This window comes from Roseateles oligotrophus, from assembly GCF_025717515.1.
GTDB classification, from domain to species: domain Bacteria; phylum Pseudomonadota; class Gammaproteobacteria; order Burkholderiales; family Burkholderiaceae_C; genus Paucibacter_A; species Paucibacter_A oligotrophus.
The window spans coordinates 1-90,692 of the sequence record NZ_JAJIRN010000014.1; the positions used below are offsets into that span (position 1 = coordinate 1).

General features: G+C 62.0%; 62 protein-coding genes and 1 pseudogene. 23 read left to right on the forward strand and 40 right to left on the reverse strand.

The window, feature by feature from the left end:
• Window positions 1–1,116: pseudogene (locus LNV07_RS24695) on the forward strand (hypothetical protein); the annotation flags it as partial.
• A gap of 510 nt (window positions 1,117–1,626) precedes the next feature.
• Here LNV07_RS24695 and LNV07_RS24700 read toward each other — a convergent pair.
• Window positions 1,627–1,866: a hypothetical protein gene (locus LNV07_RS24700; protein WP_263573871.1), complete on the reverse strand. Its 240-nt coding sequence runs from the start codon at window positions 1,864–1,866 to the stop codon at window positions 1,627–1,629.
• Window positions 1,867–1,876: 10 nt separating this feature from the next.
• Entirely contained in the window at window positions 1,877–2,527 is a 651-nt protein-coding gene (locus LNV07_RS24705; RefSeq protein ID WP_318013806.1) for a LysE family translocator, read from the reverse strand.
• A 70-nt stretch (window positions 2,528–2,597) separates the two neighbouring features.
• Between LNV07_RS24705 and LNV07_RS24710 the strand changes: the two genes are divergently transcribed.
• On the forward strand, window positions 2,598–3,527 hold the full coding sequence (locus tag LNV07_RS24710; RefSeq protein WP_263573873.1) for a LysR family transcriptional regulator: 930 nt from the start codon (window positions 2,598–2,600) through the stop codon (window positions 3,525–3,527).
• 37 nt (window positions 3,528–3,564) lie between these two features.
• Here LNV07_RS24710 and LNV07_RS24715 read toward each other — a convergent pair whose 3' ends face one another.
• The 3 genes from LNV07_RS24715 to LNV07_RS24725 all read right to left on the reverse strand — a co-directional run bounded on the left by LNV07_RS24715 (window position 3,565) and on the right by LNV07_RS24725 (window position 13,903).
• The gene (locus LNV07_RS24715) at window positions 3,565–4,164 is read right to left on the reverse strand and encodes an OmpA family protein (protein ID WP_263573874.1); all 600 of its coding nucleotides are present in this window, start codon (window positions 4,162–4,164) and stop codon (window positions 3,565–3,567) included.
• A 53-nt stretch (window positions 4,165–4,217) separates the two neighbouring features.
• On the reverse strand, window positions 4,218–12,257 hold the full coding sequence (locus LNV07_RS24720; RefSeq protein ID WP_318013807.1) for an MBG domain-containing protein: 8,040 nt from the start codon (window positions 12,255–12,257) through the stop codon (window positions 4,218–4,220).
• 95 nt (window positions 12,258–12,352) lie between these two features.
• Window positions 12,353–13,903 carry a ShlB/FhaC/HecB family hemolysin secretion/activation protein gene (locus tag LNV07_RS24725; protein WP_263573876.1) on the reverse strand — a complete coding sequence of 517 codons (1,551 nt, stop codon included), beginning with the start codon at window positions 13,901–13,903 and terminating at the stop codon, window positions 12,353–12,355.
• Between the two features lie 531 nt (window positions 13,904–14,434).
• On the opposite strand from LNV07_RS24725, the gene LNV07_RS24730 reads away from it, so the two are divergent.
• Complete coding sequence (locus tag LNV07_RS24730) at window positions 14,435–14,959, forward strand: GYD domain-containing protein (protein ID WP_263573877.1); 525 nt, start codon at window positions 14,435–14,437, stop codon at window positions 14,957–14,959.
• A 7-nt stretch (window positions 14,960–14,966) separates the two neighbouring features.
• On the opposite strand, the gene LNV07_RS24735 is transcribed toward LNV07_RS24730, so the two are convergent.
• The 5 genes from LNV07_RS24735 to LNV07_RS24755 all read right to left on the reverse strand — a co-directional run bounded on the left by LNV07_RS24735 (window position 14,967) and on the right by LNV07_RS24755 (window position 17,277).
• The gene (locus LNV07_RS24735) at window positions 14,967–15,158 is read right to left on the reverse strand and encodes a hypothetical protein (RefSeq protein ID WP_263573878.1); all 192 of its coding nucleotides are present in this window, start codon (window positions 15,156–15,158) and stop codon (window positions 14,967–14,969) included.
• Window positions 15,159–15,349: 191 nt separating this feature from the next.
• Window positions 15,350–15,700 (reverse strand): hypothetical protein, encoded by a 351-nt coding sequence (locus LNV07_RS24740; RefSeq protein ID WP_263573879.1) that lies wholly within the window; start codon window positions 15,698–15,700, stop codon window positions 15,350–15,352.
• 66 nt (window positions 15,701–15,766) lie between these two features.
• The gene (locus LNV07_RS24745) at window positions 15,767–16,291 is read right to left on the reverse strand and encodes a flavodoxin family protein (protein WP_263573880.1); all 525 of its coding nucleotides are present in this window, start codon (window positions 16,289–16,291) and stop codon (window positions 15,767–15,769) included.
• A gap of 179 nt (window positions 16,292–16,470) precedes the next feature.
• A complete protein-coding gene (locus tag LNV07_RS24750) occupies window positions 16,471–16,890 on the reverse strand; it encodes an Hsp20/alpha crystallin family protein (protein ID WP_263573881.1) in 420 nt (139 codons plus the stop codon).
• 87 nt (window positions 16,891–16,977) lie between these two features.
• On the reverse strand, window positions 16,978–17,277 hold the full coding sequence (locus LNV07_RS24755; protein WP_263573882.1) for a hypothetical protein: 300 nt from the start codon (window positions 17,275–17,277) through the stop codon (window positions 16,978–16,980).
• 37 nt (window positions 17,278–17,314) lie between these two features.
• Here LNV07_RS24755 and LNV07_RS24760 point away from each other — a divergent pair, with 37 nt between their 5' ends.
• A complete protein-coding gene (locus LNV07_RS24760; protein WP_263573883.1) occupies window positions 17,315–18,082 on the forward strand; it encodes a hypothetical protein in 768 nt (255 codons plus the stop codon).
• Window positions 18,083–18,180: 98 nt separating this feature from the next.
• Window positions 18,181–19,101: a hypothetical protein gene (locus LNV07_RS24765; RefSeq protein WP_263573884.1), complete on the forward strand. Its 921-nt coding sequence runs from the start codon at window positions 18,181–18,183 to the stop codon at window positions 19,099–19,101.
• Between the two features lie 15 nt (window positions 19,102–19,116).
• Here the strand turns inward: LNV07_RS24765 and LNV07_RS24770 are convergent, their stop codons facing one another.
• From LNV07_RS24770 to LNV07_RS24790, 5 genes are all read right to left on the reverse strand, one after another.
• A complete protein-coding gene (locus LNV07_RS24770) occupies window positions 19,117–19,551 on the reverse strand; it encodes a phosphatase PAP2 family protein (protein WP_263573885.1) in 435 nt (144 codons plus the stop codon).
• Between the two features lie 161 nt (window positions 19,552–19,712).
• The gene (locus tag LNV07_RS24775; RefSeq protein WP_263573886.1) at window positions 19,713–20,783 is read right to left on the reverse strand and encodes an SUMF1/EgtB/PvdO family nonheme iron enzyme; all 1,071 of its coding nucleotides are present in this window, start codon (window positions 20,781–20,783) and stop codon (window positions 19,713–19,715) included.
• Window positions 20,780–22,567, reverse strand: a complete 1,788-nt coding sequence (locus LNV07_RS24780) for a hypothetical protein (RefSeq protein ID WP_263573887.1) — start codon at window positions 22,565–22,567, stop codon at window positions 20,780–20,782. Before LNV07_RS24780 ends, LNV07_RS24775 begins: the two co-directional genes overlap by 4 nt.
• Window positions 22,564–24,039, reverse strand: coding sequence for a UbiA family prenyltransferase (locus LNV07_RS24785; protein WP_263573888.1), 1,476 nt, complete (start codon window positions 24,037–24,039; stop codon window positions 22,564–22,566). The genes LNV07_RS24780 and LNV07_RS24785 overlap by 4 nt, the downstream gene beginning before the upstream one ends.
• Before the next feature lie 15 nt (window positions 24,040–24,054).
• Window positions 24,055–25,113, reverse strand: coding sequence for an NAD-dependent epimerase/dehydratase family protein (locus LNV07_RS24790; RefSeq protein ID WP_263573889.1), 1,059 nt, complete (start codon window positions 25,111–25,113; stop codon window positions 24,055–24,057).
• A gap of 179 nt (window positions 25,114–25,292) precedes the next feature.
• Between LNV07_RS24790 and LNV07_RS24795 the strand changes: the two genes are divergently transcribed.
• Both LNV07_RS24795 and LNV07_RS24800 read left to right on the forward strand, forming a co-directional pair.
• A complete protein-coding gene (locus tag LNV07_RS24795) occupies window positions 25,293–26,276 on the forward strand; it encodes a ribose-phosphate diphosphokinase (RefSeq protein WP_263573890.1) in 984 nt (327 codons plus the stop codon).
• A 130-nt stretch (window positions 26,277–26,406) separates the two neighbouring features.
• Complete coding sequence (locus LNV07_RS24800) at window positions 26,407–26,652, forward strand: hypothetical protein (RefSeq protein WP_263573891.1); 246 nt, start codon at window positions 26,407–26,409, stop codon at window positions 26,650–26,652.
• Window positions 26,653–26,673: 21 nt separating this feature from the next.
• On the opposite strand, the gene LNV07_RS24805 is transcribed toward LNV07_RS24800, so the two are convergent.
• The 3 genes from LNV07_RS24805 to LNV07_RS24815 all read right to left on the reverse strand — a co-directional run bounded on the left by LNV07_RS24805 (window position 26,674) and on the right by LNV07_RS24815 (window position 30,101).
• Entirely contained in the window at window positions 26,674–27,765 is a 1,092-nt protein-coding gene (locus LNV07_RS24805) for a hypothetical protein (RefSeq protein WP_263573892.1), read from the reverse strand.
• Window positions 27,766–27,860: 95 nt separating this feature from the next.
• Window positions 27,861–29,378, reverse strand: a complete 1,518-nt coding sequence (locus LNV07_RS24810; RefSeq protein WP_263573893.1) for a Do family serine endopeptidase — start codon at window positions 29,376–29,378, stop codon at window positions 27,861–27,863.
• Between the two features lie 69 nt (window positions 29,379–29,447).
• A complete protein-coding gene (locus tag LNV07_RS24815; RefSeq protein WP_263573894.1) occupies window positions 29,448–30,101 on the reverse strand; it encodes a BON domain-containing protein in 654 nt (217 codons plus the stop codon).
• A gap of 244 nt (window positions 30,102–30,345) precedes the next feature.
• Between LNV07_RS24815 and LNV07_RS24820 the strand changes: the two genes are divergently transcribed.
• Entirely contained in the window at window positions 30,346–30,867 is a 522-nt protein-coding gene (locus LNV07_RS24820) for a CBS domain-containing protein (protein WP_263573895.1), read from the forward strand.
• Between the two features lie 53 nt (window positions 30,868–30,920).
• Here the strand turns inward: LNV07_RS24820 and LNV07_RS24825 are convergent, their stop codons facing one another.
• From LNV07_RS24825 to LNV07_RS24835, 3 genes are read right to left on the reverse strand one after another with little or no spacing between them, the layout of a single operon-like run.
• Window positions 30,921–31,976 (reverse strand): hypothetical protein, encoded by a 1,056-nt coding sequence (locus LNV07_RS24825; protein WP_263573896.1) that lies wholly within the window; start codon window positions 31,974–31,976, stop codon window positions 30,921–30,923.
• Window positions 31,973–32,635 (reverse strand): phosphoribosyltransferase, encoded by a 663-nt coding sequence (locus LNV07_RS24830; protein WP_263573897.1) that lies wholly within the window; start codon window positions 32,633–32,635, stop codon window positions 31,973–31,975. Before LNV07_RS24830 ends, LNV07_RS24825 begins: the two co-directional genes overlap by 4 nt.
• A gap of 8 nt (window positions 32,636–32,643) precedes the next feature.
• The gene (locus tag LNV07_RS24835) at window positions 32,644–33,276 is read right to left on the reverse strand and encodes a dienelactone hydrolase family protein (protein WP_263573898.1); all 633 of its coding nucleotides are present in this window, start codon (window positions 33,274–33,276) and stop codon (window positions 32,644–32,646) included.
• Window positions 33,277–33,622: 346 nt separating this feature from the next.
• On the opposite strand from LNV07_RS24835, the gene LNV07_RS24840 reads away from it, so the two are divergent.
• Window positions 33,623–34,486, forward strand: a complete 864-nt coding sequence (locus LNV07_RS24840; protein WP_263573899.1) for a caspase family protein — start codon at window positions 33,623–33,625, stop codon at window positions 34,484–34,486.
• Window positions 34,487–34,578: 92 nt separating this feature from the next.
• The gene (locus tag LNV07_RS24845) at window positions 34,579–35,586 is read left to right on the forward strand and encodes an alpha/beta hydrolase (RefSeq protein ID WP_318013809.1); all 1,008 of its coding nucleotides are present in this window, start codon (window positions 34,579–34,581) and stop codon (window positions 35,584–35,586) included.
• A gap of 78 nt (window positions 35,587–35,664) precedes the next feature.
• Here the strand turns inward: LNV07_RS24845 and LNV07_RS24850 are convergent, their stop codons facing one another.
• The 4 genes from LNV07_RS24850 to LNV07_RS24865 form a co-directional block, all read right to left on the reverse strand.
• A complete protein-coding gene (locus LNV07_RS24850; protein ID WP_263573900.1) occupies window positions 35,665–38,235 on the reverse strand; it encodes a PKD domain-containing protein in 2,571 nt (856 codons plus the stop codon).
• Between the two features lie 130 nt (window positions 38,236–38,365).
• On the reverse strand, window positions 38,366–39,055 hold the full coding sequence (locus tag LNV07_RS24855) for a hypothetical protein (RefSeq protein ID WP_263573901.1): 690 nt from the start codon (window positions 39,053–39,055) through the stop codon (window positions 38,366–38,368).
• Window positions 39,056–39,275: 220 nt separating this feature from the next.
• The gene (gene lon, locus LNV07_RS24860) at window positions 39,276–41,606 is read right to left on the reverse strand and encodes an endopeptidase La (protein ID WP_263573902.1); all 2,331 of its coding nucleotides are present in this window, start codon (window positions 41,604–41,606) and stop codon (window positions 39,276–39,278) included.
• 20 nt (window positions 41,607–41,626) lie between these two features.
• Entirely contained in the window at window positions 41,627–42,598 is a 972-nt protein-coding gene (locus tag LNV07_RS24865; RefSeq protein ID WP_263573903.1) for a Crp/Fnr family transcriptional regulator, read from the reverse strand.
• A gap of 238 nt (window positions 42,599–42,836) precedes the next feature.
• Between LNV07_RS24865 and LNV07_RS24870 the strand changes: the two genes are divergently transcribed.
• Both LNV07_RS24870 and LNV07_RS24875 read left to right on the forward strand, forming a co-directional pair.
• The gene (locus LNV07_RS24870) at window positions 42,837–44,480 is read left to right on the forward strand and encodes a PAS domain-containing sensor histidine kinase (protein ID WP_263573904.1); all 1,644 of its coding nucleotides are present in this window, start codon (window positions 42,837–42,839) and stop codon (window positions 44,478–44,480) included.
• On the forward strand, window positions 44,477–45,166 hold the full coding sequence (locus tag LNV07_RS24875) for a response regulator (RefSeq protein ID WP_263573905.1): 690 nt from the start codon (window positions 44,477–44,479) through the stop codon (window positions 45,164–45,166). Before LNV07_RS24870 ends, LNV07_RS24875 begins: the two co-directional genes overlap by 4 nt.
• A 42-nt stretch (window positions 45,167–45,208) precedes the next feature.
• On the opposite strand, the gene LNV07_RS24880 is transcribed toward LNV07_RS24875, so the two are convergent.
• Window positions 45,209–45,751, reverse strand: a complete 543-nt coding sequence (locus LNV07_RS24880) for a hypothetical protein (RefSeq protein WP_263573906.1) — start codon at window positions 45,749–45,751, stop codon at window positions 45,209–45,211.
• 229 nt (window positions 45,752–45,980) lie between these two features.
• Between LNV07_RS24880 and LNV07_RS24885 the strand changes: the two genes are divergently transcribed.
• Together LNV07_RS24885 and LNV07_RS24890 are read left to right on the forward strand one after the other, a co-directional pair.
• Window positions 45,981–46,211 (forward strand): hypothetical protein, encoded by a 231-nt coding sequence (locus LNV07_RS24885; protein WP_263573907.1) that lies wholly within the window; start codon window positions 45,981–45,983, stop codon window positions 46,209–46,211.
• Between the two features lie 6 nt (window positions 46,212–46,217).
• Window positions 46,218–54,455 carry a GH36-type glycosyl hydrolase domain-containing protein gene (locus tag LNV07_RS24890; protein WP_263573908.1) on the forward strand — a complete coding sequence of 2,746 codons (8,238 nt, stop codon included), beginning with the start codon at window positions 46,218–46,220 and terminating at the stop codon, window positions 54,453–54,455.
• On the opposite strand, the gene LNV07_RS24895 is transcribed toward LNV07_RS24890, so the two are convergent.
• The 4 genes from LNV07_RS24895 to LNV07_RS24910 form a co-directional block, all read right to left on the reverse strand.
• Window positions 54,436–56,751, reverse strand: a complete 2,316-nt coding sequence (locus LNV07_RS24895; protein WP_263573909.1) for a putative bifunctional diguanylate cyclase/phosphodiesterase — start codon at window positions 56,749–56,751, stop codon at window positions 54,436–54,438. The two genes, LNV07_RS24890 and LNV07_RS24895, sit on opposite strands and share 20 nt — an antisense overlap.
• Window positions 56,752–56,856: 105 nt before the next feature.
• Complete coding sequence (locus LNV07_RS24900; RefSeq protein ID WP_263573910.1) at window positions 56,857–59,556, reverse strand: chemotaxis protein CheB; 2,700 nt, start codon at window positions 59,554–59,556, stop codon at window positions 56,857–56,859.
• Window positions 59,557–59,632: 76 nt separating this feature from the next.
• The gene (locus LNV07_RS24905; protein ID WP_263573931.1) at window positions 59,633–60,637 is read right to left on the reverse strand and encodes a zinc-dependent alcohol dehydrogenase family protein; all 1,005 of its coding nucleotides are present in this window, start codon (window positions 60,635–60,637) and stop codon (window positions 59,633–59,635) included.
• Between the two features lie 55 nt (window positions 60,638–60,692).
• Window positions 60,693–61,004, reverse strand: a complete 312-nt coding sequence (locus tag LNV07_RS24910) for a DUF883 family protein (RefSeq protein WP_263573911.1) — start codon at window positions 61,002–61,004, stop codon at window positions 60,693–60,695.
• 167 nt (window positions 61,005–61,171) lie between these two features.
• Between LNV07_RS24910 and LNV07_RS24915 the strand changes: the two genes are divergently transcribed.
• Window positions 61,172–62,209, forward strand: coding sequence for a CBASS cGAMP-activated phospholipase (locus LNV07_RS24915; protein WP_263573912.1), 1,038 nt, complete (start codon window positions 61,172–61,174; stop codon window positions 62,207–62,209).
• Here LNV07_RS24915 and LNV07_RS24920 read toward each other — a convergent pair.
• Window positions 62,154–63,443, reverse strand: coding sequence for an SAM-dependent methyltransferase (locus tag LNV07_RS24920; RefSeq protein ID WP_263573932.1), 1,290 nt, complete (start codon window positions 63,441–63,443; stop codon window positions 62,154–62,156). The two genes, LNV07_RS24915 and LNV07_RS24920, sit on opposite strands and share 56 nt — an antisense overlap.
• A gap of 65 nt (window positions 63,444–63,508) precedes the next feature.
• Window positions 63,509–64,165, reverse strand: coding sequence for a BON domain-containing protein (locus LNV07_RS24925; protein WP_263573913.1), 657 nt, complete (start codon window positions 64,163–64,165; stop codon window positions 63,509–63,511).
• A gap of 307 nt (window positions 64,166–64,472) precedes the next feature.
• Here LNV07_RS24925 and LNV07_RS24930 point away from each other — a divergent pair, with 307 nt between their 5' ends.
• The 3 genes from LNV07_RS24930 to LNV07_RS24940 all read left to right on the forward strand — a co-directional run bounded on the left by LNV07_RS24930 (window position 64,473) and on the right by LNV07_RS24940 (window position 67,040).
• On the forward strand, window positions 64,473–65,150 hold the full coding sequence (locus LNV07_RS24930) for a PEP-CTERM sorting domain-containing protein (RefSeq protein ID WP_263573914.1): 678 nt from the start codon (window positions 64,473–64,475) through the stop codon (window positions 65,148–65,150).
• 86 nt (window positions 65,151–65,236) lie between these two features.
• The gene (locus LNV07_RS24935; RefSeq protein ID WP_263573915.1) at window positions 65,237–66,064 is read left to right on the forward strand and encodes a hypothetical protein; all 828 of its coding nucleotides are present in this window, start codon (window positions 65,237–65,239) and stop codon (window positions 66,062–66,064) included.
• 58 nt (window positions 66,065–66,122) lie between these two features.
• Window positions 66,123–67,040 carry a right-handed parallel beta-helix repeat-containing protein gene (locus tag LNV07_RS24940; RefSeq protein ID WP_263573916.1) on the forward strand — a complete coding sequence of 306 codons (918 nt, stop codon included), beginning with the start codon at window positions 66,123–66,125 and terminating at the stop codon, window positions 67,038–67,040.
• A 113-nt stretch (window positions 67,041–67,153) separates the two neighbouring features.
• Here LNV07_RS24940 and LNV07_RS24945 read toward each other — a convergent pair whose 3' ends face one another.
• Both LNV07_RS24945 and LNV07_RS24950 read right to left on the reverse strand, forming a co-directional pair.
• Window positions 67,154–67,798 (reverse strand): SagB/ThcOx family dehydrogenase, encoded by a 645-nt coding sequence (locus LNV07_RS24945; protein ID WP_263573917.1) that lies wholly within the window; start codon window positions 67,796–67,798, stop codon window positions 67,154–67,156.
• Window positions 67,799–67,893: 95 nt separating this feature from the next.
• Window positions 67,894–68,718, reverse strand: coding sequence for a hypothetical protein (locus LNV07_RS24950; RefSeq protein ID WP_263573918.1), 825 nt, complete (start codon window positions 68,716–68,718; stop codon window positions 67,894–67,896).
• Window positions 68,719–69,150: 432 nt separating this feature from the next.
• On the opposite strand from LNV07_RS24950, the gene prsT reads away from it, so the two are divergent.
• From prsT to LNV07_RS24965, 3 genes are all read left to right on the forward strand, one after another.
• On the forward strand, window positions 69,151–71,946 hold the full coding sequence (prsT, locus tag LNV07_RS24955) for an XrtA/PEP-CTERM system TPR-repeat protein PrsT (RefSeq protein WP_263573919.1): 2,796 nt from the start codon (window positions 69,151–69,153) through the stop codon (window positions 71,944–71,946).
• A gap of 141 nt (window positions 71,947–72,087) precedes the next feature.
• On the forward strand, window positions 72,088–73,290 hold the full coding sequence (locus LNV07_RS24960; RefSeq protein ID WP_263573920.1) for a glycosyltransferase: 1,203 nt from the start codon (window positions 72,088–72,090) through the stop codon (window positions 73,288–73,290).
• Window positions 73,290–74,981: a hypothetical protein gene (locus LNV07_RS24965; RefSeq protein ID WP_263573921.1), complete on the forward strand. Its 1,692-nt coding sequence runs from the start codon at window positions 73,290–73,292 to the stop codon at window positions 74,979–74,981. The genes LNV07_RS24960 and LNV07_RS24965 overlap by 1 nt, the downstream gene beginning before the upstream one ends.
• 27 nt (window positions 74,982–75,008) lie before the next feature.
• Here the strand turns inward: LNV07_RS24965 and LNV07_RS24970 are convergent, their stop codons facing one another.
• The 6 genes from LNV07_RS24970 to LNV07_RS24995 form a co-directional block, all read right to left on the reverse strand.
• Complete coding sequence (locus LNV07_RS24970) at window positions 75,009–75,437, reverse strand: universal stress protein (protein WP_263573922.1); 429 nt, start codon at window positions 75,435–75,437, stop codon at window positions 75,009–75,011.
• A 105-nt stretch (window positions 75,438–75,542) separates the two neighbouring features.
• Complete coding sequence (locus tag LNV07_RS24975) at window positions 75,543–76,751, reverse strand: efflux RND transporter periplasmic adaptor subunit (RefSeq protein WP_263573923.1); 1,209 nt, start codon at window positions 76,749–76,751, stop codon at window positions 75,543–75,545.
• 3 nt (window positions 76,752–76,754) lie between these two features.
• Complete coding sequence (locus LNV07_RS24980) at window positions 76,755–79,145, reverse strand: ABC transporter permease (RefSeq protein ID WP_263573924.1); 2,391 nt, start codon at window positions 79,143–79,145, stop codon at window positions 76,755–76,757.
• 15 nt (window positions 79,146–79,160) lie between these two features.
• The gene (locus LNV07_RS24985; protein WP_263573925.1) at window positions 79,161–79,874 is read right to left on the reverse strand and encodes an ABC transporter ATP-binding protein; all 714 of its coding nucleotides are present in this window, start codon (window positions 79,872–79,874) and stop codon (window positions 79,161–79,163) included.
• 15 nt (window positions 79,875–79,889) lie between these two features.
• Window positions 79,890–80,351: a CBS domain-containing protein gene (locus LNV07_RS24990; protein ID WP_263573926.1), complete on the reverse strand. Its 462-nt coding sequence runs from the start codon at window positions 80,349–80,351 to the stop codon at window positions 79,890–79,892.
• A gap of 22 nt (window positions 80,352–80,373) precedes the next feature.
• Window positions 80,374–80,802: a universal stress protein gene (locus tag LNV07_RS24995; protein ID WP_263573927.1), complete on the reverse strand. Its 429-nt coding sequence runs from the start codon at window positions 80,800–80,802 to the stop codon at window positions 80,374–80,376.
• A 1,113-nt stretch (window positions 80,803–81,915) separates the two neighbouring features.
• Here LNV07_RS24995 and LNV07_RS25000 point away from each other — a divergent pair.
• Both LNV07_RS25000 and LNV07_RS25005 read left to right on the forward strand, forming a co-directional pair.
• Window positions 81,916–89,982: a hypothetical protein gene (locus LNV07_RS25000; RefSeq protein ID WP_263573928.1), complete on the forward strand. Its 8,067-nt coding sequence runs from the start codon at window positions 81,916–81,918 to the stop codon at window positions 89,980–89,982.
• 373 nt (window positions 89,983–90,355) lie between these two features.
• Window positions 90,356–90,692: hypothetical protein (locus LNV07_RS25005; RefSeq protein ID WP_263573929.1), on the forward strand; the 337-nt coding region annotated here is incomplete at its 3' end.

Genomic DNA, 90,692 nt, shown 5'->3' on the forward strand with positions numbered 1-90,692 from the left:
GTAGCCGACAGGAGCCTGGCAAAACTGATGCCAACGTATGCGCGACACATTGCGAACGATGAACGCATGCGCTTCTGTCGGTCGTGCATGGCGTCGGGTTTTCAGGCTTCGACATGCCAGATTATGGGACTGTCAACCTGCCTGATCCACGACGAGCCACTCTTGTCGAATTGCCTGCACTGCAGCGCTCCTACGCCGCCCTACCGTCAGAGCACGGCACTTCGGCTCAACTGTGCAAGCTGCGGTTGGTCGTGGTGTGGCAGCTACAACGGATCTCCTCGTCAGACGCGCTGGGGAGGTCCCATCGGCATCATCGGTCTCGAATGCCTTAGCGGATGGCTGGCCAGTCTGGAGAACGACGAATTCGTGCACTGGCGGAACCTCGATGTGTGGAACATTGAGCGGGGTGCTGAAACATGGGAATGGGACAGCAGAATGCGCGAGCGCGGGGTGGCTATATTTGACACGCTTCTTCGCTTAGTGCCGGAAGGTCCGGCGAGTAGTCCTGGATCACCAGTCTCGACTTTGGGGCCCTTCTGGTACTCCTGCAACGCCACTTGGAGGCAACCGAGGCTCGGCGAGTACGAAAAGCTTGCTGCCGAGTTGGAAATGCTGCCGACGGATGACGATCAACGATTTGCCCAGCACTTCACGCTGTACTCCGATGGCGTTCCGGTACCTACAAACCCAATCGTTCCTCCTGAGGTACACGCGAGGGTTCTCTGGCGGGCGCAGTTCGAGGGGCGAGTCGGCTTTGGCATGGTAAACAGGCACCAAGTCATCATCGACAACGGATTATTGGCCCGATTGCTCGGATTTGAACCCTCACAGAGCTGGTTTTTTGTGTCGAACCGCGAGCTCACGATGGGCTTGTTGCAGGCATGTAAAGAAGTGGCATTGCGGGCCGCGAGGCGATGGCACCAGAGCTTGCTGCTGAAAGGCACCTGCCTCCGCCCCTACGAGCTCCTCGACGACCACGCAGACCAGCGACGTGAGCTCGGCTTCTGGTCAGAATGGGATCACCATCCTATCGCGTGGGTCAGCTTAGGCAAGCGTCACAGACCGCAACCTAGCAATCTGCCCGTGTGGGAAAGAGTCTATCTTGCGGTCTTGTAGTTGACCTTTGATGCCGCTCGGTCGAATAACTTTCGCTCGGAGGCGATTCACAAGGTCGGTTGGGTACTCGGCGGCCTCAACCGGACTGCCACACGCTATTGGCAAATCCGCGCGCGTCTCAGGCGGCCCGCCCTCAGAGAGGTGGCTTGTTGTCGAGGTGGGCCATGCCTTTCTCAATAAAGACCGTTGCGGCCTACACCCTGGGAGGCGGGGGAGGATTTGCGGTCAACTTACCGCTCAGCAGGGGGATGTATTGCGGCAATCACAGCCCTGGGGGGATGGTTTGATGCCCGAGAGCGAACCGCAAAGGTGCCCCTTGTTACCTTGGCTTCCCAATTAAATCAACAACTTGCCTGTGGCATCGGAGGGCTAGTTTTGTGTCACCTGACTAGGAATTTCGGTAACCTCCCGAAAAATTTTGGTAACTGACCGCCTCGCCCGGTTTTTCCCTGGTCCAGCTGGCCCCTGGTCAATTCCAGAACCCTGAATCTCGCGCTCACCTTGAGTCGTCTATGCCAACCCCAGCGGCAACGCATTCAACTCCTTGCGCGCTTCCCGCCATTGCGGCCAGTGCAAGTCCAGCAACGCCACGAACCGGTCTTCGCCCCTCCCGCCGCGGCCTTGACCGGCCGCACGACGCGCCTCCATGCACAGGCGCTCGTCCAGACGAGAGACCTCGTAGTCCAGCAATTCCCGCCAAGCCATGCCCAGCACCACGGCCAAAACCGTTGCCGTCAGCCGACTTGCCAAGGCATTTGATTCAAGCCGCCGGGCTATGTAGCCGCACCAAGCTCAGACCCAGGAATACAAAGGCGCCGCCCGAACCCCGGTTGAACCAGACCACCCTTCGCCGGGTCGAGAAAAAACCGCCAACATGGCGGGCGAGACTCGCGTAGAGGGCGTGCGACAGCAAGGCGCAGGCGACAAAAGTCGCGGTCAAAAGCATGAATTGCGGCAGCACCGGCAGTTCGGTATGAATGAACTGGGGAAACAAGGCTGTAAAGAACAAAATGCTCTTTGGATTGGTCAGCGCTACCAGCAAACCTTGCATCAGCAGGCTAGGCGCCGAGCGCTGAACGAGCCCGCTACTCCGCGGCGCCGTGGCAAATACATTGCCTAGGCTGCGCCATTGCTTGATCCCCAAGTAGATCAAATACCCGGCCCCCGCCAACTTCATCCCGGCGAACAACAGGGCCGAGGCAGCCATTGCCGCCCCCAAGCCTGCCATTGCTGCGCTTGACACCAGCACAATGCCCAGTGCATTGCCCAGGGAACTCAACATGGTTCTCATCAATCCCTGGCTAACGGAATTACTCACCGCCAACAGCACACCGGGCCCGGGGCTGAGGGTCGTGAGCAAGGAAACGCCGAGGAAAAGAAGCCAAGTCGAGAAACTCATAAGCGCAGTCATTTGCAAGCAGAACGTCAATGTACCTTTAACACCTTGTTTTATAATCAATGAAAATTTTCAATACATTCAAATGAAGATTGAAAATCTACAGGACCTGCATGTGCTGGTCGAGACCGCAAGAGGTGGCAGCCTGACCGCTGCGGCGCGGGCGCTGGAGCTGACACCCGCCGCCACGAGCGCCACGCTCAAACGCCTTGAAACGCAGCTGGGCGTGCGCTTGTTTGAACGCTCGACCCGAGCGATGCGCTTGACCGATGCCGGCCAAACCCTGCTGGACTACGCCAGCCGCGCCATGGATCTGCTGCAAGAAGGCGAGGCTCAAGCCACAAGCGATGCCCGCGCTCTGCGCGGAGTCATCAGACTGGCCGCGCCGCCGGATCTGACAAGGCAGGTGTTGATACCTTGGCTGAATGAATTTCAGGCGGAAAACCCCGGCCTGCAGATGAATTTGAGCGTGGCAGAAAGCATGCAGGATCTGGTGCGCGACAAAGTCGACCTGGCCTTGCGCATGGGCAGTTTGCAGGACTCCAGTCTGGTGGCACGCAAGCTGTTTTCGACTCAACGGGTGCTGTGCGCTGCGCCTGCCTACCTGCGAGTGCACGGCAGCCCCGAAACACCCCAAGATCTGGCCAGGCACAACTGCCTGAGCATCAATGTGGCGGGCCGCCGCTTGACCGAATGGCGATTGCACAAACAGACCGGCGAATCCGCGACCGTCAAGGTGCAAGGCGACCGCTGGTCGAACGATGCGTCATTGAACCAGCAATGGGCTCTGGCAGGCGTCGGCGTGATGTTCAAGGCGCAAATCAATCTGCAGCAGCAGTTGAATTCGGGGGCTCTGGTGCGCCTGCTACCCGCTTGGGCCGGTGAGGAATACCCCATTCATGCAGTCTTTCACAGCAGTCGCTTTGTGCCGACAAGAGTACGCAGTTTGGTGGATTTTCTGGCCCTCAAGTTCGACGGTACCCACGGCGAACTCAGCCACAACGCCACGATTTGAGCGCACCAGCATCAACTGGAGCAGGGCCGAAGCGAGCTCAATCTCTTCTGGTCACAATAGTCACACGCCTATTTTCAGAGGCATCTGGCTGGACCTTGTTCAGCAATTCGCTAGACCCTTTACCCACAGCCATGAGACGTTCTGGCAGGACGCCCTGCTGAGCTACCAAGTAGCCGGCAACCGCCTCGGCTCGAAGCTGGGAAAGTTTTTGATTGAGGACAGGATCACCAAGCGGATCGGCATGCCCCTCGACATGAAAGCTAAAACCCGCCAATTTATCCGACTGCAGTGCCCCGGCGAGAGTGTCGAGCATGGTCTTGGTTTGAGCACTCAACTCGACCGAGTTGGATGCAAAAGTGATCAGCAAGCTAGCTTTACCCGGGCCGGGCTTGGCTGATTTGACAAGCTCCGGCTTCACTATTGCAGGACGAAAACCTCGGGTCGAGGCATTGACTACCGGCTCAGGCCCGTCAATCGCCAGGGCGTCGATCAATGCTGCTTCCGTGACTTGATCAGCCCTTAAGACCGCAACCGGAGCCTGGGCTTGAGCGAAATGCGTACATAAGCTTAGGAGCAGCAAAATCCTTTGGACGCTATTTTTCATGGCAAAAGCTATTTCCACTTTGGACGAGGTCAATGCGCCGATTATGTCCCCCATCGCATGGGCGTTGAAGGGACCTCCCGTTGGTATTAATTGCGAGTTTCGAGTTGGCGTTGCTCAAACAGATAGTCACCACCGCTCTGGTGACCGCCAGCGCCGGAGGCACTGTAACGAGGGCGCTGCGGTAGCTCTTTTGCGACAGCAAAACGAACCCGCTCGAATAGATTGCCGCCGGTTTGCCAGCTTTTAACCTGCTTGAGGTTTTGCATCAGGCTCCAGGCGAACGGTGAATGGCCATTCTTGCCCTCATCGAAGACCGGTTCGTTGCCGCCCGAGGACATCACGACGACCGACTTGCGCGCCAACAGCGCGTTGGGATCGGTGGATCCCGGCGCCGCGCGGATACGCTCTTTCGTGGCCAAGGAGCCCGAGAAGCAACTATCCGAGATCAGTGCCACTTGAGACGCTCCGATTTGCGCGACGATGCGGTTGATGTCGGCGTTGGACAACCAAGTCTCCGGCCGTTTGGCATTGCTGTCAGCCAGTTGCCAGTAGCCCTGCCCGGTCGCTTCGACCAACTCGCCATGGCCGGCGTAATAGATCACGACCGAGTCCTTGGGCCCAAGCTCCAAGGCCAAGCGATTAAGCGTAGCAACCACCGCTCGCTTGGATGCCGTCGGGATCACCAATGTTTCGTACCCTAGTGAGTTGTCCAGCAACTCGGCCATGGCGCGGGCATCTTTCACCGCATTGCTTAGTTTTGGAATACTCAAATCCGCGTACTCGTCGATGCCGAAAACGACCGCTACCTTTCGCACAATTTGCGGCAATGCGGCAGCCTTGACACGGCGCCTCTCTGGCAAGCCGGCACTCGACATTACCGCCTTCGTTTCTGCTTGTGCTTGTGCTTGTGCTTCTATTTTTGTTTCCGTCTTCGCCCCTGCCGAAGAAGCTTGCACTTGGGCATTGATGGAAACCTTGCTGGCCAGAGCCTTCTGTTTCAACTCTTCGGTTATCAGGCAATTGCCGGAGTCAAGCTCTTCCAAAGTTAGACAAACATGCAGATCGGCCAAATTTTCATTGAGCTCCAATTGATGAATGGCGTCGGCAAACAAGGCCTTTTTATAGATTTCACGTGAATTCAGTAGATCGGTCAGGGCCTCCAGGGACATGCTGCCTACCAACACTTGGTCAAAGGATACGCCGGGGGCGGCCATTGCTGCCGTTACTGTATTTACGGCCGGGACAGGCGCGGCGAACACGCTCGAGGCAGAGGGCGAGGTGTAAGCGAGCGCCTCGGGGGACTCACTGGGCGCGGTCGGTGTAACGGATGCGACCACAGATGACTGCACCCCGGCACTTGGAGCTTGCATCATGTCGAGTAGTCCGCCCGTCCCGCTTTGGACCGACTGTTCACCCACTTTGACCACCGAATTGAGGGCGGTGCTGACGGTTTGGTTCAAGGTCGCGGCCGGGCTAAGGGTCGTGACGGTCAGTGCGACTGCATTGGTCGCTGCCTGTGTGAAGTTGTAGTTAGTGGCCTGCAGACCTGATCCCAGTACCGCGTAGGTTCCAGCGGGTGCCTGCGCATCGGCTTGGGTGCTAAATACCAAAGACCCAGTGACGGCATTTTGAAGCGTGTCGCTGCCGACAAAGCCGCTCACCGACCCTAGCAATTGGGGAGCCGCTTCACCAACTCCTTTTTTGACGGGGCTGGCCACGTACTGAAGTACGGCGGGGCTGATATTGGCGTTCAGTGCGGTCGGTGGCGAAAGCATGTAGTTGCCTGCATCCGACCCGCTCAGGCCGAACCCACTGAGCACGACGGGCTTGGCGCTACCGACGTTCTTATCCTTAAAGCTGGCCGAACCCGGCGTGACATTGACCGTATCACCGGGCAATGCATTCACGCTGGCATTGCCACTGACCGTCGCGACCAGGCCACCGTCATAGGTGCGGCTGTTCACCGTCAAACCACCGAGACTGAGCTTGACCGGCGCGATATCGGCCTGCGTGGATGCCGTGGTGTTGTCGAGCGTGTAATTGCCGGCATCAGGGCCACTTAGGCTCAAGCCGATGATGTTGACCGTCTTGCCGATCGCAGCAGTCTTATCGATAAAGCTACCCTTTGCCGTAGCAACGCTCAGGCTGTCACCCGCAACCATTCCCAGGAACACCGCTGTGCCGCTATTCACTTTGACATCGGTATTTCGGTCATAGACCTTGTTTTCGGCCGTGATGCCAGTCACTGCGCTGACGCGGGCACGGTCAATCGTCAAGAGGGCGTCTACAAAGTTGATAGCGTAGTTAACACCGGCCAAACCTTGCGGAGTCATCACATAGTTGCCCGCATTGCGTGCGCCCTGACTGCTGCCAGAAAAACCGAGTGTCCCGCCCAAAACCGAACCCGACTCGTCATTGGCGAAACCGCTGAAAATAACTCCATTGCCCCCTGCAAAAGCCTTGCCGTCATAGGTCTTGCTCATTGGCACGGCAGTAACGGTGAGTGGGGCTTTGGAGATGCTGAGCGTGCCATTTGCCGCAATGAAGTCATAGTTGCTGGCACTCAGGCCGGCACTGCTGCCGGTGATCAACGCGCTACCCACGCCAGTAAGCGAGTTTGCATCACTGTGACCCACGGCACTACCGATGACCACAGCGCTAGTCTCGTTGTTGACAAAGCCGCTGATGACCTGCGCAAAGACTGGATTGAGTTCCCCATACTTGCGGGTTTGATCTTTGGCCGTAACGGTCAACAAGGCCTTGTCAATGCTCAGGGTCCCGCTATTGAAGTTGCTGAATTCGTAATTCGCGGCGGCCAAGCTGCCTGTGCTGGCGCTGATGACGACTTGCCCCACGCCCGTGCTCGGCACCGCCGTCGTGCTGGCGCTTGCGCTGCCGGTCACGCCCGAATTCTGCAGCGTTTCGCCATTGACAAAACCGCTGACACTCGTGGTTAACACAGGGTTGGCTTGGCCGTACAAGCGGCTCTTGTTGTCGGCCGAAACGCTCAACAAGGCCTTGCCAATGTTCAGGGTCCCGCTATTGAAGTTGTTGAATTCGTAATTTGCGGCGGCCAAGCTGCCTTTGCTTGCGCTGATGACGACTTGCCCCACGCCCGTGCTCGGCACCGCCGTCGTGCTGGCGCTGCCGCTGCCGGTTACGCCTGAATTCTGCAGCGTTTCGCCATTGACAAAACCGCTGACGGTCGTGGTTAGTACCGGGTTGGCTTGGCCGTACAAGCGGCTCTTGTTGTCGGCCGAGACGGTCAATAAGGCCTTGTCAATGTTCAAGGTCCCGCTGTTGAAGTTGCTGAATTCGTAATTCGCGGCGATCAAGCTGCCCGCGCCGGCGGTGATCACCGACTGCCCCACGCCCGTGCTCGGCACCGCCGTCGTGCTGGCGCTGCCGCTGCCGGTCACACCCGAATTCTGCAGGGTCTCGCCGTTGACAAAGCCGCTGACAGTCGTGGTTAGCACCGGGTTGGCTTGGCCGTACAAGCGACTCTTGTTGTCGGCCGAAACGGTCAACAAGGCCTTGTCAATGCTCAGGGTCCCGCTATTGAAGTTGCTGAATTCGTAATTTGCGGCGGCCAAACTGCCCGCGCCGGCGGTGATCACCGACTGCCCCACGCCCGTGCTCGGCGCCGCCGTCGTGCTGGCGCTGGCGCTGCCGGTTACGCCTGAATTCTGCAGCGTTTCGCCGTTGACATATCCGCTGACGGTCGTGGTCAGCACCGGGTTGGCTTGGCCGTACAAGCGGCTCTTGTTGTCGGCCGAAACGGTCAACAAGGCCTTGCCAATGTTCAGGGTCCCGCTATTGAAGTTGCTGAATTCGTAATTCGCGGCGGCCAAGCTGCCCGCGCCGGCGGTAATCACCGACTGCCCCACGCCCGTGCTCGGCACCGCCGTCGTGCTGGCGCTGGCGCTGCCGGTTACGCCTGAATTCTGCAGCGTTTCACCGTTGACAAAACCGCTGACGGTCGTGGTCAACACCGGGTTGGCTTGGCCGTACAAGCGGCTCTTGTTGTCGGCCGAGACGGTCAACAAGGCCTTGTCAATGTTCAGGGTCCCGCTGTTGAAGTTGCTGAATTCGTAATTTGCGGCGGCCAAGCTGCCCGCACCGGCGGTAATCACCGACTGCCCCACGCCCGTGCTCGGCACCGCCGTCGTGCTGGCGCTTGCGCTGCCGGTTACGCCCGAATTCTGCAGCGTTTCGCCGTTGACAAAACCGCTGACAGTCGTGGTTAGCACCGGGTTGGCTTGGCCGTACAAGCGGCTCTTGTTGTCGGCCGACACGGTCAACAAGGCCTTGTCAATGTTCAAGGTCCCGCTATTGAAGTTGCTGAATTCGTAATTTGCGGCGGCTAAGCTGCCCGCACCGGCGGCAATCACCGACTGCCCCACGCCCGTGCTCGGCACCGCCGTCGCGCTGGCGCTTGCGCTGCCGGTTACGCCTGAATTCTGCAGCGTTTCGCCATTGACAAAACCGCTGACGGTCGTGGTTAGCGCCGGGTTGGCTTGGCCGTACAAGCGGCTCTTGTTGTCGGCCGAGACGGTCAACATTGCTTTGTCGATGTGAACGGGAGCGTTGCCTGCATCAAGCGTCGCTGGCAACTGGTAATTGCTGGTGAGGCCGGTTCCATCATCCAAAGTGATCGTCTTGATGAACTTAGCAGCCGTCGCTACATTGGCGTCGCTGGCGGCAGCATTCCTGTAATTCAAGGTTTCGGTAACACCGCCAACGCTGGCCAAGTTACCCAAGTTCACGACACCGCTATTCAGGCCAGTCGTGCCGTCATAGACCTTGCTCGCCGAAATCGTTAACAGCCTTGGCGTGATTTGTCCGGTTTTCACTATCTCTTCGCCGCCCAATCGCATCGAATATCCATAAACCGGTGCGCCATTGAAATCAAACATATTCACCGTAACGGGGATGCTGTCGGAACCGGTCGCCACATCCTTCCGTGCAAAGGTGAAGGGGTTGGCTGCGTCTAATTTATCTGTTGACCAAGTGGGTACTCCGACGCCGTGAGTACTATTGCCCGCACCGGTGCCGCCGTCATAGACCTTTTTCAGGGACAGTGAATCGAAATCGATGTATTGCGGATCGGCGAACAACAAACCATTTCCGGTCTTTTGAGCCACCGGGGTGTCTTTGGTGATGACGTTATGCTGGCTGAAGGCCGGCATCAAGGATCCCCTGCCAAACAAGGGCGCATTCGGATTTTGGGCGTAAACCAACCAGCGACCATTCGGTGTATTCAAGCCCGCACCAATATCAGAGATGAAAGCTTGGGCAGGCGATCCGTCGAAGCCGGATATTCTGATCGCGTCCTTGCTTGCCATCGAACCAAGCGAAGTCCCCTCATGCAGCTGAATGATGTTCGCCTGCACCTGCAGCGAACCACCTGCCACAATACTCAGAGCACCTGCTGTAGCGGCGGAAAAATTTCCACCCGCCTTCAACAATATGTCTCCATCACCACCAAGCGAGATAAGACCCTTTTGAAAGTCCAGATTTTCACCTTGAATTTCAAGCGATGACGGACTACCGGTCAACCGACCGCCAACAAAACTAAGCTTCCCGCCAGCACCAATATCCAGCCCTACACCTGTTGGAGCCAGAACCGGCAAGCCCATATACACATTATCATTACCAATGATCGACGTTCGACCCGCCAATGACAGGTCGATGGAGCCGGCAAGCAGGTCTATCGAGCTACCGCGACCATGGTTTAGCGAGTGATCGAAACCAGATATATTGACACTGGCCCCACCTCCGACCTGCAAGGCAACGCCAGAATTTGCAAAAACAATCCCCCTCCCGTATAAATTCCCAAGGCTAGGGTTTAAATCGAGGCGATCATTTGTCGTCCCAGTGATCGACATTGACGCCGTTGCGTCTTGCGTCAACGGTAGAAGGCTGAGGCGCCCAAGCAACACCACCCCTGATGGTGAATTCGAGGAGCGGTAGACACTCGAATTAACGAGACCATCAATACTGATGGAATGCGTTGCCGCAATCGTTCCGCCTAAAATAATCCCTACGCGAGAAAAATCCCCATTTGAATCGACCGCCCCGAGCAAATCAATATCTCGCGCCAACAAACTAGAACCAAAGCCCACGTTGATTCCATGAGCTTCCGATGATGTGGCTGTGCTAAACCCGCGCGCGACAATTTTATTGGCATTAAGAACGGAGTTTGAAATTGAAATTGCATCGGCTCGCCCATCAAAGCCAACCGCGCTTGGCTGGCTCGCCGATATATTCGGACCCACCGGCGTTGTTGATCCACCCAAGTAAATGTCACCACCGCCGGTATTAATCACGCTGTTGGCAACAACTATCGCCCCTCCAAAACCACCGCCGCCAGCATTGAGGTTCACACTCAATGGACTGCCCTGTGTCTTTATCGTCGAGTTGCCTTCCAGCGTAATATTTCGATGCGCATTCAGAATCAAACTAACCGGCACAGAGGGATTGGCGCTGATCGTCGCGTTTGACATGGTGATGTCACCGAACTGACCGCCGTCATCACCCGTGGTGATACTGACATTATTCCCATGGTTAAGCGCATTGGAGATGGCCACAGTTGACAATACCGCCGACTCGCCAGTCGTGGTGAAGATCGGACCTCTGCTTATATTGGAGCTAAAAGGGGCATCAGCAATCCGAATATTCGACGGATCCAACAGCCACAGCCCACCCTTGCCATGAGCCGCATCGGTGCGAATCGACTCCGGCCGCGCATCCAGCCAGCCGCCCGAGGTTTCGATGAACCCACCATTGCCGTTCAAGCTCCCGCCTCGGGAACTCAGGCTTCCGAAAGCACGCGTCGCCTTGTCGCTCCAAAGAATGATGCGGCCTCCATCACCCATCTCAAACGCATCAGCGCTGATGCTGGCACCCTGGCCAAAAAAGACCGCCTCAGCGTTCACAAAGCTTGTATTTTTGCCCTGCTGACCGCCACCAACGAAGACCTCTCCACCGCCTGCCCGGCCCGAAGCATCGATCTTGGCTGCATCTTGCAGCCCGATCTGGCGCCCCAGAAGTTTGATCTGCCCACCCTGCCCCTGCTGGCCGATAGCGCTGAGCTTCCCGCTGACCAAGGCGGTGCCTACACCGGCGTCTACGCTGATGATGCCGCCCTGACCAGCGCCATCAACGCTGGTTTGGCTGCTGGCCGACAGGTTCAGCGCCTCGCTGGCTCGCATGATGATCTCGCCACCGGCGCCAGTTGCCAAAGCCTCTGCCCGCGCAATGCCTTGCTGATTGACCATCGCCGCGTGAATATCAATGCGTCCACCGGCTGCGGCCAGCGTGCCCAGATTAAGGGCCTGGCCCAGCGGCGCGCTGACACGCACACTTAGGTTTGGCGAGCCGGTGTCGACCAACTCGATGCTCTTGCCGGCGGCGAGCAATATCTGGCCACCGCTAGCCTCGATCAAGCCTTCGTTGGTCACGTTGCCGCCAAGCAAGGCGATGCGCCCTCCCAAGCTGCTGCGCAATTCACCTTGATTGAGTACATCAGCGGGGAGGCCATGGGCCTGCGCACCGAAGCTATAGCGTCCGCTGGCATGACCATCCAGCCAGTCCTGGTCATTCAAATTCAGGGTGGAGGTGACTAGGCCGGCTACGTCGACGCGCGCGCTCTGACCAAACAAGACTCCGTTCGGATTGATCAACCAGACCTTACCGTTGCTGCTCAGGCTGCCAAGAATCTTAGTCGGGTCATTGCCGGTAACACGGTTCAATACCTGACTGGCTGCGCTTTGCTGCTCGAAGCGCACGCTGTTCTGTGCGCCGACCGAAAAACTGCTCCAGTTCAAGATCGTGCCGGGCGAATTGACCACCGTCATCGCATTGCCCTTGCTGCTGATTTGCGCCTGGCCGCGCAGCACACTCGCTCCGCCGGGCAAGGTCTGCGCCCTCGTTTGGCCCGACCAGGCCGACAAACACATCGACAGCGATAAGGTCAGCAGGGAACCTCCAGCCAGCGCCGAGACGAGCCGGCGCGGCGTCAGATGAGGCGCATGCACGCGACCCTCAGAAGCAAGCGTCCCGAAACGGTTTAAGGTCTTGCTGTGATTGATGCTGTTCATATGCTGTTCTCTGTCTTGCTTCATTCGGTGCGAGTCGGCTTGCGGCTAGTTTTGACCCAGGGCGAAAGCACCCAGTCATGAACCTTGCAACTATTCCCCGGGAGCCTCGTCAGGCCTGATCAAATGAAGCTGTAACTGGCCTGAAAGTGAAATTTGATATCGCTACGCTGAGTGAAATTGGCGGTTCGCAAGGCCTGCGCCACATCCAGGCGCAGTTGCAATTGGCGGGCACCGAGGCGCAGCCCCAGCCCTGCCGAGGCGATGCCGCAGCGGCTTGATTGGTAATGACAAGGGGTGCCGAGCTGGTTGCTGATCATGCCCCCATCAATAAAGGCCAAGGCGCGCAAGCCTGCCAGCTGTTCAGCAAGACCCCCGCCTAAATTCTTGGACAGATTCGGCGTATGCAGCTCCAGCGAAGCAAAAACGCCGCTATCGCCGACGAACTCCCGCTCCTCGTAACCGCGCACCGAACTGGCACCGCCCAAGCCGAATTGCTCACCCGAAACCAAGGCATCGGGACTGTACTGACTGCTGATCCGGGCCTGTATTTGCCATTGATCGGGCAAGGTGAAACCGCCGTTGGCGTTCAGTCGCAAGGTCGCATAGCTGCGTTTGGCACCGACTCGCACCGCGTCGAACTGCGCCGGGCTGGTGTAGCGCCCGCCCAAGCTGGTATTGCCGATCAGGGTCAGCGTGGCACTAAGAGGCGACTCGCCTTGTCGTTGCGCGTTGTACTCAACCGACAAAGGTTGCACCGTGACGCTCTCACCGGCCGACCCGCAAGCACCACTCGGCAAGCCCGCAATATTGCAATCATTCAAATAGGTACGCTGATCGAAACCCACACTCAAACGCTGATCAACCTCACCCAGGCGAGGCAGGAATTTATTCAAGCGCAGGGCAGCAATATCGCCCCTGCCGTTAAAGGCCAAGGGCCCGGCCGGGGTATTTGATGTGCCGCCGTCGATATTGGAATGCGCCAGAAATGCATCCAGCGTCATGCCTTGAGCGTAGAGCGGAATCCGATAGCTGGCGCTGTAGACAGCCACTTTCTTAAGTTCCTCCGGCGCAAATTGGAATTGCAAGGACAAGACATGATCCAGATCCCAGAGGGCGGCATGATGGACGCCGAGGTTGGCGCGCAGCCGCCCCGTGCTGGCATTGCCAGTGTTGTCTAACGCGGTGGTCCAGCGGAGTGGTGAACTTTCGGAGACCAGCACCCGAGCTTCAACTTCGCCTTGATTCTGGCCTGGTTCCAGCGACACCGCGACCTGTTTGGCCGGACTCTCATTGGCAAGCTGAATCTGCAAATCAATCAACTGCACTTCTGGGGTCCGCCCGGGGGCAAGTGCGGGCAAGCTGCGGCGAATATTGTCCTCGCTGAACTGCCGGTTACCCGTCACCTCGACCCGGCTGATGCGGCCTTCAAGCACGGCGATGCTGGCAGTGCCATTGATCGCTGTCTGTTCAGGCACAAAGGCGATCACGGCACCATAACCGGCCTTGCGGTAGCGCTCTTGCAATGCCAGTGCGGCCTGCTTGAGTTCGTCCAAAGTGCGCAACCCTTTGAACGGTGCCAGGATCGCGTCAACCTCGGTTTGGGTCAACAAGCTGTTGCCGCTGACCTTGAACTCGTTGACCTGCATGCGGCTTTCAACAGTTTGAGCCAAGGCCGGCATTGCGACGGTTAAGAACAAGCCAAGGCAAGCTTTACGGAATTCGCAATCAAAAGTGGATTTCATCGGTTTCCAACTACTTTCGTACCATGGTCGAGTTGATTGCTCAAACAGCTGCTGCTTATAGGCAAAGGGTGTAGGCGAAGGGTGCCCTACTCAGGGCCAGCCTATTTTCGATAGACCCTGAGTCCAGCTTCTTGTAAGCCGAATGCTAGTGGTCACGGACTGTACTTACCATCCCTCAATTCAGCGTATTGGGGTGAAAAAGCACGATTTTCGGCGGCCTTTGTCTATATATGGTTTGTCCATTGACTTGCTGGCGGTAAACGTATCCCGAGCACTTCGTCCGTATCCCATATAAGCGAGCCAGGAATTGACTTGAGACATCGGCGCTATGCACGATGCTTGCGCCTGGCAATCTCAAAAGCCCACCTCAGCAGACGTTGAGTATGAGCAATTGCTTGCAAACACCTAAAGCTAAGCTGCCTCTCCTGGCCGCCAGATGGCGCCACAAACGAGGTTCCTATGCCTAATTTTGTAATCCTGACCAATTCGGCCGACCAAGCCGTTCCAAAGTCCCGTCTATTTGAGCCCCCCTCTGGCAAGGCGGCAGAACAGATGCAATCCGCTTGCCCTGCAGTGAAACGCCTGTTTGGCTATTCACTGCTCGGGCCATGGGATCACATTGACATCTTCTCGGCACCCGACATGGCGGAGGCAGGACGCGCGTTGAGATGGTTGGACAGCCATCAGACTGACACCGCCGAGACTTGCACAGCCATGCCTTGGGCCGATTTCAAGCAGATGCTTCAGCGTACGAAAGCTCCGAATTCGGTGCGCGCCATAAACGCCAAATCCGGTCACCCAATACAAAACCCTGAACAAGCTGCCGAACCGAATCCGGCGTCCATCCAAGTCTCACCCAGAGCCCAACCCGAATCCCGTGAGGGTCTACGCATCGGCTTTGCCTCCAGATATGACCGGTATATGGTCAGCCAGTTCATCACCGCGTCTCAACAATATTTCGAACGTAGCCCAGCCAAGCGCTGATCGGCTTTCACTTTCGACCCGGCTGCGGTTCTTGCCGATCACTCCACCATTGCAATGCCAATCCCGCCAATTCGAGCAGAACGCCTAAGGCGAAGACCAGTAACCCGCCTTTCACGGGCGGTGAGAAAAGCATCAGCAATACGGCCACCGTGAACAAAACCGCAACACAGACACGGCGCAAGCGTTGATTTCGAATCATGACGAGTCCCATGAAGGCGGCAAAAATAGAGTCGCCGCGCAAAAGAAAAAAGACCTAAGGGCGCCCAGCTAAACAAACGACTTCAATTCATCAAGCGCGTGTCTCGCCGCACATGATTGATCTCGCCCTCAAAACCGATCAAGTCGGCGATTCCAGGCCGACTTTTGGGCTCAACTCAGCCCTTGGAATCTTCACTCACCCTCCAAATGAGGTGGCGATTGCCCTTCCGCGAGCGTGCCTGTATCTGCATCTATCCAACTGGCCACACCAATTTCGTCTTCAACTTCGGTCAAGTTGTTGGTCGTACCAAGGTTTTCTTCACCGACATGCATATCCGCAGCGGCCAACTCATAGCTTTCGAAGGGGCCAAACTCCCGGCGACCATTCTCGGTCTGCCAGTAGTAGCCGTCCGGTTTTAGAGCTATCGGCTCACTCGGCTCAATCAAGGCTGCCGCATCCTTATCGCTCGCTGGAGGCCCCGGTTTGACCTCCTTGCGGACGGGCTGCCGGCGCGGTTTCGATCGACTTGCCTGCTTGTTCATTGCAAAACCTTTCAGCGCATGGCGTGAATATCAATAACGGCCCGGGAAGACCGCAATAATTTGCTCTCAAGCGGCCAGGTGCGAATCCAAGCCGCCCGCCTCGCCGCCATCAGAGGCCCGCTCTTGTTCGAATTTTTTGACGAATCTGCCCAGCGCCGAGGACTGCCGGTACTGATGCAATTGATGTTCGGTCAATGCCAATCGGGCGCAAGCGCGTCTGCCGCACAAGCGCTCCAAGTCGGCAAACACTTTTTCCTGACCCGAACCTCCACAAGTCAAAAAGAAGGCCACGCGATTGAAGTTCGCACCATGTTGCACCACATAGCTGCGCACCGGGCTGGCCATGTTCCAGAACCATATCGGCCCGCCAATGACAATCAGCTCGTAGTCCTGCGGTTTGAATTTACTGGCGTGTATCGGCGGCCGAATACCCAACAAGGCCTCCAACGCCGAACGGAAATAGCCGACCAAACCCGTGCGTTCACGCTGATCAATGATTTGTTCGATATCGGCCCCGCACTGCTCGGCCAATTGCTGCGCCAACTTGCGGGTATTGCCACTGCGTGAGTAGTACACCAACAAAGTCTTCATCACTCAAACTCCTGGTCGGCATCAACGGCGAAACGAACACCTTGCTCTTTGCCCTTCGCCGTAATCCGCGAAAGCATTGTTCGAATGCTGTCCCGCATGCAGACCCAACAGATGTTGTCCCGAATGCGAAGGCCGAGAAAAAGCAACTTCCGGCCCTCGCAAGCTGGCTGGTGCGAACCCTATTGAATCGTGATGGCGCGCGTGCGCGAGCCTTCGCGCTTGGGTAAGGTCAGCTTGAGAACACCGTCCTCCAACTTGGCCACCACCTCCTTGTCGTCGATCTCATGACCCAAGGAGAAGCCCCGCGAGGCGCTGCCGAAATAGGTCTCCTTCAGCAATACACGGCTGCCTGACTTCTCTTCGCGCTCGCGCTTGATATCGGCAGAGATCGAGACAAAGTTGCCTTCGACGGCGACACGGATATCGTCTTTTTTGGCGCCAGGTATTTCGGCACGCACCACGTAGTCACGGTCGTTTTCCACCACGTCGATGCGAATATCGGCGGGCGCTTCATCGCTCAATTGCATAGGCCGGGCAAAGCGGCGGAACAGGTCAGGAAACATGTCGTCAAAACGTTGCAGACGGGTCAAGGCAGTCATGATTGAACTCCATTTGGTTGATGTCTGAGGCTGCATCGAGGCCGATCCAGAGCAAGCGGCGCAACGCACAACCCGACAGTCCAAAGTCTAAAAATCGGGCATCTCGCAGGATTGAGCAAGCGCAAGTGAAACGAGCAAACGGAGCGGAACCGGGAATTGCAAGGCATGGCTGAGTTTCCTCAATTTGCCGCCCCTCAAGAGCGCTACCTTTGCTGCTGCTATCCAATCCGGTAGAACATCCCTAACTTGGAGATTCATGATGAGCACGACAACAAAAGCAAGCAAAGCCCTGACCCGCAAATCGCCGGCAAGTCGACAGGATTTGGGTGGGCAGGCTTTGTCCGGCAACGGCAAAAGTGCAGCACAAGGAATCAAATCTGCCGTCAAGAAGAACCGGGGCGGGAACGGCGGCTTGACTGACAAGGTGAGTAAAACAACAAGTGCGAGCAAGGCTAGCAAGGCGGCGGAGCAAAAGCACAAGGCCATCCTGCCCACGCTTGGCCCGGCCGGCACCTCGATCAAGCAAGGCGTTGCGCTCAGCATGCAGGGAATCGAGAAGATTGAGGTTGAAATCGCCGATCTGGTACGAGGCACGGTGGCGCAGACCTTGCGAGCCGGCGGCCATATTGCGCAAGAGTTGAATGGCGTCATCCGCGACGTTGTCAGCGGTGCGGTCGAGGCCGCCGAGCAACTCGGCACCGAGCTGGCGGTCTCCATCAAGGCGGTGGCTCGTGGCGTGATCAATGGCGTTCATGATGTGCAGGGCGATGTCGCGGTGGCGGCCAAGGAAGTCATCAAGACCTCAATGCGTCAGGCCAATCTCTTGGGCGCCGATGTGGCGACGGTCGCCCTGCGTGCAATGGGGGGGATCGTGCAGGCCGTCAGGGAAACCGGCGGCAATGTGGCGCTGATCAGCAAGGTGGTTGTCAAGAGCGCGGTCAAGGTGGCCGATGGTGTCGGCAATATGACCGCAGATGCCCTGCGCAAGGTGATGGCCGGTACAGCCGAAGGGTTGCGGGACGCTTCGGCAGGCAAGGGGACGGCCCTGCCAAAGGCCGCGCACAGCAAGGCTGCAAAGCCGGCCAAAGCCGGCAAGAGCAAAGCCCGGTCGACGGCGCGGCCTGTGGTCAAGACCGGTAATGGCTCGGGCTCGGGCAGCAAGCGCCGCCTTGCCGTATCGCCCGCCGCGTGAGACCGGGGGGGGATGTGATTGGCGGCACCGGAAGCCGCCAATCATTGATGCTCGGAGATGGCGTTAACATCGACGCCCCGACAGAATAAACCTGCTTGATGAGCATCAAGTCCCCAGTCCGACGCGCCCGCATCCGGCTGCACTTCATCCTGGCCCTTGGCACTTCTTGCGGCGCGGCCGCGCTAGCAGACAGCGGCATTTGCGCCCAAGCCGCGCAGGCAATTCCGCCACGCGCGGGTCAGGCGCCAACGGCCGGCGAATTCATCGCTGCAATGGCCGATGTCAGCGATGAGCAACGCGAGGCCGCGATTCACAGCGAATTGTTGGCCGGCAACCTTCCGGGCTTCCTGCGCCAGGCGCGGCCGCTCCACATCAACCTGATGTCAGCCGGTGGTGAGCAGCTACGGTTGACACTTTGTGTGCTGGCCGATTATTTGAGCCTTGGCAGCGACAACGATTTTTTGCGCGTACCAATGGGCCTGAACACGGCATTGGCCGTTGCCACGAGCTTCGGTTTCACGCTGCCAACGCGAGCCATCGTTGATCTGATCTATCAGCGTTCGACTCTGCGCTTGAACCCTCAGCCTATGCCAGCGGGCGCATTGATGCGATCAACCGCTTATTTTGTGCGACACAACGCCATGGTGCAGGCGCAACTCTTGAGCAAACTGCGGACTCAGCGCGAGCCTTCCGCCGACGGCGATGCGGCATGGTTGATGGCCGGGCATAAAAAGGATCTGGTCTTGACGCCGCGATTGTGGAGCCAAACGGGGCGGGTAGCGATTTACGGCTGGCACCGCAGCATCGGCGCCCCTATACAGCCCTTGTCAACCGTCCATGGGGCGAGTTATGCCGACTACAGTCATGGCGTACGCCTGATCAGCAAGGTGGCTTATGTCAACGGGCAGCCACGCTCTTTGTTCGAGTTGCTGGCCAACCCCAGCTTGGGCGCCTGGCTCAATGATGAAGCAACGCGTTTCCCCAACGCGGCCAGCCTCGCCAGCAACTTGCGGCGCTGATGTCGCGCGGCCCTATCAAGGCAGCGCAATATCGAGCTGAACGATCAGCTCTTTGTGCCCCAGCAACAGCGACAGCGCCGGCCGCTGCCGATTGCTGGGATCCACCAGCCACCAACTGGAAACGCCCGCCACGGCCGCTGCACCGAGCACATCGGTCCAGCGGTGCCGATTCGCCTCCACGCGCGTGTAGCCGACATAGCCCGCCAGCAGATAGCTTGGCCAAGCTTGCTCAAACCCATAGCGTCTGTGCAGATAGGTCGCGGAGGCAAAAGCACGGGCCGCATGGCCGGACGGAAATGACTGATCATTGCTTTGATCCGGCCGCGTCACCCGCGTGCTTCGCTTCAAAACTTCGGTGGCGGCCAGCGTCAGCGTGAACGAGCCTGCGAATTGCCAAGCACCGGGGTAATCCTCTTGCCACAAGGCATAGGCCAAGGTCGCGGCAGGCATGGCGTAACTCAAAAAGTCGCCAGTTCGAGTCTGCTGATCAGATGGCTGCGCAGCCACCTCTTCGGGCCAGAATTGACAGAGCAGCACCAGCAGTATTGACGCAAGTGGATTAACCATAAAACCTATTTTGCACCGACTCGACCCGTTCCGCTTGCGTTGTCTCAACGCTGTGCTGAGCCGCGCCGCGCCGCTTGGCCGACGGCGAGGCTCTGTTTGCCCTTGCCTTCATTGGGCAGGCTCTTGCAGCAGCGAAAGCCGAGATGGTAATTGGCATGGCTATGCGGGTCCAGCACGCGGCTGCCATGCCAAAACGGCGCGCGCCAGCGGCACCAGTCTTCATGTGCGCGGTAGCGGTCAAAGATGAACCAACTGCCCTTCATTTCGGTGAAACCCAGCTCACGGCTGCCGCGGCTGGCCAGTTGTTGCGGTGCCAGCGGCAGATTCATATGTTCGGCCACATTGCCATGCAGGTCATAGACCTCCAAAGCACTGCGGCAGGCCGGGAAGGCGCCGGCCGGATAGGTATTTGAGCCGCAGGCGTCCCAGCCGCCACCCTGGCAGCCGGGCGTTTTTTGGCTCGCACTGGCGCAGACGCCGCGCTGATATTGCGTGCCATAGGACCAGCGCTTGGCGGGCGCATGGGCCTGGTTGTGCAAGCGCGCGAGCCGGTCGACGATGGCCCCATCGAGTGGCCGGGCGACCAGGTCGAATCGGTAATCCGGCGGCAATAGCCGGCCCTCACAAGCGCCCTCCCACTCATGCGCGTCGCACAGACGTTTGCCCATCGCGGTGCAGATCTGCGCGGCCTCGCTGGCCCTGACCCAGACCAAAGGATATTCGCAGCGCAGGGTCGGAAATTCGAATTGATCAATGCAGGCCTCGGCCTGCTCGGCGCTTTGCCGCGAGGGGTCGTACAAGGGCGCCATATGCGGCGCGCCGCAGATGCGCTCGAAGTCGACGCGCGGCGTTGGCGCAGCGGTGGCAGCGCGACATTGTTCGGGCGTCTGCGGATGCCTGGAGATGGCCGGGTTGCCCTGGCCAATGACGCCGGAGCGCTCGAAGATCCGCCTCAGCTCCGCCATTTGCAAGGCGTCAAGCCGATGCTGCTCTTGCAGCAACAACAAGAGCTGCCGATTGTTTTGCTGCAGCTGCAAGGCCGCACCGGCCTGCGGCGCACCGGCACCAAGCAAGGCCGCCGTTAGCCCGCACAAGACCGCCCAGCGACGGCTCACCGCACGACCTCACGCCGCAGCATATAAAAGAAGTCCCGGTCATCGGCCGAGCCGATAAAGCGCGGCAGCAACAACTCGCCCTGCGTCTTGTCGAGCACGAGCATGCCTTGCACCAGATGCTCCACACCGATACGCTCGCCGTGGCGCGGATAGAGCGCCAGATAGGTGTGCTCAAGCGCATTCATGTCCAGATGCATCGCGTAGCGGCAACCATAGGCATTGAAGACATGGGCCATGGCCGCCGGCGTCGCGGTGGAAAAGTAGCCATAGACCAAATAGCGGCGCTTGCCCTGCTCCAGCAAGCAAGCACCGGCCCGCAGCGTGCGCTGCTTTTCGTTTGCCGAGCCTGACCAATTGCCCGCCCCCCATAGCCCGACCAGGGCCCCGACATGCGGCGCCGCATCGGCCGGGCCGGACTCCAGCAAGGCAACACCATTCTGCCGCGCATGGCGAATATGCGGCAGCAGCGCGGCATTGTCCGCCGCTTGCCAGGTCTTCATGCCCATCTGCCCATCGTTCAATACATAGAGGGTGGCAAGACCCGGCACCAGCCGGCTGAAGACCACGCCCTGCTCGATGAAGCCGTAATGGCTGGCGCGATTCACCTTGGCCAGCGCGCCATGCCGGAATGCCCCATGCTCGCGTTTGAAACCCCCAGTGAAGCTTGCAAGGACACGGCCCTGCAGCTGCGGGCTCAACATGCCGGTGCGCACCAGCGGTTGCGCATCGGCGATGCCGTCCGGGCCACCGGGCCGGCCTGCCACCCAATCACTGCTGGCCCGCGCCGACCAATTCAGACGCGGATGCTCCGTCCCCAGAGCGAAACCCAGCTCCATGCCTGACAAGTCGAACGCGAGCAGATAGCTGAGCGCCTCGGCCTCAAGCGCATCCAGGGCGAGCGCGGGCTTGGCTGGCTGCAGCAGGGCCGGATAAGCCAGGCTGACGAACACGCCGTCGCTGGCCGCAGCCGCGTACCATTGCCCCGCCTGCAAGAGCCCCCGGCTGCCCAGCGACAGGCCCAAACCAGCGGCGGGCAGCATGGGCACGGTCTGATTGAATTTCGCGCTCAAGTCGGCCGGTGCCGGTGCACCCGCGGGCCCCGCCAGCCGTAGCGCCGTGGCGTTGGCGGCATCGGTCCGGGCTTGGCCGGCCGGCTCGGCCCGCTCGGCAAACACATCCTGGTAGAACTCGCGCTTGACGAAGCCAATGATCTGCTCGCCGCTCCAGACATAGTCGCGCAAGAACTCGCTGCCGGCCTCCAGCGCGCTGCGCCTGCCGCGCACCGGATTGCGCAGAAAGAGCCGACCCTCGCAAAGCGGCGCATACACCAGCTTGGCCTGCCTCGCTTGCTGCAAGGCATCGCCGGGCCAGAGCTGGCAAGGCCGTGTCGCCGCCCGCGCATCCAAGGCCGGGCCACCGAGCGGGCCGATCAGGAGGCGGCCGCCTTGGGCAGGGTCCAGCTTCAGACCTTGCTGCGCCGGACTGGCATTTTCAAGATGGTAAAAGCTTGCAGGGCGCCCCGCGCCGCCGTCCACGATCAGCAGGAACCAGGCATTCACCTGCGGATTCAAGTTGATCAGCTCAAGCTTGAGTGGCTCGCCCATGGCGGGCCACAGCAGCACGCTCTGGCTGCTCCGCTGCGCCTGCAAATCGACAATGCTGCGCAGACCGCTTTGCTGACCTTCGCCGCTGGCCAGCAGAGCCAGCAGCAATAGAAATAGCGGCAAGAGCGCCACCCGCATGGCGGCGTGCAAGCGCATCGCCAATGGTGGCGCCGGTTTCACGAGCGCCCCGCCCACGCACCGGCCGCCAGCACCACCAGCATCATGGCGGCGACAACGCGACTGAAGCCGTCGCGCAGCGCAAACGCGACCGGATCATCAAGAATCCGCCCTCGATGCGCCATCAACCACATATGGCCAAGCCAAAGCATCAGCAAGGTGCAGAACAGCCAACTCGCCCAGGGCAGTCGGGCCGGCAGCAAGAAGACCGGCGACGAAGCAAAGCCGGCCAGCAAGGCCACGCCAATGCAACTCGCCGTTATGCCAAGCTCGGCGATCACCTGCGCGTCACCGGGCCGGTAAGCGCGCGCTTGCGCCGGGCCGGGCGGCGCTGCCGCCAAGCCGAGCAGTTCGGCATAACGTTTCAGCAAGGCCAGGCCAAAGAACAGCGCGCCGCAGCTGACCAGCAGCAAAGGCGCCGCGCCGAGCCGCAGCACCAAGGCGCCGGCCTGAATGCGCAAGGTGTAACCGAACGCCAGCACCAAGGTATCGATGATGGGCAAGTCCTTCAGCCACAGGCAATAGCCCAGCATCAAAGCGAAATAGCCGGCCAGCAGCGCCAAGAAGCCGCTTGGCAAGACCTGAGCCAAGCCCGCTGCGCTCAGCCACAGGCAGGGCAGCAACCAAAGTGCCCTGGAGATCGGCAACTTGCCGCTGGCCAGCGCGCGCTGCTTTTTTTGCGGGTGATGGCGGTCGGCCTGCAGATCCAGCAAATCATTCAGCAAATAGACGCTGGAGGCGACCAGGCTGAAGCACAGCATCGCCAGCAAACCTGCACTCAGCTGCGCGCTCTCATGCAGGCGCTGAGCCAGCAGCAGCGGCGCCAGCACGAGCAGATTCTTTGGCCAGTGGTGGACGCGAATGGCCTTGATGTAGCAGGCCAGGCTTGGGCCATCCGCCTGCAACTGATGCGCCAGCGTGCTGACACGGGCGGCGGCCGCCGCCAGCGAGTTGGCGCTTGACAGCACCCAGGCCTGCCGGGCCGCCGCCCAGACCGGCAAGTCGGCGCGGCCGTTGCCAACATAGTCAAAGCCGCGCGGACCGAACCGGGCCAGCAAGCGATCGCGCTTGACGGCGCCGCTCAGATTGACGCGCCCATCACTCGCCATAACCTCCTCAAACAGCGGCAGCCGCTCGGCCACCGCGCGGGCAATCAGCCGGTCGGCGCCGGTCACCAGCAGCAGCCGGCGGCCGCGCCGATGCTGCTCCCGCATCAGCAGCAAGAGCTCGGCCCGCATCGGCAGCGTCGCAATATCGAGCCCGGCCTGGGCGGCCATTGCTTGCTTCAGCCGGGCCCGCCCCTTCAGCCAGAAAATCGGCAATTGCAGCATGGCCAAAGGCCGCCTGCGCGCCAAGGCGAACAAACATTCCAGCAGGCTGTCGTTGACCAGAATCGTGCCGTCCAGATCAATCGCCAGCGGCACTTCATCGGCCAAGTCCTTGGCGCGCGGAGCGAGAGCGGCTTGCTTGTCCAATTCAAGCCCTCCGTCTCATAAAAACAGCTTGCTGAGTGACAGCAGCCCGGGCCGCCACGGCAGGCGATGGGTCAGGCCATAGTGGCCCGCGAACTCCGGGCGGTGCTGGGCATACCAGTCATAGTTGCGCAGCAAGGCCTGAACGTTCGAGTAGCGCGGCGTGAAGCCGAAGCAGGCCTGCAGACGCCGGATCGACACCACGCTGTCGCGGTCGGCGGTTTCATAGATCCAGCGGTGCAGCGGCGATAGGCCCAGCCAGGCCAGCAGGCGCAGCAAGGCAATCGCCGGGCCGGCAGGCAGGGTCATCAGCCGCCGGCCATGGCCGGCATGGTCCAGCACGGCTTGGAAGTTCTCCCGCATCGTGCCGAACTCTTGCGCGCCGACATTCAGGCAAACATTGGCCTGCGCCGCCTCACTGCGCAGGCAGAGCAGGATCACCTCGCACAAATCCGCCACATCCAGCAGTTGATAGCGGTTCGCCCCCGTGCCCAGCAGCACAAAGCCGTGGCCGCTGTAAGCCCAGTCATAGAGCAAGCCAAAAGCACCCAGGCGCTCAGGGCCGACAAAGGTTTTGGGCCGCAGGATGCTGACGCACAGGCCACGCTCGCGATAGTCGGCGCACAGGCGCTCGGCCGCTATCTTGGCGCGTGCATAAGGGCCAACGCCGCGCAGCCCGTCTTCTTCGTCGATCGGATGGTGGTCCGGGATGCCGTAGACCGAGGTCGAAGAAATGAACACAAAGCGCGCCACGCCGTGCCGCAAGGCGGCATCCAGCAGCAGTCTGCTGCCTTCAACATCGGTCGACTCGATCTCGGCCGGACTGGCCAGCGGCAAGGCCGCCGCGCAATGCACCACATGACTGATGCCGGCCATGCAGCGCTCGACCACGGCGGCGTCACGGATGTCTCCGTTGACGGACTCAATCGCCCTGGCCTCCTGCGCGTCCAAGGGCTGCAAGTCAAGGGAACGCAGTTGCCATGAGGGCTGCCTTGCCATCAGGAAGCGCAGCAAATTGATACCCAAAAAACCAGAACCTCCGGTAACGAGGCATCTGACGCCCGCCTTGTTGCTCATGCCAGCCTTGCTTGATGCGCTCGTATCGAGCCCGCCCACGGTAGCCCTGCAGGCCCGCCTGCACTTGCGTTCGCGCAAGCGGCTGGCGGTCCGGCGGCGTCGGCTTGCGCACCGTCAATCCGCCCCGGCCGGCTGCGGTTAGCGTCGGCCCCAAGAGATCAACCCTTCGGAGTCCGGCAATGCTGCTTTATTCACTCGAGGCGAACTGCACCTTCGCGCAAAACCTGGCGACCGCGCTGGACGCCACGCTGGCCCCTCATGAGGAGCGCGCTTTCCCCGATGGCGAAAGCAAGTTGCGCCCATTGAGTGACCCACGCGGCGCAGATTGCTATGTCTTGCTGAGCCTGCATGGCGGGCCCGTGAACAGTCCGCATGACAAGTTATGTCGACTGCTGATGTTCATCGCCACCTTGCGCGATCATGGTGCCGCCCGCGTCAGCGCGGTACTGCCCTATTTCGCCTATGCCCGCAAAGATCAGCGCACCAAGAGCTTCGACCCCCTGAGCCTGCGCTATGTGGCGCAGCTGTTCGAGGCGGTCGGCGTGGCGCAGGTGATCGTGCTGGAAGCACACAACGTGGCCGCGTTTGAAAATGCCTTTTCCTGCCCGACCCAGCATCTGTCGGCGCATCAGGCATTCAACGCGGCGGTCGAGGACATCCTCAAGGAAGGCGGCCGGGAAGGCCACACCAGCGCTCCGCTGGCCGTCGTTTCACCCGACCCAGGCGGCGTCAAACGGGTGCAGCTCTGGCGCGAGGCGCTGGAGCTGCAATTGCAGCGCAGCGTCCAGTTCGCGATGATAGACAAACGCCGCAGCGCCGGCCTGCTGGGCGGCAGCCAGCTCGTCGCCGGCGATGTCGAGGGGGCGACCGTGCTGCTGCTGGATGACCTGATCGCCAGCGGCGAGACCCTGCAGCGCAGCGCCAAGGCCTTGCAGCATGCCGGCGCCAAGCGCGTCATTGCCTTCGCCGCCCACGGTCTGTTCGTTGGTGATGCGCCGCAAATATTGATGGACGCAGCGCTGGCCCGCATCGTCATCACAGACTCGGTGCCGCCCTTCCGTCTACCGTCCAATTTGCCGGTCAGGGGAAAGGTCCAGATAGCCTCCAGCGTGCCCTTGTTTGCCCAGGCCATTCGAGACTCCAGCAATGCGTGGTGGCGATAGCAAAGCTGCCTGAGAAACATCAAACAAATCAGCGCTTGAGTTTGCTCAACGCCGCCGACACAGGTGCTGCCATGCTGCCGGCTCCTATTGTTTTCAATCGGCCGAGTCGGCCATTTTCATGGAGATTTTGATGACCCCCTTGCCCCAATTCAATCCGATCACGAAAAGCCTGCGCTTCCTGGTGCCGATTGGAAAGGAATTCGTGACCGCCTATCTGTCCGAGACCGCATGGCACGCAAGGCACGACATCGATCGGCGTGATGCTTCGCTGCAGGATCTGTATTTTGAAAATCAATCAGAAATAGACCACGCGGTCTTCAGAAAGTTCTCGGCCGGCGGTCGCGCGCCCGTCGTCTTGCGAGCGTCCGACCTTTGAGCGCCGAGCCCCGGAAAATTGTCAAAGCAGGCGATCACCTTGTTCGGCCAACTCATCCAATGCGGCAGTCGCGTGGCGCAAATATTGCACCGCCTGTGGCATCCATTTTCCGGGTGTACGGGTCTCGGCCTCAAGCAGATGGGCTGCACTCAGGCGCGCCCGCAACAGCGCCCGCTGCACCGTGTAGAGCTTGATCAAGCCCAGCGGCGGGTGATCACCGAGCAATTGCGCGCAGCGGCTCAGCAGCGCCGGCCCCAAGTCGGGGGCGCCCTGCACCGCACACTCAAGGCTCAGGTAGCTCAACTCGTCAAAGACATCCAGCTCACGCAGGCTAGCGTCGAATTCAAGCGCATCAATCACCACCGGCGGCGTGCTCAAACAAATATGCTCCGGGCGCAAATCGCCATGCGCGTCGATGATGCGGCCGGCTTGCACGCGGGCGCGCAGCCAGTCTGCATGTTTGTCCAAAGCCTGCTCGAAGCGGTAGCACAGCGCGCCGATGCCGGGCAAACCAAAGCGCGGCAATGCGAGCACGCGCCGAGAGTCGGCCAAGGCCGCGTATTGACGCTGCAAATAGGCGTCCGCTGAGATTTTGACTACATCCGCCCGGCGATAGAAGTTCACCAACAGATCGAGCAGGCCCTCAAGCTCCGCAGCGGCCGGCGCGGCCTTGACCAGCAGCCGATCCAACATGCGCTCGGCCGGCAAACGGCGCATCTCGATGGCCCAATCAACCGTCTGGCCGGCCGCTGGCAAGTGCTCTTCCCGCAGCAAAGACAAGCTTCCCTGATGCCATTGCAAGGCCCACAGCCCCAGATAGACATTGGGTGCGAGACGCCGGTTCAGGCGCAACTCCTCACGCAAATCGGCCTCCCGCGCCTGCGGGGTCGAGAAGTCAAGAAAAGGGTAACGCACCGGCTTCTTCAGCTTGAATACCCGGTACTGCCCGAGCAGCACCCAAGCCATATGGGTTTCTATGCCCTGCACCGGTTGAGCGCCCTGCTCGCCTTGGCCGCCCGGTTCGCCTTGTTCACCATTAAAGCGAGGAATCAGTGCGGCGCAAAGACAGGCCAGCTTGGCCTCAAGTCCGGGTTCTTCTTGCTGACGTGTCATATGCAGACGGACGGGCGGCCTGGTTAGAACGGCGCCTGCCTTGACCGGAACGATTTGACTTGGCTTGCTGAACAGGTTGATATGCATTCAGCACCTCATTCGAGTTCCAGTGGCACGAACTGCCGAATCCCATCACGTTCGACCAACAAGGCAGCCGCCTTTGAGCTTTTTTCCAGCAGGGCCCGCAACTGCTCCACCGAAACAAGCGGCACACCGTTGAAGGTCAGCAAAACATCGCCAGGCCGCAAGCCTGCCCGCACGGCCGCACCCGCCACCGCGATGACCAACAGCCCGCCGTCGAGTCCGGTCTGTTCTCGCTCTTCTTTGCTAAGCGGCCTAAGCTGCAAGCCCAGCGGGCTGTGCGGCATATTCTGTGGCGCACTGCGAGCGGAAGGCGTTTGCGGCTGCCCCTCTTCGGCTGCGCCGAGTTTGGCCATCAGTTCGCGCCAAGCACGGTCGCGCCAGATCTTCAGGCGCACCGTTTCGCCGGCTGCTGACATCTGGATACGGCTGCTCAATTCGGCAGAATGCTTGATGGCCACGCCATTCAACTCGGTAATCACATCACCGGCACGCAAGCCGGCAGCGGCAGCCGCCGAACCACGCTGCACCAGGACGATCAACGCACCTTCGGGTCGACTCAGACCAAAAGACTCCGCGAGAGCCTGATCAAGCTCTTGAATCCGTACACCCAAGCGGGCATGCGAGGCCTTGCCCGTCGCCAGGATCTGATCCTTGACCTTCAACGCCACATCAATCGGGATCGCAAATGACAAGCCTTGATAGCCGCCCGAGCGCGAAAAAATCTGCGCGTTGATGCCGACCACGGCGCCGCTGGCATCGAACAAGGGCCCGCCCGAATTGCCCGGATTCACCGCCGCGTCGGTTTGTATGAAAGGCACGGCAGCATCGCCGGGCAGCGAACGCCCCATCGCGCTGACGATGCCTTGCGTCGCGCTTTGCTCGAAACCAAAGGGCGAGCCGATCGCCAGCACCGGGTCGCCGACTTGCAACCGCGACACCTCACCCATTCGCACCGTCGGCAAGTTTTTTGCATTGATACGCAGCACTGCCACATCGGTGCTGGGATCGGCGCCAAGCACCTTGGCCTTGAACTCACGCCTGTCACTGAGCTTGACCGTCACCTCCTTGGCCTCGCGCACCACATGGGCATTCGTCAGCACCACGCCATCACTGCTGATGATGAAGCCCGAGGCTTGGCTGCGAAAGGGCACATCGTTCCAAGGCAAGCGCCCCTGGAAGCCAGGCAGACCTCTGAAGAACTGCAGGAAGGGATCTTCCAAACCCGGCGGGAATTCCCCTTCCTCAAGCTTGTGCGAGCCGGCCACCGTAACGCCCACGACCGCCGGAGCCGACTGCCGCACAATGCTGCGGTAGCTTAAAGCAGCCGGCGGTGATTCCGCCAAAGCGGCGGACGCAGGCGCAGCGAGCGGGCCGGCGCCGGGTGGAGCCATCGCGGCAGAAGCCGCGGGCCCGCTGGCCGCCACCTTCTTGGGAAACCAGCCGAACAGATCCAGCCCGGTCGCCTGACCGGCCAGCCCAAACAGCGCGCCGAGCAGCATCAGAGTGAAAAAGACGGTATGCCGTTTCATGGAGATCCTCTTTGGCTGGCCATCACTGCTCGACACGACCGATCGCCGCGCGGACCCGCCGGCGCAAGCTCAGAGCCCGACCTTCAACTCATTCAGGACCGTGCTGATGCCGGGCACGCTCCAGGCGGCGGTGTAGGCGGCCGAGCGCTCGGCCCATGAATGGACCTTGCCGCGCAAGGTCACCGTGGCGCCCTTGACGTCGACCTCGATGCCCTTCGCCTCGTCGGCCGCCTGCCGGATCAAGGCCGTCCGGATGCGGGCGCCGACATCGCTTGGCGTCGTGACCTGCTTGAGCTTGATGTTATTGCTCAGGCCAACAATCCCGGTCAGATCACGTACCGCCTTCTCCGCAGCGTCACGCTGGTATTGCCAGTCCACCTCACCTTTCAAGCTGACCCAGCCCTTGTCAACGGTCGCCTGGATGCGATCGTGCGGCACCATCGCGTGCCAGCGCAAGGCGGTTTCGGCCGCCGCAGCGATCTCCGCATCGCCGCGCTTGTGGCCAGGGTCGAGCTTGACGTCCAACTCCATCGCAATGGCGTGAACACCCTGCACGCGCTGGACGGCCTTCTGGACCGCGGAGCGCTCGGCATAGGTGTCGAGATGGCCGGTCAACACCACCACCCCGTCTTTGACCGCCACGCCCACTTGTGCCGCCTTGATGGAAGGATCCCATTCCAATTCGGCCTGGATGTCTTTTTTCAATTGCAGATCGGTTTTCATAACGCGCCTTTCGGTTGATTGGGTGCATGCAATTTATGCAGGGCCAAGCCAGCTCAATTGAGCAGACGCAATTGGCTGCGTTTTGAGCCGCCACAGCGACTCAAGCCAAGCATTCAAGCCATGCAAAGGCCGCCGCATTGAGCGCGCGCAAGTGCCAGGCGCCGCGTCGGCGGCAAGCTCCTCCCTGCCATTTTTTCGGATGCAAAACAAGCCAAACCGTTCCACAAGCCGAGAGGACTTCAACATGAAAATCAGAGAAATTTGCAAGCATCAAGTGATCACCATCGACCGGGAAAAGTCGCTCAGTGACGCTGCCACCTTGATGCGGGAACACCATATCGGCGCACTCGTGGTGACCGCCATGACGCCCGAGGGACCGCGCGTGCGGGGTGTGGTGACCGATCGCGATCTGGTCGTCCACGCGCTGGCCAAGAGCACCAATACCGAGGTCATGGAAATCGGCGATCTGGTGCACAGCACCGTCACCTTGATCTCCGAAAGCGCCGATATCGGCGACGGCATTCTGGCGATGCAGCAAAGCGGCGTGCGGCGTTTGCTGGTCAAGAATGGCGATGACCGGCTGGCCGGCATCGTCTCCTTTGATGACCTGATCGCCGCCTGCGCGACCGAGTTCACCAATTTGGCCCGCATCATCAGTGTCGGTATCGAGCGCGAGAGCCGGTCCACCACCGTGGGCCTGAAGCCCGCCGTTACCCTGCGCATCCCGGCGATGGGAACGGCGGCTTGGGCCAACGTGGTGCTGTAAAGCGCGGCCCCACAAGCCGCCGAGTTGCCGCCCGCTCAGGCGGCTTAGGCGGCTCAGGCGGCTCTCGCCCGCTGGCCCCAATGCTGCACGGCAAACGCTTCAATGAAGGGCTGCAATCGAGCCACCGGCAGATGGTCGATGCCGGCCGCCGCCACGCGCCCGCCGCCGCCGAACTGCCGGCACAACTCGTCGGCGCCGGCCGGGGCATCCAGCGGCGCGCGCACACTGACCCGGTGACCACCCTGCGGGTCGCTTCGCAGCACCGCATGGGCGCGCTGCGGGTCACTCTGTACGAGCGAGTTGGCAAGGCAGCCGCTAACTCTTCTAGTCCACGGCTCATCCGGCAATATCAGCAGGCTGGCGTGACCATCTTGCCAAAAAGGCGTGAGCGTCCGGGCCTTGCGCAGATCGTCCGACTTGAGGCTCAGCAATTGCTGCAATACCGGCTCTTGCTGCAAGGCTTGCAGCGGATCCTGAAAGCGCGCCAATTTGCCATAGAGCGCAGTTGGGCTGATCAAGACATCCGCGAGTGTCTCGCCATAGGCGTTGTAATTGATCGCCTCGCCCAATTGCCGCAGCAAGCCGCGATCACGCTCATTGATGCCGCTTGCAAGCGCCAGCGCGTCGGCCACCGCCAGCAGGTTATCGCCATAGGCCCCGACCAAGGCCCAGTCCCGCCAGCGCCCTTGCAGGTATCGGTCCATCAAGAGGCTGCTGCAGGTATTGCTGCGGCTGTCGAGATGGGCATGCAGCCCGGGATGTGCCGGCATCAAGGCAAAGCCATGATGATCGAAGTAGTGCACCTGCGCGCCCATCGCCAGCAACTGCTGCAAGGCCGGCAGATTGCGCTGCATGGATAGATCACAAACCAGCACCTCAAGCGGCCCGGCAATCTCCCCGGCCAGGACCGGCACCTGACGCAATAGCTCGATATCGCGCTTGAGGCCGGTGATCAGCGTGGCCGGCAGCGGCTGCTGCAGCCGCCATTGCAGCACCGCGCAAAGCCCGTCGGCATCGCCATTGCAGACATCAAAACGGCGCATCTGCGGCGCTCGCCTGGGTTCGGCCGCCGATTGCGGGGCCGGCATAAAGAAATCTCGCTGATTCATGTTCTTCCTTCCCTGTTGCTGCGCAGCCAAGCCAGCACCTCTTCGTCACTGAGCTGAGGAAACTGCTCGTAATGCGCGCCGACGGACCCGAAGAATGACGGCTCCGACAGACAGACCACGGTATCGACCAAGGGCCGCAAACCGGCCAGCGACTGCGCCGCCGCGACCGGCACGGCCAACACCAACTTGGCCGGCTTGAGCAGCCGCAAGGCCTGCAGCGCGGCACGCATCGTGGTGCCCGTGGCGATACCGTCATCAACCACCACCACCGTGCGGCCGGCCACGCTGAGGGCGGGCCTGCCCGCCCGGTAGAGTCGCCGGCGGCGATCAAGTTCTTCACGCTGAACCCTCGCCTCGCGCTCGATATAGGGCGCCGTGGCACCGCTCAGATGCGCCGTCTCGGGGTCTATCACGGTGGCCGAATCGCCCTCGGCCACCGCGCCCACGGCCAACTCTGCATGGCCCGGCGCGCCGATCTTGCGAACGATCAACAACTCCAAGGGCGCCTGCAGCGCCTTGGCCACCATCGCGGCCACCGGCACGCCGCCGCGCGGCAAGGCGAGTATCAGGGGCTGACTCAATTCCAGCCGCATCAACGCGGCTGCCAGCAAACGGCCGGCTTCAAGGCGGTCGCTAAAAACCTTGTCCGTCAACATCATTTCCGTCCTCAAGCCGGCTTGGCCAAATGATCGTTAAACCACGCGCTTGCCAACATCGCCGCCGTATGCAAAGTGCCGGCCTCCTCAAACAGATGGCTGGCGCGGGGTACCACTTCGATACGTTTTTCGCAGCGCAGATACTTGAAAGCCGCCCGGTTCAACGCCAGCACCTCACTGTCGGCCGCGCCAACAATCAACAGACTGGCGGCCCGCACATGCTCCAGATAGGAATGCGCCAGATCGGGGCGCCCGCCGCGCGACACCACCGCTGACCAAATTTCGGGCTGCCGCGCGGCCGCCACGAAAGCCGCCGCCGCACCAGTGCTCGCACCGAACAAACCCATCGGCAAGCCCTGCGCCGCAGGTGGCAAGGACGCGGGCACCGCCTGCAGGCGCAGCGCCAGCAACTCGATGTCGAAAACCTGCAGGATGTCGGCAGCCTCCGCTTCGGTCAGAAGATCAAACAGCAAGGTCGCAAAGCCTTGGCGTTGCAGCGTTTGTGCCACCTGCAAATTACGCCGACTGTTGCGGCCGCTGCCGCGACCATGCGCGAACACGATCAAGCCGCGGGCTTTTTCGCTCACGCACAGGTCACCGACGAGGCGAGAGTTGCCAATCAGGATCCTCGAATGCCCATTCATGGCGGGCCCTTTCAATCGCGCCGACGGCGCCGGCAAATCTGCATCGATATTTGCAGCTCCGCATCAAGCGCCTTTGAGCAAACTCAGCGCGGCGCGTGATCGATCGGCAAGGTCTCGGCGACCGCATTGCCTGCTCCCAAACGGATTGATTGCGAATCGGCAATGGCGGCTCCCGGCACAGCCACAAACTGTGCTAACGCCTTGTTGCATGGTGATTGCGCCGGTCAGGGCTTGTTTTGATGCGGGCCGCCGCCGCATCGGAACGGCGTTGGAAGTAGTGGCGGAACGACGGCGACTCAGCCGAACTCAATCAGTCAATCAATCAATCATCAAAGGAGATGCGATCATGACCAAGAAGGCATTGCTGGTAGGAATCAATGACTACGCCCCGGGTGGGGCAGGTGGGCCCGACTTGCGCGGCTGTGTGAACGATGTGCGAGACATGGCCAACACGCTTTGCGTGCTTGGCATTGTGCCGGCCGCACCCAACACCATGCGCATACTGACCGACACACGCGCCACCCGGGCGGCCATCCTGACCGGCTTCCGCTGGCTGGTCACCGGCGCCAAGCGCGGCGATGTGCTGGTGTTCCACTATTCGGGCCACGGCTCGCAGGTCGTCGATGTCAGCCATGACGAAGCCGATCAACGCGACGAGACCATTTGTCCGCATGACTTCGCCTCGGCCGGCATGATCAAGGACGACGATCTGCGCTCCCTGCTGATGGCGCTGCCGCCGGGCGTCAATCTCGACATCATCCTGGACTCATGCCACTCCGGAACCGCCACTCGGGCTGCCTTGTCGGTGGACGAATTGCTGGACGAGCCTGCGTTCACCAACCGCTATATCGAACCACCACTGGACTACGGTTTCTTCCTTGATGCCAACCCCTCAATGCCGGTTCGCGCCTTGATGAAGCCGGGCGGCATGGAGGGCGTGCGGCGCGACGCCGTGGCGGTGCCGGGCTTGAACCATGTGCTGTGGGCCGGTTGCCGCGACAACCAAACCTCGGCCGAGGCACGAATCGGCGGGGTCTGGCGCGGCATCTTCACCTACAACTATTGCAAGGCCTTGCGCGGCGCCGGCTTGAATGTGACCCGACGCCGCCTGGACGCACAGGTAACTGTAAATGTGCGCGGCATGGGCTATGCCCAGGTGGGCCAGCTTGAGGGCACCAATATCGCGCTGGATGAAAAAGTATTCACCTGAGTCGGGGCGCCAGGGCTTGGCGGCCCATGCCGCCAAGTTCGTCGTCCGCGGCTCTTCCTGCAGGGCCGAAGCATTCTGAAAGGACAGTCGGCATGAGCAAGAGGGTGCCGCATATCCGCACCATCGAAGGCAGAGGCAGTTGGCGCACCCGAGCCTTGAACGAATGGCTGCGCTGGGCGTCGCGCAAGCCGCTAGGCTTTGAAGACGACGTCGCGGCACTCAGGCGGCGCTACGAAATGCTTGACACGCGGCACTTCAAGCTTGGCCCCTCGGTGCGGCGCGAACCCGTCAGCTGCAATGGTGTGCCGGCCGAGTGGATCAGCGTGCCGCAGACTCAGCCCGGCCGCATCATCCTCTATCTGCATGGGGGCTCGTTTGCCTTTCGCTTTCCGAATGCCCATGCGAGTTTTGCGGCCCGACTCTGTCAGCGTCTGGGCGCAAAAGCCTTGATTCCCGACTATCGCCTGGCGCCGGAGCATCCGTTTCCGGCCGCGCCGGATGACTGCCAAGCCAGCTATCGCTGGCTGCTCGGCAATGGCTGCAAGCCCGAACAATTGCTGGTGGTCGGCGACTCGGCCGGCGGCAATCTGGCGCTGGTTACCCTGCACCGCAGCCTGCAAGCACGCGAGCCAATGCCGGCCTGCGCGGTGCTGCTTTCGCCCGCCGTTGACTGCACGCTGGACAGCCCCAGCATGGCCGCCAATGAAGCACGCGACCCGATGTTCAGTCTGCGTAATTTCCTGGTGCTGCGGCGTCTTTACGTGCCCTCGCCGCTGCTCTACACCCACCCGGATGTGTCACCACTATTCGGGGACTTTGCCGGCTTCCCGCCGCTCTTTTTGCAGGCCGGGCAGTCCGAGATGTTGTGTGACGAAGCCATAAGAATCGCCCACAAAGCCCATGCCAGCGGCGTTGATGTCGAGTTGGAGTTGTGGCCCGAAACACCGCATCTGTTTCAGATGGCCCCCTTTCTGCCGGAGGCGGTGCGTGCCTTGGACGAAATCGAGAAGTTCGTCTGCACTCGCATGGTCTGGCATCGCCATGACGAACAAGCTGCACGGCCTAAGGCTCTGCATTTACCGATCGCATCGCCCAAGTGAGGGGCGAGTCGTTCTTTCAAGCATTGTTCGAATGAAGAAACCCGCCTGAGGCGGGTTTCCTGAGTTGAGGCTTGGAAATCAGCGATTCGCCGCCGTCGCGCTGGCCTGATTGGACTGGCACAACTCATCCGAGTTGGCCGCCACCCGCCGCACGACATAGTGATAGGTCGTGCCATTCACAACCGTCGAATCGAGCCAGGTCGCATAGTTCGAGCTTGTCTTGCCGATCAAACTGTAGGGGCCGCCGCTGAGCGTGCTGCGATAGACGTTATAGCTATCCACCCCGGCGACATGGCTCCAGGTCAGCTGAATCTTGCCGGGCTTTGCTCGCGCCGCCAGGTTGGCAATGCAAGCCGCACAGGCCGCATCGCCCGCGTCGCGCACATTCACCGCCGCACTCGCCACGCCGCTCAGATTGCCCATGCCGCTGGACGGGAATGAACTGGCGGTGGTGTCGGTGACCTTCAGCTGCACCACGTAGTTGCCGACGCCCAGCCCCTGGAAGAACGCTTTCACATCGGGCTGCGGGCCAGAGGCGCCGTTGAATTGACCGCTGCCGTTCAAGTCCCAGGCATAGCTTTGAATGGTGTCGCCGGGCCGGCCGGGCTCGCTCTGCCCTTGATCGGGGTTGACGGAGCCGGTGCCGTCCAGGAACCATTTCGGCGTTGCGGGGCAGAAGTTGTAGGGGCCGTTGGCATTGGCGGTCGGCGCCAATGGCGGGATCGAAACCTGCACCATGACCGTGGTGGTGGCCGATTTTTCGGGGTTGGCGTCATCGGTGACGCGCAAAACGACCGGATAGCTGCCCAGGGCGGGGAAGGAGCGCGTCACGACCGGGCCGGTGGCGTCCCACACACCATCATTATTGAAGTCCCATTGCCAGGACTTGATGCTGCGCGCGCCGTCCTGGTGAAAGGAATCGGCACCGTCCAGGGTAACGGTCTGACCCACCACCGCCGGGTTCGGGATGGCCTTGGCGACTGCTACCGGCACGCCGGACTCGAACACCGTGCGGTTGAGCATCATGATCGCCCAAGCGGTTTCGAATGGGTACTGCTGACCGTCAAAGTTATGCCCCGACCAGTAGCCCGCCGCATCTTGATCCAGAATCAATGTGCGGGCAACTCCGTTGGACGTCGCGAGCAGGCCATTGCAGCCATCGATCTTGCCGAGTTCCGCGCCATACCAATCGGACGGACGCTTGTCGGTGTCATGCTTGAACGAGCGCAGGCAGGTGATCGGATTGGGCACGCCGTCGCCGTCCGGGTCATGCAGCAGCATTGCCTTGGTAAAGGAGAACAGGCCGTAGTAATAGTCCTTGATGCTGTAGTAGGGGTTGCCTGGGTAGATCAGGTCATTGCCCCAGTTCTCACGCATAAAGGTCTCGGCGCCCTCCCAGCTTGGTCCCCCGACGGGCGAGCTGCCGCGCCCGATACCGTCCATCACCAGTTGCACCATGCCTGACGCCGTGACCGCGTAGGGCCCCCAGACATGGCTACCCCCTTGGTAGCCAAAGTAGCCGGCGCCGTTGTCATAGTTGGGCGGGTTGGGCGCCACCTGAGAGCTGCGCAACCAGACCTTGTTCCATTCCGGCACCACATTGGGTTTAAGAGTGCCAGCATTCTGCGGTAGCAATGCGCCGAAGGAGCGCGCGCCCAGGATGCCGATGGCCATCCATTGCGAGATCGAGTTGTCGTTATAGCCATTGCAGGTGTAGTACCAACCTCCCCCAAACGGCGAGTCGTATTGGCAGTAGCTGATGTTGTCGACGATGTCCTGGGCGATGTCGATGTATTTGCGCCCGATCACATTGGCAGGGCCGCTCGGCGCGAGCGCATTGGGGGTACCACTGGCGACGATGGTGCTCAGCAGCATGCCGGTCTGGTAGCCCTCGTTTTGAGCGTTATAGATGGACAGACCGTTGCCATTGACATCGGGGTTATACGTCCCGCCGTTCACCCCATCGGCTTGCACGCCGATGCCGCGCACGCTCAACTGCGTGAACAAGAAGCGCATGCCGCGCGTCACCGTATCGGTATAGGGGTTGTCGGCCGAGCCGGCCACCTGGTGACCATTCACCATGAAGGCATTCAAATTGGCGGCGGTCACGCCGTGATAGCCGAGCGAGGCCGCGCCGCCCTGTTGCCAATTGCTGCAGTCGCTGCAAACGCCGGGCGAGCGGAATTGGGTCTTGTGCAAGTACCACAAGCCCTCATCGATCGCCACATTGGCCTCGACCTCCAGGCTCTTGGCCTTCATTTCAACGTAGTAGGTGCGGCTGGCCGCCTGACCCGTGCTCAGGTCCGTCACCGTCAGCCTTGCGGACCAGACCTGACCGGCTGGACCCACATAGGTATGGCTGGCTTCGATCGCGTTCATATCGCTGACGACACCCACTGCCGGCGCCGCGCCGTCACCGAAGTCCCATGAATATTGAAAGTTAGCGCCCTGCTGACTCGAAGTACCCTTGAGTCGTATCGCCCGGCCGGGATAGGTGCTGTGCGGGATCTGCGGATGGGTCGCAACCCAGGGCACCGTCTTCACCACCGGCACGACGGCCTGGGCCGGCGTGGCCCCGAAAACCCCGGCGGCCAAGACCCCCAGGGTTGCTGAAAAGAGGCGCCAGGCGCCGGGTTTTTTCGAGTTCATTGTTGAATCCTTTTTTAAGACAACAAATGGAGCGAGCAAAGCGGCTCCCTGTGCCTGCGGGCGGGCCGCTTGGCACATCTGAGAAGCAGGGAATGAGGGGCGGCCTGCGGCGCAAAAGCCGCGCCAAGACTCAGCGAGCGGGCGCGGAGGCGGGCAAGCGACGGCTGCTAGCCAGCGCCGCCAGCAAACCCAGCCCGACCAAGCTCAGCGAGACCGGCTCGGGGATATGGCCGTCTTGCTCGATGCGCAAGCTGCTGGACATAAATATCGCCGCTTGACTGTCTGGATCGAACTGCGTCAGGTAAAAGCCTGCGGTCGGGGCGATATCGGAGAACAGATAGCTGATCGTGGCGGTTTCCCCCGTATTGAGGACAAAGCGCCAGTCGGAGGCCATCGAGACATCGTCCTCCAAGCCGGCTGGCACGCCATTGAGACCGTCCAGTTGGCCGGCTAGGAAGTTGCTGTAGATATTGCCGAACTTAAAACCTGGCTCATCAATCTCCCAGCCTTGCCCGGCTGCGGCAATGCCCGAGCTGCTGCCGTTTTCATTGAAGAAGGTATTGACGGTCTCGTCAATTTCATGATCGACGAACAGGCCGGCATAGCGATTGCCCGCGCCGCTCAGCTTGATGGAGATCGAGCCCAAGCCACTGCTGGTGTTGAAGCCCGCCATGTTCACGCCCGCAGGTGCGAAGCCTTTGCTGATTGCTCCGTCGATATTGAAGGCGAATTCATACAAGCTGATCACCGGACTCGCCTGAGAGAAATTCGCCGACATCGCTGCCCAGACCATGAGCCAACCGTAAAGAAGTTTTTTCATTGCTGCCACCCTTCTTGTGAGCCACTTGATTTGAAAAGTGTCTGGATGAAAGGCCGGCAAAAAACAGCGAACGCTCCTGCTGGCACTAACTCAGACAATCGACTGACGGCCTGCAAACCTTGCTTGATTGCCTGGACCGTTGGTCGATTTGAGCGCCGCGCATGCGGTCGCGTTTGAGTTTGGACAACGACATAACAGATCGGCGCCAAGGCGCCACAGCTCAGCCCAAGGCCGCGCGGATCGCGTCGTCCACATCCTTCAGCCATACAAACTGCAAGGCTTGACGGCTTGATTCGGGCACCTCACGCAAATCTTTCTCATTGCGGGCAGGCAGCATCACGACCGCCAAGCCAGCTCGCTGCGCGGCGAGGACCTTGTCCTTGACTCCGCCCACCGGGAGCACCATGCCGCGCAGGCTGATCTCGCCCGTCATCGCGACCTCGTGGCGCACCACGCGGTTGGTGAACAAGGAGGCCAGCGCGATGAACATCGCCACGCCCGCGCTCGGGCCGTCCTTCGGAATCGCCCCAGCCGGCACATGCACATGGATGTCGACGGTATCAAACGCGCTGACCGCAATCTCCATGCTGGCGGCACGCGACTTGACCAAGGTCAGCGCCGCCTGCGCGCTTTCCTTCATCACCTCGCCGAGCTGGCCGGTCAATATCAGCTTGCCGCTGCCGGGCACGCGCATCGCTTCGACGAAGAGGATATCGCCGCCCACCGGCGTCCAGGCCAGGCCGGTCGCCACTCCGGGTGAGCTGGTGCGCAGCCCCACCTCATGTTCGAATTGAATCGGCCCGAGGATGGTGTCGAGATCGGCCGCTTCGATCTGCACCATGGTTTGCTCGCCGCCGGCCACCTGCATTGCCGCATGGCGCATCGCGCGGGCGATCTCGCGTTCCAGTTGGCGCACACCGGCCTCGCGGGTGTAATCGGCCACCAAGGCACGCAAGGCGGCGTCACTGAACTCGCATTGCTGGGCGCTCAGGCCATTGCGCTCGCGCTGGCGCGGCAGCAAATAGCGGCGCGCGATCTGGATTTTTTCTTCTTGCGTGTAGCCGGGCAACTCGATCACTTCCATGCGGTCACGCACCGCCGGCGGCACCTGGTCGATGACATTCGCCGTGGCGATGAACACGACCCGACTCAGATCAAAGGGCTGGCCCAGGTAGTTATCGCGAAAGGTGGCGTTCTGCTCCGGGTCCAGGACCTCCAGCAAAGCGGCCGACGGGTCACCATGCGAGCTGGCCGTTAGCTTGTCGACTTCATCCAGCATCATCACGCAGTTGCGGGCGCCGGCCTTGCGCAGGCCTTGCAAGATATTGCCCGGCATCGAGCCGATATAGGTGCGGCGGTGGCCGCGGATTTCGGCCTCGTCATGCACGCCGCCCAGCGACACCCGCACGAAAGGCCGGCCGAGCGCCCGTGCAATGCTTTGCCCCAGCGAGGTCTTGCCGACACCGGGCGGGCCGACAAAGCACAGAATCGGCGCCCGCCCGCCAGGGTTGAGTTTTTGCACCGCCAGGAATTCGACGATGCGCTGCTTGATCCGCTCCAGCCCATGGTGGTCGGCCTCCAGCACGGCGCGCGCGGCCTTCAGGTCGATCTCGGTCGCTGCGGGCGCGACCCAAGGCAGCTCGGTCAGCCATTCCAGATAGGTGAACTGCATCGAATACTCGCTCGACGCATCGGACATGCGCTTGAGCCGGGCGAGCTCTTTGCGCGCCTGCACTTCAACGTCCTCGGGCATGCCGGCCTTGGCGATCAAGCCTTCGAGCTTCTGCACGTTTTCATCGACCGCATCATCCTCACCCAGTTCATGCTGAATGGTCTTCAGCTGTTCGCGCAGCAGAAATTTGCGCTGCCTGTCGTCAAGCTGCTCTTTGGTGCGGTCACCAATCTCCTGCGAAAGACGCAAGACCTCGATGCGCCGGGTCAGCATCAGCAAGACCTTGTTCAGGCGCTCCTCCGGCTCCAGCGTCTCGAGCAAGGCCTGCTTCTCGGCCAGCTCGCCGTCCAGCAGGCTGGCGACGATATCGGCGAGTTGAGCGCCGTCGCGGGTAGCCTGCAAGACATGGGCCAACTCGGCCGGCACGGCAGGCAGCAACTGCAGAATCTCGATCGCCCGTTCACGCAACTGCAGGCCCAAGGCCTCGGCCCGCGGCGTTGACTGGATGTCTTCACTCACCAGCTCAACCCGCGCCGCCAAAAACGGATAGTCGGGCAGCAACTCCTTGATGCGAAAGCGCTGCACGCCCTGACACACCGCGTGGTGCATCTCATCGCTGGAGCTGCTGTATTGAAAAATCTTGGCCAAGGTGCCGACCTCGCACAACTCGGCCAGCGCGGGCTCGTCGGTACGGGCATCGCGCTGCAACACCACCCCCAGCGAGCCGCCATGCTGACGCGCAAACTGCACGGCGGCCACCGACTTGGGGCGCCCGACCGTGATCGGCACCAGCACATGCGGAAACAACACCACATTGCGCATCGGCACCAAGGCGATCACGCCGGCCGGTAATGCATCTTTATTGCTGCCGATATCCATGGCGGCCTCCAATTTTTTTCTCAGTCGGCTCCCGGCGAGCAGGCTGCGCGGGCCGATGCGCCATGCGCCGCCGCGTCTATCGTCATCATCAGCATCGTGTTTGCATTCAGGGCCTTGTCGCCCTTGTTCAGGCCTGGCGCCAGATAGTCGGTGCTGTGCACCTGCGGGCCGGTCTGCTGCAGCCTTGGGGGGGCGTCGCGCCCATTCGAACGCCCCAACAACTCGTCGGCCGCGCTGCGCGTGCTGCGGGAAAATTCTTTCAAAGCCCGCAGGTCGAGAATCTCGACCTCGCGATTTTTAACCTGCAGGAATCCCAGATCGGCCATGGCGCTGAAGGAGCGGCTGACGGTCTCGTGCGCCACCCCGAGGTGGCTGGCGATGTCGCGCCGGCACATGCGCAGCAGCAAGCGCAGCGGCGACTGCCCGCAGGCCTGCATTCGCGCGGACAGATCAACCAGAAAGCGCGCCAAGCGCACCTCGGCAGCCACCGCCGCCATCAAGTCGGCCACATCGCCATGGCGGATCAACTGCCGGCTGATGGCCTTGTGCAACATGCGTTCGAAGCCCGGCACGCTCTGGCCAAGTTCCTGCACATCCTGAAAGCGCATTGAATAGACGGTCGAATCCTCGATCGCCACGGCTTCGGTCGGGTGCCTGCCCTGGCACAAGGCGTCATAGCCGAGCAAGTCGCCGACGCCGGCAAAGGCGCGCACTTGCTGATAGCCATCCTCGCAGGTGCGAAAGCATTTGAACCACCCCAGGCTGACAAAGTAGAAGGCGTCGGCCTGACTGCCTTCATGGAACAAGGTCGCGCCGACGCGCATCTGCCGAGCCAGCAACGGAAAGCTGTCACTGCGGGCATTGACCTCGGCATGCGCCCCCATCAAGCGAAACAGGTCCGACAAGCTCTTGCGGCCGGACAAGTCAACCCGCGCTTGGCCGAGCTCATGAGTGCGCCTGTCACCAACGGTCAAATCGAGAGTTTGATTCATCATCTGCCTCCTAAGAATTAACCCAATTCACGATGGCTGAAGCATCGCGCCCGGCCGCTCGGGCTGCAATCGGCGCTTAGGCAGACAAGCTGTCGGATTTGCAGCGGCAACGCGGTGGCTTTCCTAGCGCCAATTCGGAATATTCCTAACGGCTTCGCCTCACGGAATCCGACTAAAATCGCCAATAGGCCGACCCGGCTTTGGCAACAATCCTGCTGACTTCCAGTGGAACGCATTCATGCAAGAGCTCGAACCATCCCTTAGCCCAAGCGAATTGCTGACTCGCCATGAAGCTTGCTTGGCCGGCGATGGGTCGGCTTCGGCGGGCCTGAGCGACAAAATTGCCAATGCCAATGCCAATGCCAATGCCAATGCGGTCAATGCAGCTTACGACGGCATCATCAGCGTCGATGAGCAGCAGCGCATTGTCTTGATCAATCCGGCCGCGCTGCGCATGTTCGGCTGCAGCGCGGATGAGGCAATTGGCAGCTGCCTGGCGCGTTTCATCCCGGCCGAATACCGCGAGCGCCACGCCGATCAGCTTCGCAATTATGCCGCCCGCCCCCAGCCCACCCGTGCGATGAGCGAGCGCGGTGAGCTCTTTGCCTTGCGCGCCAATGGCGACCGCTTCCCGGTGGCAGTGACCATTTCGCAGGCAATCGCTGCCGACCATCTTGGCCTGCCACGCACGCTTTGCACCGCCTTGGTGCGCGACCTCAGCGTGGAGCAAGACCTGCGTAGCGAATTGGCTGACATGAAGCATCAGTTCCGGCGCCTGTTCGAGTTGGCGCCGATAGCGATGCTGATCACCGAAGACGACACGATTGTCTTCGCCAACCGCAGCTGCCTGGCCCTGCTCGGCGCAAGCCGGCCGGAGCAAATCATCGGGCGGGCGGTCTTTGAATTGCTGCATGACGATTCCCACGCCGTCTTGAAGCAGCAGATGCAAAGAGCGCTGCGGGTACCCGCCGGTAGTTTGTGCATTTTGTCCGAGCAGATCACGCGTTTGGACGGAGGTCTGCGCAAGGTCGAGATCGCCATCGCCACGCTGCCGGGTGCGCACCGGTCCACCGTGCAAATGGTGCTCAGCGACATCACCGAGCAAGAGCATGCCAGCCTGGAGCTGCAGCAATCGCGCCACGAGTTGCGGCGGCTTTCGGCCAGCTTGATCGATGCCCGCGAAGAAGAGCGCCGCAGGATCGCACGCGAGCTGCATGACGAACTGGGCCAGCGCCTGAGCGCCTTGAAGATGGAGCTGGCGCAGACCGGCAAGGACTTGCATGGCCGCGCCATTCAGTCGCGCATCCACGGCATGCTGGACATGCTGGACGAAACGGTGGCCTCGGTGCGCCATATCGCCACCGACCTGCGCCCCTTGATGCTCGATGACCTCGGCCTCAACGCAGCGATCGAGTGGTTGGCACGCGAATATGCAAGCCGCATGGACATCGAGATCACCGTGCGCCTGGATGAAGACGAACCGCAGATGGAGCCTCGCATGGCCACCGCGCTGTACCGAATGGTGCAGGAGGCACTGACCAATGTGGGGCGACACGCGTGCGCCACCGATGTGCAGATCGAGCTGCGGGTTGACGGCAGGGAATTGGCGCTGACGATACAAGACAATGGCATCGGTTTCCCCGTTTGCGCCTCGCGCAAGGAGAACTCCTTTGGCTTGCTGGGCATGCGCGAGCGCGCCTTTTTGCTGCAGGGTCAGATGTTGATCGACAACCCGCCGGGTGGGGGGGGCCGCATTCGCATCCGCCTGCCCTTGCCGACCCAATTGTCCCGGCAGCAACTGCAGGCTCAGCAACAGCAGAAGTTCGAACAGGAACTGGATCAGATGCAAGCCAGCCAGGTCATTGCAGCAGGGCGGCCATGACTGCCTTGACAGAACAGCCCACATTGCGTTTGCTGCTGGTGGATGACCACTCCATCGTCCGTGAAGGCGTGCGGCGGATTCTGGAGGCCCACGAAAAAACCTGGTTGATCGACGAGGCCAGCAATGGCTTTGATGCGCTGGCGTTTTTGCGCAGTCATGCGGTGGATCTGGTGATTGTCGACTTGTCGATGCCGGGTTTGAATGGGGTTGACTTGATCCAGCGCATACGGCTCCAGCTGCCTCATGTGCGCATTCTGGTGCTGAGCATGCATGCGGAGGAGCAATACGCGATGCGCTCGTTCAAGGCCGGCGCGAATGGCTATTTGACCAAGGACAGTGCGACCAAGGAGTTGCTCGCGGCGGTGAATAAGCTGTTGAGCGGCGGGGCATATGTCAGCGCCTCCCTGGCGGAGCGGGTGGTGCAGCAACTCAACGGCGCGGTTGGCGTGCCCAGCCATGCCTCGCTCTCGAACCGCGAGTTGGAGGTGTTGCGGCGCTTGGTCGACGGCCAGCGTCTGACCGACATCGCGGACGACTTGCATCTGTCGATCAAGACCATCAGCACCCACAAGACCCGCATTCAAGAAAAGCTGCAACTGCCCAACCTCGCCGCCATCGTGCGCTACGGGCTGGAGAACCAATTGGGTGAACAGCCCCCGCCGACGGTGCCGGGGCTGTTGAGCTGACGACACCGCAAGCCGAGCCGAGCCGGGCCCTTGCTTGCCAGTTCAGCCGGTGCGCCGGCCGCCTGCTGCTTGGCGGCGTATGGCGGCTTGCGGCAAGGCCTCCTCATGCTCACGCTGCGGCTCGGTTGACTGCAAGGCTGTTTGGGCCGCTTTGCGTCGATTCTCGAAGTTGATCACCTGGGCCGAGACACGCCGGTCAATCACCAGGCCATTGACCTGCGACTGCGTCACGCTGGCACGTTGCCCCAGGGAGATAAAGGCATCGCAAGATTGACCGACAAAGGCCCCCTGAGCCCTGGAGACAATTTCATATCCTTGGCGTACACCCTTGGCCATGCGTTCAGCGAAGGTGGGATAGAACATCCCCAGGCGCCAGGGCGCACCGACAAGGCCATCGATATTCAGCGGCGGCAGCAGCACCGGCAGGCTGTCACTGACCGTGTCGGCGAACAGGTCGCTTTGCAACTGCAGCATTTGCTGCTGCGCGTCGACGACGGTGCCAAGCCAGCGATCACGCTGATCGAACAGCGTCTTCATGGGTTTAAGGAAGACCGACATATCGGCGCTTGTCTGTGTTTCAGTCATGGGTTTCACCTGATTGAGCGGGTAGAAGAGGCAAGCCGAACTGTCGATGCGGCGTCGCCGGGCTGAATTGAGAATCCGCAACTTGCCCGTCAAAGCCCCCACCCTTGTCAGACTGCGGCGCCCACCCCAGCCGCCTTGCGCCAACTCAATGCCGCCGGCGCAAGCCGCCTTAATCTTGAGCACCACAGGGCAGGGTCACCGCCCGCCCACTTTGAGTCAAGGAGGCCCTATGTTGCACGAACCCCGTTTGTCATTTGTGTTACTGCATGACGCGATGATCTGCATCAAACAGGATCAGCTCGCCTTGGCCGATCAACTCCACCGCTGTCACGCCGGCGGCGGGCGCTGGCTGCGGATGCGTGCACGCCTGCAGGGCGCACGCGCATTCGTGGCGCCACGCATCATCAGCTTGCTGTTGCTGGGTCTGGCCTTGCTGGCCGCCCTCGCTGTGCTGTATTGACCCGGCATGCGCAATGCGCCGCCCCCACTGCGATCGCAGACGCTAGCCCTGATTGAAGCCGGCCAAGGGCCGGTCGCCGCACCGGTGCGGGCGGTCTTGTTCGGCGAGGAGCGTTTTCGCCAGCATGGCCGCAGCTTGGCCGAGGCGCAGCGGATCGAGCGGCGGCGGCGCTGGAGTTGGCGGCAATTGCGGCCGGTGCTGCGCAGCCCTCATTTCTTCCCGCGCATCGCCGCCAATCTGCGCAGCCTGGAGCGCTCGCTCGCCTATCTGGAGGTGATGGACCGCGAGACCGAGGCCCTCAGCCCGGCGGCCGAATGGCTGCTTGACAACCACCACCTGATCGAGGCGCAGGTGCCCGAAATCCACAACGGCCTGCCGCACAGCTATTACGCCATCCTGCCCAAGCTGCGCGAGCCCCCGTTGACCGGTCTGCCGCGCGTCTACGGCATCGCCTGGGCCTTTGTCGCACACACCGACTCGAATTTTGATGCCAATCTTTTAAGCCAATTTCTGCTCGCCTATCAACAGGTCGATGCGCTGACTCTGGGCGAGTTATGGGCGGTGCCGACCACCTTGCGCGTGGTGCTGCTGGAGAATCTGGCGCGACTGGCCGAGGCGGTGGCGGGCCACCGGGCCGCGCAAGAGGCCGCAGATTGGTGCTGCGACCAAGCCGAGGGTTGGGACGATGCAAGGCTGCAGGCCATGTTCGAACGGGCCTGCGGCCGTGGCCTGCAGATCAGTTTCGTGGCCCAGATGGTGCAACGCACGCGGGCCCACAGTGGCAGCGAAGCGCCGCCCTGGGAGGCCTGGCTCAAGCAAGCCGCGCCCGAACCGGACAGTACCCTGGCCGCCGCCCATGCGCTGCATGCGGCCGACAATGTCAGCGTCAGCAACGCAGTGTCGGCCTTGCATGCGATCAACAGCCTGGAGTGGCGGGACTTGGTCGCCCGCGTCAGCCCGGTCATGCAAACGCTGCAGCGCTCACCCGCCTTTTGTGCCGACAGCGAGTTGACGCGTGACAACTGCAGCCACGCGATCGAACGGCTGGCGCGCCGCCTCAAGCGCTCGGAAATCAGCGTGGCCGAGCAGGTGATTGCGCTCACTCAGAGCCATCAAGCGCGCCCGCCTTGCTTCTGGCTGATCGGTGAAGGCCGCGCCAGTTTGGTCGCGGCCCTGGGCGGCTCGCTGACGACGATAGAGAGCCCTTGGGTGAATTGGCCCTGGCGCATTCGGGGCTGGCTTTATGCCTTGGCGCTGCTGCTTGGCAGCACCTTCTTGTTGCGGCTCTTGTTCCCGGCGCTGCTGGGCAACAGTCCGCTTGAATGGAAGATTATCATCACCCTGCCCCCGGCCGCCATGCTGGTGTTCGAGTGTGTATTGGCCTTGGTGAATCGGGTGCTGGCGGAGTCGGTGCGGGTACACCGCCTGCCGCGCCTGGCCTTGGACGGCGGCCTGCGGCCCGAAGACAAAACCCTGCTCGTGATCCCCTGCATGCTGGTCTCGAACGCCGGCACCCAGGCCTTGGCGCATCGCCTGGAACAGCATTTCTTGGCCAACCCGGAGTCGCATGTGCGCTTCGCCTTGCTGAGCGACTGGGCGGACGCGCCGCAAGCGAGCATGGCGGCTGACGCCGGACTCCTGAACGGGGCCTGCGCCGCCATCGAGGCTTTGAATCACCGCCATCCCTGCGCTCCAGCCGAATTGCCGCGCTTTGCATTGCTGCACCGGCAGCGCCGCTGGAGCGAAGGCGAGCGCGTCTGGATGGGCTGGGAGCGCAAGCGCGGCAAGCTGGAGCAGTTGCTGGCCCTGCTGGCCCCGCCGGACGAAGCGGAAAAGGCCGCGCCTGCGCAATCGCCCCCAGCACCCTTCATCGACTTCGGTCCGCTCAGCCGCTTGGAGCCTGGCACCCGCTATCTGCTGACGCTGGACAGCGACACCGAGTTGCCGCCGGGGGCCTTGCGCGAGTTGGTGTCAATCGCCGCCCATCCGCTCAATCAGCCCTGCCTCGACCCGCAAACCCAGCGCGTCGTGAGCGGCTATGGGATTTTGCAGCCACGCGTTCTGGCGCCGTTTGCCGAGTCGCTGCAGGCGCGCAATGCGCTGCCCGCTTTCGGCTGGCTGTTCTCCGGACCCTGGGGCCTGGATGTCTACAACGCCGGCAGCTCGGAGATCTACCAAGACATCTTCGGCTCGGGCAGCTTCAGCGGCAAGGGCTTGTTGAACGTGGCGGCGATGCACCGAGCCTTGCGCGGCCGGGTCGCCGAGAACCGCTTGCTCAGCCATGACTTGTTTGAGGGCATCTGGGCCCGGGCGGCTCATCTGAGCGATGTCGCGCTGATCGAGGCCGCGCCCGTGCACCCGGCGGTGGCGGCCTCCCGCACGCACCGCTGGACCCGCGGTGACTGGCAGTTACTGGCCTTGTTTGGGCAAGCTTGGCGGGGCCGCATCGGCATGCTGAATTTCTGGAAGATGCTGGACAACCTGCGTCGCTCGCTGCTGGCACCGGCCGCCTTGGTGCTGCTTTGGTGCTGCTTCGCCTTGAATACGCTGCGGCCTTGGGTGGCGCTGTGCCTGGTGGCCGCGGCCTTCGGCCTGGGGCCGCTATTGGGTGCCCTGGCCGCCCTGCTACCGGGCCGGCGCGATCTGGCGATGCGCCATTTTTTGCTCGAAGGCGGGGTCAATGTGCTGCGGGTGCTTGGCTGCACTTTGTGGCAATTGGCCACGCTCGTGCATAGCAGTGCGGTGCAAATCGATGCGATTGCCCGCGCGCTATGGCGCATGGGGGTCAGCCACCAACAACTGCTGCAATGGACGACCGCCGCGCAGGCCCAGGCACAGGCAAGGCTGGAATGGGCCTGGTTCTGGCGCCAGCATTACGGCATCACCCTGTTGGCGCTGGTCTGGGGCGGCACGGGCCTGTTGATGGCCGGCGCAAGGGCGCCCTGGCTGCTCGGCTGCGCGTCGCTGTGGGCGCTGGCACCGGCCTGGCTTTGGTGGAGTGCGCGGCCGCTGCAGCTTTGCCGGGCGCAGCCCTTGGAGGCCGGGCAGCGTGACTATCTGCTGCGCTTGGCGCGGGACACCTGGAGCCTGTTCGAAACGACGGTGACGGCGGCCGACCACCATTTGCCGCCCGACAATCTGCAACTCGAACCCGAGCCGATCCTGGCGCGGCGCACCTCGCCGACCAATATCGGCCTGTACCTGCTCAGCTGCCTGTGCGCGCAACGGTTTGAATTCATCGCCTTGGACGATCTGATTGCCCGCTTGCTCGCCACGCTGAGCACATTGGACAGACTACCGCGCGAGCGCGGCCATTTCCATAACTGGATTGACACCGCCACCCTGCAAACGCTGTCGCCGGCCTATATCTCGACGGTTGACAGTGGCAACCTTGCTGCGGCGCTGTGGGCGGCGGCGCAGGCCTGCCGGGAGTTGGCCGCGCAGTCTTCATCAAGCAGCAAACCGGACCAAGCGGTGGCGCTGCTGGATATCGCCACGCGCATGGACGCCTTGTGTGCCGCGATGGACTTCGGCTTTTTGTATGACCAGCGCCGCCGCCTGTTCCGCATCGGCTACCGACCCGGCGATGCCAGCTTGGACAGCGCCTACTACGACCTGCTGGCCTCGGAGTCCCGCTTGGGCAGCTTTGTGGCGATCGCCAAGGGTGATGTGGCGCTGCGCCACTGGCAGGCGCTGGGCCGGCCATTTTTGGCCGTGCGAGGCATGCCGGCACTGCGCTCCTGGTCGGGCTCGATGTTCGAATATCTGATGCCTTCGCTGTTGATGCGCGAACCACCGCAAGGCCTGCTGCAGCGCGCGACCGTCGCGGCGGTTCAAGCACAGCAGGACTTTGGCGCGCGCAACGGCCTGCCTTGGGGCGTGTCGGAATGTGCCTACTACGAGCAAGACGCCTCGCTGGCGTTTCAGTACGGCCCTTTTGGTGTGCCGGAGTTGGCGCTACGCCGCACGCCGCAAGAGGACCGGGTCATCGCGCCCTATGCCAGCACGCTGGCCCTGCTGGTTGATGCCCCGGCAGCGCTGGCGAATCTGCGCGCGCTGGAGCGACTCGGCGCGCGCGATCGCCACGGCTTTATTGAAGCCCTCGATTTCAGTCGGCCGCGCCTCGGCGACGGTGCGCCGCTGCAGCGCGTGGCCACATATATGGCTCATCACCAAGGCATGAGCTTGCTGAGCCTGTGCAATCTGCTCTGCGACGAGGCGCCGCGCGGATGGTTCGAGCGCGTGCCGCGGGTGCAAGCCTTCACCATGCTCTTGCATGAGCGGATGCCGACCGCCATCGTCTACCAATCACGCGCAATCCCGCGCCCGCCGCACAAACCCGGGCCCAGCGAACCCAGTGCCGGAGCCCGGCTGTGGCTGCCCGCCGATGCCGGCCAAGCCCCCTTGCCCACGCTGCTGCTGGGCAACGGGGCTTATAGCGTCGGCCTGCGGCCCGATGGCGGGGGCCAGAGTGCGTGGCGCGGGCAGGCAATCTCGCGCGCCCGCGACGACCTGCTGCGACCAACGCCCGGCCACGCCTATTTCATTCGCGGCCGTGGGCAAACCGACTTCTGCTCACTCAGTTCGGCACCGAGCGCCCACCCAAAAGGGCAATACAGCACGAGTTTTTTTGCCGAGCGGGCCGAATTCGAGCTCGGCACCGAGGCCTGGAGCACCCAGATGACGGTCTGGGTCAGCCCGGACGATGACGTCGAGTTGCGCCGCGTCAGCCTGCACAATCTGACCGAACATGCCGCCGAGTTCGAGTTGATCAGCTATTTTGAGGCGGTGCTGGCGCCACAACAGGCGGACGAATCGCATCCGGTTTTCTCCAATCTTTTCTTGCGTGCCCATGCCGCCGATCCGCAATGCCTGCTGCTTGAGCGGCGGCCTCGGCTGGCCGGCGAAAGCAGCCTGTGGGTCGCGCATTTTCTGGCCCTGGGTCATGCCGCCACCGAGCCCGAGTCCGAACTCGAATTGCTGTCCGTGCAGCTCGGCTGCGACCGCGCAAGCCTGCTGCCGCGCCGCGCGGAGATGAGTCAACTGCGCACGGTCAAGGAGGGGCCGCCAAGCCCCAGGAGCGGCGAACCAGATGTGCTGGAAACCCGGCTCGATCCGATCGCCTCGCTGAGCGTGCGCCTGCGCATGCCGGCAAGGGCCAAGCGCAGCCTGACCTTTGCCACTGCGGCCGCGGCGGATGCCAGCACGGTGATGGCGCTGGTGGACGAGTACCGCCAAGCCGTTCACTTGACGCGTTCGCGCCTGATGGCGGCCACCCTGGCACGCATACGCCAGCGCGAGTTGCGTCTGAGCGCCACCGACTTGCGCAATATCCAGGACATGACGACGCCGATGACGATCAGCTGCCCGCGCCCGCGTGCGCCGCCGGTCGAGCGGCTCGACCGGCGAGCGCTATGGCGCTTTGCGATCTCCGGCGATCGACCGATCTTGTTGATCAGCATCGGTGCCAGCGTCGGCCTGCGGGTGGTGCGCACCATCTTGACCGCGCACCGGGTCTGGGAGAGCCAAGGCTTGAGTTGCGATGTGGTGCTGGTCAATCAAGAGCCTTCGTCCTACTTGATGCCGCTGCAACATCAGCTGCTGGCCTTGCGCAGCAGCGTCGGTGGCGCGGCTCAAGCCGCTGGTTCAGGCGCCGGCGGCCTGCATCTGCTGCAACAGTTCGAGTTGAAACCGCAAGAGCTGGCCGCCTTGCGCGCCTACGCCCGCATCGAGTTGTTGGCGGACGGCCGCCCGCTGGCCAGGCTGCTGGCGCAGGCCTTGCCGGTGCAGACGGCGGGGCTGATCCCAAACGCCCGGCTGCTGCCAGAGCAAGTGCCCAGGCCCTGGCTCGAGGCGTCGGCGGCGGGCCGTTTCAATGCCGACGGCAGCGCCTTTGAATTCGACATCAAGGCCGAGCAATTGCCGCCCAGACCCTGGGCGAACGTGCTGGCTAACCCCCATTTCGGCTGCATCATTACCGAATCGGGGGGCGGCCATAGCTGGGCCGGCAATAGCCGCATGAATCAGCTGACCGCCTGGAGCAATGACCCCTTGCTCGACCCCGCCGCCGAGCATTTCCTGCTGCAAGACCGGGCCAGCGACGACTGCTTCGGCCTGCTGCCCAACCGCAAGCGCAATGGCAGCGCCGGCTATCACATCCAGCACCGCCCCGGCAGCAGCCTGTTCACGCAGGACAGGCCGGGTCTGCGCGTCGAAACACTGCTGATGGTGCACCCGCAAGAGGAGATGAAATGCTTGCGGGTCAGGCTGACTTGCAAGCCCGACGGCCCGGCGCGCCGCCTGCGCGTGCTGGGCATGGCCGAGTGGCAGCTGGGCGCGCAGCGGCGCGAGCGCATGACGCTGCAATGCGACTACGCGGCCGAGTCGCAGGCGGCGCTGGCCTGGCAACTGGAGCACAGCGGCGGCTTCGGCGAGGGCTGCGCCTACCTGCTGCTGGCCGGCCTGCAGGTCAAGCAATGGACCTGCGCGCGCGCCGAATGTTTTGACGGCGCCGGCAGCGTGCAGATGCCGCAGCACTTGAGCGGCATGGCCGGCTTCGGCCTCGACCCCTGCGCGGCCTTGCTGGCAGACGCGCAGCTGCAGGCGGGCCAGACGCTGGAGTTCTGCTGGGTAATGGGCTACGGCGCCGACCCGCAAGCCGCACGCGCGCAGGCCCAGCGCTGGCAGGCCCCCGGCGCGTTGGCCGGGCTGGAGCAGCTGCTTGACGCGCATTGGCGGCCGCTGCTTTCCACCATCACGGTGGCAACACCCGACCCCTTGTTCGATGCGCTGGTCAATCATTGGTTGCTTTACCAGACGCTGGCCTGCCGGCTCTGGGCCAAGGCGGGCTTCTATCAGGCGGGCGGCGCTTTTGGCTACCGCGACCAACTGCAGGACGCGATGGCGCTGGCCGCCGGCCGCCCCGACATGCTGCGCAGCCAGTTGCTGCTGCATGCCTCGCGCCAGTTCCCCGAGGGCGATGTGCAACATTGGTGGCATGCGCCGGGCGGCGCCGGCGTACGCACCCATTTCAGCGATGACCTGCTCTGGCTGCCCTATGCCGCGCAGCATTACCTGACGCTCAGCGGCGACACAGCCCTGCTCGATCAGGCCTGCCCATTTCTAGAGGGCCCGGCGGTGCCCGAGGGCGCCGAGGACATCTATTGCACGCCGAACTGCAGCACGGCCGAGGCCAGCTTCTATGAGCATTGCGCACGCGCCATCGACCATAGTCTGCGCTTCGGTGAGCATGGCCTGCCGCTGATGGGCTGCGGCGATTGGAACGACGGCATGAACCGTGTCGGCCATCAGGGGCGCGGCGAATCGGTCTGGTTGGGCTGGTTCTTGAGCGTGATTCTGCGCGACTGGCAGCCGCTGGCGCTGGCCCGTGGCGACGCGCCGCGGGCCGAGGCCTGGGCCGCAGCGCAGAGCGCCTTGAGCCTCGCCTTGGACACCCATGCCTGGGACGGCGCCTGGTTCCGGCGCGCCTATTTCGACAATGGCCACACGCTCGGCTCACTGCTCAACGCCGAATGCCAGATCGACCTGATCGCGCAGGCCTGGAGCGTCTTCGCGCTGGCGCCCGGCAACGCCCGCGCGACCCAGGCCATGCTCAGCGCCGATGCACGCTTGGTCGATAGAAAGGCGGGGCTGCTGCGCTTGCTCGATCCGCCACTGCAGGGCTCGGCCAACCATGCCGGCTACATCCAAGCCTACCCGCCGGGTGTGCGCGAGAACGGCGGTCAGTACTCGCACGCGGGCGTGTGGGCGCTGATGGCACAGGCGCAGCTGGGCAACGCCGCCAGGGCCTGGGAATATTTCTGCATGCTGAGCCCTGCGCACCGCGCGCGCAGCTCAAACGAGCAGGCGCGCTACGGCATTGAGCCCTATGTGATGCCCGGCGACACCTACTCGGCCCCGCCCTACACGGGCCAAGGCGGCTGGAGCTGGTATACCGGCTCGGCCGCCTGGCTCTACCGTGCAGCCACCGAATCGCTGCTGGGCTTGCAGTTGCAGGCCGAGCGCTTTTGCCTGCGCCCTTGCCTGCCGCCGCCCTGGGGCGAGGCGCGCCTGAGCCTGCGCCTGCACGGCAAGCAGATCGAGGTGCTGATCCGGCGCGGTGATGGGCAAGAGATTGAGCCCATGTCCGGCTTGGCCATACAGCCCGGTCAATGGCTGCACTTCGAGCAGCTGGCCGAGCGGCAACAGCTGCTGCTGCAACTGCCTAAGCAGCCGCGCCCTTGAGCTGTTCGGTCTGCTTGGCCTGCTGGTTCGGCCAACCCTCGCGATGCTCGATCAAGACCTGCGTGGCTTGCGATACGGTCAGCGGCGCACCGAGCAGAAAGCCCTGCACAACATCGCAGCGCTGCTCGCGCAAGAACCCCAGTTGCTCGATCGTTTCGACGCCTTCGGCTACCACCCCCATGCCCAAGGTATGGGTCATCGAAATCATCGCGGCGGTGATCGCCTGGCTGTCGCTGTCAAAGGCCAGATGGCGCACAAACATCTTGTCGATCTTGATCACATCAATGGGCAATTGCTTGAGCAGGCTCAGCGAAGAAAAGCCGGTGCCAAAATCATCGATCGCTATGCGCACACCCAAGGCACGCAGCTTGCTCAAGACCTCCGTGCTGTGCGGCATCGACTGCAGCAGGCTCTCGGTGATTTCGACACCCAGCTGGATCGCGCCGCTGGGCAATTGGTTGTCTTTCAGCGACTGTGCGATCGCATCCTCAAGGCCGTTGTGCAGGATCTGCCTGGGCGACACATTGATCCACAGATAGCCCAAGGTAAAGCCCTGTTCGCGCCACAGCCGCGCCTGCCGGCAGCCCTGCTGTATCACCCAGCGCCCGATCTCGCTGATCAGGCCGGTTTCTTCGGCCACGCCGATGAAGGCATCCGGCTGCACCAGGCCTCGCTCCGGGTGGTGCCAGCGCAGCAAGGCTTCCATGCCGACGATGTGGCCACTGACCATGTCTACCTGCGGCTGGTAGTACAGCTCCAGCTGCTGGCCGATCAAGGCCTCGCGCAGGCCACGCTCGATCAGCACCCGCTCCACCGCCGAGGCCATGATCTCGCTGGAATAGAAAGCATGCGTCTTGCGCCCCTGCTGCTTGGCGCGGTACATGGCGGCGTCTGCGGCGCGGGTCAGGTCTTCGATGTTGGCGCCATCGGCAGGGTAGAACGCGATCCCGATGCTGGGCGAAATGGTGACCTGGTTGCCCTCCAGTTGCATCGGCTCCGACAAGGTCGAAATGATCTTGCGGGCCATCGGTGCCACATCATCCACCCCGCCGACATCCTCCAGCGACACCGTGAACTCATCGCCGCCCAGACGTGCCACACCGTCCTGAGCACGTACCGAGTTACGCAAGCGGTGGGCAATTTCGTGCAGCAATTTGTCACCGACCGCGTGGCCCATGGTGTCGTTGATCAGCTTGAAATGGTCAAGATCCAGAAACAGCAAGGCAATGCTTTTGCCGCTGCGCTTGGCACGCTCGATCGAGCGCTCCAGATCGTTGGCAAACAAGAGCCGGTTCGGCAGCCCGGTCAGCGCATCGTGATGGGCCAAATGGTGCATGCGCTCTTCGGCGTTCTTGAGCGAATGAATGTCGGAGAACAGCGAGACATAGTTGTTCACCTGTCCGGCCGCATTCTTGACCACGCTGATGGTCTGCCAACTGGGGTAGAGCTCGCCGTTCTTGCGGCGGTTCCAGATCTCGCCTTGCCAATGGCCGCGCTCGGCCAGGCTTTGCCACATGCGCGCAAAAAATACCGTCTCATGGCGGCCCGAGCTTTGAAAATGCGGATTCAGGCCCATCACCTCGGCGGCCGAGTAGCCGGTGATAGCGGTGAACGCGGGGTTGACGGCGGTGACCCGGGCCTGCGCGTCGGTGACCATGATGGCTTCGCGGGCGCTGTCGAAGACAATGTCCGACTGACGCATATGTTGTTGCGAGCGCTGGCCTTCGGACAGATCGCGCAGCAGCAATTGCCAGCGCTCCCCCGGCAGCCGATTGATCACCAGTTCGACCGTCAGCATCCGCCCATCGCGGCAGCGCAATTCGGTCTGCCGCACCTCGCCAGCAGCGACCGGCATCGGCTTGTCCCCGAAGTCCTCGAACTCGGCCGCCGGCAACAGCTCGGACAAGGCCAAGCCGGACAACTCTGGCTCGGTATAGCCGCTCAGGCGCGCCACCAGCGGGCTCACCTCCAGCAGCAAGCCATGCGCACTGAAAATCATTTCGCCAAGCCAGGGCTGTGCCAGCACTCGCCGCAGGCGCTGCTCGCTGCGCCTTAAACGCTCGGCAAATGCGCCCAAACCGACGCCCATCAAGGCCAGCAAGGCGGCGAAGAACAAAGCCCAGTCGGGCGGCCCGAATGGCGGATGAGGCAACCATTGCAAGCCGAGCACCAGGAGCGGCAAGAGCAGCGCTACAACCCAAAGCAAGGAGAGCAGCCAACGGCCCTGATCTTGCAGCTCAGTGGCATCCCCGATCTCGGTGCTCTGGTGTCGAGCATCTGTTTTTACGCTTGGCATCGTCATCGGGCAATGGTCGGGCCTGGGCCGGCGCTGCCGTTGACATGTCTCAATGGCCCGGCAATTGACCGGGGCCCTTAGGCGTTAGGCGTTAGGCGTTAGGCGTTAGGCAACCGGCGTGGCTGGAGCAGCGGGGGCGGCCGGCGCGGTGGCACCCGAAGAAGCGCTCGATGCGGCCAATTCTGGGGCTAGTTGCGCGGCCTTCAGCTTGGCCTCCAACTGCTTGGAGCTGCTGATGTCGACAAAGGTGATGACCACGCCGAGGATCTGATCGTTCTGATTGCGGTAAGGCATGATGCGCACCGACAGCCAGCGCTGATCGGCGGTAGGCACCTGCTTTTCCGAGCTGACGAGGCTGCGCAGGGTTTCCTTCGCATCGGTCTGCAGATCGGGGAATTCGAGCGTGCTGCTGAGGTCGCCGAGCGGCCGCCCGACATCGCTGTCGCGCAGCTTGAAGATCTTCTTCGCCTGCTCGGTGAAGCGCCGCACATTCAGCTCTTTGTCGAGAAATAGCGTCGCGATCTCGGTGCTGTTGAGCAGGTTCTTCATATCGCTCTGCGCCAGTTCGAGCGCATCCAACTTGGCCTGCAGCTCCACATTGATCGCCTGCAACTCCTCGTTCATCGACTGCAATTCTTCTTTTGAGCTGGTCAACTCCTCATTGGTCGATTGCAGCTCCTCGTTGGTCGACTGCAACTCTTCGTTGGAGGCTTGCAACTCCTCTTGCGTGACCTTCATGTCTTCGCGCAGCAGCCGCAGCTCCTGCTTGCTGCGCTGCAACTCGAGCTGGGCCTCGATCAGGGCCGCACTGCGCCGCCCATGAGCTCCTGGTTTGGCCGTCGCTTTGGTCTCTGGCCCAGCCCCGTCCGTTGCCGGCAGAGGCTGTGCATTGAAAGCGACTAGCAGCAGCGCATGGCCGGCCTCGTCCACACTCGGCAGCGTTCGCAGGTCGACATCAACCGCCTGGCGCGCTGCCTCATCCTGCACAAACAAGCCTTGCAACTGCACCGGCCTCTTCTCGCTCAAGGCCTGGCGCATACCGGCGTCCAAGGCGCTGCGCAGGCCGTCGCGCGCCATCACATGAATATTCCAGTTGGCCCGCCCGGCCGCCGGTTCCAGGTATTTGCCGGTACGCCCGTTGATGTAGAGGATGTCGCCCTGCGCATTGACGACCACGGCCGGTGGCGCGAACTCCTGCAACAGCAGATGTTCGGCCGCGATCTGCAGGCTATTGGGTTTGCGGCTTGCTTCGTCGGTCAAGAGAGGCTCCTTGCTAGAGGGGGGCTTGCGGGCATTGGAGCGGCAGGGGAACTCCGTCACCAGCCTGCCGCCCATATTTTCACGCCGCCGGTAGATGCGCAGCTGTGCGTCCACGGGGTCGAACAAAGCGCCAAAGCGGCCTATGCTTTCGGACGAACCCAGCAGCAAGATCCCGCCTTGGCGCAGGCTGTAATGGAAGAGCGGGAACAAACGATTTTGCAGCGGCGCAGTGAAATAGATCAGCAGATTGCGGCAGCTGAGCAGATCCAGCTTGGTGAAAGGCGGATCGCCGTTCAGGTCATGCTTGGCAAACACCAACATCTCGCGGATGGAACCGACGACGCGATATTGCCCCTGCCCCTGCCCCTGCCCTTGCTCCGGCTTGAAGAAGCGCTGCAGCCTTTGCGCCGTCATCTCGCCGGAAATGGCGCTCGGATAGACGCCCCGCCTGGCCCGCGCGATCGCGTCGCCGCTCAGATCGGACGCAAAAATCCGCAGGCTGCTGGCGGCGCGCTCAGGCATCGCCTCTTGGGCCTCGGTGAAGGCTATTGCCAAAGAGTAGGCCTCTTCGCCGGTTGAGCAGCCGGCCACCCAGGCGCGGAATTCATAACCGTTCACTTGCGCGGCAAGCAGCTGCGGCAGCACCTCGTTCTGAAGCCGCTGCCAGACCGGCCGGTCACGGAAGAAGCCGGTCACGCCTATCAGCAGCTCATTCATCAGCAGATCAAGCTCTTGCGGGCGTTCACGCAGGAGCTTCTCATAGGCTTCGCAGGAGGCCAGCTTGTGCAAGCCCATGCGCCGCTCGATGCGGCGACTCAGGGTGCTGCGCTTGTAATGCGTGAAGTCATGCCGGCCGGTGCTCTTCAGCAACGCCAGAATGCCGCTCAAATTGCGCGTCAGCCCGGCGCCGGTTTCTGCCGAGTCGGCGGTTTTTTTCAGGCTCTCGGCCGGCTGCTGCAGCAAATACTCGGCCAACAACTTCGGTGTGGCATGGAGGTCGACAAAACCACTCTTGATGGCCCGGCTCGGCATGGAGTCGAACTGGGCCGAGTCGGGCTCCTGAGCCAAGGTCAGGCCACCCGCCTGCTTGACCTCCTGCAGGCCGAGCGTGCCGTCGGCACCCATGCCGGTCAGCACAATGGCGACGGCGCGTGCCCCCCAGGCCTGCGCCAGTGATTCGAACAAGGCGTCGATCGGCAGGCGCAAACCTCTGGGCTGCTGCGGCGAGGCCAGTTGCAGGTGATCGGCCGCCACCGTCATGATCTTGTTGGGAGGAATCACATAGACATGATCGGGATCAAGCCGCTGGCCCTGCTCGGCTTCACTGACCGGCAAGGCCGTTACCCGTTGCAAGAGCTGCGCCAGCATGGCCGGCTGGGTCGGGTCCATATGGGTGGCGACCAGAAATGCCATGCCGGTCTTGCCCGGCAGCCCGCTGAAAAACTCCTCCAGCGCGGCCAAACCGCCGGCCGACGCCCCCAGCGCCACCACGCGCTTCAAGCGGGCGGCGGCCGGTGCGGCTGCGGGCGGCGATGCTGTACTCATGGGGCATGAATGTAGCTGCATTCGAAGCCATATCCGCCAGCTCGCTCCGAAGTAGGAAAGTTGTGCAGTTATGACGTTATGTCATCAAGAGCACCGCAGCCCCTTCGACCTGGCCCTGGCGCAGCTCGTGCAAGGCCTGTTCGGCCTTGCACAAGGCATAGGCTTGCGTGTGTACTTGCAAGGGCAGGCGAGCGGCCAGGCGCAGGAATTCCTCGCCATCGGCACGGCTCAGATTGGCGACCGATTGCAGGCGCCGCTCGCCCCACAGCCAGGCATAGGGAAACGTGGGAATGTCGCTCATATGGATGCCGGCGCACACCACCGCCCCGCCCGCTCGCACCGCCCGCAAGGCCTGCGGCACCAGGCTGCCTTGCGGCGCAAACAGCAAGGCGGCGTCAAGCGGCTGCGGGGGCGGCTGCGCCGAATCGCCCACCCATTGCAGGCCCAAGCGCCGCGCCAAGGCTTGTGCACGCTCGTCACCCGGCCGGGTGAACGCGTAGACCTCCAAACCCTGCGCCATCGCCAGCTGTGCGAGCAAATGGGCGGCCGCACCAAAGCCGTACAGACCCAGCCGGCCCGATTTGGCCTGGGCCAAGCCGGACATGCGATAGGCCCGGTAGCCGATCAGCCCGGCACAGAGCAAGGGCGCCGCATGCTCATCGTCATAGCCCGGCGGCAACTCGAACACATAGCGCGCATCGGCCAACATGTACTGGGCATAGCCTCCGGCGAGCTGCCAGCCGGTGAAACGGGCGCTCTCGCAGAGGTTCTCGCGCCCTTGCAGGCAATGCGGGCAGGCGCCGCAGGTCCAGCCCAGCCAAGGCACGCCGACGCGGGCTCCCAACGCGAAGCCAAGCACGCCGGCACCCAGCGCATCAACCCGCCCGACCACCTCATGACCGGGCACCACGCCAGGGTCGGCCCGCTCGGCCGGAAATGGCAGCTCTCCGTCGATGATGTGCAGGTCGGTGCGGCAGACCCCGCAGGCCGCAACCTTGATCCGCAACTGCCCGGCAGCGGGCTGCGGCAAGCCCTGCTGCCAGACCTCCACCAAGCCACGGCCAGGCGCCTGCAGCGCCATCGACAACCAGGACTGCGTCGCTGGGTCCGGCGTGGCGGTCATGGCCGCCAACGCCTCAGCGGCGGCTGATCAACATGCCCAGCAGCAGGCCGATGCCGGCCGTGGCGGTGATGGCCTTCCAGGGGTTTTCGTGCACATAGCCGTCGGTCGCCTGCCCTGCGGCGCGCGCCTGCTCGAGCGCACGCTGCGGCAGCTGCGCCAGGCTGGTCTTGGCGCGCTGCAAATTGCCCTGCATGCGCAGGCGCAGCTCATGCATGTCTTCGCCGGCCTGGCCCGAGGTGGCGCGCAAGACCTCCTCGGCATCCGCGATCAAGACACGCAGATCATTCTTCAGCTTGTCGGTATGGATTTCATGAACTTGGGGCATTTCCAGACTCCTGCAGTGAATTGCAAGAGCTAATCTATAAGCCCTACGGTGCCAGCCACTGAGCAGAATCAATCAAGCCGCGAATGAGCGGCGTCAATCGGCGCGGGGCAACAAGGATTCAGACTGCCCACATCGCCGCCGCCGACAGCACCGGGAGTCCTAGCACCATGTCAAGCGCTGAACCTGCCGATATCAACGCCACCACCGCCACCCCACAACATGCGCTAGCCCTGGCGGGCGGCGGTTTTCTCGGGCTCTACACCGCCACGCTGCTGGACGCCTTGGAGGCGGGTGCCACGCGCCCGCTGGCACGCCATTTCGATCTGCTGGCCGGTAGCTCGATCGGCGCGGTGCTGGCGCTGGCCTTGGCCTTCGAGATACCGATGAGCCGGCTCGTCAGGCTGATCACCGAGCATGGCCCGGCCGTGTTCTCGGGCCGGCCGCTGCCCGCCAGCATGGTGGGTCGTTTGCTGGACATGAGCCGCTCGGTGCTGGGCCCCAAATACAGCGGTGAGCGGCTGCGCGAAGCGCTGCAAAGCGAGTTCGGCGACTTGCGACTGGGCGACGCCCTGCACCCGGTGGTGGTGCCGGCCGTCGACATCGGCAGCTGCCGGGCCAAGATATTCAAGACTCCGCATGCGGCGGGCTCGCTCGGTGATGCTGAGTTGCGCGCCGTGGATGTGGCGATGGCCTCTTGCGCCGCGCCGGCCTACTTTCCCTCGGTGCGCATAGGCTCGCGCTTATATGCCGATGGCGGCCTGTTTGCCGTTGCGCCAGACCAGGTTGCCCTGCACGAGCTCGAATATTTCATCGGCATCGAGCCAGCAAAGGTGTCGATGCTGTCGATCGGCACGGCGGCCGCGCATTACCAGCCCAGCGAAGGCCTGGACGAGGCGGCCGGCGCCGTCGGCTGGCTGACCGATGGCCGCCTGTTGATGACCTTGATCAGCGTGCAGCAGCAGCATGTCAGGGCCATGATGGAAGACCGGCTCGGCGAGCGCTATCTGCACCTGGACGCCGACTGGCCGGCGGATGCGGGCCTGGGCATTGATGTCGCCACGCCCGCTGCCGCCAAGCGGCTGACCCGCCTCGCCCGCGAAACCTTGCAGCCCGAGCTGATGTTGCAGATGGAGCGCTTCTACGGCCACCTCAGCGAGGCCCGTAATTTTCAGGCTCAGTCTGCGCATACATATGCGCGCGATTGAAGCGGTAATCTGACTGCGCACCGCGCAAGCCATCGGCAGTCACAAGGTCAGCAGTAGTCGCTGCATCGGCCGCCACACCGTCCGCAACACCGTCCGCCACACCGTTCGGTCTGGCCGCCAGCAATTGGTAGAGCGACAACCAGCCCTGCTCGAAACTCATCGCCGACCCGGCCAGATACAAACGGTAGGCACGCACCTTGGCCTCGTCGGTCAAACCGCGGGCCGCCTCCAATTGGCGCTCCAAGCCGTCCGACCATGCCCACAAGGTGCGGGCGTAATGCGGCCGCAGGTTTTCGGCATCCAGCAACTCCAGGCCACCCTCGGCCAAATGCTGCGCCACCTGCGCCACATGCACCAACTCGCCGCCCGGAAAAATGTGCTGCTCGATGTAGTCGCCGATACCGGCGCCCAGGCTTTCATTGCGCAGGCCGCCCGCCGTGATGCCGTGATTGAGCACCAGACCGCCGGGCCGCAGGTGGCTGCACAGACGGGCAAAGTAGCTGCGCAAATGACCACGGCCGACATGCTCGAACATGCCGACCGAGGCGATGCGGTCAAAGGTTTGCGACTCGGGAAGCTGGCGATAGTCGAGCAAACGCATCTCGACCCGCCCACCCAGGCCGCGCTCTTCGATCAGCTGCGTGACATAGCGATGCTGGTTCTGCGACAGCGTGATGCCGGTCGCCTGCACGCCGTAATGCTCGGCCGCCCACAACAGCAGGCCTCCCCAGCCCGCACCGACATCCAGAAAGCGCTGCCCCGGTGCTAACTGCAACTTGCGACAGATATGGTCAAGCTTGGCCTCCTGCGCCTCTGCCAAGCTCATGCCAGGATCGCGAAAATAGGCACAGGAATAGACCCGGCGCGGATCCAGCCAGAGCGCGAAGAACTCGTCCGACAGATCGTAATGTGACTGCACCGAGCGCGCATCGCGCATCTGGTGGTGGCGCCAGCGCGAGCGCCAATGCCGCATCCGCGCCGGCCATAAGCCCTGCTCGCCACGTTTGACCGGATCGCCGACCAGATGCGCAGCCACCTTCATCACATCGGCCAGTGAGCCTTCAATGTCCATGCGCCCGCGCACATAGGCATCGGCCAACTGCCCAATCTGCCCACGCATCAAACCCAGCAGCAGCGGCGTGTCGTGCAGGGTCAGGCTGACGTCGGCGGCCTTGGCACCGAGCCGGCCGCCGGGCCAGGCCAGCGCCAACTTGCAAGGCAGTGACGCGAACATTTGCGCATCGACCAAACCGGCGATGCTGCGCGGCCCCAAGCGCAGCTCCAGACCTTGTCGCTTGCTCACGTTTCGACCGAGATGCGATTGATGATGCCGGTGACGCCCGGCGCCGACCAGACCGCGCCCTCCACCGCATTGCGTTCGGCCCAGGAATGCACCGGCCCCTCCAAGGTCACCAGTCCGTCTGGGTCAACCGTCAATTGCACACGTTTGGCCTCGCGCATCGCTTGCCGGGTCAGCGCGGTCTGAATCCGCGCCGACAAGTCACCAGGCAAGGCGCGCGGCCTGATCGTGATGCGGTTGCTGATGCCGGTCACTCCCAGCAAGGGCCGGATGACGGTCTCGGCGCTGCGGCGCTGAAAGCCCCAGTCCAACTCGCCCTCGAGCGTGACATGACCGCCCTCCACTTTCAGGCTGACGCGCCCATCCGGGACCTGCGAATTCCAGCTTAGAGCGCTGCGTGCGGCGGCGGCAATTTCGGTGTCGCTGCGACGGTGCGCTGCAAGCGGCGTGACCTCGATCTCGACCGCCAAGGCCTTGACGCCAAAGACCCGTTTCGCGGCACGCTCGGCCGCTACTTTTTCCGCGAGGCTGTCCAGATGGCCGCTTAGCGTGACCACGCTGTCCTTAACGGCAACGCCGATCCGGGTTTCATCCACATTCGGATCCCAAGCCAACTCGGCCTGCACATCCTGCTTCAACACTGCATCGGTTTTCATGCTGAGTCCTCTCCAAGATTGGCGCGCCGACTGCGCCTCGAACTCAAAGATAGGTGAGAAGGCAGGCAAGAACTTGCGCAGACTCAATGCTTGGCTTTGCATGCGCTCCAGTACACCGTTATTCGCCGGCCTCCCCCCTACCTTGAATAAGTTCGCTCCGAGAGAGGCATTGAGTTTCATCAATTTTTTGCTCGACAAGGCCTTCACCATTCGGGCTGCGAGTTTGCACGGGCTTGCATTTTTAGCACTCAGGTGACTTTGGCTAGGGGTCTTAGCTCGGGTCGATTTTTTGAATAAAGGAAAAACCATGTCAACCAAGCTTTTACGCACACAAGCCCCCCACATTTTTGGCGCCGGCCTGCTACTTCTCGGTTTGGCCGGCATCAACCACGAAGCTCATTCAGCGCCCGTGACATTCAACTTTGCCGGTCAGGTTACTCAAACCGTATTCGACCCCTTCGACCCCTTGTCTGGCGCGGTGCAAGTCGGCACGCCGATGTATTCGTATATGAACTTCGATACCTCGGCGAGCGACCTTAATCCAGCAGCCGATGTCGGGAGCTACGCATGGACTGGCGGCACCTACGGCTTTGCGGCCGTGCTTGGCTCTGTTTTATTCCCGGTCATGCATTCATTGAGCATTTCCGTCGTTGATGGTGCTCCAGGCGGAATTGATCAGTACCTGGTCCATGCATGGGAGGGAACTCAGGCCGGCTTGAACGATTACTTCAGCATTTCATTGACTCTGCAAGACGACACCGGCACGGCATTCAGCAGCGACGCCCTGCCCTCGACTAGACCTGATCTTGGCAAATTCGCGCTGCGCTCTTTTGTCCTGACCGGCCAATACACCGACCTGAATAGCAATTTCATCCAGTATGAAGTTCAGGGCAATCTGGTGCCCGAGCCCGCCACGCTCGCACTGACCGGCTTGGGCCTGCTGGGCTGCGCCGGATTCAGCCGGCGAGGCAAGAAGTTGCCATAAGGGCACTCGGCCGGCAGCAATCCTTAAAGGCAGGCTGCTCGCTGTTCGATTGAATCCTTCAACTATTTATCGACGGAGCTTTGAAAATGAACACTTTGCGTTTGAAGACCATCTCTGTGCTTTTTGCTGCCACGCTGGGGATGGCCGTTACTGGCCAGGCCTTTGCGGTGGACGGCGTCATCCTGATCGACCAGGCTCGGGCCATGGCGGGCAACGTGACATCGGATGACTCTCCCGGCTTCCCGGTAACTATCAGTACCTCGGGCAGCTATCGGCTGGCCAGCAATCTCAATCTGGGCTTAGGTGGTGGCAACACCACCGCGATCGAAATTCGGTCCCCGGCCGGCAGCGTCTTGAACGTAAGCCTTGATTTAAACGGTTTCATGATTGCCGGTCACCCCTTCTGCGACTTCAATGGACAGAGTGATGTGGCCTGCATCCCCAGTGGCACCGGTGTCGGCATCCGAATTGAAAACGGCGCGAGCGTCAGCATTGGCAATGGTGGCATTCGCGGCATGGGCTTGCACGGCATATCTTGCTCCGGTACTTGTCAAATAGACGGTTTGATTATTGCCAACAACGGAGGCTCCGGCGTCGCTGCGTTTGGCGCAGGCGCCGCAAGCTTCACATTGACCCGCAGCACGATTTTCCTGAATCGCAAGGGCATTTCAGGCAGCCGAGGCCTCGTACAAGGCAATGTCCTGGAGTTCAATCTGGGCAATGCAGTCGAAGCGAGTTTCAGCTCGCTGCTGAATAACCTGATCAGCGGCAATGGCGGTCTCGGCTTGGCTGGAACAGGCAATGGCTACGGCGTCAATGTATTCAGCTTCAACAATGGCGGCAACGCCATGCCTCAAATTGCTGCGGGCAATATACCTACCGGAGCTAATGTGTGTGGCGCCGGGCCTTGCTGAGACAGGCGCACTCGAAGCAATCTCAATTCAGACCAGCCAGCCAGCCAACCCATAGCAATTGGCGCTGGCTGGTCTGAATCCGCAGGGCTGCGCGGGCTTCAACCGGGCGGACAGGTGTCTGTCGCACTATTTCTCACCTGAACCGAGAAGCGAAAAGCCCGCCGCTCGCCGGCCTATTGAATCGTTCAAATTCTTGTCAATGGAGGTTTTAGCAATGAATGCTTTGCGTTTCAAAACAATGTTGCTGCTAGTGGGCTCCACTCTGGGCTTGGCCGGCCAGGCCTTGGCCGTGGACGGCGTGGTGTTGATCGATCAAGCCCGCGCCAATGCTGGCGGTGTGACGCCTGGAGACGCTGCCGGCTTCCCCGTCAGCATCAATCAGCCTGGCAGCTACAGACTGGCCAGCAACCTGACCGTCCCCGATGCCAACACAAACGCGATCGAGATCAACGCACCAAACGTGACGCTGGATCTCAACGGCTTCTCGATCTTGGGTCCGAACCAGTGCAATGTCGCCCCAAGCGGAGTGGTAGGGTGCAGCCTCACAGGCAGCGGCGTGGGCGTGAAGTCTCTGCCAACCGCGCCCATCGCCAGCAGCCAGATCAGTATCAAGAACGGCAGCATCCGAGGCATGGGCAACGCGGCAATTGATTTGCGCAGCTCCGCGAGCTACGGGACTCGCGTGCAAGACATCAACGCGATCGGCAATGCCTTCGGTATCGGCGTCGGTACCGAGTCGGCAATCCTGAGAAACGTTGTCACTACCAACCGCGGCTTTGGCATCCTCGCAGGCGGCGGGAGCCTGATTGCCGACAATGTGGTCGCAACGAATGGCGGCATCGGCTTGTGGATGCTGACCAATACGAATTCCATCGGATATGCCCGGAACGTCGTTTCTACGAACGGCGGGGGCAATATCAATGGCGGCGTAAATCTGGGCGGCAACGCCTGCGACAGCAACCTCTTGTGTCCTTGAGCCCCTATCCAATCACCTGCCAATGGGGAATCGCAAGTGGCAGGTGAGCCGGGAAGTCGGCGTCAACCATACGGGACGCTCTTCTTGGCTTTACCTGTTCTGATGGCTCGCCTTCAAGCGGGCATGCCGACGGTTTGCGCCAGTAGCAGCTCTTCGTCTTGCGTCAGCCCCATCGCCTTGGACAAGCCATCGTGGTCAATCCAAGCACGGATCACTGTGGCCAAGCCCGCTGAGGCGCAATACAGATAGACGTTCTGCGCCATCGCTCCGGCGGCGGCGTTGGCATAGGCGTTGCGATGCTTGGCCGGCACCAGCATCATGCGACGGTGATCGGCCACGAAGATCAGATCGAGCGGCGCCGTATCGACAAAGTCCTGATAGCCAGTGACAGCCCTGACATCCTTGGCCTGCTGCAAACGCAGTTGATGCGCTTCGGCTTCAAAACGGTACAGACCCTCGGGCAGCGCCACGTACAGATCAATTTCCTGCGCGTTCATCGCGCTCGGCGCCGTGCGCCCGCCGAGCTTGGGGCGGTTGACACCCGCTGCGGCCCAAAGCAGGTTGCTCAAACTCTGCGCCGGCAAGGCATTGGGCGAAAAATCGCGCTGAGACTGACGCCGCTGCAAGGCCTGCATCAATGGCAGGCCGCCGTCGAGTTCCGGCGGTAGCAAGGCCAGCGTCGATGCCGCATCGCCAATCGATTCCCGGCTCACGGTTCGCCCCATCAAGCCCCGCGCCAACTTGGTCAAAGTGTTCATCATCAAGCCCTCGCATCCAGAAACCGACAAGGCGCCATGCGCGCGGACAAGACAATAGTCCACCGCATGGCGCCTCTTGCTCAATGCCGCCGGTATCAGGCCTTCTTTTTGCAACGGCTGCTATAGGCCAGGCCAGCCAAACCGGCAAAGGCCAGCGCAATGCCACTTGGCTCCGGCACCACGCTGATGCGTACACCCAGATCCTGGAAGTCATGATCAGTTGAGGCCGGTAGGTCGGTCAGGCCGGCATAGACAGCGCTGCCCGAGGTTTGAAATTGCCCGCTTGCCTGATAGGGGTCAACTCCCAGGAAGTAACCAGGCATTTGACCCAGTGCGGTGTCCGGGTTGCCATTGCCGGCACCGGAGTTCTCCAGCCAGACACCCGGGGTTGCGCCTGTCTCGTAGGCAAACTTGATTCGCCCGGCTTTCAGATTGAAAGTGTATTCGTTCTGACCGCCGGCAAGACCGCCCGAGGTCTTATCGCAGGATGGTGTGGTCCCACCGAACATCGCGCAAGCCGTGGTAACTCCTCCTACAAACAACTTCTCACCGGCATCGAGATAGTCATTGTCATTATTGAGATCCACATAGAAATTGTTCACCAGCGAGGCATTGCCACGGCCCATGAACTGGAAGGTCACATCGGCATCCTTGTTGACATTCAAATAGGAAGCGTGAAACCCTGTCATGCCTGTACCAACTCCGGCTTCAACTGCGAATCCATTGGCCCCTGTCGTCGGCCAACTGGTGCCTGTCACTGCCGAGCCGACCGAAGGCAGGCCGGGGCCATTTTTCGTACCGTTGCCGACCGAGTAATCGGTGCCACCCTGATCACCCAGGATCTCCTTGTGGATTGAAGCAGGGACGTTGGCCGCATCGACGATGGTCAATATCGGCGCCGCCATGGCGGCCCCGCTCATGCCGGACAAGGCCATAAAGCCGAGCACAGCGCCCGCCACCATGGTTTTTTTGAGTTTCAATGATTTCATGAGGAATCCCCTTTGAGGACTAGGTTGGTAAATAACGGCTTAGGCCCCGGCCATAGGACGCGGCTGAATCACTCTAGGAGCGCTGCCCGGCCAAAAATTGCGTAGGCTCAAGGCAGCCCCTGCCCTGCGGCCTGCCCCCCCTTGAACGAGGGGTTGGCCAAGCAATAGGTAGTCGATCAATCGCGAATCGACCACAGGCAGCGCCGATAAATTGCGCTCGCTCAATCGACCCCGCCGAAGCAGTTGACCAACGCGCTCAGTCTGCAATCATGGCCAATGAGCTTCCATTTCACCGCCAACATCGCTCCAAGTTCGGCGCCGGGCGCCTCTTCACAGCGGCGCAGCGCCAATCGATTCAAGCCTATGTTTCGAGCGTCTTTTTGCCTACTCGGTTTGGTATTTATGGTTGGTTGCGGCGACCAAGCCGAGAACAGTAGCGGCGCCTTGCTGAGTTCGGCCAAGTCCTATATCGAGAAGAAGGACAGCAAGGCCGCCGTCATTCAGCTCAAACGAGTGCTGCAGAAGAATCCCGAGTTGGCCGAGGCGCGCTTTTTGCTGGGCCAGACCCTGCTGGATAGCGGCAATGCGGCAGGCGCCGAAGTTGAGTTTCGCAAGGCGATCGAGTTCAAATACCCCACCGAACTGGCGCTGCCACCCTTGGCCCGCGCCTGGCTCGCCAAGGGTGAAAGCCAGCGGGTGATCGAATCCTATGCCGCGACCGAACTGGCCGAGCCGGTGGCGAATGCCGATTTGAAGACTTCGCTCGCTTTGGCCCTTTTCAACAAGGGGGACAAAGCGCGCGGAGATGCCGCTCTGGCTGCGGCCTTGAAATCGGCGCCTCAGCATGCGCCGGCCCGCTTGCTGCAAGCACGCCAACTGGCGGCCGATGGGCAGGTCGAGGCCGCGCTCGCCAGCGTGGCGGCGCTGCTGCTGAGCGCACCGAACGATGTCAAGGCTTGGCTGCAGTACGGCGAAATGCTCGGCAGCGCACAGGCGGGCGCCAATCCGACGAAGGTGGCCAAAGCGATTGATGCCTTCCAGCAAGCCCTGCGCCTGCAACCCGACTCGGCCGCCGCGCATGGCGGCATCGTTTCAAGCTGGATGGCCCAGCAAAACTATGTCGCCGCGCAGGCTGCGTTTGACAGCATGAAGAAGGCCCTGCCCGAGCACAAACAAACGCTCTACTTCGAGACCCTGCTGAGCTTGCAGCGAGGTGATCTGCGCGGCGCCACTCAACTGGCCGACAAGCTGCTGAGTGCGGGGCCATCAAATCCTGCCTGGATGCAACTGGCCGGCACGGTGGCCTTGCAAGCGGGTGATTTGAGCAAGGCCGAATCCTTGCTCGCCAATGCCTTGCAAATCACGCCGGGCAATTCCGTGCTGCGCCGCTTGCTGGCCCGCAGCTATCTGCGCTCATCGCAGCCGGCATTGGCGCTGACGACGCTGCAGCCGCTGCTGCTGAAAAAGAACGATGCAGACGCCGAATTGCTGACGCTGGCGGCGATGGGCCATCAGCAATCCGGTGAGACGAAGCAGGCCAAAACGCTGTTCGCCGCCGCCGCCAAGCTCAAGCCGGAAGATCCACGGCTGCGCGGGGCGCTGGCCTATAGTCGCCTGGGCGCAGGCGAAGCCGAGGCGGGCTCGGCCATCAAGGACTTGCAAACCATCGCCGCGGCGGACAGCAAGGGCGGCGAATCGGACCAGGCCTTGATCAGCGCGCTGCTGTCGCGCCGGGAATTCGAGGCGGCCTTGCGGGCGACTGATGCGCTTGAGAAGAAGCAGCCCGACAAGCCGCTTGCCGCCATGCTGCGGGGCCGGGTTGCCCTCGCACGCGGCGACAGTGCGGCCGCACGTGCCAGCTTCGAGCGTGCACTGGTCATCGCGCCGAGTGACTTTCCGGCCTACGCAGCCTTGGCGGCGTTGGACCTGCAAGAGCAACAACCGGAGCGCGCCCGCAAGCGCATCGAAACGCTGTTGAGCCATGACCCGCAGAATTCGCGCGGCTTGGTCGCGCTGGCCGTGCTGCGCTCGCGTGGCGCCGCCGGCAAGGAGGAGATCAACCAGTTGCTCGCCAGCGCCATCAATGCCGACCCGGCCAAAGCGCAGACAAGGCTTTTGCTGATCAATCAGCATCTTCGCAACCAGGACATCAAGCTCGCCTTGGCGGTAGCACAGGACGGTGTGGCTGCCTTGCCCAACGACGCCGGCATGATCGATGCGCTGGGCCGGGTGCAAATGGCCGCTGGAGACTTCAACCAAGCCGCCGCAGCCTTCAAGCAACTGGCGGCCTTGCAGCCCAAATCGCCGCTGCCGCTGATGAGTCTGGCGCAGGTCAGTGTGGCGATGAAGGATTTGCCGGCGGCGATTCAACACCTGAACCGCGCCTTGGCGCTGCGGCCCGGCTTCTTGCCGGTGATGCAGGGTCTGATTGATTTGCAGTTCGCCTCCGGCCATGCGGACCAAGCATTGAAGATCGCGCGCGAGATCCAGAAGCTGCGGCCGCAAGAGGCGGCGGGCTTTGTGAGCGAGGCCGCGCTGCAGTCCAGGATGAAGAAATGGGACGCCGCCGCTGCGGCCTATCGCACGGCGCTGAGCAAGACTAAGGCCGGCAACGCCTTGGCCATCAAGCTGCACGAGGCATTGATGGCGGGCGGCAAAACCAGCGAGGCCGGCAAGTTCTCGGCCGAATGGCTGAAGGAGTACCCGAACGACGGGGTGTTCCTGCTCTATCTGGGTGAAATGGCGATGACGCGGCAAGACTACGCTGCCGCCGAGACCCGGCTGCTGGCGGTGGCTCAGCTGGACCCCGACAACGCCGCAGTGCTGAACAACCTCGCTTGGGTGCTGATGCAAATGAATAAGCCCGGCGCCCTGGCCCATGCGGACAAAGCCAATTCCTTGAGCCCCCAGCAAGCGGCCTTCATGGATACCTGGGCGCAGGCCCTGGCCGAAGACAAGCAGTTCGCCAAGGCGGTGGAAGTGCAGGCGCAAGCAATCAAAGTGCAGCCGGATAACCCATTACTGAAGCTGAGTCTGGCGCGGATCTATCTGAAGGCCGGTAACAAGTCAATGGCAAAGGCGCAACTGGATCAACTGACCGCGCTGGGAGACCGTTTTGCGGGCAAGACGCAGGTGGACGAGCTGCGCAAGTCGCTGTGAATTGCGGCACAACATATTTCAGTCCTCAGCGGCATTGAGCATACTCAATTGCTCGACCTCAAGCTGCAGCGATCCTGCCCGGGCGCCGGCATCCGCCCGCGTTGACGCACGGGCAGATCCGTGGATGAATAGGGTCAGACCATGCCTGCTCTTGCACGTGAATCTCTGGCCGGGGAAGCAAGAACCGATGCTCAGTCGGAGCAACACAGCGCCTTGGCCGCGCCCGTCTTGATCGAGCAATCGCCGTCAAACGGTGCGCCGCTGTTGTCCGTGATCGTGCCGACCTTCAACGAGCGCGGCAATCTGTACGAGTTGGTGCGTCGCCTCGCCATTCAGTTGCAAGAGATTGCCTGGGAAGTCATCTTTGTCGATGATGATTCGCCCGACGGCACGGCCGAACTGGCCCGCGCTATGGCCCGCGCCAACCCGCATGTGCGCTGCCTGCAACGACTGGGCCGGCGCGGCCTGTCCTCCGCCTGCGTCGAGGGCGTGATGTCCAGCAGCGCCCCCTATGTGCTGATCATGGACGGCGACTTGCAGCATGACGAGTCCATCCTGCCGCGCATGCTGCAGGCCCTTGTCAGCGGCGAGGCCGATGTCGCCATCGGCAGCCGCTATATTGACGGCGGGGGCATCGGGCAATGGGACGACGGCCGCGCCATGATCAGCCGCTTCGCCACCCGCCTCAGTCATCTGGTGGTGCCGCCCGACCTGAAGGACCCGATGAGCGGCTTCTTCATGATGCGGCGCGAGGTCTTCCTGGCTAGGGCGCGGGCCTTGTCCGCCATGGGTTTCAAGATCCTGGTTGATCTGTTCGCATCCGGCCGCAAGCCGCTGCGTTTTGTAGAAATCCCCTATCAATTCCGCAATCGCCAGCAGGGCGAAAGCAAACTCGACAACCAAGCGGCATGGGACTACCTGATGCTGCTGCTGGATAAGCTGGTCGGCCACCTGCTGCCGGTCCGCTTCATCGCCTTCGCCGGCATCGGGGCGCTCGGTCTGGCCGTGCATTTACTCATCTTGGGCGCGCTCTTCAAGAGCGAGTCCCTGGCCTTTCAATCGGCGCAAGCGAGCGCGACCTTGCTGGCCATGAGTTTCAATTTCACGGTCAATAACCTGTTGACCTATCGGGACCGACGCTTGCAAGGTTTTGGCTGGTGGCGCGGGCTGGCCTCCTTCATGCTGGCCTGCAGCATCGGCGCCATCGCCAATGTCGGCATTGCCAGCTATGTCTTCGACGCCAAGGGCCAATGGCTGCTGGCAGCGCTGGCCGGCGTGGTGGTGGGCGCTGTCTGGAACTACGCCGTGACCTCGGTCTACACCTGGGGAAAGCCGCGTCACTGATGAGATATCTTCTCAAGCAACCGTCCGGCGGTGGCAATCCGGCCTGGCCGGGCGTGATCGCGATGCTGTGCTTGGCGCTGCTGTCCGTGGCGATGTTGGCCAGACTGGAATTCGGTCGCTGGAGCCAGGACGCAATCCAAGTTGATGAACTCTTTTTCGCCAGCTGTGCGGCGCGCGGTCTGGCCGAACATCAACTACCGGTAGCCGGCTGCCATGACAACAAAGGGCCGATGATCTACCTGGTTCATCAACTGGTGCAACTGGCCAGTTCGACCTACGATCTGAGCGCGATCAAGCTGGCGGCCTACCTCAACGTGGCGCTGCTGGCCGCAGCGGTGGCTTGGCTGGCGTACTTGTTGAGTGGCGCTCTGGCTGCCACAGCGGCGGCGGCGCTGCTGCTCTCGGCCCTGGCGAGCGATGCAAGCCATCTGGCCTTGAAGACCGAATTGCTGGGCGGGCTGTTTCTGTTGCTGGCTCTGATCACCCTGCTCGCCCGCCCCGGCCGGCGCCCAAGCTGGACCTTGCTGACCGCCGGCGCCCTGCTCGGGCTGGCCACGCTAACTCGGCAAACCTACGGATTTTCGCTGCCCGCGCTGCTGCTTGGCATCTACCTGCCGTTGCGCAGCGTCAAGCCGGCGGGCTTCAATCGATTGTTTGTCCTTGACAGTCTGATGCTGATTGCAGGCTTGCTGACGCCCTTCTGTCTGTTCCTGCTGCTGTTCTATCTGCGCGGTCAAGAGCTGGAGTTTTTGGCCAATCTGTTTATCTACCCGGCCGTGCGGGGCGTGCCGGACGCCACGCCGTTTGCAAAGACCTTGCAATGGCAATTGGGCGGCGTCCTGTCTGTATTGGCCGGGAAGCCGGGGCTGTGTACGCTCTTCGCGATTCAATCGGCATCGGTCCTCGGCGCCAATTACAAAACCCATGCTGCGGCCCTTCGGCAATCTCAAAGTCATGTGCAGCGCCAGTTAGCACTGTTCTTTTGCACCTTGAGCATGCTGCTGGTGATCTTCATCTCGCCGGTCTTCTACGGCTATCACATCCTGCCTGTTGAGTTGCTGATGGCGGTGCTGGCCGGCATCGGCCTGGCCGAACTGAGTACGGCGCTCTTGAACGCGGGCCCGAGAAACGGCAAAGCCCTCCTGAGCATTGCACTGATCACGCCTTCACTCTTGATGGCCGTCAGCACTTGGATGAATCATGGCGGCACTCGAAACAAACGCGAAGCCAGTGCCGTGAATGCCATCCTCAAGGGCGAGAGCCGCGGCGAGCACGCTTATGTGGTGGGCATGTGGCCCAGCTTCTATGTCAAAAACGGCTTGATACCGGCCAGCAATTTGATGTTCCCCTGGGCCTTGGCCGGAGCACCGCCAAGCGGCATGTACGGTCCTCCGCCACCGGGCACCCGCCGAGCAGCAATGCTGAACTGGGCCCATGGAAAGATGGAGGCGGCGTTGCTGGAAGACTTCCGGCGCAGCCCGCCACGTTTTATTGCGGTCATCAACAGCATGGCGCGCAGTGCCGGCTCCAAGCGAATAACAGATGTCATAATCATCAATGACTATCTTTTAGAGCATTGCACTTTCAGACAGGAGATCATCGGCGACCATGAGTTCACAGGCGAGCTGTATCGCTGCCGCATCGGCAATGGGCCGGACTCCCTCCCAGAAAAAGTGAGCCAGGCCCAATGATTGGACCTAGCAGGTCCAGATAATCAATTACTTCACCAGCAAGACCGGCAAGGGCGAGATGTGGACAACCCGCTGCGCTACCGAGCCTAGAAAGAAGTTCCCCATCACGCCTCGGCCATGGGTTCCGATCACGATTTGATCGATGTCCTCCTGCTCCGCCACCCGCACGATCTCGGACGCCACCACGCCGACCGTGCGCACGCTTGCCAGCACCGTCAGGCCGGCCGCTTTGGCCAGAACCTGCGCTTCCTCCAGCACACGCTTTTGCTCGTGATAGATGGCGGTTTCGAGTTGATCAAACGCCCGCGGCGTCATTTCCCCGTAAAAGCTCGGGCTGGGGCTGACATTCAACAAGGTCACGCGAAGCTCGGTCGTGGCTGCAGCGAGCCTGCCTACGGCGGCTATGGCGTGCTTGGCATGCTCCGAGCCGTCGACGGCAATCAGTAGTTTCAACATGATGAAAAGCTCCTCTATAGGCCCAGTTGACTGTGAACCGTATGGTCGCGAACGCCGGCGCGGGTCGATTGCGCACCCTCAACGATGGCCGAATCCGGCCTCGCTTCACGGGCTGCGTTTTTGCACCCTCGCTCCATCCTTGACAGCCGGCGGCGGGTAATTGATGACGACGCTGCCGACCGCCGGGCCCTTGCGCAGCCAAGCCACCCGGCCATTGCGCGCCTCCAACTCGACCTCGGTCAAGCGCGCCCGTCCGCCTTCGACGGCGAAGACCGCGCGCTGCTCAGGCCCGCCGCCGGGCAAGGGGAAAACCGCGCTGACGGGCACTTGCAGCGCCTCCGGCAGGCTGCGGGTGATGATTTTCAGCGCCACCCGGTAGCCGTCGCCGAGCCGCTCGCGCCCGGCCAAGGGACTTGTCAATTCGACGATCACGCGCACGCGCTGCTCCTCCACCCCGAGCGCAGACACCTTGGTGAAGGCGCCCGGCTCGACCCGGCTGACCTTGCCGGTCAAGGCTTGCGGCCCGCCCCAGCGTTCGATCAGGGCCTTGCTGCCCGGGCGGGCCAGCAAGGCATCGGCGCTCAAGAGTTCGGCCACCACCTCCAGCTTGGCGGTGTCCCCGATTTCAAGCAAGGGCGTACCCAGCGCCAACACCGCTTCGCTGGCTTGATGCAGGCGCAAGACCAAGCCGGCCACCGGTGAGCGCAAGTCAAACGCACGGCCGCCACCACCGCTGAACAGCCCCAATGCCGCACGCGCTTGCACCAGTCCGAATTGCGCCAGTTGCGCCTCGGCCGCCGCAGCTGCCTGCTCCTCGGTGGCGGCACGCATGGCAAGTTGATCGCCCTCCAACTTGGCCTCGCCGACAAAGCCTTGGCGGCTCAGCTGCTCGCTGCGCAGCAAGGTTCGCCGCGCCTGCTCCAGCCCGACCTTGGCCACGGCCAGTCGGCTCAAGGCCGCGCGCTGAGCGGCATCGGCAGCATCGACGCGCGCCCTGAGCTCGGCACTGCTGCGCTCATCCAGCAGCGGCGCAGCGGCAGGCAGGATCTGACCCAGCAAATCGCCGGCCGCCACCGCATCGCCCTCGCGCAAGCTTGGCCGCAGCCAACGCCCGGCCAGCGGGGCGGAGACCACATAACGGTCCAAAACCCGGGTCTTGCCATCCTCCTCGATGCTGGATTCAAAAGGCCCGACTTGCACCGCTGCCACCTCGACCAGCTCCGGTCGCGGCGCCATCGCCCAGGCCAGCAGGGCCAGCAAGGCGATGGCGGCGCCGGCAGCCAGCCATTTGCTATTTATCTTGCCGCTCTGCATTGCTCACTCCCTCGTCTTCAAGGCGGCCACCATGTCGAGCCGGTCGATATGGCGCCGCACCACCAGGGCGCTGAGCACGCCCGCCGTCACCACCACCAGACCGGCCAAGGCATAGGTGCGCGGCAGGATGACGACGGGGAAGAGAAATTGATCCGACTTCAGCAGCCCCACCACCGAATGCGTCAGCGCCCAGCCCAGCCCCATGCCCAGCGGCAAGGCGACGGCAATGCTGAGGCCCAACTCGCCCAGCAGCAGCCCCGACACCTCGGCGCGACTGAAGCCCAGCACGCGCAGCGAGGCCAGCTCCCAAGTCCGCTCGGCCAGCGCAATGCGCGCGTTGTTATAGACCACGCCGACTGCGATGACACAGGCAAAAAAGGTCAGGATGCTGCTCATGATGCGAACATTGCGGGCGCTGACCTCCTGCATATTGCGCAAAAGACTGGCCTTGCTGAAAGCCCCTGCCACTTTCGGCAAGGCCTTGCTGGCGCTCAACAGACTCGCTTCGCTGCCACCCTCCAGCGCCAGTGCAAACAGATTGCTGACATCGCCCTCGCCCAGCCAGCGATTCAAGGCGCGCCGCTCGGCATAAGCGTTCAGGCCCATCATCTCGCGCACGGTGCGCTCCAGCGGCAGAACCAGGCTGCGCCTGTCACCCTCCAGCACCTCGACCCGTACCCGGTCGCCAACCGCCAAGCCTAACTTGTCGGCCAGACGGTCCGTGATCACCAGACCGAACTGCCCAGGCAGCGCCTCATGGCCGTCCACATCGATGATGCGGCGCAGCTGCGGGATTGCGGCATAACCCTGAATGCTGGCGCGTTCGCTCAGATGCCCATTGACGAAACGCACCGCCACATCGCGCCCCGACTCCACCGTCAGCACGCCGGGCAAGCGCTGCAAGTCGAGCCCAGCGCTGTCACTGGCGGCCTCGCTCAACCACATCAGCACATCGCTGCGCATGGCCAGATTGAACTGGGTGTCGACGATGTAGTCGATCGCATCGCGGAAGAAGTTGCCCATCACGACGATGGCCACGGCGGCCGCCACGCCGCCGATCGAGAGGCCGCTGCGCCAGGGCCGGCGCTCCATATTGCGCAAAATCATGCGCAAGGACAAAGGCGCTTGCCCGCCGCCCAGCCAAGTGGCCAAGCGTTCCAGGGCCGAGCGTCGGTAGCGCCCCGGTGCCGCCGGCCGCATCGCCTCGGCCGGTGCCAGCCGCACGATGGCGGCAATCGCATTCACCGTCGCCAACACTGCCGTCAGCAAACTGGTGCCGGCAGCGATCAGCACCAGGCCCGGCGCCAGCCGGTGCTCGAAGCGCGGGAACTGGAAGAACTCCGCGTACAAGCCGGTCAACTGCCCACCCAGCCAATCCCCCAAGACCAGGCCCAGCAAGAGGCCCAGCGCGGTGATCAGCAAGACCAGGCGCAGATAGTGGCCAGCAATGTCGAGGTTAGGGTAGCCAAGCGCCTTCAACGCGGCCACCTGCTCGCGTTGCGTCGCCACCAGACGCGACAACACGACATTGAGCAAGAAGGCCGCCACACCGAGGAAGATCGCCGGCAGCACACTGCCCATCACATGCTGCTCCTTGATCTCGTTGTCCAGCATCGCGTGCGAGGGCTGGTCCGCGCGGCCATGGGCGTCGGCGGCGCCATAGGCCGCCAGGCGGGTATTCAGCTGCGCGATCAGGGCCGGCTGCGAGGCAACAGGGGCCAGCTTGATCGCCACTCGGTTGAAGGCACCGCGCATATCGTAGGCGGCGGCGAGTTGCTCGCGGTCCAGCCAGAAGACGCCGAAACCGCGCATATCCGGCATGCCTTGCAAACCGGCAAACACATATTCGGGCGACAGCGCCGCCCCCACCATCACCAGTTCGCGTTGACGGCCGTTGATCAGCGCCGACAACTTGTCACCCGGCTTGAGCCCGCGCGCCTGCGCAAAGGCCTGCGAGACCAGCACCTCAATGGCCTTGTCGCCACTCTGATCGGCGCTGAGCCAGCGGCCGCTGCGCAGCGAGACCCGGTTCAGGCGCTGTTCCTGCTGCCTGCCTTGGCGCAGCTCCAAACCGATCAAGCGGCCGATGATGGGATCGGGCAGACCGGCAATCTCCACCCGCACCATCTGCTCCAGCGTGGTCTGCACGGCGAGCACGCCGGGCAACTCCTGCAGCTGCTGCTGCAAGGCCAGCGGCGCTCGCTTCAGGTCGACGAAGAGGTCGGCAAAATGAGCCTCGGCGTAGAACTCGTCGCGGGCAACGGCCAGCGAATCCACCGCCGACAAGCTGGTGATGAAGCCGCCCACCGCGCTGGCCACGACCAGCCCAATCGTCAAGGCCTGGCTCCAGAGCAGGCGCAGATCGCGCAGCAGCTTGCGGTCAAGCGCGCGCATCGCCGCCCCCCGGCCTCACCACGACAGCTCCGAGGGCTTCAGCTTGCGGGCATTGCGCTCAATGCGCTGTATCAAGCCATCACCGAGATAGATGACACGATCGGCCATCGCGGCGATCGCGGCGTTGTGAGTGATGACGATGGCGGTGGTGCCGAGTTGCTGGTTGACGCCGGCGATCACCTCCAGCACCAGCTTGCCGGTCTGGTAGTCGAGCGCGCCAGTCGGCTCGTCGCAAAGCAGCAACTCGGGCCGCTTGACGATGGCCCGCGCGATCGCCACGCGCTGCTGTTCGCCGCCGGACAACTGCGCCGGGAAATGATCGGCGCGCGGCAACAACCCAACCATCGAGATCGCCTCGTCCACCGGCATCGGGTGGCTGGCGATATCGGTCACCAGCGCGATGTTCTCGCGCACCGTCAGGCTGGGGATCAGGTTGTAGAACTGAAACACAAAGCCGACATGCTCGCGCCGGTAGCGGGTCAGCTCGGCCTCGGAGGCGCCGCTGAGCCGGTGGTCGGCAAAGTGCAGCTCGCCGCCGCTGGGGATATCAAGTCCGCCCAGAATATTCAGCAGCGTCGACTTGCCGCTGCCCGACGCACCCAGCAGCACGATGAATTCACCCGGCGCGACTTCAAGATCGACCCCGCGCAGCGCATGCACCGCCGTCTCGCCTTCGCCGTAAACCTTGCTGAGGCCTTTGGCGCTGAACACCTGACTCGCGCTGCCCATCTGCAGCCTCGCAAGTCATGCCCGTTGACTGAATTCGCGATCACGCCCACCGCGCATGGCTTCGGCCAAATCACTCAGCTCACGCGCCAAGGTCTCCAGCACATCCTCCATCGCCACGATGCCGACCAAACGCTGCGCCTTATCGGTGATGACGAGGCGCCGCAGACGATGCTGACGCATCAGGCCGACGGCCTCCATCAGATCCATCTCCGGGTGCCCGAGCACGAGATCGACCGACATGATGTCGCCAGCGGTGAAGAGCTGCGGGTCCAGCCCTTCGGCCATCAGGGCCAGCACCAGATCACGGTCGGTGACGATGCCGATAGGCCGCGTCTGCTCGCTCGCATCGACGACGACCAGCGAGCCGATATGGTGCTTGCGCATCAATTGCGCCGCCACCGAGGCCGGCGTTTCGGGCTCCACCACCGCGACGATGGCGGTGGCGATGTCCTTCAGGCGCGCTTTCTTGCTGTCCATGATCTTCAGCCCCCGCAAAGCTTCACTTGACCAGCAAGACCGGCATCGTCGCCAAGTGGACAACCCGTTGCGCGACCGAACCGATCAACAGGCTGCCGATCGCGCTCATGCCGCGCGTACCCAGGACGATCTGGTCGACCTGATGTTCGGCGGCGAGGCGAACAATCTCCGGCGCCGCAAGACCTTCGGCACGCAGGCTGGCCCGCACCGTCAGACCACAGTCCTGCACCTTGGTGGTCGCCTCGGCCAGCAATTGATCTTGCCGTTTGAGTTGAGCCAACTCGATCTCGTCGGCGCTGAAAACCGGCAGCTCCCCGTAATAGACCGGCCCGTCGCGCACATTCAGCAGCAAGACATCCAGCGACACCGAGGCTCGCGCCATCGTCGCTACCGCCTCAATGGCATGCATCGATGCCTCCGAGCCATCAATCGCAATCAGTAGTTTCAACATTTCCTGTCCTTGCAAGGTGACCAGTGCTATCAAAAACCCTGCTTTCAGCTTGCCTTGAACAGGCTCATTGCGATTGAGCGGGCGCAATCGCGGTCAACTTGCCCTCGTTCCGATTTACTCGGTAGTTAAGAACCGACAACGAGTCAACGGTGCAGCAAAGGCCGTTCAAGGCAGTTGAGCCAGGAATATTCAGCTTGGCGACGATGCATGCCTTCAAATTCAATATCCGATTCAATACTATTGCGTTAGCAACACTAACGATGATCTCCCGCGTATCTCAGCGCAAGTATTGACGATATTCCAAAGCCCACAATGCCACTGGCCTGTGCCCCGACCTTGTTGACGAAGGGGGCCGATCACGACAGCCGGGATTGCTTGGCCGCCGCGGCCAATGACGAATCGGGCAGCCTGCACGCAAGACGCTTGCTGAATCAGGCCGATAGTTTCAGGGGACATCCGGCTGTCGTGCGAACCGACAACGGGCTAAGGCTTCCCTGAATGACCTTCATTTAGCGCGGGACCTGTGTACCGCCGCTTGTGGCCAAGCCTTTGTAGCCACGGGCGAGCGGCACAGCCCTGGAACAAGCAATAAATGCCCCCGCTTATGCGCCCACTGCTTGGGGCGCAAGTGTCTAGCATCGGCAAACCCAAGGAAAACTTTAGAACTATTTTTGGTTTTCTCCCGAATGGAACTCAACATGGCCGATTGAGCCCAAAAGCCCGACCGGTATCCACCGGCCCAATTCGAAGCTAAACCGCGATGAACAGCCAAGTCAAGAACTCATCAATAGCCCCGACCAGTCCGCGCACTCAAGTCCTCCGCGCTTCGGTCGAAATTGCTAGCACGTGGACCGTGATTTGCTGCTTTAAAAAGCGCTGGAAAAATGGTCCTTTCTTTGGGATCGCGGCAATCGGACGGTCGGTGTTTCAAGGCACCGCCGCCGTTCATGGCCGCCGACCATGGCCGACTGAACCCTGTGCGACTCCTGGGCCGGAGCTGCGCAGGCCTAGGGTTATGGGCCGACACCGTGAGTTTGATATGTTCACCGAGGCCTGTCGCGACACGACGCCGCTCAGGCGTCGCGTTCTTGCTTTGCGTTCACCGGGCCAGCTATGAGCACGTTGATCACCAGTCTGTCGACCACTCAGATCTCAGGTCTGAGTACCCGCACACTCACTCGGTTTACCACCGAGGACTGGGCCGCGTTCAGCAGCGCGCAGATCATTTCGCTGACCACCAAGCAATTCGCATCCTTGAGCACGTTCGCAATTGCCTCGCTCAGCAGCGAGCAAGTGAGCCACTTTCAAACCGAGGACTTGCGGGCTTTGAACAGCAGCGCCTTGCGCGCACTGGCAAGCGATCAGTTGGCCGCGCTCGGCTCGGATCAGTTTGCAGCACTCGGCACCGCGCAAGTCGTCGCACTGAGCAGCGCCCAGTTGCTGAGCCTGGCGAGCGAAGACCTCAATGCCTTGACCTCGGCCCAGTTCAGAGCGCTCGGCTCCGCTCAACTCGCGGTGCTGTCGAGTGATCAACTGAAAGCCTTGACGACCGAGGACTTTGCTGCAATCAGCAGCGCCGGCCTGCGCGGCTTTAGCTCGGCGCAACTGGCGGTTTTGAGCAGTGACCAATTGATCGCTCTGACCACGGCCCAGGCCGCCGCATTGAGCAGCGTCCAAGTCGCCGGCCTGAGCAGTGAACAAGTGAGCAAACTGGCCACCGATGATTTAAAGGCCTTGACTACCGGCACTCTGCGCGCCTTCAACACCGAGCAATTGGCCGCGTTGGGCTCGGACCAATTCGCCGGGCTGACGACGGCGCAAGTCAACAACCTGAGTGGTAGCCAGCTTCAATCGCTGGGCAGCGAGGACCTGAATGCACTGACCTCCACCCAGTTTCGCGCCATCGCCTCGATCCAAGTGGCCGCGCTGACGACCGATCAATTAAAGACTCTCGGTACCGAAGACCTGGCCGCCATTGGTACAGCCGGGCTGCGCGGCCTGGTTTCGACCCAGTTGGGCGCTTTGTCCAGCGAACAAATTGTCGCGCTGACCACCGCGCAGTCGGCCTCACTGATCAGCAGTCAGGTGCTGGGCCTGAGTACTGATCAGGTCGCCGCGCTGGCCACCGATGACTTACGGGCCATCAACTCGGCCGCCTTGCGCGCGCTGAGTTCGGATCAGCTTGGCGCCCTCGCCTCCGAGCAGATCGGCAGTTTGACCACGACGCAGGTCAATGCATTGACAAGTTCCCAGATTCAGAGCTTGAGCACGGACGACCTCAATGCGCTGACGAGCGCGCAGTTCAAAGCCATCAGTTCAGGCCAGTTTGCTGCGCTGACGACCGATCAGCTGGGGGCGCTGACGAGCGATGATTTCGCCGCCGTCGGCACCGCCGGGCTGAAGGGTTTGAGCTCAGCGCAAATTGCGGCGCTCACCACGGAGCAGATCGTTGCCTTGACGACCGCTCAGGCGGCTTCGCTGGGCAGCGCCCAAATGGCCGGCTTGCGCACCGATCAAATTACCGCGATGGCCAGCGATGACCTGCGGGCGATCAACTCCACGGCCTTGCGCGCTTTGAGTTCTGATCAACTCGGCACCCTGACGACCGAGCAGATTGGCGCCTTGACCACGGCCCAAGTCAATGCATTGACCAGCACGCAGATTCAGAGTTGGAGCAGCGATGATCTCAGTGCCTTGACGTCGGCACAGTTTCGCGCGCTCGGCTCGGCCCAGGCGGCCGCCTTCTCCACCGATCAAATCAAGGCGCTGAGCAGCGAAGACTTCGCGGCGATGGGCACCGCGGCCTTGCGCGCTTGGAGTTCCGCCCAAGTTGCCGCGTTGAGCAGCGCAAACGTGGTTGCGTTGACAAGCGCTCAGGCGGTGTCCTTGACCAGCAGCCAGGCGCTTGGCCTGAGCAGCGAACAAATCTCCCACCTGCAGACCGATGACTTGCGCGCCCTCGGCACGGCGGTGATCCGGTCATTGAGCAGCGAGCAGTTTCAGACGCTGGACTCGAACCAGATTGCCGCGCTGACGACGAGCCAGATTGCAGCGCTGACGAGCTCGCCGGTCAACCAGTTGGCTTTGCTCAGCACCGATGAAATTCGCGCCCTGACCACGGCGCAAGTCGCCGCTTTGGGTAGCGCCCAGGTGAATGGATTGAGCACCGAGCAGATGGCCGCTTTTGCGACCGATGACCTCAAGGCGATCAATATTTCAGCCCTGCGCGCCTTAGGTAGCGAGCAACTGGCCGCATGGGGCTCGGACCAATTTACCGCACTCAGCACCGCGCAAGTCAATGCTTTGACGAGCCTTCAGGTGCAGAGCCTGAGCAGCGAAGACCTGAATGCCCTGACCTCCCTCCAGTTCAAGGCCATCAACTCGGTGCAGGTCGCCGCCCTGTCGACCGATCAGTTGACGGCTTTGACGACCGAAGACCTCGCGGCAATCGGCACGTCCGGCTTGCGAGGCCTCGGCTCAAGCCAATTGGCGGCCTTGTCGAGCGAGCAGATCGTGGCCTTGAGCACGGCTCAGGCGGCTTCGTTGACGAGCAGCCAAGTCCTGGGTTTGCGCACCGATCAAATGGCCGCGCTGGCGACCGATGATGTGCGCAATTTGGGGACCAGCGCCTTGCGCGCCTTGAGCTCGGAGCAACTCGCCGCCTTGGGCTCGGACCAGATCGCCGCGCTGAGCACCGGCCAGGTCAATGCTTTGAGCAGCACCCAGATTCAAAGCTGGGGTAGCGAAGATCTCAACGCGCTGACGACGGCGCAGTTTCGTGCCCTCAGTTCGGCGCAAGCCGCCGCCCTTTCCACCGATCAAATCAAAACCCTGAGCAGCGAAGACTTCGCCGCCATCGGCAGCGCTGGATTGAAAGGTTTGAGCTCGGCACAAGTTGCCGTGTTGACCAGCGAGCAAATCATTGCGCTGACGACGGCACAAAGCGCGGCCTTGACCAGTGCACAGGCGCTCGGCTTGAGCACCGAGCAACTTACCCATTTGCAGACCGCCGACTTGCGGGCGCTCGGCAGCGCGGTGATCCGGTCCTTGAGCAGCGATCAGGTTCAGGCGCTTGACTCCAATCAGATCGCCGCGCTGAGCAACAGTCAGATCGCCGCGTTGACGAGTTCGCCCGTCAACCAATTGGCCGTGTTCAGCACCGATGAGATTCGCGCTTTGACCACGGCACAAGTCGCTGCCTTGGGCAGCGCTCAAGTCGGGGGCTTGAGCACCGAACAAATGGCCGCCTTCGCGACCGATGATCTGAAGGCACTCAATACCGCCGCCTTGCGGGCGCTAGGTACCGACCAATTGGCCGCCCTGGGCTCCGATCAGTTCGCGGCCTTGAGCACGGGGCAAGTCAATGCGCTGACCAGCACGCAGATGCAGAGCCTGAGCAGCGAAGACTTGGGCGCTTTGAGCTCAAGCCAATTCAAGGCCATCAACTCGACCCAGATCGCAGCGCTGCTGACCGATCAATTGAAGGCCTTGAGCACCGAAGACTTTGCCGCGATCGGCACCGCCGGCTTGCGCGGGCTCGGCTCGACCCAAGTCGCCGCGCTGACCAGCGATCAGATCATTGCCCTGACCAGCGCGCAGGCGGCGTCACTGACGTCGGCACAAGTGCTAGGGCTTGACACCGAGCAGATGGGCCGTTTGGCCACCGACGATCTGGCCGTGATCGGCTCGGCCGCCTTGCGTGCCTTGCGCAGCGACCAGCTCGCGGCATTGGGCTCCGGGCAATGGGCGGCGCTGACCACCGCTCAGATCAATTCGCTCGGCAGCGCCCAGATTCAGAGCCTCGTCAGTGAAGACTTGAACGCGCTGACCTCGGTGCAGTTCCGCGCCATCACATCGACGCAGATTGCCGCACTGACCAGCGATCAGTTGAAGACGCTGGGCAGCGAAGACTTCGCGTCGATTGGCACGGGTGGCCTGCGCGGCCTGAGTTCGGCTCAAGTCGCCGTGCTGAGTTCCGAGCAGGTGATTGGGTTGACCACGGCGCAAGCCGGCATCCTGAACAGCAGCCAGGTCGCGGGCTTCAGCACCGAACAGATGAGCCAGCTGGCGACGGACGACTTGCGCGCCATCACCAGCGCAGCCCTGCGCGCATTGCGAACCGAGCAATTGGCGGCGCTGGGCTCCGATCAATTGAGTCAGCTGACCACGGCCCAGGTCAATGCGCTGACCAGTAGCCAGATTCAGAGCCTGGGCAGCGAGGATCTGAACGCTTTCAGCTCGCAACAATTTGCGGCGATCAACTCGGCCCAGGTGGCAGTGCTCGGCACTGATCAGCTCAAGACACTCGGCACCGAGGACTTCGCCGCCATCGGTACGGCGGGCTTGCGCGGACTCGGCTCGACGCAATTGGCGGCGCTGACCACCGATCAAATCGTCGCCTTGAGCACGGCGCAGGCCGCCGCGCTGACCAGCGTGCAGGTGACGGGCTTCGGCACCGAGCAAATCAGCAAGTTGGCGAGCGAGGACTTGCGAGCCCTGAGCAGCTCGGCCCTGCGTGCGCTCAGCACCGAGCAACTGGCTGCGCTGAGCTCCGAACAAATCGCACAGCTGTCCAGCACCCAAATCAACGCGTTGACCTCCGCTCAGATTCAAGGTTTGGGTAGCGATGACTTGAACGCCCTCAGCGCTTTGCAGTTGGGCGCGATCGGCTCGACTCAGGTGGCAGCGCTGCGCACCTATCAACTCACAACGCTGGGCACCGAGGACTTTGCCGCCATCGGCACGGCGGGTCTGCGCGGGATGAGTTCGAGCCAAGTCGCGGCGCTGAGTTCCGACCAGATCATCGCCTTGACTACCGCACAGGCGGGCGCTTTGACCAGCGTTCAAGTCGCGGGCCTGAGCACCGAACAGCTTGCCAAATTTCAGACCGACGATCTGCGCGCGCTCAACACCGCGACGCTCAGAGCGTTTACGAGTGAGCAGTTTCAAGCGCTGAACAGCGATCAGATCAGCGTGTTGACCACCGCGCAGGTGGCAGCGCTGGTGACCTCGCCGCAAAACCAGCTCGGCACACTCGGCACGGACGAGATCCGCGCCTTGACCACCGCGCAGGTCGCCATCTTGAGCAGCGCTCAGATGAAGGGCTTCAGCACCGAGCAGATAGCGGCTTTTGCGACCGACGATTTGCGCGTGCTCAGCAGTACCGCCTTGCGCAATTTAGGCAGCGATCAGTTGGCAGCACTCGGCTCCGAGCAATGGCTGGCGCTGACTACGGCGCAAGTCAACTTCTTGACCAGCACGCAGATCCGGGCTTTGAGCAGCGAGGATTTGAATGCCCTCAGCACAGAGCAGTTCGCCGCCATTGGCTCGACCCAAATCGCCGCGCTGGCTACCGATCAGCTCAAGACCTTGGCCAGCGAGGACCTTGCGGCCATCGGCAGCGCTGGTTTGCGTGGCCTGAGTTCGACCCAACTGGGCTCTTTGGGCAGCGATCAATTGGTGGCCATGAGCAGCAGCCAGTTCGCTTCGCTCGGCAGCGCCCAAGTGGCTGGACTCGGCACCGAACAAATCAGCAGCTTGGCCACCGAAGACTTGCGCGCCTTGGCCAGTCTGGCCCTGCGCTCGCTCAGTACCGCGCAGATTGCGGCCTTGGATGCGGCCCAGATTGCCGCCCTGAGCACAGCTCAGGTGAACGCGCTGACGAGTACGCAGATACTTGGCCTGAGCTCCGACGACTTGCGGGCCTTGACGACCGAGCAGTACCAAGCCATGGCCAGCAGCCAGATTGCCGCCTTGAGCAGCGATCAGTTGAAACTGCTGACCACCGAAGACTTCGCGGCCATCGGCACCGGCGGCCTGCGTGGACTGAGTTCGCTGCAGATCGGGCAGTTGGGCAGCGATCAAGTCACGGCATTGACGACCACTCAGGCGGCCGCGCTCAGCAGCGGCCAGGTGCTGGGCTTGCAGACCGATCAGCTGCAGCAACTGGAAACCGAAGATTTGAGAGCCTTGAACAGCAGCGCTTTGCGCGCGCTGAGCAACACGCAATTGGCGGCACTCGGCTCTGATCAGTTTCAGGCGCTCGGCAGCAACCAGATAGGCGCTCTGAGCAGCGCACAAGTTCAAGGGCTGGCGAGTGACGACCTGAATGCACTCACGACGCTGCAGTTCGGTTTCTGGAATTCGGCGCAAGTCCAGGCCTTGAGCAGCGATCAGTTCAAGACCATGACGACGGAGGACTTCGCTGCCATCAGCACCGCCGCATGGCGCGGCATCGGCTCGACGCAGATTTCGGCCCTGAGCAGCGATCAAGTCATCGCGATGACCACCGCCCAGTCCGCGGCCATGACCTCGGCGCAAATCACCGGCATCGGCACCGAGCAGTTGTCGATGTTGCAGAGTGATGACCTGCGCGCCTTGTCGACGGCCGCCATTCAAGGGCTGACGACGCTGCAGTTCACGGCGCTGACTTCCGAACAGTTGAAGCTTTTGACCAACACCCAGTTCGGGGCAATGACCTCCAGCCAGGTTGCCACCATCGGCACCGAGGAGCTGAATGCGTTCAGTACCGAACAGATCCGCGGCTTTGCCTCGCAGCAGTTGCAAGGCTTCACGACCGATATGGTGGCCAGCCTGAGCACCGACAATGTCGCCGCGCTGAGCATCTTTGCGTTGAAGGGCTTCAGCAGCACCCAACTCAATGCGCTTCAAAGCGAGCAAGTGGCTGCCTTGACGCGCACTCAGGTGGGCTCGCTGACCACCGCGCAGGTGCAGAACTGGGTCACCGAAGACGTCCAGGCTTTGGGCACTGCACAGATGGGCGGTTTGAGCTCCGCCCAAATCGTCGCCATGAGTTCGCTGCAGATTTCGGTCTTTGCGACCGATGATCTTGCGGCGCTGACGACCGGCGCCGTGCGCGGATTCAGCTCCGAAGACATGGCGGGCCTCACTTCGGAGCAGATTGGCGCCTTGACCAGCGCTCAGTTCGCGATGCTGAGCTCGGCTCAGATGCGCGGCATCGAAGCGTCCGATATCGCCGCGATTCAGACCGAAGACATTCACGCCATGGGCAGTCAAGCCCTGATGGGTCTGTCCACCGAACAGTTCGCGGCCTTTAGTCCCGAGCAGATCGGTGCCCTCACGTCGGGCCACATTCGTTCAATGACGACCGAGCAATTGGCGACGCTGGACAGCGCCGAGATCCTGGCCTTGGGCACGCAGCATATTGCGGCATTGACCTCGGTCCAGCTTGCCAGCTTGAGCACGGAGCAAATTACCCAGTTCCAGACCGAAGACATCCAGGCCTTCCAGACCTCGCAGATGGCCGGCTTGACCACCGAACAGATCCATAGTTTCACGACCGACCAGATCCCGGGCTTTGAGCCGGAAGACCTTCAGGTCTTGTCGATGGCGCAAGTATTTGCCTTCTCGGACGCAGCCATCGGTGTCTTTACCAGCGAGCAGCTGGATGCCCTGCAAGCGGCCTCCCCGATCGTCCTGGACCTGGACGGCAATGGCGTCAGCACCAGGGCCGCCGCGGACGGCGTTCATTTCGACCTTTTCGGCACCGGCCATAGTCAAAAGTGGGGCTGGGTCGGCGCGCAGGATGGTCTGTTGGTGATGGACCGCAATGGTGATGGCCTGATCAACAGCGGCCACGAGTTATTCGGCTCGGGCACCTTGCTGGCGGATGGAGGCCGGGCCGCCAATGGCTACTTGGCCATGCAGGAGCTTGACCTCAATTTGGACGGGCGGCTGTCCATCGAGGACAGGGCCTTCAAGGACTTGCGGGTTTGGGTCGATGCCAATAGCGACGGCCAGACCGACGCGGGCGAGTTGAAAACCTTGCAGGACTTTGGCATTGCCGAGTTGAATCTGCGCGCGCAATCCGGGCTATCGGTTGACCACGGCAATTTGCTGGGTCTGGTGTCTGACTACAAAACCGGTGACGGACAGGCCCACGCCATGGCCGACGTTTGGTTCGCAAAAGACGGTTTTATCGAGCCTTCTCGTCAGCCGCAAATCCCTAAGCTAGGCGAAGTGCTAAATGGTCCGAGCGAGCAGCTTGCGGAAATGGGGGACTCAAGCCTTGCAGTCAATGCTAGGCAACTGATTTCCTCACAAGACACACAAGCGATTGCTAGTCCTATGTCAATGTATATACCCGATTTGAAACGCCTACCGGACGACGGCGAGACTCCCTTACTACCCTTGATCTGAGGTGGCGAAATGGCCGAAACATCAATCAGCCCACGACAGAGATCACGGCCTAGCCGAGGAGTCTGGTGGATGAGTCCGCGGCCAAAAAGACATGTCGCCTGGGGCGGCCCAGGTCCTGGGCGCCCTGTGCTTGCCTCAAGTTTACGCAGATGGCGTCGAAATCAGAGTGACGAGGAAAGAGCAATGAGTCGGTTCAGGCGCTCGCGCAGCCGCTCTTAGCTTGAAACACCGATATCCAAGTCCGCCCCAGATTCGCAATTGATGCGGGGGCGGTATCCCGCCATATAGAACGGACAAGGTTCTAGAAGCACGAAATCTACAAGCAGCGCCTCTCTGAGGCTGCTGCCAACGTAACAAACCAAGTGAGCTCACCATGACCACTCTGATCGCAAGCTACTCCACAGATCAAATTGCTGGCCTGTCAACGAAGACACTGAGCAAGTTCACGACCGAGGACTGGGCCGCATTCAGCAGCGACCAGATCATCGCGATGACGACCAAGCAGTTTGCTTCCTTGGGGACATTTGCGATCAATTCGCTGAGTACCGATCAAGTGACGTTCATGCAGACCGACGATGTGCGAGCACTGGGCAGCGCTGCCATCCGAGCGTTGAGCACAGACCAACTTGGGAACCTGACTTCAGATCAATTGGTGTCGCTGACAACATCGCAGATCAATGCCTTGACCAACAGCCAGATCCAAAACTTGG

Bases quoted from the DNA above. Each gene is read 5' to 3' on its own strand.
- LNV07_RS24815 (WP_263573894.1), bottom strand. From the start codon at position 30,101: ATGAAAACCGATCTGCAATTGAAAAAAGACATCCAGGCCGAATTGGAA.
- LNV07_RS24910 (WP_263573911.1), bottom strand. From the start codon at position 61,004: ATGCCCCAAGTTCATGAAATCCATACCGACAAGCTGAAGAATGATCTG.
- LNV07_RS24830 (WP_263573897.1), bottom strand. From the start codon at position 32,635: ATGATGTTGACGGACAAGGTTTTTAGCGACCGCCTTGAAGCCGGCCGT.
- LNV07_RS24900 (WP_263573910.1), bottom strand. From the start codon at position 59,556: ATGAGTACAGCATCGCCGCCCGCAGCCGCACCGGCCGCCGCCCGCTTG.
- LNV07_RS24935 (WP_263573915.1), top strand. From the start codon at position 65,237: ATGAACACTTTGCGTTTGAAGACCATCTCTGTGCTTTTTGCTGCCACG.
- LNV07_RS24850 (WP_263573900.1), bottom strand. From the start codon at position 38,235: ATGAACTCGAAAAAACCCGGCGCCTGGCGCCTCTTTTCAGCAACCCTG.
- LNV07_RS24915 (WP_263573912.1), top strand. From the start codon at position 61,172: ATGTCAAGCGCTGAACCTGCCGATATCAACGCCACCACCGCCACCCCA.
- LNV07_RS24950 (WP_263573918.1), bottom strand. From the start codon at position 68,718: ATGAGCGGGGCCGCCATGGCGGCGCCGATATTGACCATCGTCGATGCG.
- LNV07_RS24835 (WP_263573898.1), bottom strand. From the start codon at position 33,276: ATGAATGGGCATTCGAGGATCCTGATTGGCAACTCTCGCCTCGTCGGT.
- LNV07_RS24960 (WP_263573920.1), top strand. From the start codon at position 72,088: ATGCCTGCTCTTGCACGTGAATCTCTGGCCGGGGAAGCAAGAACCGAT.
- LNV07_RS24980 (WP_263573924.1), bottom strand. From the start codon at position 79,145: ATGCGCGCGCTTGACCGCAAGCTGCTGCGCGATCTGCGCCTGCTCTGG.
- LNV07_RS24765 (WP_263573884.1), top strand. From the start codon at position 18,181: ATGAGCATCAAGTCCCCAGTCCGACGCGCCCGCATCCGGCTGCACTTC.
- LNV07_RS24975 (WP_263573923.1), bottom strand. From the start codon at position 76,751: ATGCAGAGCGGCAAGATAAATAGCAAATGGCTGGCTGCCGGCGCCGCC.
- LNV07_RS24930 (WP_263573914.1), top strand. From the start codon at position 64,473: ATGTCAACCAAGCTTTTACGCACACAAGCCCCCCACATTTTTGGCGCC.
- LNV07_RS24795 (WP_263573890.1), top strand. From the start codon at position 25,293: ATGCTGCTTTATTCACTCGAGGCGAACTGCACCTTCGCGCAAAACCTG.
- LNV07_RS24920 (WP_263573932.1), bottom strand. From the start codon at position 63,443: ATGTTCGCGTCACTGCCTTGCAAGTTGGCGCTGGCCTGGCCCGGCGGC.
- LNV07_RS24875 (WP_263573905.1), top strand. From the start codon at position 44,477: ATGACTGCCTTGACAGAACAGCCCACATTGCGTTTGCTGCTGGTGGAT.
- LNV07_RS24855 (WP_263573901.1), bottom strand. From the start codon at position 39,055: ATGAAAAAACTTCTTTACGGTTGGCTCATGGTCTGGGCAGCGATGTCG.
- LNV07_RS24810 (WP_263573893.1), bottom strand. From the start codon at position 29,378: ATGAAACGGCATACCGTCTTTTTCACTCTGATGCTGCTCGGCGCGCTG.
- LNV07_RS24745 (WP_263573880.1), bottom strand. From the start codon at position 16,291: ATGAAGACTTTGTTGGTGTACTACTCACGCAGTGGCAATACCCGCAAG.
- LNV07_RS24805 (WP_263573892.1), bottom strand. From the start codon at position 27,765: ATGACACGTCAGCAAGAAGAACCCGGACTTGAGGCCAAGCTGGCCTGT.
- LNV07_RS24925 (WP_263573913.1), bottom strand. From the start codon at position 64,165: ATGAAAACCGATGCAGTGTTGAAGCAGGATGTGCAGGCCGAGTTGGCT.
- LNV07_RS24750 (WP_263573881.1), bottom strand. From the start codon at position 16,890: ATGACTGCCTTGACCCGTCTGCAACGTTTTGACGACATGTTTCCTGAC.
- LNV07_RS24885 (WP_263573907.1), top strand. From the start codon at position 45,981: ATGTTGCACGAACCCCGTTTGTCATTTGTGTTACTGCATGACGCGATG.
- LNV07_RS24820 (WP_263573895.1), top strand. From the start codon at position 30,346: ATGAAAATCAGAGAAATTTGCAAGCATCAAGTGATCACCATCGACCGG.
- LNV07_RS24800 (WP_263573891.1), top strand. From the start codon at position 26,407: ATGACCCCCTTGCCCCAATTCAATCCGATCACGAAAAGCCTGCGCTTC.
- LNV07_RS24890 (WP_263573908.1), top strand. From the start codon at position 46,218: ATGCGCAATGCGCCGCCCCCACTGCGATCGCAGACGCTAGCCCTGATT.
- LNV07_RS24710 (WP_263573873.1), top strand. From the start codon at position 2,598: ATGAAGATTGAAAATCTACAGGACCTGCATGTGCTGGTCGAGACCGCA.
- LNV07_RS24705 (WP_318013806.1), bottom strand. From the start codon at position 2,527: ATGACTGCGCTTATGAGTTTCTCGACTTGGCTTCTTTTCCTCGGCGTT.
- LNV07_RS24985 (WP_263573925.1), bottom strand. From the start codon at position 79,874: ATGGGCAGCGCGAGTCAGGTGTTCAGCGCCAAAGGCCTCAGCAAGGTT.
- LNV07_RS24825 (WP_263573896.1), bottom strand. From the start codon at position 31,976: ATGAATCAGCGAGATTTCTTTATGCCGGCCCCGCAATCGGCGGCCGAA.
- LNV07_RS24965 (WP_263573921.1), top strand. From the start codon at position 73,290: ATGAGATATCTTCTCAAGCAACCGTCCGGCGGTGGCAATCCGGCCTGG.
- prsT (WP_263573919.1), top strand. From the start codon at position 69,151: ATGTTTCGAGCGTCTTTTTGCCTACTCGGTTTGGTATTTATGGTTGGT.
- LNV07_RS24995 (WP_263573927.1), bottom strand. From the start codon at position 80,802: ATGTTGAAACTACTGATTGCGATTGATGGCTCGGAGGCATCGATGCAT.
- LNV07_RS24945 (WP_263573917.1), bottom strand. From the start codon at position 67,798: ATGAACACTTTGACCAAGTTGGCGCGGGGCTTGATGGGGCGAACCGTG.
- LNV07_RS24730 (WP_263573877.1), top strand. From the start codon at position 14,435: ATGCCTAATTTTGTAATCCTGACCAATTCGGCCGACCAAGCCGTTCCA.
- LNV07_RS24735 (WP_263573878.1), bottom strand. From the start codon at position 15,158: ATGATTCGAAATCAACGCTTGCGCCGTGTCTGTGTTGCGGTTTTGTTC.
- LNV07_RS24905 (WP_263573931.1), bottom strand. From the start codon at position 60,637: ATGGCGCTGCAGGCGCCTGGCCGTGGCTTGGTGGAGGTCTGGCAGCAG.
- LNV07_RS24895 (WP_263573909.1), bottom strand. From the start codon at position 56,751: ATGCCAAGCGTAAAAACAGATGCTCGACACCAGAGCACCGAGATCGGG.
- LNV07_RS24770 (WP_263573885.1), bottom strand. From the start codon at position 19,551: ATGCCTGCCGCGACCTTGGCCTATGCCTTGTGGCAAGAGGATTACCCC.
- LNV07_RS24720 (WP_318013807.1), bottom strand. From the start codon at position 12,257: ATGAAGCAAGACAGAGAACAGCATATGAACAGCATCAATCACAGCAAG.
- LNV07_RS24870 (WP_263573904.1), top strand. From the start codon at position 42,837: ATGCAAGAGCTCGAACCATCCCTTAGCCCAAGCGAATTGCTGACTCGC.
- LNV07_RS25000 (WP_263573928.1), top strand. From the start codon at position 81,916: ATGAGCACGTTGATCACCAGTCTGTCGACCACTCAGATCTCAGGTCTG.
- LNV07_RS24970 (WP_263573922.1), bottom strand. From the start codon at position 75,437: ATGTTGAAACTACTGATTGCCGTCGACGGCTCGGAGCATGCCAAGCAC.
- LNV07_RS24880 (WP_263573906.1), bottom strand. From the start codon at position 45,751: ATGACTGAAACACAGACAAGCGCCGATATGTCGGTCTTCCTTAAACCC.
- LNV07_RS24865 (WP_263573903.1), bottom strand. From the start codon at position 42,598: ATGAATCAAACTCTCGATTTGACCGTTGGTGACAGGCGCACTCATGAG.
- LNV07_RS24790 (WP_263573889.1), bottom strand. From the start codon at position 25,113: ATGAGCAACAAGGCGGGCGTCAGATGCCTCGTTACCGGAGGTTCTGGT.
- LNV07_RS24990 (WP_263573926.1), bottom strand. From the start codon at position 80,351: ATGGACAGCAAGAAAGCGCGCCTGAAGGACATCGCCACCGCCATCGTC.
- LNV07_RS24740 (WP_263573879.1), bottom strand. From the start codon at position 15,700: ATGAACAAGCAGGCAAGTCGATCGAAACCGCGCCGGCAGCCCGTCCGC.
- LNV07_RS24845 (WP_318013809.1), top strand. From the start codon at position 34,579: ATGAGCAAGAGGGTGCCGCATATCCGCACCATCGAAGGCAGAGGCAGT.
- lon (WP_263573902.1), bottom strand. From the start codon at position 41,606: ATGGATATCGGCAGCAATAAAGATGCATTACCGGCCGGCGTGATCGCC.
- LNV07_RS24840 (WP_263573899.1), top strand. From the start codon at position 33,623: ATGACCAAGAAGGCATTGCTGGTAGGAATCAATGACTACGCCCCGGGT.